This window comes from Allobosea sp. GW823-FHT02B03 (genome assembly GCF_058797755.1).
In genome coordinates this window covers 54,977-166,510 of sequence record NZ_JBXAJY010000004.1, presented here as the reverse complement: position 1 = coordinate 166,510, position 111,534 = coordinate 54,977, and the positions used below count along the sequence as shown (strand labels likewise).

Here is a 111,534-nt window from a genome sequence, read left to right as displayed (position 1 = left end):
TCGCCCGCGCCCTGATGCAGCGGCCGGATCTGCTCTTGCTCGACGAGCCGACCGCGAGCCTCGACCCCAAGACCTCGCGTCAGATCATGCGGCTGGTGCGCGAACTCGTCGCCGAGCGCCAGACCCCGGCGATCATCAACATCCACGATGTCGCCCTCGCCCGCGCCTATGCCGACCGCATCATCGGCCTGCGCGACGGCATCGTCGTCTTCGACGCCGAGGCCTCGGCGCTGACCGAAGCGGCGCTGACCGAGATCTACGGCGCCGAGGACTGGGCTCCCGCGCCGAGCGAGGATGACGACGAGCCCGCGCTGATCGGCATGCGGCCGTGAGCGCACCGGCTTCGTACCATCCGGCGCACTGGCGCGCGCCGAGCATCTTCGGCAGCCCGGGGCGCCGCCTCGCCTTCTGGTTCGCGCTCGCGGCCTATCTCACCTGGTCGCTGTCGACGTTGAACGTCGATACCGCCCGCATCCTCGCGGGCCTGCCGCGGGCCTGGAACATCCTGGAGCGGATGGTCCCGCCGGATTTCAGCCGCTGGCAGCTGCTGCTCACCGGCATGGTCGAGAGCGTGCAGATCGCCATCGCGGCGACGATCGTGGGTGCGGTCCTCTCGATCCCGATCGGCATCGCCGCCGCCGCCAATCTCTCGCCGCGCCCGCTCTACCTTGCCGCGCGCGGGCTGATCGTGGTCGGCAGGACCTTTCACGAGGTCATCATCGCGATCTTCTTCGTCAAGCTCTTCGGCTTTGGCCCGGTTGCCGGGCTGCTGACGCTCGCCTTCTCCTCGGCGATCTTCCTCGGAAAGATGCTGGCCGAGGACATCGAGAACATGAAGCCCGGCCCGGTCGAGGCGATCCGCGCCACCGGCGCCAGCTTCGGCCAGATATTCGGCTATGCCGTGGTGCCGCAGGTACTGGTCAAGACGCTGGGCGTGCTGATCTACCGGCTCGATTCCAATCTGCGCCATTCGACCGTGATCGGCATCGTCGGCGCCGGCGGCATCGGCCAGACCCTCTCGGCCTCGTTCTCGCGCTATGATTTCGATTTCGCCAGCGCCATCCTGCTGACCATCGCCGCCATGGTCGCCTTCGGCGAATGGTTCAGCGACTGGGCACGGCGGAGGCTGAGATGACCGTGCATCAGCCCGAGCCGCGCGGCACGCCCGTGCCGGCCCGCCTCTATCCCGACAGCTGGGAGCGCTACTCCTTCAAGGAACGGCTCGTCCACTGGCTCTGGCTCGGCGGCATCGCCTTCGCCGCCACCTGGTCGGTCTCTGCGCTCGACATCGAATGGGCCTTCTTCGCCGATGCGCATGAGCAGGCGGCCGACCTGATCAAACGGATGTGGCCGCCGCGCTGGTCCTATTTCCCGCGCATCGTCCAGCCCCTGATCGAGACGCTGCATATCGCGACGCTCGGCACGATGATCGCGGTGCTCTTCGCCCTGCCGGTCGCCTTCCTGGCGGCGCGCAACACCACGCTGAACCAGGGCACCTGGCTGATCGGACGCGCCATGCTGGTGCTCTCGCGCTCGATCAATACGGTGATCTGGGGTCTGCTTTTCGTCGCCATCTTCGGGCCGGGCCCGGTCGCCGGCATCTGTGCCGTCGCGGCGCGCTCGGTCGGCTTCATCGCCAAGCTCGTCGCCGAGGCGATCGAGGAGGTCGATGCCGGCCAGATCGAGGCGGTCGAGGCGTCCGGCGCCCGTACCTTCCAGGTCTATGCGGTGGCGATCCTGCCGCAGATCCTCCCGGTGCTGATCGGCACCACGATCTATCGCTGGGACATCAATGTCCGCGAATCCAGCGTGCTCGGCTTCGTCGGCGCCGGCGGCATCGGCCTTCTGCTCTATGCCTCGATCAACCAGTTCGCCTGGTCGCAGGCCATCGTCATCCTGATCGCCATCCTCGGCATCGTCATCCTCAGCGAAGCGCTCTCCGCCTATGTCCGTTCCCGCATCGTCTGAGCGGCGCAGCCTCACCGATTTCCCAGCCGGCATCCGCGACCTGATCTCGCGCTATGACGGCTTCCTGCTGGACCAATGGGGCGTGCTGCATGACGGCAGCCGCCCCTATCCGAAGGCGCTGGCCTGCCTCGAGCGGATGCGACAAGCCGGCAAGGCGGTGATCATCCTCTCTAACTCCGGCAAGCCCGGCAGCGAGAACGAGGCGACGCTTGCGAGACTGGGTTTTCCGCGGGCGCTCTACGACCATCTGGTCTCGGCCGGGGACGATGCGCGCGACGCCCTGATGGCCGGCGGCGAGCCGGCCTATCGCGGACTCGGTCGCGACTGCCTGCTGCTGGTGCGGCCGGGCGAGGAGCGCCTCGCCGACGGCCTCGGCCTGACGCCGACCGACGATCCGGACGCCGCCGACTTCATCCTGCTGATGAGCATGGAGCCGCCGGCCCAATCCGCCGCCGGCTGGCGTCCCTTGCTGGAACGGGCCGCCGCCCGCGGCATCCCGATGATCTGCGCCAACCCCGACCGCCACCGCGTCCATGCCGACGGCCATCTCCACGAGGCGCCGGGCCTTGTCGCCCTCGCCTATGAGGAGATGGGCGGGACAGTGCATTACCACGGCAAGCCGCATGCGCGGATCTACCGGACCTGCCTGCGCCTGTCGGGCCTCCCGGCCGCCCGATTGCTGGCGATCGGCGACTCGCTCGAGCACGATGTCGCCGGCGCGGCGACGGCCGGGATCGACGCCACCTTCATCGCCGGCGGCATTCATCGCGGCGAACTGCGCTGGTCGGCGGCTGGCGAGATCGAGCCCGAGAGCTGTCGGCGCCTCTTCGCACGCGAAGGCCTGGCGCCGCAGTTCGCACTGCCCTGGTTCCAGTGGGACTAGAGCCCAGGCGCCGCAGAGCCGCAGTCTCCTCGCGCAGAGCCGCAGTCTCCTCGCCCAGCCGGAAACGCTTCACCCCCGACGCAAAGCGCCGGGGGTGAGATCATAGCCGATGCGATTGGCCGGGAATGCGCTGACGCTCAGCTCTTCAGCTTGGCGTTGCACTGGCTCCAGTAGCCGCCGCCCTTCTCGATCCATTTCAGCTCGCCATTGGCGTTCGCCGTCTTGTTGGCGTTGTACTGGTCGGCGCAGGTCTTGAGGCGTGCCTTGCCGGCCGTCTCGTTGCTGTACTTCGAGGCGACCGCCTTCGGGAACACCGCTGCCTTGGCCTTGCCCATAGGCTTGGCCGGAGCGCTGGCGGGAGTGGCGGCCGGGGTCTCGGTCACCGCAGCGGCGGCATCGGCATCGGCCGCGTCGTCATCGCCGCATTGCGCCTTGCGGAAGTCGTTCCACTTCTGGCCCTTAAGCGTGTTCGCCTTCTTCGCGTCCTGATACTTCGCGCTGCATTCCTTCATCGTCAGCGCCGAGGCCGGCGCGGCCATGAAGCCCACGGCGAGGCATGCGAGCGCAGTCGAAAAGACGAGGTTTCTCATGGGAAGTCTCCTTCGGGCGATGAGTCGCACTCACCAGCGCGAGATTAAGCCGCGATGCGTCATCCTGTCATCGCCATGCAGGAACTTCCTCGCTCACGATGCGTTCCCCTCGCCGCAATCTTTCGGGAGCATGAGATGAACCGGCCTGCTGCCTTCATCACCGCCGTGAGCCTCGCGCTAGCACTGGCCGCCTGCAACACTGTCGAGCAGCGCGTCGGCGGCGCGGCGGTCGGCGCCGGCACCGGCGCGGTCGTCGGCGGCCCGGTCGGCGCGGTGGTCGGCGGGGCCGCGGGCGCGGTCAGTGCTCCGACCGTCGTCCGTGCGACCCGGCGTGCCACCCGCTGAGCGGAAAGGCGTCTGCTCGCCTCACTCTTTCTGGTCTTCGAACGGAACCCTGCCGTCGCAATCTCGTTTCGACAGGGAGCCCCGATACGAGCGATGGAGTTTCAAGCCATGGACAACGACAAGCGCATGCCGCCGGACGTGCCGCGCAGCGGCAGTGAGGCCAGGGACGAGATCGAGCGCGCCGCCAACGGCGTCGCCGAGCGGGCGAGCGAGCTCGCCAACCGCACCGTCGATAGCGTCAAGGGCAGCTATGAGCGGGCTCGGGAGAAGGTCGCCGAGATCGATCCGCGCGAAAGCCTGCGCGATGCCGGGCGCTATGTTCAGGAAACCGGCGAGGCTGCGGTCGAGACGGTCGAGCGTCATCCCCTGGCGGCCTTCGCGCTCGGCGCAGTCAGCGTCGGCCTCATCGCCTGGGCGATGACCGGGCGGCGCTCGACGAGCTGGCAACCGGACACCAGCAGCTGGAGCCGGATGCTGCGCGATTATGGCGACGACGCGCTGCGGGCGGGCCGCCAGTTTCTCGGCAATGGGCGTGAGCAGCTCGATCAGGGCCGCGACTACCTCGCCCGGGGCCGGGACTATGTCGACACCGGTCGCGACTATGCCCGCGAGGGCGGGCGGATGCTGGTGCAGCGGACCGAGCGCGAGCCGCTCGCGGCGGTACTAGGCGTCGGCATCGCGCTCTATGTGCTCGGCTCGCTCTTCACCGGCAGCAGCACGCCCCAGCCGGCGAAGCGGCGCGCGGCGAAGCGCTGAGCCCCGAAGACAAGGTCGGGCGCGGGGACTAGCCGCCCTTGCGCCCGGACTTGTCCTTGCCGGCCTTCTCGACCGTCGGTTTTCCAGAACGCACGATCGACGAGATCGCCAGGCTCGGCTTGCCGGATTTCTCCGCGATCACGCGATCCTGCTCGATGATCGCGTCGCGCGCCGGCTCGTCGCCGTCGAGCCCGCCGAGGAGATTGCTCGGCACGCGCCGGTTCGAGGTGCGCGAGCCATCCTCGTAGAACACGTCGAACATGACGAATTCTGCATCGAGCGGCTTCGATTTCTTGCGGGACATACCAAATCCTGTTCGTCGGTTGGACGCTCGGCGGTCGCGACGCGCCGGGAATTCCTTGACGCGCATGGGCGCGGGGCCGCGTCTGCGGCCGTCAGCAGGGCAAGCGAGCGATCACCCAGCGAGGTAGAGGCCATTTACCGACAAGGCAAGCCCTGAAGGCATGACGCAGGGCCAGCTTGCCCATGCGGCAGCGCTAGGCGCATAACTGCGCGGCTCGCAGCTGCAGGAAGGATACGATGGAATTTCGCCCGGATATCGGCACGCTCTCCCCCGCCACTCGCGAGCACCTGGCGCCCGGCAACATGCTGCGCGCCGGCATCAACCTCTCGAACTTCCTGCTGGTTTCGAGCCGGTCCCCGGAAGGCGAGCCGCAAGGCGTCTCGCCCGATCTGGCGCGCGCACTGGCCGCACATCTCGGGACCGGCCTGCGCTATGTCCCCTATGCCAATCCCGGCCTGCTCGCCGATGCGGCTCTCCGCGACGAATGGGACGTCGGGCTGATCGGCGCCGAACCTCAGCGCGCCGAGACCATCGGCTTCACTCCGGCCTATGCCGAGATCGAGGCGACCTATCTCGTGCGGGACGCCTCGCCGCTGCGCCGGATCATCGATGTCGACGCGGATGGCGTCCGCATCGCCGTGACCGGGCGCGCCGCCTATGGGCTCTGGCTCGACCGGCATATCCGCAAGGCGACCCTGATCCGCTCCGGCACGCTCGACGAGGCCGCCGTGGATTTCGTCGAGCAGAAGCTCGAAGCCCTGGCCGGCCTGCGGCCACGCCTCATTTCCGACCGCGCCGCGATCCCCGGGACACGCCTGCTCGACGGCCATTTCATGACCGTGCAGCAGGCGATCGGCGTGCCCCGGCCGAAGGCCGAGGCGGTGGACTATCTCACCCGCTTCGTCGAGGCGGCGAAGGCGTCGGGCTTCGTCGAGGCCCTGATCCGCAAGCACGGCGTCGAGGGCCTCAGCGTCGCGCGCTGAGGCTCAGGCGCCCGTCCCGTCCGTCCCGGCGCCGCAGACCAGCGCGCAGACCTTGCTGCCCGGTTCCGGGACGAAGCGCTTCGATTGCAGGGCTGCGACCGCCGCCGCGCCAGAGAGATCGGCCGCAAGACCGAACTCGAACCAGAGCGAGCGTGCCGCCGCCTCCATCTCCTCGTCGCTGACCAGCACGATCTCGTCGACATTCCTGGCGGCAGCCTCGTAGATCGCCTGGTCGGTCTGGCGGCAGGACATGGTGGCGACCCGGGTCTCGAGCTTGTCGAGCGTCACCAGCTTGCCGGCCGCGAGGCAGGCATGCAGCGTCGGCGAGCCATAGGGTTCGATGCCGATGATGCGGGTCTTCGGCCGGAGCGCCTTCACGGCAGTCGAGAGGCCGGTGATCAGGCCGCCGCCACCGATCGCGACGAGGATGACGTCGACTTCGGGCATCTCGTCGAGGATATCGAGACCGAGCGTGCCCTGGCCGGCGACCACGACCGGGTCGCTGAACGGATGGGCATAGGTCGCGCCGGTCTTCTGCGCATGGGCGAGCGCCGCGGCATTGGCGTCGTCCCAGACCGCGCCGACGATCTCGACATCGGCGCCCCACTTCTTGAGCTTGGCGACCTTGTCGGCGACGACATTGGACGGCAGGAAGATCTTGGCCTTGGCGCCGAGCACATGGGCGGACCGAGCGATGGCGAGGCCGTGATTGCCGCCGGAGGCGGTGACGACGCCGGCCTTGAGCTGCTCGGCCGAGAGCGTCAGCAGGCGGTTCATCGCGCCGCGGCCCTTGAACGAGCCTGCCGCCTGCAGCAATTCCAACTTCAGCGTGACGCTGCCGCCGAAATCCTCGCCCGTGCTGGTATGGGCGTAGGGCAGCAGCGGCGTCTTGCGGATATGCGGCGCGATGCGCCAGCGCGCATCCTGGATGTCTTCGAGGCCGATCACGACAGCGTCCCCCGGTAAGGCGCCGCGACGATCAGGCAGCAGTTCCCCGGCTTGACCCGGCCCGGCTGGCGCCGGCCATAGAGGATGCCGTCGGCTGCATAGTGCAGTGTCTCGGGCGGGCGCGTCGGGTCCCAGGTGCAGTGGATCCGCCCGGCCGGCTGGCCGGCGCTGACCTTCTCGCCATTGGCGTGGAAGGGCTCGAAGACGCCGTCGGCGGTGGCGTAGACATAGGCGGCCGTGCCCGGCAGTTCGAGCACCTGGGCGTCGCCGCGCCGCGGTTCGCGCTTTTCGAGCGCGACGATGCCGAGATGGTCGAGCACATTGGCGACGCCGCGCCGGCAGACCTTCAGCGCCTCGAGCGAGACCGTTCCGGCGCCGGCCATCTCCGTGCCGACCGTGACGAGCCCATTGCGGCAGGCTGCGGCGGTGGCGGTGCGCGGCTCGCCGAGATTGGAGATCACCACCGTCATCGGCGCATCGAAGGCCTGGACCGCCGCGACATTGCGCTTGTGCAGTTCGGGATCATCGGTCGGCTCGACGATCGCGCTCGGGATGATGTCGAGCGAGGAGCCGCCGGAATGAAGGTCGAGGAAGGCGTCGCCGAGCGGCATGATCTGGTCGTTGACGAAGGCCGAGATCTGCTGGGTGATGGTGCCGCGCGGATCGCCCGGGAAAGTGCGGTTGAAGTTCAGCCCGTCGACCGGAGAGGTGCGCTGTCCGGCGATCACTGCATGGACGTTGTTGGCCGGCATCAGGATCAGCCGGCCCTGGACACGGCCGGGATCGAGATCGCGGATCAGCTCGCAGATCGCGATCGGCCCCTCGTATTCGTCGCCATGATTGCCGCCTTCGAGGATCGCGGTCGGGCCCTCGCCGTTCTTGATCACCGCGACCGGGATGCGCGTCGCGCCCCAGGCGTCGTCATGCGGCGAGTGCGGGATCATCAGGAAGCCGACCTGCTTGCCGTTCTTCTCGGGATCGACGGTCAGGAAGGCCGAGGACGGGCGTGGGGCGGTCTTCTGGCGGGAATTGGTCATGGCGGGCTCGCGGACGCGAAAGGGCGATCGGGGCCGATCAGCCCCGTGGTTTCGCCGGAAAAAGAAAGGAGGCCAGGCACGGAGTGCCTGGCCGAAGAAGGAAAGCTGCTCAGAGGGTCGGCAGCGGATCCATCGGCATGTCCAGATACTTCTTGTGCAGCCGGTCGAGCTCGCCGTTCAGGCTGTTGAAGAAGATGAAGCCGTCGAGCCAGCGCACCAGATTGTGCTGGTCCATCTGCACGCCCATATGGGCCGGGCTGCGGCGGATGGTGAACTTGCGCTCGAACTCCTTGTTCGGGTTCTGCTTGGCGAGCGCCTGGGCGACGATCGAGTTGGTGGCGAGCAGATCGGCCTGGCCGGTGATGTAGGCGGCCGCCGCAGTGGCGTCGTCCTCGGTGCGCATCACGTTCGCCTTCGGGGCGGCTTCGGTGATGGCGAGTTCCTGGGTCGTGCCCTTGGCGGCGGCGATGCGGGCCGAGCCGAGCGTCGCCGCGCTGTTCACCGTCGAGGATTTCGGCCCGTAGACCGCAAGGAAGGTGTTGGCGTAGGGCGCCGTGAACTGGATCTGGCGCGCGCGCTCGGGCGACAGGCCCATCACCGAGATGACGATGTCGACCTTGTCGGTGAGCAGGAACGGAATGCGGTTGGCGCCGGTGATCTGCTGCATTTCGAGCTTCACGCCGAGGCCCTTGGCGACCATCTCGGCGAACTCGATGTCGAAGCCGATCGGCTTGCGGTTGGCGTCCTGCGAGCCGAAGGGCGGCGCGTCGAGCGGCACGCCGATGCGGACCACGCCCTTGGACAGGATGTCCTGGAGCTTGTCGGCGCGGGCTTCGGCGGCGCCGAAGGCGGCGATGGCCATGGCCGCAAGCCCCGCCAGGAATGTTCTGCCTGCAAACAGCTTACGCATGTGTCTTCTCCCCTCGTGGACCGGAACTGGTTTCTTCGCCTCAGTGCAGAACGGCGCTGAGGAAGGTCTTGAGCTCGGGCGTCTGCGGCTCGGCGAGCACCGCCGCGGCCTGGCCTTCTTCGTGGATCCGGCCCTCGTGCATGAACACGACGCGCGAGCCGAACCGGCGGGCGAACCCCATCTCGTGGGTGACGAGGATCATGGTCATCCCCTCCTGCGCCACGGATTCCAGTACCTTCAGCACCTCGCCCGTCAGTTCCGGGTCGAGCGCCGAGGTCACCTCGTCGAACAGCATCAGCTTGGGCTGCATGGCGAGCGAGCGGGCGATGGCGACGCGCTGCTGCTGGCCGCCGGAAAGCTGCGACGGGAAAGCGTCGAGCTTGCCTTCGAGGCCGACGCGGCGCAGCACGTCGCGGGCGATCTCGCGGGCCTGCTCCGGGGCCTGCTTCTTCACCACCCGCGGCGCGAGCGTGATGTTGTCGCAGACCGAGAGATGCGGAAACAGGTTGAAGCTCTGGAAGACGATGCCGACCTGCTGGCGCAGCTTGCGCAGATCGGTCGCCGGGTCGTTCACCTGGACGCCGTCGACACGGATCGTGCCGGCCTGGATCACCTCCAGCCCGTTGACGCAGCGTAGCAGGGTGCTTTTGCCGGAGCCTGAGCGGCCGATCACGGCGACGACCTCGCCTTTGGCGACATCGAGCGAGACGCCCTTCAGCACCTGGACGGCGCCGTAGCTCTTGCTGATCTCCCGGATTTCAACGAGCGACATCGAGCTTCCGCTCGAGCGAGCGGCTCCATTGGGTCAGAGGGAAACACATCAGGAAATAGATGCAGGCGACGGTGATGTAGACGGCGAAGGGCTTGTAGGTGCCCGCCGCCGTCAGCTGACCCTCGCGGGTCAGCTCGACGAGGCCGATCACGGCCGCCAGCGAGGTGTTCTTGATCAGCTGGACCAGGAACCCCACGGTCGGCGGGATCGCGACCCGTACCGACTGCGGAATGATGACGTAGCGCAGCTGCTCCGCCATGGAGAGGCCGAGCGAGGCGCCGGCCTCCCATTGCGTCTTGGCGATCGAGACCAGCGCGCCGCGCCAGATCTCGCCGAGGAAGGCGCTGCCATAGACCGAGAAGCCGACGGCCGCGGCGAGCCAGGGGTTGACCGAGATTCCGATCAGCGGCAGCCCGAAGAAGATCAGGAACAGCCAGACCAGCAGCGGCGTGCCCTGGACGATGTGAGTATAGCCGGCGGCGATCCAGCGCACCGGCGCGAACGGCAGGATCCGCGCGATCGCGATCGCCAGGCCGAGGACGGAGGCGCCGGCGAAGGCGGTGACGGTCAGCAGCAGCGTCCAGCGCGCCGCGCCGACGAGGTACATCACGTCGATGAAGCCGAATTCTCTGATCATCGCTGCACGAAAGCCAGGCGGTAGATCACCGCGAAGAGGCCCCGGAAGGCGAAGGCGAGCGAGAGATAGAGCACGCCGATGACGGTATAGACCTCGAAATCGCGGAAGGTGCGCGACTGCACGATCGAGGCGGCATGGAACAGGTCCTGCACCGAGATCTGCGAGACCACGCTGGTCGCCAGCATCATCAGCACGAACTGGCTGGCCAGCGCCGGGAACATCGCCTTCAGCGCCGGAAAGACCACGATGTAGCGGAAGACCTGCAGGCCGGAGAGCCCGAGCGAGTGGCCGGCTTCGATCTGCGCCTTCGGCACCGCCTCCAGGCCGGCGCGCACGATCTCGGTGGTGTAGGCACCGAGATTGATCACCAGCGCGATCATCGCCGCGGTCAGGCCGTCGAGCCGCAGGCCGAGGCTCGGCAGGCCGAAGAAGATCAGGAAGAGCTGTACCAGCAGCGGGGTGTTGCGGATGATCTCGACATAGGCGCCGACGAGGCGGCGCAGCCAGCCCGGGCCGTAGACGCGCGCCGCGGCGCAGAGGACGCCGATCGCCAGGCCGCCGACCATGGCGACCCCGGAGAGCAGCAGCGTGATCCAGACGCCTTCGAGGATCGACTCCCAGGCGGCGAAGACGTCGCGGAACTGAAGACCGTACTTCATCGCGTCAGGCCCACCAGGCCCGCGGACCGGCGGTCCGGTGCCGAAGGACTGCCCACGCTTGCTGCGGCAATGGCGTCATTTCTCTCCCTCTTTACGGGGAGGCTAGATTGGCTTCTTATTTGATGTCAAGCTTCATATATGAAACCAACCCGGTATGGGCGTCATGAGCGATCCCGTCGAAGCCGAACCTGACGACAAGGCCTCCTACGCCGCGCCGGCGCTGGAAAAGGGCCTCGATATCCTCGAGCTCCTGGCCGAGGTCGGCGAGCCGCTCTCGACGCGCACGATCGCCGAGCGGCTGCGGCGCTCGAAGAGCGAGATCTTCCGGATGGTCTTCGTGCTGCAGCAGCGCGGCTATCTCGAACGCGAGGCGGGAACCGACCGGCTCGGCCTGTCGCGCCGCCTGTTCGACCTCGGGATCAGGACGCCGGGCGGCAAGCAGCTGACCTCCGCCGTGCTGCCGCTGATGGAGCGCTTCAGCGAGGAGAGTGGCCAGGCCGCCCATCTCGTCGTCCTCAGCCGGGCGCAGACCGTGGTGCTGGCGACGACGGCCGGCCATCTCGATGCCAGCGTCATCGTCCGGCCGGGCTATGGCAGGCCGGCGCTGGAAGCCAATTCCGGCCTGCTCATCCTCGCCTTCCAGTCGGAGGCGCGGCGGCGCGCGCTGATGCGCGAAGCCGAGCCGGAGTTCCGCCAGCGCCTCGACCTGCCGGAGACCGAGGCGGTCTTCGCCGAAATCCGCGAGCTCGGCCACCGCATCGCGCCGAGCCGCGACATCCTCGCCGTCACCGACATCGCCTGCCCGGTGGTCGGCCTATCCGGCTATGCCGAGGCGGCGATCCTGGTGCCGTGCCTGCAACGCCACGGCGTCGACACGGACGTGGGAGCAATCCTGCTGACGCTCAAGGCCTGCGCGGCCGAAGCCGGGCTGCGCCTGCCCCTCGGCTGAGCCGAAAGCGAGAAAGCCGCCGATATTTGCCTCAGGGATACCCTGCCAACGCCACAAGCTCTCCAAGATTGCTCGCGATTTTCCCCCTGACCGCAACAAACGGCACGGAGGAGGACCGTCAATGGCCGAGACCGCGACGAACACGCAGGCACCCGTGATGACCGATCCCGAGTGGATCGCGCTCGAGAGCATCAACGAAGAAACCCGCCGCTTCATCTTCGGCGAAGCGATGTTGCGCCTGCTTCAGGGACGCGGCCTGGCTGAGCCCGGCGACGAGCGCTGGAACGTGACCCAGGAAGGCCAGCAGGCTCTCCAGGCCCATAGCAACTGATCAGCCAGCCGGCGCCGTGCGCTCCGCCCCGCTGGAACTGCCCGGCGGGTTGCAACTGCGCGCGGCGATGCGCATCTCTGGGGCAGCGACAGCCCAAAGGCATGAGCCGGAGCCGCCGATGATGAAACGCCCCGTCACCATCACAGTTTCCCACACGCTCGGGCGTGAGGCCGCCCGGGCGCGTCTCCAGGGCGGAGTCGACAAGGTCCGTGACAAGCTCGGCACGCTGCACATGCAGCTCACGCAAGAGGATTGGCAGGGCGATACGCTGCATTTCGGCGTCGCCGCCCTCGGCCAGACTGTGAACGGCAAGCTCGATATCGAGGACAGCCTCGTCCGCGTCGAGGTGATGCTGCCCTGGATGCTCGCCGTCTTCGCCGAGAAGCTGCGTCTCGGTGTCGAGAAGCAGGGCCAGATCCTGCTGGAGCACAAGCCGGCCAAGGCTTGAGCGCGCCGGTACTAACCCTCGCCATCCATCAGCGGGTGCAGGTCGCGCACCAGGCTCTTCAAGCGCTCGTCGAGAATATGCGTGTAGATCTGCGTGGTGGCGATGTCGGCATGGCCCAGCAATTCCTGCACCACGCGCAAATCCGCGCCGTTCTGCAGGAGATGGCTGGCGAAGGCATGGCGCAGCACATGCGGGCTGACCTTGGCCGGTGACAGCCCCGCCGCCGCCGCGAGCGACTTGAGATCGCGCCCGAAGGCCTGCCGCGTCAGATGCCCACTCTCGCCATCGGAGGGAAAGAGCCAGCGCCCGCCGGCATCGCCCTGCTCGCGCAAGAAGGCGAGATGCGCGGCGGCCGCCAGCCGAGCCGCCTCGTTGAGCGGCACCAGCCGATCCTTGTCGCCCTTGCCGCGCACCACCAGGAAGCGCTCGCGCGTCGTCGCGGCCGAGAGCGGCAGCGCGATGAGCTCGGAAACGCGCATGCCGGTGGCGTAGAGCATCTCGATCAGGCAGCGCATCCGCAGGCTGCGCGCCTGTGCCGCCGGCGACTGGCCTTCCCGCTCCGCCGCCTGATGGGCGGTCGCGATCAGCCGGTCGACCTCGGTAACCGACAACACCTTCGGCAAGGGCCGCCCGAGCCTGGGCCCCTCGATCGCCGCGGTCGGATCGCTGCCGACGAGGCCCTCGGTGTAGAGAAAGCGGTGGAACTGCCGCACCGCCGAGAGCCTCCGCGCCGCCGAGGAGGCCTTCAGGCCGCGCTCGGACAATTCGACCAGGAAGGCCCGGATATCGGCGGCTGCGACGTCTGCCGGGCCGCCATGCCCGGCGGCGAATTCGAGATAGTCGTCGAGATCGCGCTGATAGGCCTCGATCGTGTTCTTCGCCGCGCCGCGCTCGGCAGCGAGCATGTCGAGGAAGGCGTTCACCCAGGCGCGCGCTTGCCGGGTCATCCGCGGCTCATTTCTGCAGCTTCGAGGGCGGGATCACCTCGACCATCTCGCGCGGCTCCGGCTTGACGAAGGTGACGAGCGCGACCATGCCGCCGAACACCAGCCCGCCGATCACGGCGAGGAAAGTCAAGAACTTGAACAGCGTCGGCACGGCCGGCGATTTCCTTGTTAACCCTGTCGGTTATTCCCGATCCGCCACCGCAGATGCAAGCCTTGGATCGTCGGGGATCAGGCGCGCCTGCCGCAGGCCGCGAAGGCTGCTGCCGACGAACCAGCGCGCCTCGCCTGCCAGATCCTCGATCCGCAGCGCCGCTTCCCGTGCCCTGCCGGCCTCCAGCAGCTCGCGCCGCAGCACCCCCGGCAGCAGTCCATGGGCGGCCGGCGGCGTCAGCAGCAGCCCGTCGCGCTCGAGGAAGACGTTCGCTCGGCTCGTCTCGGTGACGAAGCCCTGGCGGTTGAGCAGGAGCGCGTCGTCGCAGCCTTGCGCCTCGGCAGCGGCAAAGCAGCGCTCATAGCGCGCCCGGCGCGTCGTCTTGTGCCGCGCGAACGGGTCGGCGGCATCGGCGCGCTCCGCCGCGATCGCGATCGTCAGCGTCCGCTCCGCCTCCCTTGGCAGCGGCGCATGCCGTAGCATCACCGAACCGTCGCGCTTCAGCTCGAAGCGAACACGCTGCTCCCTCGCGTTTCCGAAGCCGGCGGCGAGCGCGGCCAGTTTTTTCGTCAACGCCTCCCGCTCGAAGCGAAAACCCAGTTCAGCAGCCGAGTTTCCGAGCCGCTGGAGATGCAGATCGAGCCGGCGATAGCCCGTCTCCGGCGACCAGAGCAGCGTCTCGAACAGACCGAAATCCTCGGCGAGATCGGTCAGGACCCGGGCCTTCAGCCGGCATTCCGCGAACTCGCTCGCAGCCTCGGAATCGACGACGATGCCACCGCCCACCCCGTAGACGCCCTCGCCGCCGGGCAGCAGCGTCGCCGTGCGGATCGCGACGTTGAAGCGCAGATCGCCATTCGGCGCGATCGCGCCGATCGACCCGGTATAGGCGTCGCGCGGCCAGGCCTCGAGCTCGCGGATGATCTCCATGGCGCGCAGTTTTGGCGCGCCGGTGACCGAGCCGCAGGGGAACATCGCCCGGATCAGCTCGCCCGCCGAGAGGCCGGGCCGGAGCCGTCCCGTCACCTCCGATGTGAGGGTATGCAGCGTCGGATAGGTCTCAACGCTGAAGAGCTTTGGCACAGCGACGGAGCCGATCTCGCTGACCCGGCCGAGATCGTTGCGCAGGAGATCGACGATCATCAGGTTTTCGGCGCGCTGCTTCGGGTCGGCGCGCAGGGCCGCCATCGCCGCGGCGTCGCTGGCCGCATCCACGCCGCGTGCGACCGTGCCCTTCATCGGCCGCGTCGTCGCCCGCCCGCCTTGCGTCTCGACGAAGAGCTCCGGCGAGACCGAGAGGAGCGTTGCCGCGCCCATCGCGACGATGCCGCCATGGGCGACCGGCTGGCTCGCCCGCAAGGCACCATAGAGCGCCAGCGGGTCGCCTTCATAGCGGAAGCGGACCGGGAAGGTCAGGTTGACCTGATAGGCGTCGCCGGCCCGTAGATAGTCCAGGACCCGCCCGACGGCGGCGGCGTGCTGCTCGGCGTCGAGCCCGAATGCCAGATCTTCCAGCGGCGGCGGCGCGGCGAGGCTGGCGAACTGCTGGTCGAGCGCGGCGCCGTCCAGCGCGAGCGGTTCGCGGAACAATCCGATCCAGAGCAGCGGCAGGGCCCGCCCCTCCGGCATCCGCCCCTCGAGACGCCGCTCGAAGGCATAGCCCAGCTCATAGGAGAGGAAGCCGGCGGCGTGCAGCCCCGATGCCAGCCCGGCCTCGATCCGGGCGAGCGCGGCGGGAACCTCGGCGAGGCCATGCGCTTCGACCAGCTCCACCGGCTCGGCATAGAGCAGCGCCGAACCCGCATCCGCGCTCCGATCATCGAGCAGCACGAAAGGCGCGCGCAGGGCAGCGATCTCGACCTCCTGTCCCGGCCTCGGCATGCCGCTTTCTCCTCACCCCTGCACCGGCCGGTAGCAGTCTGACTCGCTCCGGCAGGTCAAGGCGCAACCGGGATTCTCCGGCGCATCAGGAGGACGTGGCGGCAAGGCATCGCACATGCTAGAGCGGCAAGAGGAAACATTGCGATGCTGATGGCGGATACTGTCGAAACCCTTGATGTCGCTGCCCTGCGCGCCGCGCTCGGCCAGCGCTCCGTCGTGCTCGTCGGCATGATGGGATCGGGCAAGAGCTCGGTCGGCAAGCGGCTCGGCGCGCGTCTCGGCCTGCCCTTCGTCGATGCCGACACCGAGATCGAGACGGCGGCCGGCATGTCGATCCCGGACATTTTCGCCCAGCGCGGCGAGACCGAGTTCCGCGACGGCGAGCGCCGCGTCATCGCCCGCATCCTGACGACCCGGTCCCCCCTGGTTCTCGCGACCGGCGGTGGCGCCTATATGAACGCCGACACCCGCGCCCGCATCGCCGAGCTCGGCATCTCGGTCTGGCTCAAGGCCGATGTCGACGTGCTGATGCGTCGCGTGCGCAAGCGCAGCAACCGCCCGCTGCTGCGCACCGCCGACCCGGAAGGGACGATGCGCCGCCTGCTCGCCGAGCGCGAGCCGGTCTATTCCCAGGCCGACATCACCGTTATTTCCAGCGACGACCCGCATGAGGTCGTCGTCGAAGCCGCGCTCGCCGAACTCGAGCGTGCAACGAGCAGCCGATGACCAAGCAAGCAGCAGATGCCGCGCGCGCCGAGCGCATTCTCGTTCCCGTTCCGCTCGGCGAGCGCGCCTATGACATCCTGATCGGGCGCCACCAGCTCTGCGAGGCTGCCGGCGTCATCGCGGAGCTCGCCCCCGGTGCCCGCGCCGCTATCGTCACCGACGACAATCTCGCCGAGCTGCACGCCCCGGCCCTGGAAAGCTGCCTGCACCAGGCCGGCATCGCGACGACCCGCCTGACCATCCGCCCGGGCGAGGCTTCGAAATCCTATGCCTGCTTCGTCGAGCTTTGCGACGGGCTGCTGGCAGCCAAGATCGAGCGCAACGACATCGTCATCGCGCTCGGCGGCGGCGTGGTCGGCGATCTCTCGGGCTTTGCCGCCTCGGTGCTGCGGCGCGGCGTGCGGTTCGTCCAGATCCCGACGAGCCTGCTCGCCCAGGTCGATTCCTCGGTGGGCGGCAAGACCGGGATCAATTCCGGCCATGGCAAGAACCTGATCGGCGCCTTCCACCAGCCGGCGCTGGTGATCTGCGACACCGCCTTGCTCGACACGCTCAGCGAGCGCGAGTTCAAGGCCGGCTATGCCGAGGTGGTGAAGTACGGGCTGATCGACGATGCCGCCTTCTTCGACTGGTGCGAGGCGAATTGGCGGCGCGTCATCGCCGGCGGGCCGGAGCGCGACCATGCCGTCGCCACCGCCTGCCGCGCCAAGGCGGCTATCGTGGTGCGCGACGAGCGCGAGGACGGCGACCGCGCCTTGCTCAATCTCGGCCACACCTTCGCCCATGCGCTGGAGCGGCTCACCGCCTATGATTCCAGGCGCCTCGTCCATGGCGAGGCGGTCGCGATCGGCCTCGCGCTGGCCTTCCGCTTCTCGCAGCGGCTCGGCCTCTGCCCGGGCCAGGATGCCGGGCGCGTCGCGGCGCATCTTGGCGCGGTCGGCCTGCCCTCGCGGCTGCAGGACGTTCCGGGCGGCGCCGGCAGCGCTGCCGAGATCGTCGAGGCGATGACCCAGGACAAGAAGGTGAAGCGCGGCGCGCTGACCTTCATCCTCGCCCATGGCATCGGCAAGAGCTTCATCGCGCCGGGGGTTCCCGCCGACGAGGTGCGCCGCTTCATCGAAAGCGAACTCGCGGGAGCCTGATCGCACGCCAATGGCCGCGCTGGTCCCCATCGATCCCTGGCTGGCGGTCGCGGTCGTCGTCCTCGGCCTGCTGCTGACCGGCTTCCTCTCCGCCAGCGAGGCCGCGCTCAATGCGACCTCCCGCGCGCGCCTGACGGCGCAGGAGAAGGCCGGCAGCCGGCGCGCCGCGATCGCGTTGCGCGCGCTGTCGAACCGCGAGCGGCTGAGCGGCGTACTCCTGCTAGCACGCACGCTCGTGAAGACCGCGACGGCGGCCTTCGCGACCTATGCGGCGGCGGTTTCCCATGGCGCATCGGGCGCGCTCTGTGCCGCCGCGGTCGTCGCGCTGCTCGCCATCGTCTTCGGCGAGCTTGCGCCCCGCATGGTGGCGGTCGCCAAGCCGGACCGCACGGCGCTGTTCTTCGTCCGGCCGGTGGCGCGCCTGCTCGCCATCCTTGGGCCGCCGCTGCGCCTGCTGCAATGGCTGGCGCGACGCAGCATCGGCCTGTTCGGGCTGCGGATCGATTCGCAGCGTCCGGTGCTCGCCACGGATGAGCTGCTGCGTGACCAGGTCGAGCTGATGCGCCAGCAGGGCACGGTCGAGAAGGCCGATGGCGACATGGTCAGCGGCCTGCTCGACCTGAAGGACCTCGAAGTCGCCGACGTGATGATCCACCGCACCAAGATGCGGACGATCAATCTCGATCTCGGCCCCGAGGCGATCGTGCGCGAGGTGCTGGCCTCGCCCTATACCCGCCTGCCGCTCTGGCGCGAGAAGCCGGAGAACATCGTCGGCATCCTGCACGCCAAGGACCTGCTGCGCGCCCTCGATGCCGCCGGCGGCGATGCCGGCAGACTCGATGTCGGCGAGATCGCGCTTTCGCCCTGGTTCGTGCCGGTGAACACATCGCTGCCTGAGCAGCTAAAGGCCTTCCTCGCCCGCAAGACCCATTTCGCCCTCGCCGTCGACGAGTACGGCGAGGTCATGGGGCTGGTGACGCTGGAGGACATCCTCGAGGAGATCGTCGGCGACATCCGTGACGAGCACGACATCGCCCTGCCCGGCCTGCGCCAGCAGGCCGACGGCTCGGTCATCGTCGAGGGCGGCGCGCCGATCCGCGATCTCAACCGCGCCATGGACTGGAACCTGCCGGACGAGGAGGCGACGACGGTCGCCGGTCTCGTCATCCACGAGGCCAGAGCCATTCCCGATGCCGGCCAGGCCTTTACCTTCCACGGCTTCCGCTTCGAGGTGATGCGCAAGAGCCGCAACCGCGTGACCTCGCTGAAGATCGCGCCGGTCGGCAATGGCGATACGGCACCGCCACCCGCGGCCTGAAGCCGATCAGCTGAGCTTCGCCAGGAAGTCGGTCGCCCGATAGCCTTCCGGCGCGCCAGCGACGATGAAGGCGGCGCTGCGGGAATTACGGGTCCTCAGCGGCAGGATCGCCTGATAGCCCGGCGAAGCGTACCAGGCCTGCGCGGCCTCCGGATCCGGGAAGGCGATGACGACGAGATCGCCCTCCCAGGGCCCCTCCAGAACCTCGGGCGTCACGCCATGGATCAGGAAGCGGCCACCGAAGGGCACGAGGGTCTCGTCGATGCGCCGGATATAATCGGCGATCTCGGCGTTGAGATCGACGTCGCGCAGATGGGCGATGGCGTAGGCGGTCATGGTCCGATCCCCTTTCGAAGCGGGCCTCGCCCGCGATGCCAGGGACCATGCCTCGCAAGGGGCAGCGGGTCGATTACCTCGCAGGTAACCGAAAGCGTCCCGACTTCACCCGTCGACGATGCCCTTGCTGGCCAGCGAGGATTCCCTCGCCTCGGCCGGCTTGTCGGTGACGAGATACTGCGCCCGCGCCAGCGCCGCGAAGCGGCCACCCTTGGCGACCAGCTCCTCGAAGGAGCCCATCTCGATCACCCGTCCCTGCTCGAAGACCAGGATCCGGTCGGCATTGCGGATCGTGGCGAGACGGTGGGCGATGACGAAGGTGGTGCGCCCCTTCATCACCTCGTCGAGCGCCTTTTGAAGTTTGACCTCAGTGGCTGCATCGAGCGCCGAGGTCGCCTCGTCGAGGATCAGGATCGGCGGATTCTTCAGCAGGGCGCGGGCGATCGAGAGGCGCTGGCGCTCGCCGCCGGAGAGGGTGCGGCCGCGCTCGCCGACGATGGTGTCGAGCCCGTCGGGCTGGCGCGCCATCACCTCTGTCGCCTGCGCCCGGTCGAGCGCCTCCATCATCTCGGCATCGGTCGCGTCCGGCTTGCCGACGGTGAGGTTCTCGCGGATCGAGCGGGCGAACAGCATCGGCTCCTGGAAGACGACGCCGATGTTCCGGCGCAGCGAGATCAGCGAGATCTCGCGGATATCCCGGCCATCAGCGAGAATCCGGCCCGATTGCGGGTCGAAGGCCCGGTGCAGCAGGCCGAGCGTCGTCGACTTGCCCGAGCCGGTCGAGCCGACGATGGCGATGGTCTCGCCGGGCATGACCTCGAAGGAGACGTCGGCCACGGCGGCGCGCTTGCCGTCATAGGAGAAGGAGACGTCGTCGAAGGTGACGCGGCCTTGCAGACGGCCGGCATCCGGGGCACCCGGCAGGTCGCGCACCGCCGGCAGCGTGTCGACCACCTCGAAGAACTCCCGCATCTTCGGCGCCTGCATGAAGATGAAGTTGACGAAGGCGACGATCTGCTCGAGCCGGCCGACCAGCATGGTGGCAAAGCCCATGAAGGTGACGATCTCGCCGACCGTGGTCTGCCCCTGCATCAGGAGCCAGGTGCCGACGACGAAGATCGAGAGCACGGTCAGCGTCGCCGAGGCGCGCGTCGCCACCGTCGCTACCGCCCACCAGGTCAGGACCGGGATCTGGGCTTCGAGCAGGCTGGTGATGGTGTTGCGCAGGCCGCGCACCTCGGCCTCGATCCGGGTGAAGCTCTGGATCACCGGGACGTTGCCAAGCGCGTCCGAGGCCCGCTCGGCGAGGCTTGAATGATAGCTCTCGACATTGCTCTGCAGCTTGTCGGTCTTGCGCAGCACATAGGCCGTCAGTGTGCCGAACAGCACGACGAGGCAGATCAGCAGCAGGCCGAGCTGCCAGTTCTTCCAGAGCGTGAACGGCAGCAGGATGAAGAGGGCGACGAAGCTCGCGCAGTGCTCGCGGAAGAAGGAGAGCCAGAGCGCCCACATGCCGCTGGTGCCTTCCAGCATCACCTTGAGCACGCGGCCGGAATGGGTCTGCGTGTGATAGGCGAGCGGCAGGGTCAGCGCGTGCTCGAAATAGTTCGCCATCACTGCGAGGCGCCGGCGATGGGCCAGGCGGTCGGCGAACAGCGCGACGAACACCCCGGCGGCGATGTTGAACAGGCCGAAGCCGACCCAGGCGGCGATCAGGAGGTTGATGTCGCTCCAGGTCGGCTTGCTGCCAGAGTTCTGGACGCTGGTCAGCTTGTCGATCAGCGCGCCGAACAGCATCGGCTCGGCGAAGGCCGCCGCCGCCAGCGCGATGTTGGCGAGTGCCAGGATCAGCCCCAGGCGCCTCTCCGGGCCGAGTTCGCCGAGCACGCGGGCATAGAGCGCAAACAGGGACATCGCAGGACCTTAGAGCATCGGCGCGGGGACGCGACTCTGGTTGTGCTGAAAAGCCGGCGCGAAATCAAACGGGCACCGCCGGCTTTCGCGAAAGCCGTATCCCGCTACCAGCCCCGCCCGTCGCCGTGAGCAATTTCTCAACCTTAACGCTTCCTTCAACCCGCGGCCCCTATCCTCGGCTCCATGCGAGAGGCCGGACGAGCAGCGTCGGCGGCGGCGCGCATCAGGATGGCCTTTCATGGATATCGCGACCGGCGCAGGCATTATCGGTGGCATCGCGACCGTCGTCGCGCTGATCATGATCGATGGCGGCAATTTCGCCGCCTATTGGGACAAGCACGCCGCGATCATCATCTTCGGCGGCGCCTCCGCCGCGACCATGCTGCGTTTCCCCTTCTCGGTAATCGCGCATGGCCTGCCGATGGGCATCCGCTTCGCCTTCACCATGCGCTCGACCCATCCGCGCGAGCTGATCGACGAGATCACCCGCGTCGCCGAGATCAACCGCAAGAGCGGCCCGGTGGCCTTGGAAAACGTCGAGGTCTCCGACCCGTTCCTCGCCCAGGGCCTGCGCTACATCGCCGACGGCTACGACAAGGACTTCATCCGCGACACGATGGAGCGTGACCGCGACAACTTCCTGCAGCGGCTCGACGAGGGTTCCAAGGTCTACCGGGCGATCGGCGACTGCGCGCCGGCCTGGGGCATGATCGGCACTATACTCGGCATGGTCACCATGTTCGCCAACATGTCGGACCCCTCCAAGCTCGGCCCGGCCATGGCGACGGCGCTCCTGGCGACGCTCTACGGCGCCATGGTCGCCAACATGTTCACCCTGCCGATCGCCGACAAGCTGCACATCAAGCTCGAGGAGGAGGAGATCTCGCGCACGCTGATCATCGACGGCGTGCTGCAGATGCGCGACGCCAAGAGCCCGACCCTGGTGCGCGAGATGCTGCTGGCCTATCTGCCCGATCATCATCGGGCCGAGATGGCGCAAGCCAGCTGAAGGGCGGCTGAACGATGGCCAAGAAGAAGCGCGGCGGCCATGGCGGTCACGGCTGGTTCGTGACCTTCGCCGATCTGATGGCGCTGCTGATGGCCTTCTTCGTGATGGTCGCGGCCTATTCGAGCCAGGACAAGCAGAAGCTACAGATCGTCGCCGGCTCGATGCGCGACGCCTTCGGCTCGCAAAGGGACGTCCGCCTCGCCGGCATCGTCGAGGTCGACGGCATTCCGACCAAGACCCACATCAAGAACGCCTATGTCCGCCCGATCGAGGACGCATCCGACAACACCGCGCCGAACCACAACCAGCAGAAGGAAGACGGGCTGATCTCGGCCACGCACGACCGCGGCTTCGCCCTCGCCGCCGCCTCGCTGCGTCAGGCCCTGCGCGAGATGCCGGAGATCGGCGAGCTCTCGCGCAACATCCTGGTCGAGGTCTCGGAGACCGGCCTCGACATCCAGCTCGTCGACCAGGAAGGGCGCGCCATGTTCGACGAAGGCTCGGTCCAGCCCAATGCCAATATGCGCAAACTGCTGGCCGCCATCGCCCCGACGCTGCGCCGCATGCCCAACAAGATCGCCATCTCCGGCCACACCGCGACGCCGCGGCCGGGCACACTATTGCCGAGCAATCCCTGGTCGCTCTCGGTCGGCCGCGCCTCGGCGGTCCGCGAGATCCTCGGAAGTGCCGGCGTGCCCGACGAGCGCTTCGCCTCGGTCACCGGCAAGGCCGACACCGAGCCGCTGATCAAGGACAATCCCTATCTGCCGTTCAACCGCCGCGTCGGCATCGTGCTGAAGGCCGACGCCCCGCCCTTGCCCAACGGCGCCAGGCCCTGACGCCGGCCCTGAGCTAGCTCAGGGCGCGACGATCAGCGCCCAGTAGACCTGATACTTCGAGCCCGGCGCATAGGCAGAGGCAATGCCCATCCGGGTCGCGTTCGGCGCCTTCATGACCCGGTCGTGCTGGGGCGAATCGCGCCAGCCGGAAAAGGCCTCGGCCAGCCGCCGATAGCCGGCCGAGAGATTGGCCTCGGCTCCGGGCTGGCCGGCGCGTGCGAGCCGCCCCTTCACCGCGTCCGCCTGGGCCGGCTTGTCGGCCGCCGCCATCGCCGCCGCCTCCTGCTCGGCCGCCTGCATCAGCTCCGGATCGAGCTTCAGCGTCGCGAGCCCGGCATTGAGGCGATAGGCCGAGATCGTCGCCCGCGCCGCCTCCGCGTCGACGCGGGCCGAAGGCGAGCCGAGATCGCGGTAGAAGGCCGGCTGGGTCCGCACCGGCTCGGTACAGCCGGCAATGTTGAAGAGCGCCAGGGCGCCGGCCAATGCGGCAGGGCAGCTCATAGCGCGCCCGCGGGCCGGACGAGCGGAAAACGAAAGCATCGCATCATTCCTTGTTGTCGTCCTTGCCGCCGGCCTCGTCCTTGCCGGCATCCGGCGCGGAGCCGTTCTTGGCGGGAACCGCTTCCTCGGCTTCTTCCATCACGGCGTCGTTCGCCGCGCGGGAGCGGCTCGCCTTCACCTTGCCCGCAGCGGAGCGCGGCGGCGCCTTGCGCTCGCCGGCTACCGCGGTTGCGATGCTGCCCAGCGACTGCTCGATGCCCTCCAGGCCCTTCACCGTCAGCTCGGCCGCCGCAGCCGGCTTCTCGAGCTCGGCGAGGCGCTTGTGGATGACATAGTTGAGGTCGCTGGTGACGCGCCCGACCTGGTCGACGTCGCCGACCACGCAGATCAGGTCGAAATCCAGGGTCGCCGTGCCGATCTTCTTGAACAGCACGTTCGGCGGCGGCTTCTTCAGCACGTCGCCATGATCCGCGCCGGCTTCGGCCAGCACGGAACGGACCTCGGTCGGGTCGAGGGTGCGCGGCACGCTGATCGAGATCAGCACGCGCCCGGTCCGGTCGGAGCGGACGCGGTTGCGCACGACGCCCGAAACCAGGTTCGAGTTCGGCAGGATCACCGTCGAGCGGTCGAAGGTCTCGATCTCCGTCGAGCGCACATTGATGCGCTTGACGATGCCCTCGGCGTCGCCGACCAGCACCTGGTCGCCGACCCGGATCGGCCGTTCCCAGAGCAGGATCAGCCCCGAGACGAAGTTCGACACCACCGATTGCAGGCCGAAACCGATACCGACCGAGAGCGCCGAGGCGACCAGCGTCAGCCGCTCCAGGCTGAAGCCGAGGGTGGAGACGGCGAGGGCAACGGCCGCGGTGTAGCCGAGATAGCCGGCCGCGGTGGTGATCGAATTGCGCAGGCCGGTGTCGAGCTTGGTCGTCGGCAGGAACTTCTCGTTCAGCCAGCCCTGCAGCGAGCGCGTCGCGGCGAGCCCGAGCGCAAACATCAGCGCGCCGAAGAAGATCGAGGACAGCGAGACGGTGACGCCGCCGATCTGGAAGCCGAAGAACGCCGCCCGCAGCGAAGTCAGCAGGTCGGTCGATTCCAGTCCCCAGGGCGCCAGGACCAGCATGATCATCACGACGATCAGCACGATCTTGAGCACGCCGGTCAGCACCACCGCGATCTTCTGCAAGGTCGCCGCCCGCAGGCCGACCCCCGCCCGCAGGCTCAGCGCAAACCGTCCGTCACCGGTCAGGAGATTGCCGATGCCGAGCTCGATGAGCTGCATCAGCAGCACGAAGAGGCCGGCGAGGATGCCAAGCCAGAGGACCTGCTCGGTCAGGAAGGTGGCGAGCACGACATAGCCGAGAAGCACTGCCAGGATGATGGCAAGCCCGACCACCCAGGACAGGATGCGGACCGGACCGAGACTGGCGCCATCGACCGGGACATAGGGACCGAGGCAGGCCTCCTGCTCGATCTCGTCATTGTCGCGCAACCGGTAGAGCCCGACGACCAGCGTCAGCGCGAAGAAGGAGGCGACGACGCTGCGCACGATGATCGACAGGGTCAGGCCGGCGGCGATCGCCTGCAGCCACGCCTCCAGGACCTTGCCGACGCCCATGACGATGGCGAGCCAGCCGGCCATCCAGACCACGGTCCGGGCCGTCGATTCCATCACGCTGACCAGGCGGCGCTGCGGCTCTCCCGGGGCGAACAGTGCATCCGCCAGCGCCTGGACGAAGGCGAAGAGCGCAAGCCCGTAGACGATGGCGAGGATCACCGGCTGGATGCGCGGCGGCAGCAGGCCGGCCGTGTTGAACGCGGCATAGATCAGCCAGCTCGCCAGTGCCGGCGGCGCCGCGCGCGCGATCAGCCGGACCAGCGCGCTGTAAAGGCAATGGACTCCGCTGTCGGTCTCGCTGGCGGCAAGGCGCCCGCTCAAGCGCGGCAGATAGCGCGCGCGGGCGACATAGAGGCCAATCGCGCCGATGAAGCCGAGCAGAACGATCACCCCGCGCGGGCTCAGCAAGGCGTCGCTGAAGACCGAAAGCCAGTCTCCGAAGACAAGGTGCGAGGCCCGCAGGTCGGACGGCAAGGTCGTGACCGTCGCGGTCCAGGTCTCGGGGCTCAGCGGCGAAGGCCCTGGCGCGAACAGCATCTTGGCGAAGCGCTCGCGCCTGAGATCGCTGATCGAGGTCTGCAATTGCTCGGCCTGGAGCACGGTGGCGCGAGCGAGCTTCAGCAGTTCGTCGGCTTCAGAGAAGCCCTTCTCCCGGGCTTCGCGCTCGCGGGCGACATCGGCCGTCTCCGGCGGGGCCTTGGCGTCGGGCTTCGGACCGAGCTGGTCGAGCCGCGTCTTCGCCTGCTCGAAACGCGGCGCCTGCTCGTCGGCCAGGATGCGGATCTGTTCCAGCAGGGGCTGCAGACGCAGCCTTTGCCGCTGCAACTCCGCTTCAGAGGCGGCGGGGTTGTTGAGCACCGTCTCGATCTGGGTCAGCTCGCCCCTGATCGAATCGACCTTGGCGCGGGCGGAGGCCGGGTCGGCCGGCTGTGCCAGCGCCGCCAAAGGAAGCAGCAGGAACAGCGCTACCAGCAAGGCGCCGAGCCGGCCGGCCAGCGGGACGAAGGCGTAACGGGCTTGCGACGTCACTGGCATTCCGATCCCGCCGGGCTGATTCGCGTCCTTGCGCAGCCTCGCCACCGCCGCGCGGCGAAATCAAGCATTCCGAAGGAAAGCGGTTGCAGGCCGGCGTCGCGGCGAAGCCGCGCCGGATGGCGAGGATCGGACAAGAGCATCACATTCCCGTGAAAGCGAGCCGGGTGGCTGCGGTCATGCAGCGCCTTTTCCGCAAGAAACCGGACAGCATGATGGCGGAACCCCGTCGCCTGCGCGATTTGCGCCGGCCTCGCGCGCCCCGCGAGACCGTGATCGCCGCCATGCCGCAGGGGCACTGGCGCTCCCTCCCCAACTGAGTTTGTATTTCGACCAATATAAATCCGGCTCTGAAGCGGCCGGGCGACCGAACGGCGAGGCGCGCTGGCTCTCTCGCCAGCTCTGGAATCGAAACCGGGAGGTTTGCGATGGCTAAGCTTACCATCAATGGCAAGATGATCGATGTGGAGGTCGACGGCGACACGCCGCTGCTCTGGGTTATCCGCGAACAGATCGGCCTGACCGGCACCAAATATGGCTGCGGTGTCGCCCAGTGCGGCGCCTGCACCGTACATATCGACGGTGTCGCCACTCGCTCTTGCTCGATGCCGGTTAGCGCCATCACCGCCGAACAGAAGATCATCACCATCGAGGGGCTGTCCCCCGACGGCAACCATCCGCTCCAGAAGGCCTGGATCGAGCATGACGTGCCGCAATGCGGCTTCTGCCAGAGCGGCATGATCATGGCCGCCGCCGCCATGCTGCAAGCCAACCCGAAGCCGTCGGAAGCCGATATCGCGGCCGAGATGACCAATATCTGCCGCTGCGGCACCTATAACCGCGTCAAGGCCGCCATCCAGCAGGTCGCCGCCGGCGGCGAACTCGGCCGCGGCTGACCCCCTCTTTCCCGTTCACAGCGCCGGGCTCGATCGCGATCCGCCGAATGGCCGTTCGCCTCGCCCACGCCGACCAGATTCTGGAGGACGCCATGACATCCGCCTCTGCCGTCGAGATGAAGCTCTCCCGCCGCAGCCTGCTCGCCGGCTCGGCCGCCGCCGCCGGTGCCTTCACCTTCGGCTTTTCCGTGCCCTTCGCCGACGAGGCCCACGCCCAGGGCGCGACGCCCGAGATCAATGCCTGGGTCGTCGTCCAGCCCGACGACAAGGTGGTGATCCGCATCGCCCGGTCCGAGATGGGCCAGGGCACGCTGACCGGCCTCGCCCAGCTCGTCGCCGAGGAGCTGGAATGCGACTGGGCCAAGGTCACGACCGAGTATCCGACGCCCGGCCAGAATCTCGCGCGCAACCGCGTCTGGGGCAATTTCTCGACCGGCGGCAGCCGCGGCATCCGCGAATCCCACGACTATGTCCGCAAGGGCGGCGCGGCTGCGCGGATCATGCTGGTCCAGGCAGCGGCCGCCGAGTGGAAGGTTCCGGCCGCCGAGTGCAGCGTCAGCAAGGGCGTGATCAGCCACAAGGCCTCCGGCCGCTCCCTGCGCTATGGCGAGGTCGCGGCCGCCGCCGCGAAGCTCTCACCCCCGACCGAGGTGCCGCTGAAGGATCCGAAGGACTGGACCATAGCCGGCAAGCCGCTGAAGCGGCTCGACACCGCCGACAAGACCAACGGCAAGAAGATCTACGGCATGGATTTCAAGCTGCCGGGGATGCTCAACGCCGCGATCAAGGACTGCCCGGTCTTCGGCGGCAAGGTGAAGAGCTTCGACGCCGCCAAGGTCAAGGACATGCCGGGCGTGAAGCATGTCGTGCCGGTCGGCGACAGCGCCGTCGCGGTCGTCGCCGACACCTGGTGGCGCGCCAAGACCGCGCTCGACGCGCTGCCCATCGTCTGGGACGAGGGCGAGCACGCCAAGGTCTCGAGCGAGAGCATCGCCGCCTGGCTGAAGGAAGGGCTCGACGCTCCGCAGGCAGCAGTCGGCAACCAGGTCGGCGACGTCAAGGCGGCGATCGCCGGCGCGGCCCGGACCGTCGAGCAGGTCTATTCCTACCCGTTCCAGAACCATGCCTGCATGGAGGTGATGAACGCGACGGCGCTCTACACGCCGGAGCGCTGCGAGGTCTGGACGCCGACCCAGAACGGCGAAGCTGCGCTCGCTGCGACCTCCGAGGCCTCCGGCCTGCCGCTGGCGAAATGCGAAGCCTACAAGATCGACCTCGGCGGCGGCTTCGGCCGACGCGGCGCGGTGCATGACTGGGTCCGCCAGGTCGTCGCCATCGCCAAGCAGATTCCCGGCACGCCGGTGAAGCTGATCTGGTCGCGCGAGGAGGACATGCTGCATGGCCGCTTCCACCCGGTGACGCAGTGCAAGCTGACGGGAGCGCTCGACAAAGACGGCAATCTGACCGGGCTGCACATGCGCATTTCCGGCCAGTCGATCGTCGCCGGCATCTTCCCGCAGAACATCCAGAACGGCCGCGACCCGGCCGTCTTCCAGGGCCTCAACCCGCCCGGGCCGGAGGCTTCGATCGGCTACACCGTCCCGAACCTGCTGATCGACCACGCGATGCGCAACCCGCATGTGCCGCCGGGCTTCTGGCGTGGGGTCAACCTGAACCAGAACACGATCTATCTGGAGTGCTTCATCGACGAGCTCGCCCATGCCACCGGCAAGGACCCGCTCGAATTCCGCCGCGCGCTGATGAAGAACCATCCCAAGCACCTCGCCGTGCTCAATGCCGTCGCCGAAAAGGCCGGCTGGGGCACGAAGGCGCCCGATGGCGTCCATCGCGGCATCTGCCAGACCATGGGCTTCGGCTCCTATGTCGCGGCGGTCGCCGAGGTCTCGGTCAGCCCCGAGGGCAAGCTCAAGATCCACAAGATCACTGCCGCGACCGATCCGGGCCATGCCGTCAACCCCGCGCAGATCGAGCGGCAGGTCGAGGGTTCCTTCGTCTACGGCCTGTCCGCCGCGCTCTTCGGCGAATGCACGGTCAAGGACGGGCGCATCGTCGAGGAGAATTTCGACAGCTACCCGGTGATGCGGCTGGAGGACATGCCGGCGGTCGAGACGGTGATCGTGCCCTCCGGCGGCTTCTGGGGCGGCGTCGGCGAGCCGACCATCGCGGTCGCGGCCCCCGCCGTGCTGAACGCGATCTTCGCCGCTACCGGCAAGCGCGTGCGGTCCATGCCGCTTCGCCACACCGATCTGCGCAAGGCGTGAGGTTGCGCGACACTGCGAGAGGCAAGCTGCCATTCGCAAGATCACGAGGTCATCCCGGCCGGAGCGAAGCGAAGAGCCGGGATCCATGCCCGAAGGCTGACCTGACGTGCTCAGGCATGGCTCCCGGGTCGACCTGCGGTCGCCCGGGACGACTGGCGCTTGTCCTGGCAACGCTTCTCGCTGCTCCCGCGAGCGCGCTTGAGCCCTATGCGATCGCCGGCGACGCCATCCCGGCCGCGCTCGGTGGCGTCTCCGGCGATGCCGCCCGAGGGCGGGCGGTCGTGCTCGACCGGACGCGCGGCAACTGCCTGATCTGCCACCATGTGCCGGAGCCGGACGAGCCTTTCCAGGGCACGATCGGCCCGGCGCTCGCGGGCGTCGGCGCCAGGCTCGATGTCGGCCAGCTGCGGCTGCGCCTCGTCGATGCCAGCCTGCTCAACCCGGAAACCGTGATGCCGCCCTATTTCCGCACCGAAGGATTGCGAGACGTTGCCCCGCAATTTCGCGGTCTGCCGGCCCTGAACGCCCAGGAGATCGAGGATGTCGTCGCCTATCTCGCAAGCCTGCGCACGCCGTGACACAGGCCCCTCGCGCCGCGATCTGCTCGCTGCCGGCTCCGGCGGGCTTGTGCTCGCCGCCCTGCCCGGCGCGGCGTTCCCCGCCACGCAGACGCCGCTGGCCGACCTGATCGCCCGGGTGACGGAGGGCGCGACGCCGGTTCGCAGCGGCATCGTCTTCGATATCCCGCAACTGGTCGAGAACGGCAATTCGGTCGATGTCGCGATCGGCATCGACAGTCCGATGACCGAAGAGGACCATGTCCGCTGGATTCATGTCATCGCCGAGAAGAACCCCTATCCCGACGTGGCGCGTTTTCATCTTTCGCCGCGGAGCGGGCGTGCCCGGATATCAGCGACCTTGCGTCTCGCGACCTCGCAGAAGGTCGCGGTCGTCGCCGCCCTCAGCCGCGGCGGCTACATCATGAGCGATGCCGATATCGTGGTGACGCTCAGCGCCTGCATCGACGGAGGCTGACTTCATGTCGACGTTCAACGCCCGCATCACCATGCCCGCCGAGGCCAAGGCTGGGGAGATCGTCGAGATCCGGGTGCTCGTCAGGCATCCCATGGATCGCGGCGGCCAGGTCGATGCGGAAGGCCGCATCGTGCCGCGCAAGATCCTCAACCGGCTGACCGTGACCTATGCCGGCGAACCGGTCTTTCGCTACGACATGCACACCGGCGTCTCCGCCAACCCCTTCGTCAGCTTCACCACGCGCGCCGTCGAGACCGGCGACCTCATCTTCGAATGGCGCGAGGATGGCGGCGCGGTCTTCACCCGCACCGCGCGCCTCGTCGTGACGTGAGGAGCCAGTGACGACACGCGCAGCCCTGTTCATCGGTCTGTCGCTCGCTGCCACTGGGGCCACAGCTCAGGAAATCAAGCCGGGCAGCGCCTTCCTCTCGCCGGAGATGCGCCGGCAGCAATCCGACGAGGCCCGCAATCCCGGTTTTCTCTGGGTCGAGCAGGGCGAGGAGCTGTTCAGCCGGCGCAGCGGCGAGACACCGGCCTGCATTGCCTGCCATGCCGATCCGGGGCGGAGCCTGAAAGGCGCCGCGACCCGCTATCCGCAGGTCGATGCCGGCAGCGGCAAATTGCTCAATCTTGAAGGACGTATCGAGCAGTGCCGGACGCAGCGCCAGACGCAGGCGGCCTTTGGCTATGAGAGTCCCGAACTGCTCGGCCTCACCGCCTATGTCGCCTCGCTCTCGCGCGGCCAGCCTATGAGCGTGACGACCGATGGCGCGGCGAAGCCCTATCTCGAAGCCGGCCGGGCCTTCTACGAGCGCCGGCAGGGCCAGCTCAACCTCTCCTGCCGACAGTGCCATGACGATCTCGTCGGCGAAAAGCTGCGCGGCGATACGATCAGCCATGGCATCGGTACCGGCTATCCCGCCTACCGGCTCGAATGGAACGGCGTCGGCTCGCTGCACCGGCGCCTGCGCGCCTGCTCCCTCGGCGTCAGGGCGACGCAGTTCGACTATGGCGCGCCGGAATATCTCGCGCTGGAGCTCTATCTCGCCGCACGCGCCAAGGGCCTGCCATTGGAGAGCCCGGGACTGCGGCGCTGACCGGCCGGATCTGGCTTGGCCCGGTGGACCGAAGCCGTCACGATGCCGGCACATTCCTGTCGGAGATGCGGCGGATGCTACGCCTGCCTGCCTTGCTCGCCATGCTGTTCTGCACCGCCGCTGCGCTCGCGCAGCCAGCCGCCGAAACGCAGGCTCCGGTCGCCGCGGCAAGCCCAGCCGCCACGAATGCGGCCGCGACCAATGCAGCAGCTCCCCCCGCTATCGCGAATCCCGCCCCCTTCGTCCTGAAGGACACCGAGGTCAGGACGATCCGCGCCAAGGCGCTGCAGCGCGACTACGAGATTTATGTCAGCCTGCCGCCATCCTACCATTCCTCGCCCCGGCGGCGCTTCCCGGTGCTGTTTGTCAGCGATGGCGACTATTCCTTCCCGCTGGTCCGCAGCATTGCGCAGCGCGTCGGCAACCGCGCCCAGGGGCTGGAGGAGTTCATCCTCGTCGGACTTTCCTATGCGGTCGGCGACACCAGGCAGTTCAGCCGGCGGCGCGACTACACGCCGACGCCGAACGGCGAGAAGACGAGGGACGAGTCCGGCCGCCCGCCGGTCTTCGGCGAAGCGGAGGAGTATCGCCGTTTCCTCGCCGACGAGCTGATGCCCTTCGTCGCCGCGACCTATCGCACCGACACCAATCGCAGCATCTATGCCGGCCACTCCTATGGCGGGCTGTTCGGTGTCCACATCCTTTTGACCGAGCCGAAGATGTTCTCGCACTATATCCTCGGCAGCCCCTCGCTCTGGTTCGACCAGAAGGTGATGTTCGCCCGCGAAAAGGCCTATGCCGACGCCAACAAGGACCTGAAGGCGAATGTGCTGATGGCAATCGCCTCCTACGAGACGATCAACAAGGCCTCGAACGACCCGCGCTTCAGCCGCAACCTCGACATGATCGCCGACATGCAGGAATTCGAGAAGGCGCTGCGCTCGCGCGACTATCCCGGCCTGTCGCTGACCAGCGAGATCATCCCCGGCGAGGATCACCTCACCGTCTTCCCCGCGATCATCACGCGGGGCCTGATGTGGGCCCTGCCGGCGAGGCGGGACTGAGGATTACTACGCAGCGTGTACCGTCATCCCGGACAAGCCGTGAAGCGGCGCCGCTCCGGGATCCATGGTCGAGCGGAGTGCCCTATGATGGATTCCGGCGCTCCGCTTCGCTCCAGCCGGAATGACGGAGGCCAGGACGGACAGATCAGTCCTTCTTGCCCTTGCCGGCTTTCTCTTCCGCGTCCTTGCCCCTAGGCTTCTCCCGGTTGCGGTAGCTCGCATTGCCGAGGCCGGTGCCGATGGTCAGCACGGCCCAGTTCTCGACATCCTGCATGAACGGCATGTCGCTGAGGCCCTGCACCACCGCGTCGTTGTGCATCACCACCACGGTCTCGTGCTCGCCGATCTCCGGCGCCATCTCGCGAATGCTCTCGACCAGGTTGAAGCGGCTGCTCGACCAGTTGCCCGGCAGGTTCTGGGCGCCACGGTCGATCGCGCCATCGGCCTCGATCCAGCCGGGGCAGCCGACGCCGATGAACGGCGCGACGCGCAGGCCCTCTTTCTCGGCCTGCCTGATCTGCTCGCGCAGCATCTTGCCGAGCTTCTTCACCGCCTCCTCGCGGCTCGGCTCCTCGTCGGCATGGCGCCAGAGCTCGGATTTCCAGACCCGCGCCTTGGCGAGGTCGGGCGCCTTGTCCTGGCGCAGCTCGACGATTCCGGCCCGGATGTTCGAGCCGCCGATGTCGACCGCGGCCAGGCTGTCATAGGCCTCGAAGATCCATTTCGGCGCCAGATGCGCACTGCCGACCAGACCGGCCTCATCGGGATGGTGGCGGACCGGCACCAGCTCGATCGCATGCCCTTCCGATTGCAGGATGATCCCGGCCCGGGCGATGGCGAGTTCGCCGACACGGCTCTGGCGAAAGCCGCCGCCGACGACGATGCGCTCGACCGGAGCCCACGCCTTCTGCCGGAGGAAACGGCGGATCACGAAGGACAGAGACTGGGCGAAGCGCTCGACCGCGGAGAGCACCAGCGCGGCCTCGCGCGCCTCGCCATTGGTGATCAACTCGTCGAGCTCGGACTTGCTCGGGGCCGCGTCGGTGTCGCCGAGCGGGTCCTCGCCGTTCTCGGCGAGATGGCCCCGCAATTCGGCGAGATGGTCCATAAAGGCGCCCCGGCTCGCCTTGTCGCCGATGAAGCCGTCGCCATCGCGGATTTCGAGATTGTAGCTGGTGACGGTGACCGAGGGCAGTTCCTCTGCGCCATGTCCGCCCTTCGTGCCCGCCTTCGCCGCCGTCGCAACCGCCATCGCTCGCTCCCCCTGCCGTCCCGGAGGAAACGAATGGTGCCGCCCCAGGTTCCGCCTGCGACCGATGGCCCATGCCTGGCGCATGCCGCCCCTGCGCCGGCAATGGGGATGATGCCTCCCTTTTCGTTGACCTCGTCCCTCGCTTTCCCCTCCATAAGACTCGCTTGGGGACGCGGCCTTCGGGACCGCTCGGAGGGGTGAAGCATGTTCGAATTTCTCGGCCGCGCCATCGTGATCGGCGTCGGCGCCACCGCCATTCTCGATCTCTGGGCCCTGTTGCTCAACCGCACGCTCGGCATCCCGCTCGCCAATTGGTCGATGGTCGGGCGCTGGTTCGCCCATCTGCCGCGCGGACGCTTCATGCATGACCCGATCTCGGCCTCCGAACCGGTGTCCGGCGAGCTCGGCATCGGCTGGATCATGCACTACGTGGTCGGCATCCTCTTCGCCGCCGTGCTGCTGCTGATCTGGGGGCTCGGCTGGGCTAAGGCACCGACCCTCGTGCCGGCGCTGATCGTCGGCGTCGTCACCGTCGGCTGCGGCTGGTTCGTCCTGCAGCCCGGCATGGGCTTCGGCGTCGCGGCCTCGAAGCGGCCGAACCCCGGCCAGGTCCGGCTCGTCGGCCTCGTCAACCATGTCGTTTTCGGCCTCGGTCTCTACCTCACCGCATTGCTGACCCGCTGACCGGCGGACGGTCCGACATTCGCCAAGCTCGGCCGGCTGCATTAAGAGCCCCTGACCGGCCTCAGCCGGACAGGAACGCAGCAGGAGTGCAGGCCATGGCGCATTGGACGCAGCTCGACGCCGCGCCGATCCCGGGCGGCGGCACGCTGAAGCTGCTGCAACGCGGCGAGAGCGAGTTCTCAATCACGCTCGGCCATAACGAGCTGATGAATTCGCGCCTGCGCGGCTCGGAGGAGGCGCTGGCGACGCTCGCCGCCGAGCGCCTCGGCAAACGCCCGCGGCCGCGTTTCCTGATCGGCGGGCTCGGCATGGGCTTCACCTTGCGCGCCGCGCTCGCGGTTCTGCCGGCCGATGCCGAGATCACTGTCGCCGAGCTGATCCCGCAAGTGGTCGCCTGGGCCCGTGGCCCGCTCGCCGCGATTTTCGCCGGTTGCCTCGACGATCCGCGCGTCAGCATTCGCGAGGCCGATGTCGCCTCGCTGATCCGCGCCGGCAAGGCCGGCTATGACGCGATCCTGCTCGACGTCGACAACGGGCCGGACGGGCTGATGGTCGCGGCCAATGACCGGCTCTACGACTTCGCGGGGCTCGCCGCCGCGAAATCCGCGCTGCGCAAGGGCGGCGTGCTCGCCATCTGGTCAGCAGGGCCCGACCGCTCCTTCACCGAGCGCCTGCGCATGAGCGGCTTTTCGGTCGAGGAGAAGAAGGTTCGCGCCAATGCCTCCGGCGGCGGCGCGCGGCATGTGGTCTGGCTGGCGACGGCAGCCGCCGCCGATCGCGACCGGAGCCCGCCCGAAAGTGCCCCCTCCCAGCGCGGCCCGCGCAGGCGCTGAGGCCTGCTGGAACCATCGTGCCGGCCTCCGGTTGATCGGGCATCCCCGACCTTTTTGGAGAAGGAGGCCAGCCATGCCCGCAAAATCCAAGGCACAGCAGAAGGCCGCCGGAGCGGCCTTGGCCGCCAAGCGCGGCGACATCCCCAAGAGCGATCTCAAGGGCGCGTCGAAATCGATGGAGCAGTCGATGACCGAAAAGGAACTCGACGAGTTGGCTTCGACTAAGCGCAAGGGCAAGCCTGAGCATGTGACCAAGCACTGAGCCGGGCGGGGCCGGCTTGGCTGCATTCCAAGCCTGTCCGCACCATGACCGCATCGGAAAGGCGGGGAGCGCGGGCCCGGTCGCGAGGCAGATCGTCCACCGACGGGTTGCCCGCTGCCAAGCCCGCTGGTGACAATTCCGCCCACGCTCCCCCGGCTGCTCAGTTCCGCCAAAATTTGCGCGGCTTATCGGGACGGACATGCTATCCCTGCCGATGCTTGCATTGGCCGGCTATCGATTTCGCGAGAACGCCGTCGTGACCCAGAATCCGTTCTCGCCCGGCCGATCAGCCTCCCCGCGACCGCTCGCCTGCACGGCGCGGGCTCGCTCGTGAGCGACGGGCCGAAACCTCAGTCCGGCTCGGTCGCAGCGCTAGGCGCGATCGTCACCGGCGCGCTGATCCTGCAGGTCGCCAGCACGATCATGAACACGGTCGTGCCCTTGCGCATGGCCCTGGAGAAGCAGCCACTGCTGCTGATCGGCCTGGTCGGCTCAGCCTATTCGGTCGGATTCCTCGTCGGCTGCTTCTGGATACCGGCGCTGATCCGGCGAGTCGGACATATTCGCGGCTTTGCGGTCTTCGCCTCGCTGCAGGCGGCCCTGACGCTTAGCTTCCCGGTGCTGCCGGTCGAATGGTGGAGCCTGACGCGCTTCGTCATGGGCGTCGCCGCCGCCGGCCACAGCATCTGCATCGAAAGCTGGATCAGCGGACAGGCCCGATCGAGCCATCGCGGCCGGATCTTCGGCATGTACCAGATCCTGAACCGGCTGGCCCTGATCGGCTCGCAGGTCGGCATCGGCTATGTCGCGATCCAGACCCATGACGTCTTCCTGATCGCCAGCATCGCCTTCTCGATCGCGCTGATTCCGGTCAGCCTCACCCGGGCGAAGGGCCCGGAATCGGCCGAGCTGGTCTCGGTCCGCCTCAACACGCTCTGGCAGCAGGCGCCGGCCGCGGTGATCGGCTGCCTCTATGTCGGATTGGTCAGCGGGCCGCTGACCAATGTCGTCCCCGCCTATGGCATCCTGATCGGGCTCGGCCAGAGGCGCGCCATCCTGCTGACCGCGGTGATCCAGCTCGGCGCCCTCCTGCTGCAATGGCCGATCGGCTGGCTCGCCGACCGGGTCGATAGTCGCCGCGTCCTGCTCGGTGCCGCCTCTGCAACCGTCCTTTCCACCGCGGCACTCGGCGCGCTCTTCTTCTCGGGCGCGGCGCAGCGCGAATGGTGGCTCTACACCCTGTTCGCGCTGACCGGCGGCTTCAGCGTTCCGCTCTATACGGTGGCGGTGACCCACGCCTATTTCCGGCTCGGGCGCGACCAGGCGGTCGGCCTCTCGGCCGGCCTGCTCTTCCTCTGGAGCGTCGGCGCGACGATCGGCCCGCTGGTCGCGACCGGAGTGATGCAGATCGTCGGGCCGCAGGGGCTGCTGCTCTATATCGGACTCCTCTCGCTGGCGGTCGCGGGCTATTTCGCGATGCGCATCCTGACCAACCCGATTGCGCCCGAGGCCTCCGCCGCCCGTACCCCCGCCGAGACCTCTCTTCCCGAGCTCGGGCCGCGCCCGAGACAGGACGCGACCTGAGCGAGCGCGAACGCGCATCCGCCACGATCGGCAGGCTGGACGCCGGCCCTCGGCCAGGATGATGATGGCGCGAACTCCGACGACGATCTGGAGGGGCGATGCATCGCGGGATGATGGGCTGGTCCGCTTTCGCGGCGTTGCTGCTGCAGTGCCTGCCCTCCCTCGCGGAATGCCGCGTCACGGGCCCAAAATGGTACCTGCACACCAATGACAAGGTCACGCTGAAGGCCGAGATGGACTCGCAGGGTTGCGGCCACAGTTTCGGCGTCGCCGGCACCTGGAGAATGGAAAAGCTCGTCGCGCTGAAGCCGCCTGCCAACGGCTCGCTGCGTCAGATCGGCGAGGTGACCTATTATTACATCCCGAAGCTCGGCTTCAGGGGCCACGACAACTACGTGATCTATATCTGCGGCAAGGATACCTGGGGCTCGGGCTGCGCCAGGCTCAACTTCGAGGCCACGGTCAGATAAGCGAGCCGACCTTGCGGCGCTGCCGCGTCAGTTCGCAGGCGTTGCCGCGCAGGCCGAAGCGGTGTGGGAGGCCGGCCAGCTCTCACGGATTCTCCGTTTCACCTCTTCGATATCGTGGCAACGTCCGAAATCGGCCGAGGACAGGCGCCGACGCCCCGACATCGCCCAGTGCCAGCGCGGCGCGCCGTTCGGCGCGTATTTGTCGTGCGTGATGACGGCGATCCGTTCGCCGCCTTCAGCCTCGACATGAAAGAGGTGGTCGATCTCAGGCCATGTCCGCCGAATCCGCATCTGCATCGCCCGCTCACCTCCTAGTTTCGTTGTTCCTATTTTGTTCTATCGAAATTGGCAAGGCACATCTCCTCCCAGATGGCGGGGGCCAACACCGGTGGCGAAAAGAACGAGAAACCTGCGCAAAGCTCCGCGCAGGCTTTTTCCGGCCGGCGGGGCCGTCAGGCACAGGCCGGCCAAAGGCCGTTCGGGCGGATTGCTTGCGGAAGAAATGGCGTCCCGGAAGGGATTCGAACCCCTGACCTACGGTTTAGGAAACCGTTGCTCTATCCTGCTGAGCTACCGGGACGCACGCGATTGCGTTTAGCATAAAGCAGATGCGCGTGAAGCCTTCCTTTATCGTGATTGCGGGGCTCGCTGCGATTTCTGCGGCGGCGCGCCTCGCTGCCGCCGAAGACTGCGTTGCACCCGAGGAAACCCGCAAGGTCCGGCTGGCCGGGCTCGACCGCCATGGTGATCTCGTTCTGGCGGACGGAACTGTCCTTCGCTTGGCCGGGCTCGCGCCGCGACAAGGCAAAACGGAGCGCGAGCGGTTTTCAGCTGCGCTCCAGCCCTGGCTGGGCAGCGAGTTCGAGCTTGCGGCTCTCGGCAGCGCCGATCGCTGGGGCCGGGCTCCGGCGCGCCTCCTGCTTCCGGCGGGCGCGGCCGAGAACAATGCCAAGCGCGACCTTGCCGGCCTCCTGCTGGCGGCCGGAGCGGCGCTGCACCTTCCAGAGCCCGGCCTCGGTGGCTGCAACGCGCTCTGGCGCACGGCCGAGCCCGGAGGCATCGCCAAAGCGGTTGCCAATCGTGCCGATTCCGCCACGCCGGCAACAAACCTTGCCTTTGCAGGCCTGCCGGTGGTCGACGGCCACGATCCCGCCGCGATGAAGGCGCAGGCGGGCCGGATCGCGGTGGTTGAGGGGCGCATCGCAGCGGTTGGCGAACGGGCTCAGCGAACCTATCTCAACTTTACGCGCCGTCGCGGAGCGGGCGGCAGCATCGTGCTGTCGCGATCCCTGTGGCGGGAATTACAGCGCGGCGGCTGGACCGCATCCGCGCTGACCGGTAAACGCGTGCGCGTGCGCGGCGTGATCGAGGGGCGCGACGGCCTCCTCATTGCGATCGAGTCGCGCGCCGCCCTGGAGATGGTCGACTAGGTTGATGCAGGCAATGCAGCGATATCGACAGCCAGCCCGGGGGCGCCTCGTCGCCATGGCGCTGCCGGCTCTGCTGCTGGCCGCCTGCTTCGGCGACCAGAGTTCCCTGCTGCCGCCGCTCGATCAGCCCGGCGGCGAGGCGGCTCCGCGCGTCGCCAGCCTGCAGCGCGGCACGGACCGCGAGCATCTGCGCCTGCTCCAGGCTTTCGGCGGCGAGTACCGCTCCGCCAATGTCCGCGCCGTGCTGGAGGAGATCGTCACCCGCCTCGCCAAGGCCAGCGACGGGCAGATCGGCAATTACGAGATCACCATCCTGAACTCGCCGATCGTCAACGCCTTCGCCTTGCCGACCGGGCGCCTCTACGTCACCCGCGGCCTGCTCGCCCTCGCCAACGACACGTCCGAGATCGCCTCGGTGATGGCGCACGAGATCGCCCATGTCACCGCGCGCCACGCCACCGAGCGGGCCGAGATGGAGCTCGAATCGGCGCTGGTCAGCCAGGTTGTCGCCCAGGTGCTGAACGACCCGACGACGGGCGCGGCGGTCCAGGCGAGTTCGAAGCTGACGCTGGCGAAATTCTCGCGGCAGCAGGAACTGCTCGCCGACCAGATCAGCGTGCGCAACATCGCCAAGGCCGGCTACGACCCTTACGGCGCCGGCCGCTTCCTCGTCTCGCTCGGCCGCAACACCGCCTTCCGCGCCGGGCGCGAGGGCGGCGGCGACAAGAAGCTCGACATCCTTTCCAGCCACCCCTCGACGCCGGAGCGTGTCGCGGCGGTCACTTCCGGCGCGCGCCAGATCGGCGCCCCCGGCATCGGCGAGCGCGAGGCCGGACGCTGGCTGACCGCGATCGACGGCATCGCCTTCGGCGACGACCCGGCCGACGGCGTCGTCCGCGGCCGGCGCTACCTCAACAGCGCCCTGCGCATCGCCTTCACCGCGCCCGAAGGCTTCGAACTCGAGGCGGCGCGCGAGATGGTGGTCGGCGTCGGCGGCGACGGCGCCCAGGCCCTGCGCTTCGACTCGGTCGCGCTCAAGCCCGGGCAGACGCTCGAATCCTATGTCGCCTCCGGCTGGATCGACGGCGTCACCACCGGCACGGTCGAATCCGTGACGGTCGGCGGCCTGCCGGCTGCCGTCACCACCGGCAAGGGTACCGATTGGCGCTTCCGGCTGGCCGCGATCCAGGCCGGCTCGCGCGTCTATCGCTTCATCCTCGCCGCCAAGGGCGAGACCGATCCCGAACGCGGCATGCGCGCCGTGCTCGACAGCTTCCGCAGCCTGACTCCGGCCGAGGCGCAATCGGTCAAGCCAATGCAGATCCGGCTGGTCAGCGCCGCCGAGGGCGAGACGCCGGCGGCCCTCGCCGGGCGGATGGCGACTCATGATCGGCCGCAGGAACTCTTCCTGATCCTGAACGGTCTCGAACGCAGCGCCAGGCTGAACCCCGGACAGCGTTACAAGATCGTGACCGAATAGCCTGGTTTCAGGCGGCCTTGCGCCGCTGACCAGCCATCCCGGCTCGTGCTAGCGTCCCGCGCCAATGACGGTCCCCCGAACGGACGGGCCGCTGACAGGTGGCGGCGGAACGCCGCCCGATCAGGGAGGCGACCATGGCACTCGACCGCCGCATCGTCGAACTCTACGACGAGTACACCCACAAGCCGCTCGACCGACGCAGCTTCATGAACCGGCTGGTCACGCTCGCCGGCTCGGTCGCGGCGGCGGAGGCCGCGCTCGCGCTGCTCGAGCCGAACTACGCGCAGGCCCAGCAGGTCGCCCCCGACGATGCCCGGCTCGAGGCACGGCGCATCGCCGAGACCGTCAATGGCATCGCGCTGAGAGGCTACCTCGTCGCGCCGAAGACCCCCGCCAGGCGTGGCGGCGTGCTCGTCATCCATGAGAATCGCGGTCTCAACCCGCATATCGAGGACGTCACCCGCCGCATGGCGCTGGCCGGCTTCACCGCGCTCGGCCTCGACTTCCTGACTCCGCTCGGCGGCACGCCCGCCGATCCCGATGCCGCCCGCGCGCTCTTCCCGCAGCTCAAGCCGGAGGACGTCGTCGCCCAGGGGCGGGCAGCGCTCGCCTTGCTCGCCGCCCGGCCGGACGCGACCGGAAAGGTCGGCGCCGTCGGCTTCTGCTGGGGTGGGGGCGCCGTCAACGACCTTGCCGTGGCGGCGCCCGAGCTGACTGCCGGCGTCGTCTTCTACGGACGCTCGCCGGACCTCGCCAAGGTGCCGCAGATCAAAGCCCGGCTGCTGATCCAGCACGCTGCGCGCGATACCCGCCTGGTCGAGGGGTTGCCCGCCTATGAGGCCGCGCTGAAAGCTGCCCATATCCGCTACCAGGCGATCGTCTATCCAGATGTCGACCACGCCTTCCACAACGACACCAGCGCCGAACGCTACAATGCCGCCGCCGCCAGGCTGGCCTGGGAGCGCACGGTCGCCTTCCTCGCCAGCGAGACCGGAGCGGCTTGACGGCCCGGGAGCGGCCCCCCCGCCGGGCGATCAAGGAAAAGGCCCGGCGGATCGCTCCGCCGGGCCTTTTCCATATCCGGTCTGGGGAAACCGCCTCAGGCGGCCTCCTCCTGCAGGTCCTCGTCGCCTTCCTCGGCCTCGGCGGCCTCGGCCTTGCTGGCCCGGCGCGGCGACTTGGCGAGCTGGGTCTCGATCTTCTTCAGCGCCTCGGTCTCGGTGATCTCGTCGACCGCCGCGATCTCGCGCGTCATCCGGTCGATCGCCGCTTCATAGAGCTGGCGCTCGGAATAGGACTGCTCGGGCTGCGCCTCCGAGCGATAGAGGTCGCGCACCACTTCGGCGATGGCGACGAGATCGCCCGAGTTGATCTTCGCTTCGTATTCCTGGGCGCGGCGCGACCACATGGTGCGCTTGATCCGGGCGCGGCCGGTCAGCGTCGCCAGCGCTTTGGCGACGATCTCGCCATCGGCGAGCTTGCGCAGGCCGACGCTCGCCGCCTTGGCGGTGGGCACGCGAAGGGTCATCTTGTCCTTGGCGAAGCTGACGACGAACAGCTCGAGTTTGAAGCCAGCAACCTCCTGCTCCTCGATCGCCGTGATCTGACCGACACCATGGGACGGATAGACGACGAACTCGCCAGTCTTGAAACCCAGGCGCACAGCAGCTTTCTTCGCAGTGGTCATGCCGTTTCAACTCCTCATCGGTCCGCAATGTGCGGAGACGCGACTTTCAGTCGCTGGTCGGAATAACCAGCGCCACTCTGCCGGACGCGACGGATGCGACTTTGAAAGTCATCTCCAGGCGCGACACGCTCCCTCAGCCGATTGTTTCTTGATGGCCACCGGACACGAAGGTCGCACAGCCCCGGACTTGGTGCCGGTAGCTCTGCGGACTGCGCTTATGGGGGCGCCCCATTCATGAATTCTCGCAGGGGCAGGCGGAACGAACTCGACTGTGGCAATTGTATACCACAAAAAACCCGCCGAATCAAAGGCAAACGGTTTTCGCGCCTGCCAGCGGGCCCCGCCGGCCCGCCATGGTCGACTGCGTAGGGGGCATGCCCCAGGGGCAGGTTCAGTCGCCTTCGCCGGGGTTCGCCGAGAAATGCGCCTCGAGCTTGCCGGGCACGCCGTCGAACTCCTTGGCGTCGGCAGGCGGCTCTTTCTTCTGCGTGATGTTGGGCCAGCTCGAAGCATATTTCGAGTTGAGCTGAAGCCAGCTGTCGAGGCCGGGCTCGGTGTCGGGCTTGATCGCCTCGGCCGGGCATTCCGGCTCGCAGACGCCGCAGTCGATGCACTCGTCGGGATGGATGACGAGCATGTTCTCGCCTTCGTAGAAACAGTCTACCGGACAGACCTCGACGCAATCCATATACTTGCACTTGATGCAGTTCTCGGTGACCACATAGGTCATGGCGCTGTCCTTCCGATCGACCGGCGCATCCTTAGAACCGGTCGAGAGAGTGTTTCAAGGCCGCATTTAGGCCGGAAACGATAAAGAAGTTCTGCCGAAACATCCGTTTCGGAACATTCCTTGCAGGCCGCGCCAACGCCGGCCGCACGATCCCGAGCGCTTATCCCTTCGGTTCCCCCGGCGCAAGCGACGCATCGCCGCGCTGATCGCCGCCGAGCACCTCGTAGAGCGTCTGCGCCTGCTCGTAGGAGCCCCGGCGCTCGCCGAGCGCCCGCAGCTTCACGACCAGAGTCGCGTGCGGCAGCGCCAGCGTCAGGACATCGCCGAGCTTGAGCCCCTGTGCCGGATTCTCGATCCGCTTGCCTGCGACCCGGACATGGCCGTCCTCCACCAGGCGCACGGCGGCGGGGCGGTTGCGCGCAAAGCGCGCAAACCAGAGCCATTTGTCGAGACGCTGACGGTCTTCCCGCAATCGGACCTCGTGCCTTGGCGCCTCAGCCCTTGCGCCCGTCGCCGCCTTCGAGCTGCGCCTTCAGGGCGAGCAGCTTGGCGAAGGGCGAATCCGGATCCGGCTGACGCTCGGCGGGACGCGGCTTGGCCGGCGCCTGGAAGCGCTGCTCCTTGCCGCCGCGCTCGTCACGGCGCGGACCACCGCCCGGCCGGCCCTCATTGCGCCGGAACTCCGGCCGCGGGCCGCGCTCCTGGCGATTGCCGCCTTCCGGCCGGCCACCGCGACCCTGCCGCTCCGGCGCGCCGCCCGCCGCGTCCCCTGCGGCAGCCTGCCCGCCGGCCGCCGGGCGCTGGCCGTTCCAGCCGCCTTCGCGCCAGCGATTGCGATTTGGCCGCGGACCACCTTCCGGACGCGCACCACCAGCCTCTCCGGCCGGCGCAGCTTCACCCTGATGGCCGGGGCGACGGTCGTTACGACGCCCGCGAGCACCCTGCTCCGGCCGCCTTCCGCCCTGATGGCGATGCGGCCGCCAGACCTCGATCAACTCCGGCTCGGCCGGCTGGGCCGGCTCCTCGGCGGAGACGGCGGTCTCGGCAGCGGCGACGTCGGTTACCGGCTCGGCCAGGGCCGACATCGCATCGGCCGGGACCGGCTCGGAGACGGCCGGCTGGTCGGCCTCGGCGGCGACCACGGGCGCCTCATCCGGCGCAATTGCGAGCTCGGCCTCGGTGAGCACAGGAGCGTCCGGCGTTTCGGCGGCGGCAGCTTCGGGCGCTTCGCTCTCGGAGGCCGCAGCCTCGGACGGGGCCTCCGCATTCAAGGCGTCGAGGTTCTCGGCCGCAACGGCCTCGGCCGCGGCGTCCCCCTCGCCCGCAGGCGAGGCTTCAGCCGTCGGGGTAGCCACGATCGGCTCCGGCGTCGCAGCGAGCGGCACGGTGATCGCAGGGCCCGGCCGCTTCACCGAGACATAGCCGAGCGAGCGCAGGATCGAGGCGAAATCCTCGCCGGCACAGCCGACGAGCGAGGTCATCGCGCCGGTGGCGACGAAGCCGTCCTGGTCGGCGGCGCCCGCCGGCGGTTGGCCCAGCGTCATGCCGGGGCGATAGGCGATGGCCGGACGAATCAGATCGGCAAGGCGTTCTAGGATGTCGACGCGCACAGCACGCTCGCCGCAGACGCGATAGCCGGCAGCCCTGTACAGCCCCTTCGGCACGTCCTTGTTGGCCGGGAACGAGGTCCGGCCGGACGAGGCGAGATGGGCGATGTCGTCGAGCCCGCCCTGCTCCGGGCCGCCATGCTTCAGCGCCCACAGCTGCGCGGCGAGCGCCCGCGGCGCCGGCTTCAGCAGGGCCGGAACGTAAAGATGGAAGGCGCCGAAGCGCATGCCGAGCTGGCGCAGGCCGGCCCGCCCCTCCTGGTCGAGCGTCTTCATCTCCTCGCCGACCTTGGCGCGCTCGAGCACGCCGAGCGCCTCGGCCGCCTGGAAGGCGATGCCGCGGGCGATGCCGGTCAGGCTCGCTGCCTCCTCCAGCACCTGCAGCGGCCCGAGCAGCTTGGTGATGTGATTCTTCAGCCAGAGCGTCAGACGGTTCTCGACCTGCTCGCGCGCCGGCCCGGTCAGGTGCTCCTCGACCAGCAGGCGCAGGCGCGGCTCCAGCACCTTCTCGCCGGCCACGAGGCGTGCCACGGGCTCGCCGATCCAGCGGATGAAGCCGTCATGCGACAGGACGAAGGCCTCGTCGCCTGCAAGCACGACGCGCGAGGCGCGCGCTTCCATCTCGCTGGCGAGCGCCTTCATCGCGGCGGCGTTCAGCGCCTTGGCTTCGGGGCCGCCGGCCTTGGGATCCGCCGTGAAGCGGAAACCTTGCAGCAACCCGACATGCTGGCCCTCGACGAGCACGTCGCCCGCCGCAGTGACCTCAGCTTCCAACATCGCATTCTCCCGCAGGCGACGCATCAATACGCTCGTGCGCCGATCGACGAAACGGCTGGCGAGCCTTTCGTGCAAAGCGTCCGACAGCTTGTCCTCTACAAGACGCGCCACCCCCTGCCAATGCTCTGGATCAGGCAACCAGTCGGGACGGTTCGCAACGAAGGTCCAGGTCCGGACCTGCGCGATACGCGCCGACAGCGTGTCGATCTCGCCATCGGTGCGGTCGAGCGCATTGAGCTGCCCCCGGTACCAGTCCGGATCGAGCCGGCCGTGCCGCATCAGTCGAAGATACAGCATTGTCGCGAGGTCCGCATGCTGCATCGGCGCGATCTTGCGATAATCTGGCAGACCGCAGACCTCCCAGAGTCGCGACACGGCCGGCTTGCCTTGTGCCAGCCTCGCGACGTCGTGGTCGCGCGCCAGGATTTCCAGCGTGGTCATGTCCTCGGCGATCAGCGCGCGGGTCATTCCCTGTTCCTGCGGCTGCTGGTTGAGGCTGTCGAGCAGCCCCGGGACCGAGCGCAGGTCGAGATCGGAATTGCGCCATTGCAGCTGGCGAATCGGCTCGAAGCGGTGATTCTCGATCGCCTCGACCAGTTCGGCATCGAAAGGCGGCGCCCGACCGGTGGTGCCGAACGTCCCATCGCGCAAATGGCGACCGGCCCGGCCGGCGATCTGGCCGAATTCCGCCGGATGCAGCTTTCGGAAATGATGGCCGTCGAACTTGCTGTCCCCGGCGAAGGCGATGTGGTCGACATCGAGGTTGAGCCCCATGCCGATCGCGTCGGTGGCGACGAGATAGTCGACATCGCCGGACTGGTAGATCTCGACCTGGGCATTGCGCGTGCGCGGCGATAGCGCGCCCAGCACCACCGCCGCCCCGCCCTTCTGCCGGCGGATCAGCTCGGCGATGGCGTAGACCTCCTCGGCCGAGAAGGCGACGATCGCCGAACGGCGCGGCAGCCGGGTGATCTTGCGGTCCCCGGCGAAGGTGAGGCTCGAGAGGCGCGGCCGCGTCACCACATTGGCGCCGGGGATGAGCTGCTCGATGAGCGGCCGCATCGTGCCCGCGCCGATCAGCATCGTCTCGGCCCGGCCGCGATGATTCAGCAGCCGGTCGGAGAAGACATGGCCGCGGTCGAGATCGGCGGCGAGCTGGATCTCGTCGACGGCGACGAAGTCGACGGCGAGGTCGCGCGGCATCGCCTCGACCGTGCAGACCCAGAAGCGCGGCCGCTCCGGCTTGATCTTCTCCTCGCCGGTGACGAGCGCCACCGCCTCAGGACCAACCTTCTCGACGACACGCTGATAGACCTCGCGCGCCAGAAGGCGCAGCGGCAGGCCGATCATCCCCGTGGGATGCGCGATCATCCGTTCTATGGCGAGATGGGTCTTGCCCGTATTGGTCGGGCCGAGCACCGCCGTGACGCCGCGTGCGCGGAGCGAAGGCGGAAGGGAGCGGGGTTGGATCAAGACGCTGGAGCTTTCCTGCAGCCTGCGCGGCGAAATACCGAGCCAGCCCTACCGGTTCGGGCGCCCCAAGGGCAACCCGGGCCGTGAACAGAACGAGTCCGGAACGAAGCGAGGCCGAATCGCTGACTCCCGCAGAATCAGGTTTCGTTCACGGCGAGATGTGGCGGCAAGCGATTCAAAAACCACAAGATTTTGAATCGCCCTCGGTTTCCGTCCCTTCGCCGACTTGCGCGAGGGGCGCTTTCGCTCATGTAGGCCTCCCGCGCGGGAAGGCGAGAGGCAAAAGCGAAAATAGTCGCGCACCCGACAGCTCAGTCGCCGAAGACTTCGGCGAACACCTCGGCCGCCTCGTCCGGCGCCTCGACATGGACGAAATGACCGGCGTCCTCGCAATAGGTCACTTCGACGTCGTCGAAATAATAGGACAGGAAGGCGCTCCATTCCGTCTTCAGGACCGGGTCGTGTCGGCCCCAATGCACCCGCGTCGGCTGGTGGATCGGGACGGAGGGCGTCGGATGACCGTCGATGGCGGCGATCCGCGCCGCATTCTGGCTGCGATACCAGTCGAAGCCGCCGCGCAGATTGCCGGGTTTCAGGAAATTCTCGACCCAGCGGTCGAAGACCGGCGCGAAGGCGTCCTTGCGATGGCACCAATGCGTCAGGAAATGCCCGAGATAGAGCGCGCAGGCCTCGCGGCTGGAGCCAATCAGCTGTTCGGCCAGCGGCAATTGCTGGAAGGACTGGTACCAGATCTCGTTGACATGGCCCTCGCGCACCCAGGCCGAGCCGACGCTCGGCGTCGGGCAGTTGAAGAACAAGAGCTTTTCGACCCGCTGCGGATGGCGCCGCGCCAGCCCCTGGGCGACATAGGCCCCGACATCGTGGCCGACGACGCCGACCGGCCCGGTCCCGAGCGCCTCCAGCAGGGCGGCGATGTCGTCGGCATGGCTGTTGGCCCCGACATCGCTGCGCGGCGCGGGCGATTTGGCGCTGTCGCCGAAGCCGCGCAGATCGGGGGCGATCAGGCGGAACTCGCCATGCAGCCGGTTCATCAGCGGCAGCCAGGTCATCCAGAATTCCGGCCAGCCATGCAGCAGCAGCACCGCCGGCCCGTCGCCGATCTCGGCGACATGCAGGACGGTGTCGCGCACCACCACGTCGCGGCGCCGCAATCCTGGCGGCAGTGAAAAATCGCCGGGCATGTCGGCTCCAGGGTCGAATCGCGGCGAAAGGCTAGCCCTCCCACCGCCGATGCGGCAATCCGCCGAACGGCAACGCCTTCATGCGCTGGGAGGAGAGGAAGCAAGGATAAGCGACGGCGGCGACGCCCTTCCCACTCGAACGCGCCGCGGGCGCCTGACCTCAGTTGCGCGAGGTCGCCGCCGTGACGCCGGGATCGACCTTGAAGCGCGAGGCCTCGATCACCGCGGTGCCGATCATCGTCTTCACCGAGATCCGCACCGGCAGCATCATGCCCGTACCGGCGATCGGGGCGAGCCAGGTCGAGATTTCCTTGTTCTCGGCCATGAACTTGGTGCTCGGCCGCAGCGCCCTGTGGCCGGAGATCGGCACGTAGCGTGCCTGGCAGATCGAGACCGGGCCGCTATAGCCGTCGAGCTTGACTTCGCGGGTGCCGGCAAAGCTCAGCTTGATGTCGTAGCGCGCGGCGCCGTCGAAGATCGGCAAGGTGCGGTTGCAGGCCGCCGCGCCCGAGTTCCGCCCGCCTTCGACCGGCATCAGGAAAGCGCTGATCGGGTCCATGACATTGCGGCGATGGGCGTCGCTGATCGGCACCCGGTCCGGCTTGGCATCGATCGGCGGTTCGATCTCGACCGCCCGCACGGCGTTACCGTCGAGCGCCATGCGCACGGTCCGGCTCTCGCTCGAGCTCGCCGAGGAGATCGCGAAGGTCGCCGGTGCGAGCCGGCCTGAATTGAGATTGCCGGTGGCGACGCCCGATCCGCGTCCGCCGGTGAAGCCGCCGACGAGCCCCGTCAGCTTGGCCTGAACGTCGAGCTTGTAGCGGCTGCCCTCGATGTCGCCGCTGAGGCTGGCCTTGCCGAAGGTCATCCCGAGCAGCGAGACGTCATAGGCCGCGTCGAGCGAAGCCGCACCCGCAGGAACCACGCCCGCAAGCAGCAAAGCTGCCAGGGACAGCCCGGGCAGGGACGGCGTGAGGGCGGGCTTCATCTCGATGCTCCGGGCGGCGCGACCGTTCGACAGCTCGCTTGCACTGCGAATCGGTCCGAATCGTGACCTGATTAACGGAGTCTGACGAGAGGAGGTTACCGAGATGTTTCCGTCGCGCCGATCGGCACATCGCCTTGACGTGGGTCTGGCGCTTGGTTATAGACCCGCCACTTCAATTTGACTTCCGGTGCTCGCCTGCCGGCACGTCGCGTGTCGGCGTTTTGTTTTGGGCACCCCGGAAATTTTGGGAACGATATCATGGCCCGCCGTTGCGAACTGACCGGGAAAGCCACCCTGACCGGCCACCTCGTCAGCCACTCGAACCGCAAGACCAAGACGGTCTTCCGGCCGAACCTGGTCAACGTCACCCTGCAGTCCGACACGCTCGGCCGCTCGGTCCGCCTGCGTGTTTCGGCCAACGCCCTGCGCACGGTCGATCATCGCGGTGGCCTCGACGCCTTCCTCGTCAAGGCTCCGGCCGGCGAGCTCTCGACCGGCGCGCTCGCCCTGAAGCGTGACATCGAGAAGAAGCTCGCCGCCAACTGAGCGAGCTTTTCTTCGCGCGGGTCTCCCCTCGCGATTGAATGAAGCGGCCGCGAGGCCGCTTTTTTCGTTTGCCCTTCCGTCATGGTCGGGCTTGTCCCGACCATCCACGTCTTCCTTCGACGAATCCGGTGTTCAAGACGTGGATGCTCGCCACAAGGGCGAGCATGACGGCTGAGCCTCATCCGGCCTGAGAAGCTCGGGTCAAGCCCGAACATGACGCGCGCTGCTATTGCGCCAGCTCGAACTCCAGCAGTACCGTCCGCTGCAGGAAGGTCGAGAAATTATCGTCCGAGATCAGGGTGATGATGGTCCGCCCGCCTTCCAGGTGGACGGCCATCCCCTCCATGTTATCGATCTCCTGGCCGAGATCGGCCTCGATCAGGATCGGTCCGTCCAGCCGCGCCCCCGGTCGCAGCGCAGTGCCGGCGATTCGGCGGATGCGCATGCCGACCCCGCGCAGCGGCCGGTACCACCTCTCCAGCAGCAGCATGTCGCCACCGGGCAGGAAGGCGAGGTCGGTGATGTCGTAGCCATTGCGGCGCACGACCTGGAAATTGCCTGGCTGGCGTCCGCCGATGATGAAGCCGGTCGTCGGCTCGTCCTCCGAGCCGGAGCGCTCCGAGATCGCGACGAGGGCGCCCGCCAGTGGCTGGCCGGCCGGGACGACGCCGAGCGCCTCCAGCCCGCGATTGCTCGGCAGGCGCTTCACGGCGGCCGGAACCGGCACGATCCGCGCCCGTGCCTCGACGCCGTACCGTCCCCAGTCGAAGCGCAGGATGTCATGCGTGCGTTCGACGGCGAGATAGGCGACGCCGTCCTGGATCGCCAGTGCTTCGGTATCGTAATAGCGCGAGCGCGAGAGCGGTCGGCCGGAGACACCGAGCACCGGGGCGATCTCGGCCTGCTCCAGCCCGGCGAGGCGGCCATCACGCCGCACGAGCCGTCCCGTCAGCCAGGAAGCCTTGTCGCTCACCGCCACCAGTTGCGCACCGTCAGGCGAGCGCCAGAGCCCTGAGAAGCCGCCGAAGCGCGGATGGCTTCCGGTCAGCACGAGCCCGCTGCGGAAGACGAGCTGGCCGAAGCGGGTCTTGGCCTGATTGCCCGGCTCGAAAGCCGTGATCGGCCGAGCGGAAACGCTGACCGGCGAGCGGCCGGGCTCGATCGTCTCAGCGCGCGCGGGCGGCGCCAGCGCCGCCGCGCCGAGGCCGGCGACGAAAGCCCGTCTGCTCTGCGTCATTGCAGGCGGCGCGAGACGCGTCCGCCCGAGGCGGCGCCGGCATCCTCTTCGAAAAGCTCAGCCAGCTTCTCGGTCATCACCCCGCCAAGCTCCTCCGCATCGACGATGGTGACGGCGCGGCGGTAGTAGCGGGTGACGTCGTGGCCGATGCCGATCGCGATCAGCTCGACCGGCGAGCGCGTCTCGATCTCGGCGATGACATGGCGCAGATGCCGCTCGAGATAGCTGCCGGCATTGACCGAGAGCGTGGAATCGTCGACCGGCGCGCCGTCCGAGATCACCATCAGGATCTTGCGCTGCTCCGGCCGGGCCAGCAGGCGCTTATGCGCCCAGTCCAGCGCCTCGCCGTCGATGTTCTCCTTGAGCAGCCCCTCGCGCATCATCAGCCCGAGATTCTTGCGCGCCCGGCGCCAGGGTGCGTCCGCCGCCTTGTAGATGATGTGCCGGAGGTCGTTCAGGCGGCCGGGATTGGCCGGCTTGCCCGATTGCAGCCAGGTCTCGCGCGAGAGCCCGCCCTTCCAGGCCCGCGTGGTGAAGCCCAGCAGCTCTACCTTGACGCCGCAGCGCTCCAGCGTCCGCGCCAGGATGTCGGCGCAGGTCGCCGCCACCGTGATCGGCCGCCCGCGCATCGAGCCGGAATTGTCGATCAGCAGCGTCACCACCGTATCGCGGAAATTCGTGTCCGATTCCTGCCGGAAGGAGAGCGGCTGGAACGGGTCGATGATGATCCGCGGCAGGCGCGAGGGATCGAGCGCGCCCTCCTCCAGGTCGAACTGCCAGGAGCGGTTCTGCTGCGCCATCAGGCGCCGCTGCAGCCGGTTGGCGAGGCGCGCGACGACGCCTTGAAGATGCGCCAGCTGCTTGTCGAGATAGGCGCGCAGGCGCGTCAGCTCCTCGGCGTCGCAGAGTTCCTCTGCGGTGACCGTCTCGTCGAACTTCGTCGTGTACGCCTTGTAGTCGGTCTGCGGCCGGTCATTGGCGCGACTGTCGCGCGGGCGCGGCGCCTCGCCGGCTTCCTCGGCCTCGGAGCTATCGTCCTCCTCGTCCCAGTCGCCGGCCGGCGCGTCGGCGGCCTCGGAGGCCCCCTCCTGCATCTCCTCGGCGGCGTCCTCGCTGACCTCGGTCTCGGAACGCTCGCCCTGGCTCTCCTGCTCGGCCTCGCCTTCCTGCTGATCCTGATCCTCGGAGGACTGGTCGTTCTCGTCCTCGTCCTCTTCGTCGTCCTGGCCCTGGCTGGTCTGCTCGGCCATGTCGAGCGAGGCCAGCATGTCGCGGACGGTGCGGGCGAAGGCACGCTGGTCCTCGACCGATTTGGCGAGCCGGTCGAGATCGGCCCCGGCCTTGCTCTCGACATCGTCGCGCCAGAGCTCGACCAGCTTCTGCGCCGCCTTGGGCGGCTTGAGGCCCGTCAGGCGCTCACGCACCATCAGCGCCAACGCGTCCTCGAGCGGTGCATCGGCGCGGTCGGTGATCTCCTCATAGCGCCCGCCGCGGTGATATCGGTCCTCGAGCATGGCGCCGATATTGCCGGCCATGCCGGCCATCCGGCGCGAGCCGAGCGACTCGACGCGGGCCTGCTCGACGGCGTCGAACACCGCCCGGGCAGCATCGCCCTCGGGCGCGGCCCGACGATGGACCGAGGCGTCATGACAGGCGAGGCGCAGCGCCATCGAATCGGCATGGCCACGCAGGATCGCGACGTCCTGGGCGGTGAGCTTGCGCGGCGGCTCCGGCAGGCGGGCGCGCTCGCCGACCAGCGAAGGCTTGTCCGCGGCGAAGACGATTTCCATCTCCGGCTTGCGCGCAATCGCCTTCATCGCGCCGGAGACGGCGCGCTTCAGCGGTTCGGCCGGCGCTTCCTTGGGCGTGCCGGGCTTGCGGTTGGAGATGGACAAGGCCTTGCGGTCTCCCTGGCTGCGTTCAGCGCGAGCGCCCGTCATAGGCGGTGCTGTTGAGCTCCGCCGGCTCGACGCCGGCGAGGCAGCGGGCGTTGATCGCGACCATCTGCGAGCCGTCCGGCGTTTCGCCGCGCGCGAAGGATTCGATGCCGCAGCTCTCGCAGAACAGATGCTGGATCTTCTGCGTGTTGAAGCGGTACTCGGTCAGCGCGTCCTCGCCCTTCGTCAGGGTGAAGTTCTGCGCCGGGGTGAAGGCCAGCACCGAGCCCCGGCGCTGGCAATAGGAGCAGTTGCAGGTGATCGTCTGCCCGAGATCGGCCTCGACCTCGTAGGCGACCCGTCCACAATGGCAGCTGCCTTGGTAACGCGCCATCACCTGCCTCCTCCGCTTGGGCCTGCCCCGCCGCGGACCTGCGGCGGCGGCCCCGATTTCCCTCGCCTAGCTCAGGACGACGTTGACGGCGCTCTCGGGCAGATCCTTGCCGAAGGAACGCTGGAAGAACTCGGCCACCAGCGTCCGCTCCATCTCGTCGCACTTGTTGAGGAAGGTGACGCGGAAGGCGAAGCCGACATCGCCGAAGATCGCCGCGTTCTCGGCCCAGGTGATGACCGTACGCGGGCTCATCACGGTCGAGAGATCGCCGTTCATGAAGGCGTTGCGGGTGAGGTCGGCGACGCGGACCATCTTGTTGACGATGTCCTTGCCTTCCGGCGAGGTCTGGTAGTGCTTCGACTTGGCGAGGACGATCGCGACCTCGTTGTCATGCGGCAGGTAGTTCAGCGTGGTGACGATCGACCAGCGGTCCATCTGGCCCTGGTTGATCTGCTGGGTGCCGTGATAGAGGCCCGACGTGTCGCCGAGGCCGACCGTGTTGGCGGTCGCGAAGAGCCGAAAGGCGGGGTGCGGGCGGATGACGCGCTTCTGGTCGAGCAGGGTGAGCTTGCCCGACTGCTCGAGCACGCGCTGGATCACGAACATCACGTCCGGGCGGCCGGCATCGTACTCGTCGAAGACCAGCGCGATGTTGTTCTGCAGCGCCCAGGGCAGGATGCCGTCCTGGAATTCGGTGATCTGCTTGCCTTCCTTCAGCACGATCGCGTCCTTGCCGACGAGATCGAGGCGGGAGACATGGCTGTCGAGGTTGACGCGCACGCAAGGCCAGTTCAGCCGGGCCGCGACCTGCTCGATATGGGTCGACTTGCCGGTGCCGTGATAGCCGGAGATCATCACGCGGCGGTTATGGGCGAAGCCGGCGAGGATGGCGATCGTGGTGTCGCGGTCGAATCGGTAATCCGGATCGAGATCCGGCACATGCGCCTCGGTCTGCGAATAGGCCGGAACTTCCAGATCGCTGTCGATGCCGAAGACCTGACGAACCGACAGTTTCATGTCCGGCATGCCGGGGGCGGCGGTATTCGCTGCTGTCATCATTCTTCTCCGGGCGCAGGACAGGCCCGGCGAACACCCGGTGTCCTGGAGCCGACCGAAAGGGAGGCGTGTGCAACCTCATTAGAGCGAAAGCGCCGTAGCGGCAATTCGCATGAGGTATTCGTGGGAGGCATGCCGGCGCTTTGCCGCAGCGCATGCGCGCACGGATCAGGGGTTGCGGGCGCGAAGCCGGGCAATCGCCGCGACCGTTCCCGCCGCCCCGTCGAGCGCGACCGCCAGCGGCGCCGGCCGGCCCGCCTCCAGTGCCCTGGCGATTGCGGCAGCCAGCGCCTCCGGGCCCGCTTCCGGCCGTATCGCGCGAGCGAGCCCTGCCCGCTCCAGCGCCGCGGTGCGGATCGCCTGCTCGGTCTCGTTCCCGGCATCGAAGGGCGCAACCAGAGCCGGCCGACGCGCCTGCACGAGATCGAGAACCGTGTTGTAGCCGGCAAGGCTGAGGCTGAGCGCGCAGCCGCCCAGCAGGACCGGAAAATCCGGCCGGGCGCGTTCGACCATGGCATTGCCCGGCGCCTGCCGCACCAAGCCGGCACATTCGGTTTCCGCTACGCCTTGGCCGACGAGGATGCGCCAACGCCGCTCCGGCAGCAGCCCGGCGGTCGCGAGCGCGAGCCGGAAAAGCGGCAGCGCCGCGGCGGAGCCGCCGCCGGAGACGAGGATCTCGCCGTTCTCCTCCTGCTCGGACGTCGAGGCCGCGGGCGTCGCGAGATAGCCGGTGTAATGCAGCCTTTCGGCGATCGCCGGGGTCACAGGCCAGGAGGCTTCGAGCGGCAGGAAGCCGCGGTCGCCATGGACCAAGACCCCGTCGAATAGCGCGACGATGCGTCGCTCGGCTTCCGCAAGGCGGTCGGCGCGCTGCGGCGCGACCAGGACGTCGCGGATCGAAGACAGGACGAGCGCCTGCGGCCGGGCCTCCCGCACCGCCTCGATCAAGGCCAGGAATTCCCCGGCAAGCTGGCGCCTGCCGAAAGGAAAATGCTCGGTGATGACGACATCCGGCCGCAGCTCTCGCGCCAGCGTCGCCAGCCCCGCCGCGCGCGCCGACAGGCGCTCGGGCGCGGCCGGTTCTCCCGCCTCGTCGAGCAGGTTGCGGAAATCCGTGCCCTCGACCCGCACCGACGGCAATTGCACGAAGCGATAGCCGCTCGCAGCCTTGCCATCCGGCATGCCGCCGCTGGCGAGCGTCACCGCGTAGCCGGCCTGCGCCAGTGCTGCCGCGAGATGCCGGGCCCGGACGAGATGGCCGACCCCGAGCAGATGCGTCACCGCGATCAGGACCTGACCGGTCATGACGCCGACTCGCGCTCGACCTCCGACAGCAGGGCGGCATGGATGCGCGCCAGCCCCGCCTGCGCCGAGAAATCGCTGTGCAGACGCGCATGGGCCGCATTGCCGAGCGCCGCCCGGCGCTCCGGATCGCCGGCCAGCGCGGCGAGCGCCGCCGTCAGCGCAGCGATATCTCCGGGCGCGACCAGGAGCCCGTCGGTGCCATGGCGAATGAACTCCGGAATCCCGGCGAAATCGGTCGCGACGATCGCCAGACCCTGGCTCGCCGCTTCCATCACCACATTTGGGAGGCCGTCGCGGTCGCCATTCTCAGCCTGCTTCGAGGGCAAGACGAACAAGTCGGCCTCGCGCAGCGCCGCGATCACGCCGTCCTGGGCGAGCGCCCCGCGCCACTCGATGCGGCCTGCGAGCCCGAGCGCCTCTGCCTGCGCCTTCAGCCCCTTGAGCATCTCGCCGCCGCCGATATGGACGAAGCGCCAGTTGAGATCGCCCGGCAGCGCGGCGAGCCCATTGAGCAGGTCGTCGAACCCCTTCTTCTCGACCGCGCGGCCGACGCTGACGAAACGCACGGGATCGCCGGCATCCTTGCCGTCGCGCGCGGGCCGCGCCGGCGGCGCCGGGAAGCGGGTGAGATCGAGCCCGTGATAGAGCAGGCCGACCTTGTCCGGCCCATCGGCCAGCCGGGCAAGTTCGGCATGGCCGTCGCGTGTGCAGGTCACGCCCCAGCTGGCATCGGCGATCTTCTCGCGCTTCTCCCAATCGGGCGTCGTCCAGATGTCCTTGGCATGGGCCGAGAACGACCAGGACAGCCCGCGTATGAGCGCCGCATAGCGGATCACCGAGGCCGGCGTGTGCAGATAGTGGACATGCAGATGGCGCGTGCCCGCGGGAAGCTCGCGCGCCATCACGCAGGCCTGGCCGAGCCGGCGCAGCCGGTTGCGTGTCGGATCGCGTAGGAAGTCGCGCAGGAATACGCCGAGCAGCCGCAGGGTCGCGGGCCGCGACAAGGCGCGGGCGAAACCGCGCAACACGCGCGGCCAGTCGTCGTGCAGATATTCCGGCAGGTAGTGCAGCGGCGCCGCGATCTCCTTGTGCATCAAATGCCGCGCCGCATCCGTCGGATGGCGCAGCGACCAGATTGCGAAGGGCAGGCCGAGCCGCTGCAGACCGAGCAGTTCCTGGGCGATGAAGGTCTCCGACAGGCGCGGATACCCCTTCATCGCGACGACGAGCGCCGGCCCGGCCGGTTCCTCGGCTTTCATTTGCGGCCGATCAGCATGAAGCGGGTGTAGTTCTTGGTCGGCAGCGCCCCGGCGAACAGCAATTCCGACAGCCCCGCCTGCGCCTTGAACGCCTCCAGCGACGAAACGCAGGAGCGATGGTCCGGTTCGCGGAAATAGTCGTTGGATTGCAGCACCAGCGGCAGCCCCGCCGGCAAGCTCGCCAGCCAGCCCCGCACGTCGTCGAGGTGCTCGCAGCTGGTGTTGACGACGAGGCCCGGCACTCCGCCCGTCGCCTCGGTGAAATCGAGGGCCATCATGTCCGCCGTCACCGACCGGAAGCGCCCGGAGGCGACATGCCGATGGTTCAGGACGGCCGCTACCTCGGCGCAGCGCGGGTCGAGATCGAGGCTGACCACCTGCGGGATCGACAGCCGCTCATCCGCCAGCAGCATCGCGCCGAGGACGCCGTGCCAGGCACCGAGCACCCAGACCGGCCCCTCCGGCCGCGGCATCACTTCGGCCAGGCTGTCGACGAGCCAACGCTTCGAGGCGATCTGCTTGTGATTGAAGGCGATCGAGAGATCGTCCGGCGCGCCCTTGCCGACGAGCCGGGCGAGATCGGCGGCGATCGGGTTGCCGGTCAGGGCTGCGACCCCGCGCAGGATGTCGTAGAGAGCGTCGGCGGGCTGCGCGGCGGTCATGCAGGCGATCGGGAGAGGGTCAAGGGGATGGAACGGGCCGGACCATATTCACAGTCGCCGGCAAAGGCCAGCATCGCGAAGAGCGGCATAAGGCTGCCCCATCTTGCCGGCATGGCGGCCGAACTGCGCCAGGTCCTGGCCGCCCACGCGCTGCGCGGCTGCGAGCACGTGATCGAGATCGGCGGCGCCGGTCTGCCGATCACCGGCTTTCTGACGCACCGGCCGGCCTCCGTCACCGTGGTCGACCCGAAGATTCCCGCTTTCGCCGACGAGACCCTGAACGGCGCGCCCTGCCGCGTCCGCCATATCGCCGCGAAGCTGCAGCAGGTCGATCTCGCCCCTTCCGCCGGCCGGCTCGGCCTCGTCCTGCTCGGCCTTTCGCTGAAACCCTATGGCAGCGCGCCGGCACTCGGCGACGAACTGCTCGCTCTCGCGCGGCGCGCCGAGGTGCTGGTGATCGACTACGCGCTGACGCTGGAGCGCGCGCTGGGACAGATCGAGCCCCTACTGGCGGTCCGTGACGAGCCAGCCACGATCGATGTCGAGCTCAAGCTCAACGACCCCGCCCTTGCCGAGGCCGGCTTCGATCGTCGGCGCTTCCTCGTATTCGACAGAGGCTAAGAGGCTACCGTCAGCCGGTGTTGTCGTCGGCCTCGGTTTTGTCCGATCCAGCCTTGGCGACCTGCTTCAGGCGCGGCGCATTCTCCTCCGGCTTGCTGGGCACCACCTTCTCGGGCACGCCGCCGAAGCCATAGACCTGCATCGGCTTGTCGCGGCCCTTGATCGCGATCTTGTAGGAGGTGATGCCGGGGAAGCTGCGGCCGGTCGCGGCCACCGTCTCGGCCGAGACGATGATGTCGGAGAGCAGCCGACGCGTCGCCGCCTCGAGCTGGCTGGCGATCATCACCGTCTCTCCGACCGTGATCTCGCGGCGCCCCATGCTCTCGTTCTCGACCGCCCCCATGATCGCCTGACCGCCATGGATGCCGATACCGATGCGAAGCGGCAACGGCAGCGCGGTCGCATATTCGCGGTTGAGCGCCTCGACCGCCCGCAGCATGTCGCCGGCGGCGGCGATCGCCGCGGACGCGGCCCGGCCGGGCGTGGCATCGAGGCCGAATACGGCCATCAGCCCGTCGCCATAGATCGCCTCGATGCGCCCGCCATGGGCGGCGATCGCCTGGGACATCTCGTCGTAGAAGCGGTTGAGCAATGTCAGCAGCTCCCGCGGAAGCTGCCGCTCCGACAGGGCCGTAAAGGCGCGCAAATCCGCGACCATCACGGTGAGCCCCTTCCTGGCGATGCCGGAATCCGGGTCCAGCGCCCCGGAAGGCCCGGCGCCGCGCTGCCTTGCGGCGAGCAGGATCTGGACCTGGAGATCGTGCTTCGGCCGGATCTGGCAGGCGAGACGGACATTCTCCCCGGCCGAGATGCGGCGCAGCAGCCTCGCCTCGTTCGGCCCGGGCGGTGGCAGGTCGGCGGCCCCGTCCAGCACCAGGACGCGACAGGTCGCGCAGCGGGCCCGGCCACCGCACAGCGCCGCATGCGGGATGCCGAAACGCCGGAAGATCTCGAGCAGGGTGAAGCCGGGCACCACCTTGCGCACACCATGGCCGACAAAGCGCACGGTGATCGCGCCGACCGCCCGTGCCCTCACCTCCCGGATCGCGACGAACAGCACGAACGCACCAACCAGACCGAAGAAGGCGCGCTTCGCCCAGGTGACATGCAGGTTGAAGGAATCGACCTGCTGAGCCGTGCTCAGCTCCGGCGGCAATGCCATGAGCCGCGCCTCTCGGCCTGCGACTGCGAAGCCGATCAGCGCCAGCAGCGGCACCAGAATGGCGGCGAGCAGGAACGGGTCACGCCAGCGCGCATAGCTGTCGCGGGAGCGGAAGGTGAAGTGCAGCCCGATCACGCCATGCGTCCAGACCAGCAGCAGAAGCAGGCTCTGCGACAGCGCGAGATTCGGCCAGAGCCGGCGCAGCACGGCGTGATAGCTCTCGTCCTGCATGAACAGGGTGCCCTGCACCCGCGTCGCGACGATATGGTCGATCAGGAGCAGCGGGATCGCGACGCCGAGCGCGATCTGCAGAACCTCGCGCATCGGCATCCGGAAGGTCCGGCGCTGCGCCACGCGCAGCAGGGCGAAGACGGGATGGACGATCAGCGCGCCATAGAGCAGCACCGAGCCGATCTTGCTCTCCCAGAAGCCGTGGCGCCAGAGCTGCATCGCCTCCATGGCAGGAATGCCGAATATCCCCACCGCGTGATTGAGGAAATGCGTGGTCGCGAACAGCATCAGGACGCAGCCGGAGGCGAAGCGGACGTCGCGGCTCCAGGAATTGACCTGCTCGAGGCCGGAGGCGCCGGCCCGGCCACCCGGTAGGGATGGACCCGAATTCGGAATCGAGCTCATCTGTGCCCTCGCGAGATCACTGCGTCTTCTCGCCGCGCAGGACGGCACCGGCGACCCGGTACAGCCGCGAGGCGAGGTCGCGCGACAGCGCCACCGCAAATTCGGGAATGCTGTCGAGCAGCTCGAAGAACAGTTCGCGCGGCAGCCGCAGCATCGAGACATCGGTCTTGGCGGTGATCCGGCCGACCGTCGGCTCGTTGCAGAGCAGCGGCACGTCGCCGAGGAGGCTTCCCGTCGCCAGCCGGAACGAATGCGCCTCGCCGCTCGCCCGCGGGTGCGAGATCTCGATCTCGCCGTCGAGGATGCAATAGACCTCCTGCGGTCTCTGACCTTCTTCGCTGATCAGGGCCCCCGCCGGGAAATGCCGCCGCTCCCCCATCAGCGCCAGCAGCTTGAGACGCGATGCCGGCAGGCTCCGAAACAGCGGAACCGCCTTCAGGCAGCTGATATCGCTCTCGAGCGTCATGTTCTCGCCTCGATCCGCTCGGCGCCATCCACCGGCGGCAGCGCAGTGTCCTCGTCGCCCTCGCTTTCGGCCTCGTCCGCACCGGGAACCAGCCCGGCGGGCCCGCGAAAGACCACCTTCTCTGAGATATCGGCAGCCAGTTGCGGGTCGGTCAAGAGCACGAACAACGTCTGTTCCCGGCAATGGGCGACGATGCGCGAGACCAGAGTGGCCGGATCGTTGCTCACCGCCAGGAAGCCGTCGAGATCGAGCACCAATATGTCGGGCCGCTTGATCAGCGCCTGGGCCAGCGGCACCATCAACCGCAGCCGCAGCGGCAGATGGCGGCCGCGCGGCCCGACATCGGTATCGAGCCCAAGCCGATAGGCGGCCGCGTCGAGCCCGGCCCGCGTCAGGGCGCTGCGCACGATCTCGGCCACTTTCTCCCCGGCATCGGCACCGAAGCCGAGACGTCCGAAGAACAGGTTGTCGCGTACGCTGGCGCCGTGGATGACATCGTCGGGATCGTAGAACTCGACCTCCTCGCTGCTCTCCGGCGGCAGATAGGTCTTGAAGGTCTGGCGGGCGCGCAGGATGCGACGCTGCAAGGCTCCGTCCAGCAGGTTCAGCCGGTGCTTCGGCTCGATATAGCGCAGCGCAAGCCCCATCACCTCGCGCTGCGTCATCGGGTCGAGCGGTCCGCGCATGTCGTGCCGGCGCAGGGCCTCGGCGAGCTCGTTCAGCTTCTCGAGGTCGAGGTCGCCGTCGAAGCCATAGCGCGCGAACAGCGTCTGGCCGTGCGCCATGCCCGCGAAGATCTCGAACAGGGTGTTGACGATGCGGGTGCCGATCTCCGCCAGCGGCTCCTCGAGCGCTTCCGCCTGCAGCACCGAGCGCGCATAGGGATCGTCGAGCAGGAGCTCCGCTGGGCGGCGGCCATTGCGCACGGCGCCGAAGACAAGGTTCTCCGCGATCGTCGCATTGGCGTTGTAGCGCTCGGGATCGAACGTCTCGATCAACCCGCCGAGATTCGATTTGGCGAGTTCCGCCGAGACCACCTGGCGCGCCTCGATGATGCGCTCGGCGGCGCCCTCCGGCAGCGGCGCGTTCACCTTGGCATCGAGCCCGAGCTCGTAGATCTCCTCGGAGCAGCCGAGCATTTCGAGCACCGCGAGCACATGGGCCTCCAGCGCCTCGGCCCCGTCTAGCCCGACACCTTCATAGTCGTTCCAGTCGGCAGAGAAGGGCAGCGGCGTATTGCCGGCACGCAGGGCCTCGATGAAGCGTCGATGCTCGGCCGGATCGATCGCCCGGTCCGGGATCGACGGGCGGCGGCGCTTCAGCGGCAAAAGCACATTGTCGCGCAGACGGCCATTGATGATCTCGGTGTCGGGCCCGGCATAGCCGATGAGATGGCTGGCGCTCTCGACGCTGAAACTGCTGAGCGGGTGACCGTCGATGAGCACGCGCCCCTCATAGCCCATGCTCTGGCGGCCGAGGATGCGCGCCAGCGTGTCGCGCCCGCTGCCGGCCGGGCCGATCAGGGCGACGCAGCCGGGACGCCGGATCGCGAAGGAGAGCGGCAGCAATAACGGCTGGCCGCGATTATCGGACATCTCGACCTTGTCGAGTTCGATCTCGCCCTGCTTCGGCAGGCTGGCGACCCCGTCCTTCTCCTCGAGTTCGAGCGTCTCGCGCGGGTTGAACTGCGCGATCACCTGCTCGTACTTGATCATCACGTCGTTGCGCTGCTGATCCCAGTCGATCAGCTCCTTCACCGGCGGCGGCAGGTCCCGATAGGCCGCGATCACGGCGACGAGCTGGCCGATGTCGAGCCGCCCCTGCAGCGCGAAGAAGCCGCCGATAGCGTAGAAGAAGAATGGCGTGATCTGCGCCAGCAGGTTGTTCAGGAACTTGACCGCGAATTTGCGCTTGTAGAGGGCGTAGCGGATGTCGAACAGCGTGCCGAGCCTGCCGGCGATATCGGATTGGACATAGGAAGCCGCGCCATGGCCCTGGATGGTCGGGCCGGCATCGACGATCTCGCCGATCCGCCCGGCGAGCTGGCGCGACGCGATCTGGCGCTCGCGGCCGAGGCGCAGCTGCTCGCGGCGCAGGATCGGGATGATCACCGCCTGCATCAGCACGATCAGAAGCGCGATCGAACCGAGCCAGACGCTCTGCATCATGATGAAGACGAGCGCGGTCAGGGCCTGGCTCAGAAGGAAGGCCGGCTGGATGAAGGCGTCGCCGACGAAGGCGCCGATCGGCTCGACCTCGTCCTTGATCATGCTCGCGACTTCGGCCGGCTTAGCCGCGCGGATGTCTTCGGGCCGGAAGCGCATCAGCTGGGCAAACAGGTCGTAGCGCATGCGCCGCAGCATGCGCTCGCCGAGAATGCCCTTGCGCACGTTGATCGCGTATTTGAAGCCGCCATTGATCAGCACGAGCACAAGGAAATACAGGCTCAGCGTCAGCAGCAACCCGTATTGGCTGACCTGGAAGCCGTCGAAGAGCTGGAAGCTGCCGCCACCCAGGAACTCCGGCAGATGCAGCGTCCAGTCGAAGACGGTCACGCTCGTCCGGCCGTCCCTGAAGGCCCCGCCCTGGATCGCATCGTTAACGATACGCTTGGGGACGTCGAACGATGCCCAGTTGAAGGGTATCGAGACGAGGATGATCAGCAGGACGATGATCTGCTCGGCGCGGCTCTTCTGCCAGACATAACGGAAGAGGCTTGTCTCCAAGGGGCGATCCCGTTCTCAGGCCTCGAGCGCCGGGATTCGGGACCGGCGCAGGGCCCCATATGTGGGCAGTTCCCGCCGCCGCGCAATGCGCGCCCGCCCGGCGTCGGGACTCGACAAGCACCGGTATTTCAAGTTCGGTCGCTGCGGAAGCCCCGGCCCGCACGTCGGGATAGTTGGTCACGGTGACCTTGCGCAAGAGCGACGTTGCGCGGACGTCATCGAAGCGGAAGAATGTCCCGCAGGCGTAACGAGGCGGGTTCGGACGCCGGCAACGCATGCACTGCATCGTCGGAGTGGCGTCTGCGGCGCCCGCATGGCCGGGTACACGGCTCGGCAACCAAATAGGGGATACGGCGTTCGCCGCTCATGAACATTCTCGAGATCAACGACCTGCGCATCGGCTTCACCGTCCACGGCCTCGCTCGCGATGTCGTGAAGGGCGTTTCCTTCCGGATTCCCGCCGGCAAGACGGTGGCTCTCGTCGGCGAATCCGGCTCCGGCAAATCGGTGATCTCGCAGGCGATCATGGGACTTCTGCCGCGGGCGGGCGGCGTCACCGGCGGCGAGATCCTGTTCCGCGATCCGGAGGCCCCGGTTGCGCCGATCGACATCGCCTCGTTGCCGTCCGAGGGCAAGGAGATCCGGGAGCTGCGCGGCGGGCGGATCGGCATGATCTTCCAGGAGCCGATGTCCTCGCTCTCGCCGGTCCACACCATCGGCAACCAGATCGAGGAGGCCCTGCTCCTGCACCGGCCGATGCCGAAGCCGCAGGCCCGCGAGCTGATCACCGCGATGCTGAAGCGCGTCGGCTTCAAGGACCCGGTGCGCGCCTATAGTTTCTACCCGTTCGAGCTCTCGGGCGGCCTGCGCCAGCGCGCCATGCTCGCCATGGCCCTGATCTGCGAGCCGGCCCTGCTGATCGCCGACGAGCCGACGACCGCGCTCGACGTCACCATCCAGGCCCAGGTGCTCGACCTGATGCGTGAGCTTCAGGCCGAGATGGGCATGGCGATCCTGCTGATCACCCATGATCTCGGCGTCGTCGCCAACATGGCCGACGAGGTCGTGGTGATCTACCATGGCGAGATCATGGAAAGCGGCACCGCCGAGGACATCTTCCGCCGCCCGCAGCACCCCTATCTCAAGGCGCTGCTCAACGCCTCGCCGCATTTCGACATGCAGGAGGGCGAGCGGCTGGTGGCGCTGCGGGAGGCGCGCCCGCGCGCCCCGGCAGCGCCGAAGCAGGAGCCGCCGCGCCGCGCCGGTGCGCAGGAAGAACCGCTGCTGGCGGTGCGCCATCTGCGCAAGACCTACACCACGGGCTCGAGCCGCTTCTTCGGCAAGTCCACGAAATCGACCGTGCTGGCGGTCGACGATGTCAGCTTCGACATCAGGCGCGGCGAGTGCCTCGGCCTCGTCGGCGAGAGCGGCTGCGGCAAGACCACGGTCAGCAAGTTGATCATGCGCGCGGTCACCGCGGATTCGGGCGAGGTCTGGTTCGACGACGGCAGCCGGCGCATCGACGTGCTCGGCCTGAAGGGCGAGGAGCTGCGCAACTTCCGCACGCGGATCCAGATGATCTTCCAGGACCCGGTCTCCTCGCTCTCGCCGCGGATGACCGTCATGAACATCCTGCGCGAGCCGCTCGCCATTCATGACCGCGGCGAAGGCGCCGAGCAGAAGGCGCGGGTCAAGGCACTGATGGAGGATGTCGGGCTCGACGCGCGCTTTCTCAACCGCTACCCGCACTCTTTCTCCGGCGGGCAGCGCCAGCGCATCGGCATCGCCCGGGCGCTCGCCCTCGATCCCGAGCTGATCATCTGCGACGAGCCGGTCTCGGCGCTCGACGTCTCGGTCCAGGCCCAGGTCCTCAACCTGCTCAAGGACCTGCAGGCCGAGCGCGGGCTGACCTTCCTGTTCATCTCGCACAATCTCGCCGTGGTGAACTACATGGCCGACCGGATCGCGGTGATGGCCAATGGCCGCATCGTCGAGCTCGCGCCGCGCCACATCCTGTTCACCGCGCCGGTGCACCCCTACACCAAGGCCCTGCTGAAATCGGTGCCCTTCGCAGATCTCGACCGCAAGCTCGACTTTAAGCTGGCGGCGCCCGGCGGCGCCTCCGACATGCGCCACTGGCCCGCCTGCTTCAGGCCGGAGGACGATGGCGAGCGGCTCGCCCATCTCGATCTCGGCTCCGGCCATCTCGTGCTCGCCCGCCAGGGCGCAGACGTCAGGGAGCTGGCGTGATGACCACCCGGCGCGAAACCCTCCTGATGCTCGCCGCGCTGGCGGCGCAGAACCTCCCGTTCGCCGGCTCCGCCCAGGCCGAGGGCTTCATCGACAGCCCCGCCCTCGCCGCGCAGGTCGCGGCCGGGAAACTGCCGCCGATCGAACAGCGCCTGCCGGCAAATCCGCGGGTCATCGATGTCGGCGCGATGGGGCGCGAGCCCGGCCGGCACGGCGGCACGCTGCGCGTGCTGATGGGCGACCAGCGCGACATCCGCATGATGACGATCTACGGCTACACCCGGCTGGTCGTCTACGACGACAAGCTCGAGCTCGTGCCCGACCTGCTCGAGGCCATCGAGGTCGAGCGCGGCCGGGTCTTCACCCTGCGGCTGCGGGCCGGCCATCGCTGGTCAGACGGGCACCCGTTCACGGCCGAGGATTTTCGCTACTGGTGGGAGGATGTCGCCAACAACAAGCGGCTCTCGCCGGGCGGGCCGCCGCAGGCCATGGTCATCGCCGAGGAGAAGGCGACCTTCGAGGTCCTCGACCCGCTGACCGTGCGCTATTCCTGGTCGAAGCCGAACCCGGTCTTCCTGCCGGCGCTGGCCGGAGCGCAGCCGCTCTACATCGCGATGCCCGCCCATTACCTACGGCAGTTTCACCATCGCTATGCCGACAAGGAAGCGCTGGCGCAGAAGGTGCGCGAGATCCGCGTCAAGGACTGGGGCGCGCTGCACGAGCGGTTCTCCCGCCAGTACCGGCCGGAGAATCCCGACCTGCCGACGCTCGACCCCTGGCGCAACACCACGCCGATCCCGGCCGAGCAGTTCGTCTTCGCCCGCAATCCCTTCTTTCACCGCGTCGACGAGAACGGACGCCAGCTGCCCTATATCGACGCGGTGACGATGACGATCGGCACCGCCTCGCTGATCCCGGCCAAGACCGCAGCTGGCGAGAGCGACCTGCAGGCGCGCTATCTGCGCTTCGACAACTACACCTTCCTCAAGGAAGCCTCGAAGCGGATGAACTTCGACGTCAGGTTGTGGAAGCGCGCAGAAGGCGCCTATTTCGCCCTGATGCCGAACTTCAACGCCGTCGATCCCGCCTGGCGCGCGCTCAATCACGATCTGCGCTGGCGCCGCGCGCTCTCGCTCTCGATCAACCGCAAGGACGTCAACCGCGTCATCTTCTTCGGCCTCGCCAAGGAGAGCGGCAACACCGCGTTGCCGGAGAGCCCGCTGCATGACCGCGATCTCGCCGATATGTGGATGAAGCACGATGTCGCCGAGGCCAACCGCCTGCTCGACGAGATCGGGCTCGGCAAGCGCGATCTGGAGGGCATCAGGCTGTTTCCCGATGGCAGGCGCCTGGAGTTCACGATCGAGACCGCCGGCGCCTCGACCGAGGAGACCGACATCCTCGATCTGCTGAAGGAGGATTTCCGGGCCATCGGCCTGAAGATGCACCCGCGCTCCTCGCAGCTCGACGTCTTCCGCCGCCGCATCATCGCCGGGCAGACGGTGATGTCGGTCTGGACCGGCATGGACAATGCGCTGGTGGCAGCCGAGATGGAGCCGGACGCGCTGGCGCCAACCTCGTCGAGCCAGTTCAACTGGCCGCGCTGGGGCCAGTACTACGAATCCGGCGGGCGGGAGGGCGAGGCGCCCGATCTGCAGGCGGCCAATGAGCTGGTCCAGCTCTACATCGCCTGGCGCCAGTCGGCGACGCATGAGGAGCGGAAGGTGATTTGGCAGAGGATGCTCAGGATCAACGCCGAGCAGCTCTTCTCGATCGGCGTGGTCAACGCCACGCTCCAACCCGTCGTGGTCTCCAGGAACCTGCGCAACATCCCGGAAAAAGCTCTTTACAGCTTCGAGCCCGGAGCCTTCTTCGGTCGCTCGCTGCCGGACACCTTCTGGTTTGCCGACGCGCCGGCAGCAAAGCGGGAGCCGTGAGACCGTGCTGCTGAACTACATCTTCAAGCGCATCCTGGTGATGATCCCGACGCTGCTGATCACCAGCGCCCTGATCTTCACGGTGATCAACCTGCCTGAGGGCGACTATTTCGAGACCATGGTCGCCGAGATGCAGGCCCAGGGCGAGAAGGCGGACATGAGCCGCGTCGAGTTCCTGAAGAAGGAGTACGGCTTCGATAAGCCGCCGCTGGAGCGCTATTTCTGGTGGGTCGCCGGCCTGCTGCGCGGCGACATGGGCTACTCCTTCGAATACCAGCTGCCGGTGCGCGACATCGTTGGCGACCGCCTGTTCCTGACCATGGTGGTGTCGTTCTTCACCATCATCTTCACCTGGGTGGTCGCCTTCCCGATCGGCATCTATTCGGCGACGCACCAGTACAGCTGGGGCGACTACGGGCTCTCCTTCATCGGCCTGATCGGCCTTGCCGTGCCGCACTTTCTGCTGGCGCTGATCTTCCTCTACTTCGCCAATGTCTGGTTCGGCACATCGATCGGGGGGCTCGTCGACCCGCAATATCTCAACCAGCCGATGAGCTGGGCCAAGTTTAGATCGGTGCTGGAGCATCTCTGGATACCCGTGATCATCATCGGCGCCGGCGGCACAGCCGGGATGATCCGCTCGGTGCGCGCCAACCTGCTCGACGAACTCCAGAAGCAGTACTACGTCACCGCCCGCGCCAAGGGCTTGCCGCCGGGCAAGGCGCTGCGCAAATACCCCCTGCGCATGTCGCTGAACTTCTTCATCTCCGATATCGGCGACATCCTGCCCTCGATCGTCTCCGGCGCCGAGATCGTCGCGATCGTGCTCTCGCTGCAGACCACGGGGCCACTGCTGATCCGGGCGCTGCAGAGCCAGGACATGTATCTCGCCGGCTCGTTCCTGATGTTCCTGTCTTTCCTGACGGTGATCGGCGTGCTGATCTCCGACATCGCGCTCGCGATCCTCGACCCACGCATCCGCCTGCAGGGAACGGCGACCAAGTGACCACATCGCCGCCCCCCGCCTCCGAGCCCGCCGCGCTGCCGCATCGCTGGTCGACCGCGCCGTTCGAGCCCTACGCCGTCGAGAAGATGTCGCCGGAGCAGGAGCGCGTCTATCTCGCCTCGCAATTGCAGCTGATGTGGTGGAAGTTCCGCCGCCACAAGCTCGCGGTGATCTCCGGCGTCGTCATCCTCGTGATGTACGCCTCGATCGTGATCTGCGAGTTCCTTGCGCCTTATCACTACACCACCCGCGATACCGACTTCATCCGGGCTCCGCCGCAGCGCGTGCACCTCTTCCACGAGGGCACCTTCCTCGGCCCCTTCGTCTATCCCTATACCCAGCGCCTCAACATGGAGAACCTGAAGCGCGAATACGACGTCGACACATCGCGGCCCCAGCAGATCCGCTTCTTCTGTCGCGGCGACGGCTATTATTTCTGGGGACTGGTGCCTGGCAATCTGCACCTGTTCTGCCCGCCGGAGGGCGGCACGCTCTTCCTGCTCGGCACCGACCGGCTCGGCCGCGACATGTTCTCGCGCATCCTCTATGGCGGGCGCATCTCGCTGACCATCGGCCTGCTCGGCGTCATGGTCTCCTTCGTGCTCGGCGTCATCATCGGCGGCATTGCCGGCTATTACGGCGGCAAGGTCGATCTCTTCGTCCAGCGCCTGATCGAGATCGTGCAGTCGCTGCCGCATATCCCGCTCTGGCTGGCGCTGAGCGCGATCATGCCGGCCTCCTGGAGTCCGCTCCTGGTCTATTTCGGCATCACCCTGATCCTCGGCCTGATGGACTGGACCGGGCTGGCGCGCGCCGTGCGCTCAAAGCTGCTCTCGCTGCGCGAGGAGGACTATGTCGTCGCGGCCCAGCTGATGGGCGCCAAGCCCGCCCGCATCATCGGCCTGCATCTCGTCCCCGGCTTCATGAGCCATCTGATCGCCGCCGCGACGATCACCGTGCCGAAGACCATTCTCGGCGAGACCGCGCTCTCCTTCCTCGGCCTCGGCCTCAGGCCGCCGATCACCAGCTGGGGCGTGCTGCTCAACGAGGCCCAGAACATCAACGTGGTGGCGCTCTATCCCTGGCTGCTCTTTCCATGCGTGCCGGTCATCCTGATCATCCTCGCCTTCAATTTCCTCGGCGACGGCCTGCGCGACGCGGCCGATCCCTATCGCTGAGCGCGTGCCTCGGCCGGACTGCCTTCAAATGCCTGCCTTGAAGATCGCCTTCCACACACCGCTGAACCGGTACGGCGACGGTGCCCTCTCCGGCGACCGGCGCATGGCCCGGCAGCTGGTCGCGCTGCTCGAGCGCCTCGGCCATCGCGTCGAGATCGTGCCGGCCGAGCGCAGCTTCATGCGCGAGCCTAACGAGGCCGAGCTCGCCGCCCATCAGGTGGCGGCGCGGGAGGTCATCAAGCGGCTTGCGCGAAGCTGGCAGGATCCGGCCGCCCGGCCCGACCTGTTCTTCACCTATCATTGCCACTATCGCGCCCCGGACCTGATCGGCCCCGCTTTGGTCGAGCGCTTCGCCCTGCCCTATCTCCTCGCCGAAGCCAGCGACGCCCCCAAGCGCTTCGAAGGCCCCTGGGCGACGGCGGCAGCGCTGGCCCGTGACGCGATCCTGCTGGCCGATCTGCAGCTGTGCATGACGGCGCGCGATCGCCAAGGCCTCGCCAAGCTGCTCCCGGAAGACGTCCCGCTCATGGACCTGCCGCCCTTCCTGCTCGCGGATGGCGAGCGGCCGGTCCGGAGCGGCGTTGTGCGGCCAGCAGGCGAGCCGGTTCGCCTCATCGTCGTCGCGATGATGCGCAAGGGGACCAAGGAGAACAGCTATTTCGCCCTGGCCCGGACCCTCGCCGGGATCGTCGACAAGCCCTGGACGCTGACCCTGATCGGCGACGGTGCCCAACGCGCCGCCGTCGAGGCCGCCTTCGCCGGCTTTTCGCCGGAGCGCCTGCGCTGGCTCGGCCGGATCGGCAATGCCGAGACGAGGGCCGAGCTTGCCGCTCATGATCTCTTCGTCTGGCCCGGGCTCAACGAGGCCTATGGCCTGGTCTATCTGGAGGCTCAGGCCGCCGGCCTGCCGGTCGCGGCGCTCCATAGCGGCGGCGTGCCGGCGGTGGTCGAGCCCGGCCGGACCGGCCTTCTCGCCGCGGATCATGACGAAGCCGTCCTGGCCGATACGATCGCGACCCTGATCGACCAGCCCGCCTTGCGCGAACGCCTCGGCGCCGCCGCCAAGATTTTCGCCCGGCAGGAGCGCAATGGCGAGGCGGCCTGCGCCATACTTGGCGCCGCCCTGGAAACCGCGCTGCAGCGCCACCGCTCCCGCCATTGCGGAGCAAGCCGATGAGCGCGCGCGCGGATTGGCCCGACCTTCTCGCCGAGCTCGACGCCTGGGCACTCGCCGGCCGACGCATCGCATTCTGGCTGCGCGACGACGATGCCGTCGCCCCGAGTGTCCAGCTCGACCGGCTCGCCGCACTCACCGAACGCTTCGGCGCGCCCGTGCTGCTGGCGACCATCCCGCTCCTCGCCAAGGAAGCACTGGCCCGGCGGCTCGAAAACGCGCCGCTGCTCTTCCCCTGCCAGCACGGCATCCGGCACGACAACCACGCGCCGGCGCCTCAGAAAAAGGCCGAGGTCGGCAGCCATCGGCCAACGACGGTAGTGCTCGCCGACATCGCGCAGGGCTGGCAGCGTCTGCGCGAGCTGTTCGGCGCCCGCGCCCTGCCCATCTTCGTGCCGCCCTGGAACCGGATCGATCCCGGCATCGCTGCGGCCCTGCCCGAAATCGGGCTCGCCGGCCTGTCCTGCTTCCGCAAGTTCAGCCTCGGCGCTCCGGGCGGTCCGGTGCTGGTCAACAGCGATCTCGACCTGATCGACTGGCATGGCGGCCGCGTCGGCCGCAGCGCCGAGGACCTGCTCGCCGAAATGCTCGCTCTGCTCGTCCAACGCCGCACGCAGACCGAGGGTGGGGCCCAATTCGGCCTGCTGCTTCACCATCGCGACCATGACGCGACGACCTGGGCCTTTCTCGAGAATCTGCTGGTCCGGATCGGCGGCCATGCCGCTATCGATTTTGTGCGGCCGCCGGCGCTTTTTGCGCTGCCGGTGGACTTGGAGCACGCCTCCGGCAGCGCTATGGTCGCCGGCAGTATCGGTGCGTTCTCCGTCCCCAGGAGGCCGTCTGACCCTCCAGCAGAGGACGCGACGCGGGATGTCCCTCAGCCTCATCGACGATAGCGGGACGCGTCGCCCGCCCGCCGGTCCCCATGCGCCGCGCGTTCTGATCTACAGCCACGACACCTTCGGACTCGGCCATATCCGCCGCTGCCGCGCGATCGCCAATTCGCTGGTCGCGAGCTACCCTCATATATCGGTGATCATCGTCTCCGGCTCGTCGGTGATCTCGAGCTTCCAGTTCGGCGACGGCGTCGACTATGTCCGCATTCCCGGCATCGAGAAGCAGAGCGATGGCCGCTACTTCCCGCATCACCTCAATCTCGACCTCGGCGACACGATCCGTCTGCGCACCGAGATCATCAAGCAGGTCGTGCTCTCCTTCGACCCCGATGTGGTGATCGTCGACAAGGAGCCGCTCGGCCTGCGTGGCGAGCTCGCGCCCTCGCTGGAGATCCTGCGCCGGCGCGGCGCGCGCATCGTCCTCGGCCTGCGCGACGTGCTCGACGAGCCCTGCAAGCTGAACGAGGAATGGCGCCTGAGCGGCGCGGTCGACGCCCTCGCCCATGTCTATGACGACATCTTCGTCTACGGGCTGGAGAGCGTCTACAACCCGCTGCTCGGCCTGCCGAACCAGCACCTTTTCGCCGACAAGGTGCGCTATACCGGCTACCTCAAGCGGGCCGTACCCTCGCCCATGCCGCCGAACCGGCATCCGCGCATCACCAAAGGGCCGTTCATTCTGGTGACACCGGGCGGCGGCGGCGACGGCGCCGGCGTGATCGACTGGGTGATCTCCGCCTATGAGGCCGATCCGACGATCGAACTGCCGGCGCTGATAGTCTTCGGCCCCTTCATGTCGCGCGAGAAGCGCAAGGAATTCACCGACCGCATCGGCCGCTTGCCGAAGCTGGAGAGCATCGGCTTCGAGCCACGTCTCGAACTGCTGATGAACCGCGCGCACTGCGTCGTCGCCATGGGCGGCTACAATACGTTTTGCGAGATCCTCTCCTTCGACAAGCCGGCGCTGATCGTGCCGCGGGTCAAGCCGCGACGGGAACAGGCGATCCGCGCCGAGCGCGCCGACAGCCTGCGCCTGATCGACGTGCTGCACGACCCGGTGCAGAACGGCGACGGTCCGCGCGACCCGATGCAGATGGCCAAGGCCCTGCACGCGCTGCCGAAGCGCCTGCCACCATCGCAGGCCTATCTACCGGACCTGCTCGAAGGCTTGCCGGCGATCAGCCGCGCGCTCGCCGACGAGCTTTCGAGCCCTGTCCGCAGGCGCGCGCTGACGCAGAACGCGATGGCCGCCGGCTGAGCAGGTGAGCGCGGCCACGGCCGGCGCCATCAGGCTGACGCGGCAGCAGCAGCTCTGGGCTATCCTCAACGCTTCGAGCCGTCCGGAGAACGATCCAGCTTCGGCCGGCTTACGCCGGCACCGAGATCGCCATGCCGTCGCGCTGCGGGTCGGCGCCGCCGGTCGCGCGCCCGTCCTCGATCTTGACGCCGTGGAGGGCGGCGAAGGGATAGCTCTGGGCCGAGCGCTTGACGTCATAGCCCTGCGCCTTGAGCTCGGCTTCGACGCTGCGGCGGATGCGGTTGCTGATGTCGATGGAATTCGAGACGCCCATCACGCGGGGCGCCGCCACCGCCTCCAGCATCGACATCTCGAAGTCGATGACGTTGCTGATGCCTTGCGCCATGGCCGGGGCGATATAGCTGCCGCCCGGCGCGCCCATGACGATGAAGGGCTTTTCGCCCTTGAAGACGATGGTCGGCGCGGCCGAGGACGAGCGGCGCTTGCCGGGCGCGATCGAGCCGGCGCGGCCGGGGCGCGGATCGAAGCGGCTCATCGTGCCGTTGTAGATGAAGCCGAGCCCCTCGGTGATGGCGCCGGACGGGCTGCCGAGCGTATGGGTCAGCGCCACCGCATTGCCGTGCCGGTCGACCACGGTGACATGGGTGGTCTCGCGCGAGGATGAGCGCTCCAGGCGCTTGACGTCGGCGCGCTCGCCGCGGCGGATGCTCTCAGCCTGCTCGGCCGCGTGCTCCTTCGAGATCAGGCGCTCGACTGGGACGTCGACATAGGCTGGGTCGCCCATGAACTGGTCCTTGTCGATGGTCATCCGCTTCATCGCTTCGGCCAGCAGGCGGACATGCTCGGTACCGCCATGCGTGAGCGATCCGATATCGAAGGACTCCAGCATGTGCAGGATCTGCAGCATCGACATGCCGCTCGCTGGCGGCGGCGAGGTCGAGATGCGGTGGCCGCGATAGGAGCCCCAGATCGGCTCGGCGACGGAAAGCTCGTAGCGGGCGAGGTCCTCGCGCGAGATCAGCCCTCCGCGTGCTGCGAAGTCGGCGGCGATCTCCTCGGCGAGCTCGCCATGGTAGAACAGGTCGGCGCCGCCCTTGGCGAGCCGCTCCAGCGTGTTGGCCATGTCGGTGTTGACGATGATGTCGCCGGGGCGCTTCGCGCTGCCATCGGGACGGAAATAGAGCGTCTTGCCGGTCTTGCTGTAGCGCAGCTTGTCGGATGTGTTGACCTGGCCGGAGCCGCTCTGATCCTGCGTCCAGAACCAGTGCATGTGCGGGCGCACCAGCACGCCCTCGCGCGCCTGCCGGATCGCCGGCGCCATGACGTCGGCCCAGTCCATCGTGCCGAAGCGCGACAGCACATAGTCATAGCCCTTGACGCTGCCGGGCGTGCAGACGGCGAGATGGCCGAACTCGTTGATGCCGCCTTCGAGCAGGAAGGCGAAGCCGTCGCGCGACTGGCCGCGCAGTCTGTCCTGCCACATGTCGGGCTTCGCGGAATAGGAGGCGCGGGCATAGAACTCGACGATCTCATGGACGCCCTTGCCGGGCATGTAGAGCTGCATCGAACCGAAGCCGCCAATGCCGGACATCAGCGGATCGACCACGCCTTGCATGAAGGCGCAGGCGATCGCCGCGTCGATCGCATTGCCGCCGCGCTCCAGCACGGCCGCGCCGGCCTCGACCGCTTCCGGCTGCGGGGCGACGATCATTCCGTTCTTCATGGCGAAGGCTCTTCAGTTCGCATTGCACGTCCCGTCATGGTCGGGCTTGTCCCGACCATCCGCGTCTTTGCTGCTCGAGGGCGTGTTCAAGACGTGGATACTCGGCACGAGGCCGAGCATGACGGCTTTGGTCATACCGGTTCCGGCTCGCTCAATCTCCAGAAGAGCCGGACGCCGCCATCCTCAGTGCTCTCCAGCCCGGGAACGGCCGAGAGGAGCTTTCTGGTGTAGTCGTGCTTGGGTGCATCGAAGATCTGGTCGCGGCTGCCTTCCTCGACGATGCGGCCGTCCTGCATGACGACGACCCGGTCGGAGACCTGCTCGACCACGCCGAGATCATGGCTGATAAACAGGCAGGAGAAGCCGTGCTTCTTCTGCAGTTCCGCGAAAAGCTCCAGCACCTGCGCCCGCACGGTGACGTCGAGGGCCGAAACCGGCTCGTCGGCGATGACGAAGCTCGGCCGGCGGATGATGGCGCGGGCGATAGCGACGCGCTGACGCTGGCCGCCGGAGAGCTCGTGCGGGTAGCGCTCGGCAAAGCCGTCGCCGAGGCCGACCTCGCTCAGCACCTCCTGCAGGCGCGCCTTCTTCTCGGCCGAGCCCATGCCGTTCACCAGCCGCAAGGGCTCAGCCACGAGCGCGCCGATCGTCATCCGCGGGTCGAGCGAGGAATAGGGGTCCTGGAAGACCATCTGACAGTTCAGCCGGTAGTCCCAAAAGGCCGCGTCGCTCCTGTCAATCGGCTTGCCGTTGAAGCGGATCTCGCCGCCGCTCGGCTTGATCAGGCCGGCGATGGCATGGCCGAGCGTGGTCTTGCCCGAGCCGGAGCCGCCGACGACGGAGACGACCTCGCCGGGCTTCACCGAGAGGCTGATCCCGTGCAGGGCCCGCTTGCCCTGTTCCTTGCGGAAGAAGCCCTGGCGGCCGCCATAGTCGACGACCAGATCGTTGACCGAAACCAGCGGGGTCGTTGCGTCGGGTAACCTACGCGCTGGCTCACGATGCGGCATCGCGGCCAGGAGCTTGCGGGTGTAGGGATGCTGCGGCCGGGCGAGGATGTCTTCGCTCTTGCCCTGCTCGACGACGTCGCCCTGGCACATCACGACGATGCGGCTGCAATAGCGCGCGACCATGCCAAGATCATGCGAGATCAAGAGCACGGCGGTGTTGTTGGCCTGGGTCAGATCGACCATCAGCTCCATGACATCGCGCTGGACGACGGCGTCGAGCGCCGTGGTCGGCTCGTCGGCGAGGAGCAGCGCCGGCTTCAGCAGCATCACCGAGGCCAGCATGATGCGCTGGCGCATGCCGCCGGAATACTGGTGCGGATAGGCGTTGAAGGCGCCTTCGGGATCGCGGATGCCGACGCGCCTGAGCATGTCGAGGATGAGCTCGCGCCGGCCGGCGGCGTCGAGCTTGCGATGCAGCGCCAGGCCCTCTTCGAGCTGGCGTCCGATCAGCATGGACGGGTTGAGCGAGGTCATCGGCTCCTGGAAGACCATGCCGACACGGGAGCCGCGCATGGCGCGCAGGCGCTTTGGCGCCATGGTCGTGACCTCCTCGCCGTCGAAGCGGATCGAGCCGGAGATCAGCCGTACGGCCGGCGGGATGAAACCCATCACCGCCCGCGCCGCCAGCGTCTTGCCGGAGCCGGATTCGCCGACGATACCGACGATCTCGCCGGGCGAAACGGAGAAGCTGACATCGTTGACGACGGTGCGGCCGGATGAGCCGATCCTGAGGGTAAGGCCGTCGACTTCCAGCAATGGCTTGATGCTCTTGCGTGTCACGTTTTCCTGCCGCGAAACGGTGCCCACCTCGCTCGAAAACACGTTGGTCATCGCGCACCCCTCATCCGCGGGTCGAGCTTGTCGCGCAGGGCGTCGCCGAGCAGATTGATGCCGAGCAGGGTCAGCGAAATGCAGAGGCCTGGGAAAATGCCGAGCCAGACGGCCTGGCCGATGTAAGGCCGCGAGCCCGCCAGCATGTTGCCCCAGGTTGGCGCCGGCGGCGGCACGCCGAGACCGAGGAAGGAGAGCGAGCTCTCAGCCAGGAGGACCCAGCCGAACATCGAGGTCGCCAGCACGGTCAGCGGCGCGATGCAGTTCGGCAGGATGTGGCGGGCCATGGTGAAGCCCTCGGAATTGCCCATCACCCGCGAGGCCGAGATGAACTCGCGTTCGCGCAGCGACAGCACCGTGCCGCGCACGATGCGAGCGACCGAGGGCGCATAAGCGATGCCGAGCGCCAGGATGATGCCGTATTTGTTGGCGCCGACCACGGCGAGCAGGCCGAGCGCCAGCAGGATGCCCGGGAAAGCGAGCAGCGCGTCGTTGAAGGCCATGATGGTGCGGTCGACCCAGCCGCGGACATAGCCCGAGAACAGGCCGATGATCGTGCCGAGGGAGACCGCCAACGCCACCGTCAAAAGGCTGATCCAGACCGAGGTGGCGGCGCCCGCCATCAACCGCGAGAGCACGTCGCGGCCGAACTCGTCGGTGCCGAGCCAGTGCATCGCGGAGGGCGCGGCGAGCTTGGCGCGGAAGGAGAGCTTGAGCGGGTCGAAAGGCGTCCAGACCGAACTGATCGCGGCGACGATGCCGAGGAAGCCGATCAGCGTGCCGCCGACCAGGGCGTTGGGGGCGGGAAGCTTCATTGCGCGCTCACCCTCGGATCGAAGATCGGGTAGCAAAGGTCGATCACGAGATTGACCAGCACATAGGTGAAGGCGACGAAGAGCATGCAGCCCTGGATCACCGGATAGTCGCGGGCGAAGATCGAATCGACCAGCAGACGACCGAGGCCTGGGATGGTGAAGACCGTCTCGACGACTGCGATGCCGCCGAGCAGGTTGCCGAGCACGAGGCCGATCAGCGTCCAGGTCGGGCCGAAGGCGTTCTTGAAGGCGTGGTTCCAGAGCACCGCGCTTTCGGTCAGGCCCTTGGCTCTCGCATGGGTGATGTAGTCGAGCCGGAGCACTTCCAGCGTCGAGGCGCGGGCCATGCGCAGGATCACGCCGATCTCGTGCAGGAACAGCGTCATGATCGGCATGATCAGGTAAAGGATGCCGGCGACGGGGTTCTCGGCGATCGAGACGTAACCAACCACTGGCAGCCATTCGAGCTTGAGGCCGAAGAACAGCAGCAAGAGCAGGCCGAGCCAGAAGGTCGGGATCGAGAGCAAGAGCGTCGCAACGGCGACGAGGCTGAGGTCGAGCGAGGAATCCTGCTTCCAGGCGGCGAGGACGCCGGCCGGCACAGCGACGAGGCTGGCGAGCGCGACTGCGACCAGCACGATCTGCGCCGAGATCCAGAAGCGCGACAGGATCAGCGGCAGCACCGCCTGCTGCGACGAAATCGACTGGCCGAGATCACCCTTGAGCAGGTTGCCGAACCAGATACCGAACTGGACCGGCAGGCTCTGGTCGAGACCGAGCCGCGCCTGCAGGTCGGCGATAGAGGCCGGGGTCGCCAGGTCCCCCAGCATCAGCGAGGCCGGATCCCCCGGAATCAGACGGATCAGACCGAAGACCGAAACCGACACGATCAGCAGTGTCGGTACGGACATCAGGATGCGCGTCAGCGCGAAGCGCAGCATCGGTTTCCTCCCCGGTGCTTGGTGATGTCCGGCTGTGTCAGTTCGCCAGCGTCACTTCCCACATGCGCAGCTTCGACTGCCATGGCTTGAAGCCCTGGATGCGCTTGGCATGAGCGATGATGTCGAGGCCGTTGAAGGCGAAGATCATCGGGACTTCGTCGATGACGCGCTTGTGCAGTTCGTCGACGATCGTCTGGCGCTCGGCCCGGTCGGAGGTGACGAACAGCTTGTCGATCTGCTTCTGCGCCTCCGGATTGTCCCAGACCTTGCGCGGCTGCTTGTCCTTCGGCCCCGAGAACTGCTCGAAGGCGATGGCGGGGTCGAAGCGGGCCGAGAAGGAGAAGGACTGCATCTGGTAGTTGCCCTTGTTGTAGCGATCGAGCTGGGTCGCCCAGTCCAGCACCTCGATCTCGGCATTGACGCCGACGGCCTGCAGCATCTGCTGGGCCACCACCGCCGCCGGGAAGCTCGGCACGATCGGGCGCTTGTTGGCGAGGATCACGATCTTCTCGCCCTTGTAGCCGGCCTCCTGCAGCAGCTTCTTGGCGCGGGCCGGGTCGAAGCTCAGCCCCTTCTTCTCGACCTCGCCGAAATAGCTCGAGCCGGAATAGATCGGCGAGGTGTTGGGCTTGCCGAGGTCGTTGTAGAAGGCGGCGACGATCTCATCCATATCGAGCGCGGCGGCGATCGCCTGACGCAGCTTCTGGTTGCCCATCACCGCGTCCTTGACCTGGATCAGGAAGACGTGACGGACAGCATTGGGCTCGGCCGCGACCGAGAGCTTGGGGTTCTTCTTCAGCTCGGCCGCGTCGCTCGGCAGAATCTCGGCGAGATCGAGCGCGCCGGAGATGAGGCCGGCCTTCACCGTCGCCGGGTCCTTGACGATCAGGAACTTGACGTCCTTGAGCAGCGGGCGCTTGGAGCCGACATAGCCGTCGGCCTTGCCGCCGTCCTTCGGCGACTTGTAGCCCTCGAAGGCGGTCATGGTGAAATACTCGCCGCGCTTCCACTCGCCGAACTTGTAGGGACCGGTGCCGATCGGCTTGTCCCAGGACCCGTCGGCCTTGACGGAGTCCTTATGCAGGATCGCGGTCATCGCGCAGTCGGTGCGCGCGAGCGTGTCCAGGAAGAGCGCGTTCGGCTTGTCGATCTTCATGACGAAGGTGCGCGGATCCGGCGCCGTCGCCTCCTCGACCTTCAGGCCCGAGCGGCCATCGAATTCCGAGGTGCAGCGCCAATCGGTCTTCGGATCCATGTAGCGGTTCCAGCTCCACAGCACGTCGGCCGACGAGAGCTCGGCGCCGTTGTGGAACTTGACGCCCTGGCGCAGCGTGAAGGTGTAGGTCTTGCCGTCGGCGGAGAGGTCGACCTTCTCGGCGAGCAGCGGCGTCGCGACGCCGCCCTCATTGTAGCCGACGAGGCCCTCGACCAGCTGCAGCGCGAAATCGTCGGTGTTGTCGTCGCGATTGACGCCCGGATTGTTGCTGCGGATGTCGGCGGCGACCGCGACCGTGATGGATTGGGCAGCGGCGGGGCTGGCGAGCGCGAGCAAGGCGAAAGCGGAGGCGAGCAGTCGGTTCATCGGCAATTTCCCCTCTTTGTCTTGTTGTCTTGGTTTGTCGTTGCGCGTGCGATCGCCGGGTTCAGGCGGCCCTGGCCGCGCCGGATCGGCGCTTGGCGAGCACGTCGGCGAAAAAGTCCTCGACCCGCGAGACGGCTTTCAGCCCGTCATGCGGCATGTTCGGCACGAGGTCGAAACGCACCTCGATGCCGTGCTCCTCGAAATTGCGGCGCAAGCTGTCGAGCCGCTCCGGGCGGTTCGCGCCGGCATGGTTCGCATCCGGCATCCAGCTGCGGTCACCGGGCTTGTGGGTGATCTCCCAGGTCTCGAGATCGGCGGCGCCGACGATCATCTGCACCGCGACCTTGCGGATCGCCTCGACATCGGGGGCGGAGCCGAAGAGCTCGGCCATGTTGCGGGTGCCGACCCACCAGTCGCGCGTCGGGTCGAGCAGCGTCACCGAGCCCGGCGCGCCGATCGAGGCGGCCCAGAGCCGGTTCGGCTGCAGCATCAGGAAGCGATGAGCGAAATGGCCGCCGCCGGAATAGCCGAACAGGGCGAAGCGATCGAAGCACAGGCCGTAATGCTGGGCGACTTCCTCGACCATGGCGAGCAGGATCTGGTCGTATCTGACCCCGCCCTCGGCCATGTATTTGAAGCCGTTGCGGTTGCCGTCGCCCATCACGCCGATCGGGAAGAGCGGGGCGAGGATGATGCAGTTGTTCCAGCGGCCGAAGGCTTCGAAGGCGTCGCGATAGCCGGTGAAGCCGCGGCCGGTGCCGTGCATGGTGACGACGAGCTCGGGCGCCTGCCCGCCCTTGCCGAGGGTCTTCGGCACATAGAGGCAATAGCTGAAGCGCGGATCGGCCTTGCAGGCGACGACCGGCGTCGGGCCGAGATCGTATAGCGCGCGGGCGATCGCCGCCGCGTCGTCCTGCTTGGCGGGCTTTGCAGCGGGAGCGGTCATGCGGCGTTTCCTGATTGGCTGCAAGATTGGCGCCAATTTTGTCGCATGATATGAGAGGACCTGCAAGCTGGATTCGGCAGGCCCTGTGCCCAAGGCAGGCGAGCCAGCTCGCGAGCATCGCTGCCGCGCCCTAAGTCTTTGTTTTTCATGATTCTTGACGCAAAAACTGCTTCACAGCTCTGCTGAAACTGCTCTAGAGACCCCTCATGGCCAGCCGTCCAAGAACCCGCCAGCGCGCCAAGGGCGAACTCGCCAACGAGATCGCCAAGGCAATTCATATCCGCGCCTATCGCCCGGGCGAATGGCTGCGGCAGATCGATCTGGAGGAGGCGTTCCAGGCGACGCGCTTCGATGTCCGCACCGCGCTCGACGAGCTCGCCGTGCGCAAGACGATCGAGCACGTGCCCAATCGCGGCTACCGTGTCGTCGAGGTCGATCTCGCCACCTACCGCGCGATCCGCGACACCCGCATCATCCTGGAGAGCGCCGCCTGCCGCCTTGTCATCGGCAAGCTGGATGACGAGGCGCTCGCCCGGCTCGATGGACTCGCCCACGAGTTCAGCCGGGCGGTGCAGAGCGGCACGCGCGTCGAGCAGAGCGAGATCAACCGCGCCTTCCATAGCCTGATCTATGTCCATTGCGGCAATCCGGTGCTGGTCGAGACGATCTGGAGCCTGCGCGACCGTTCGCGCGGCTCGGCGGTCACGGTCTGGGCCTCGCATCAGGCCCTGCTCGCCAGCGATGCCGACCACCACGCCATGGTCGCGGCGCTCCGCGCCGGAGACGGCGAGCGCCTGGCCACGCTCACCGCCAACCACATCATCAAGGACCTGATCGAGGTCAACGGCGCGGCCTAGCGATGCTATGACCGACCCATGTGAACCCTCACCCTGAGGAGCAGCCATAGGCTGCGTCTCGAAGGATGCTCCAGTTGGTTCGGGAGCCTCCTCGAGCATCCTTCGAGACGCCGCGGACGCGGCTCCTCAGGATGAGGGCTCAAGAGCAAATACGACCGCCTTGTTACTCGGCGACCGTCACTTCCCAGAGCCGCGGCTTCGACAGGATCGAGGATTTGTAGCCCTTGACCCGCTTGCCATAGGCGCCGGCGTCGATGCCGTTGTAGAGCATCACCATCGGCACTTCGGCGATGAAGCGCTGGTGCAGCTCGTCGAACAGCTTCTGGCGCTCGGCCTTGTCCGAGACGACCATCGACTTGTCGAGCAAGGCCTGCGCTTCGGGATTGTCCCAGACCTTGCGCGGCTGCGTCGCCTTCGGACCGGTCACGGATTCGAAGGAGAGGGCCGGGTCGAGCCTCGCCGAATAGGGGAAGGCCTGAAGCTGGTAATTGCCCTTGGAATAGCGGTCGAGCTGCGTCGCCCATTCGAGCACTTCGATCTGGACGTTGATGCCGGCGGCCTGCAGCATCTGCTGCGAGACCACGGCAGCGTCGAAGCTCTGCGGGTAGCGCTTGTTCGCCAGCATCACCAAGGGCTCGCCCTTGTAGCCGGCTTCCTGGAGCAGCTTCTTGGCGGCCGCGAGGTCGTGCTTGTAGCCCTTGGCCTGGACCGCGCCGTAATAGGACGACATCGCCGGCACGATCGAGTTGTTGCGCTTGCCGAGCCCGTCGGTGACCTGGGCGACCAGTTCCTCGGTGTCGAGCGCCGCCGCGATCGCCTGGCGCAGTTTGACGTTGCCGAGCAGCGGGTCGCGCGTCTGCAGGAGGATGCCGACAAGGCCCATGTTCTGGGTGATCGAGAGCCCGATGCGCTGGTCCTTCCTGAGTTCCTTGACCTCGGCATTGGCGACATCGGGTACGATGTCGATGTCGCCGCGCAGCAACGCCGCCTTGGCGGTCGCGCCGTCCGGAATCACCATGAAGCGGACTTCGTCGACGAGCGGTCGCTTGCCGCCGGTATAGCCGTCCGGGGCGCCCGGCAGGCTGGCATAGGCCTCGTTGCGGGCAAGGCGGATGAACTCGCCGCGCTTCCATTCGGTGAATTTGTAGGGGCCGGTGCCGATCGGCCTGTCGAAGGAGCCATCGGCCTTGAGCGAATCCTTGTGCAGGATCGCGGTCATCGCGCAGTCGGTGCGGGCGATGTTGGCGAGGAAGAGCGAGCTCGGCTGGTCGAGCTTGAAGACGACGGTCGCCGGATCGGGCGCCGTCACTGCCTCGACCTTGGCGCGGCCGCGGCCGTCGAATTCCGACAGGCAGCGCCAGTCGGTCTTCGGGTCCATGTAGCGGTTCCAGCTCCAGACCACATCGGCCGAAGTGAGATCGGCGCCGTTGTGGAACTTCACGCCTTTGCGCAGGGTGAAAGTGTAGCCCTTGCCGTCCGGCGAGACCTCGACCTTCTCGGCGAGCAGCGGTTTCACCGCCGAATCCTCGCCATAGGCGACGAGGCCTTCGACGACATGCAGGACGACTGCGTCGGTGTTGTCGTCGCGATTGACGCCCGGATTGATGCTGCGGATATCGGCGTTGAGGTGCACCTTGATCGTCGGTGCCGCCAGCGCCGGGCCGGCCAGGATAATGGCCAGGGTCGCATAGGCGGCCGTGATCGGTCTCAGAGCCATTTTCGTACCTCCTGTTGTTCTTCCGCCGGCGCGGGCCGCCCTCTTCGGCCTTGCGCGCCTGATCCGTTCGACCGTCCTATTCGGCGGCCTGCGCCAGCGTCACCGGCTCGTCGGTGAGGCTGTAGCGCGTGAAGACTCGGTTCAATGCCGGCAGCGGCGCGACCTCCATCGTGCCTTTGGCCGGCTGCATGATCACCATCGAGACGGTCGCCGAGAGATTGCCGGCGTCGTTCGGGCGCGGCGGCCGGCAGACCGAATGCGGCGTCAGGAAATCGTCGAAGAAGGCTGCCTTCAGATCGTCGACCGTCAGCGCGCGGCCGGCCTCGTTCAGCAGCTTCCTGACGCGCCAGTCGCGGTAGAAGCTCTCGGGCACCCGCGGGATGCCGGTATCGGTGATCTTGGTGAGCGCGACCTGACCGACCCAGTGATTGGCGTGCACGATCAGCCCGTCCTCGGGGTAGAGCGGGAAGGCGGCGTCGGGAGCGCATTCGAAGTCGATGCCGAAGCCGGCCACAGTCGAGAGCATCATGTTGTTCGAGCAGGCCTTCGGCGTCGTCGCGACCGCCTTGATCGCGAAGGCGAAATGCTCCTGCTCGAGCACCTTGCGGCGGATCAGGGCGAGCGGCACGCCGACCTGCGTGAAGTCGCGCTCGCTTTCGAGATAGTTGGCGGTGATCGAGATGCCGGCCGCGTTCATGCCGCAGCGAGCGAGGCCACCCGCCTCGACGAAGGTCAGGAAATCCGGCCCGTCATCGCGGCGCACGCGCAGCACGATCGCCGTTTCCGCGCATTCGGCCTTCCAGTCCCAGTTCTGTCCGTGGATCAGTTCGCCCGTGGCGCTGCGCTCGGGCAGGATGATCGCGCCGGTGCAGCCGTCGTCGAGCTCTTCCTCCGCCCCGACCGGCTTGCTCTTCTCGAGCTTCGCCTTGGCGATCACCTCGGTGCGGGCATTGATCATGATGACGTCTTCGAGCGCAACGCCGGCGCCGTCGGCAATGCCGCGCATCTCTTCGATGTAGTGCGCGCCGAAAGCCTCGATCTCGCGGGCGAATTCGCCGATCAGGCGAGACTTGGCGGCAGCGTCATAGCCGAGATCGCCGAGCTGGCCGCCATAGAGCTCGATCGAGCGCTTGACGCGCTTCGGCACCGCCGCACCATGCTGGCGGCCGCGCTCATAGGGCGTGCCGGAGACATCGACGAAGGGAAAGGGCTCGACCATGGCGGGAACTCCGCATTCTCTCTGGTGCTGCGTCAATCCATAATGTATTTCATTTCGAAATAAGACAATCAAGAGCCTTTCGATGACGACGCCGACACGATTGCAGCAGGAGATCGCCGAGCGGATCCTCCGCATGGTCCGAGAGGATGGGCTCGAAGCCGGCGCCTGGCTCAACGAGAACAGCGCGGCGCGCCGCCTCAACGTCTCGCGCACGCCGGTGCGCGCGGCCATCGACCATCTCGCCCGGCAGGGGCTGGTGCGACGGCATCCGAACAAGGGCGTCGAGCTGCTCAGCGCTCCCGAGGGGCCGGCCGACGCAGGAGCGACCGCCGACGAGACCGAGCTCCTCATGGTCAAGGTCGCGCAGGACCGCCATGGCGGACGCCTGCCCGACGAGATCTCCGAGCTGGAGCTGATGCGGCGCTACGAGCTCGGGCGGCCCGAGGTGCAGCGCCTGATGACGCGGCTAGCCGATCTCGACATGGTCGAGCGCAAGCGCGGTTATGGCTGGCGTTTCCTGCATGAGGCGCGCGACCAGTCGGCCCATGACGAGCGCTACCGCTTCCGCCTGCTGATCGAGCCGATGGTCTTCCTGGAGCCCGGCTTTGCGCTGGAGCAGAGCTGGATCGACGAGATGCGGACCCGGCACGAGCTGACGCTGTCGCAGCCCTGGAAGGAGAGCTCGGCGATCGGCTTCTACGAGATGAACGCCGATTTCCACGAGGGGCTGGCGGCAGCCTCGGGCAACCGCTTCATCCATTCCGCCATCCGCCGGCAGAACCAGATGCGCAGGCTTTCCAATTACGACTGGACCTATGGCTATGAGCGCGTCGTGGTGAACAGCCGCGAGCACCTGCAGATGCTCGCGACGATCGAGGCCGGCGATCTACAGCTCACCAGCGCCCTGATGCGCAGCCATCTCCAGCGCGCCATGCAGTTACGCCGCCCGGACGGGCTGGACTGATCCGAGCCCTCATCCTGAGGAGCAAGCGCAGCTTGCGTCTCGAAGGATGCTCCAGCTGATTCCGGAGCCTCCCGGAGCATCCTTTGAGACGCGCTCCGGCGGAGCGCTCCTCAGGATGAGGGCAGAAGGGATCAAAGCGCCGGCCGCGCTATTCAGGCACTCTCGCTATTGTCTTTTTGATTTAAGAAAGACATCATGCGGCGATCCATAGCGAGGACCCGCCGATGACCGCGCATGCATTCGCCGCCGAAAGCCGCCGCGACAACGCTCCCGACGCGTTCTGGATGCCGTTCACGCCAATGCGCGCTTTCCGGCAGGCGCCGCTGCTGTTCGAGCGCGCGGAGGGCATGCACTACATCACACCGGACGGGCGGCGCGTACTCGACGGCATGGCCGGGCTCTGGTGCGTCAATGCCGGCCACGGCCAGGCGAAGATCACCGAGGCGATCCGCGAAGCGGCCGGCCGGCTCGATTTCGTCTCCTCCTTCAAGATGAGCCATCCCGATGCGCAGGCCTATGCGGCGCGGCTCGCCGACTTCGCGCCGGAGGGGATCGAGCATGTCTTCTTCGTCAATTCAGGCTCGGAGGCGGTCGACACCGCCCTGAAGATCGCCCGCGCCTACCATCAGGCGCGCGGCCAGGCCTCGCGCATCAAGCTGATCGGCCGGGCCAAGGGCTATCACGGCATGGGCTGGGGCGGGCTCTCGGTCTCCGGCATCGGCCGCCACAAGGCTGCATTCGGGCCGCTGCTGCCCGATGTCGCGCATCTGCCGCTGCCCTATGACCGCGCCAGCATGGCCTTCTCCCGCGGCCGACCCGAAGGCGGGCTCGCCGCGGCCGAGGCACTGGAAACCCTGCTGCAGGTCCACGACCCGGCGACGGTCGCGGCCGTAATCGTCGAGCCGGTGACCGGTTCCGGCGGGGTCTATCCGCCGCCGAAGGGCTATCTCGAACGCCTGCGCGCGATCTGCGACAGGCACGGCATCCTCTTGATCTTCGACGAGGTCATCACCGGCTTCGGCCGGCTCGGGGCGCCCTTCGCGGCGCAGGCCTATGGCGTCAGGCCGGATCTGATGAGCTGCGCCAAAGGCATGACCAATGGCGCGGTGCCGATGGGCGGCGTCCTTGTCGCCGGCCACGTCTACGAGGCCTTCATGGCCGGCCCACCCGAGGCGATCGAGCTCCTCCACGGCTATACCTATTCGGCCCATCCCCTCGCCTGCGCCGCCGGCCTCGCGACGCTCGATGTCTTCGCCGAGCAGGACATCCTAGGTAGCCTCGCCAAGGTACTGCCGCTCTGGGAGGAGCGGGCGTATCGGCTGAAGGACGCGGCCCATGTCGTCGACATCCGCACCGCCGGCCTGCTCTGCGCGATCGATCTCGCGCCCCGTCCGGGCGCCGAGGGCGTGAGAGGGGCAGAGGCCGGCAAGCGCTGCCTCGATGTCGGCGTGCTGATCCGCAATGCCGGCGACACGCTGGTGCTGTCGCCGCCGCTGGTCATCGCCCCCGAAGAGATCGAGACGATCTTCGCCGCCATCGAAGTGGCATTGGAGCGGATCGCCTAGGCTCAGCCATCGCAGCCAGTTTGATCCTGCAGCGACGCTATCGGTGAACTGTGGCGCTTCGCCGCCAAGTCCCGGCTGGAAAAGTGCCGCGCACGGGACTAAACCCTGACGATGACCTTCTCGTCCGCTCTTACGCCAATCGCGGTCGGCGCCGTCGCCGTCGTGCTTTTGCTTGGCCTGATCAACATGCTGCGCGGCGGCAGCGCCGGCACCTCGCAGAAGCTGATGCGACTGCGCGTCGTGCTGCAGTTCATCGCGATCCTGGTGATCCTGGGCGTGGCATGGTGGCGCAGCGGCTGAGGCCGGATTTGGATAACCGCCTGCCGTCACATTGCGGCCACCACTCTCTGCGTTTCACTATCTTACGATCCGATTAAGAGAACACCGCCCCTCATGGTCCGCGTCGCGTCGATAGCTGTTGCCTTCTCCCTTCTTGCCGCGCCGGCCCTGGCGCAGGGCGAAAGCAGCGTGTCCCGCGCACTGGGCTATGCGCCCGCCGACCAATCGCCCTCCGCCTCATGGGAGGCCCGTTTCGGCGCCGGAGCCGCCAATCCGGGCGGGCGCGAAAGCGGCCTTCTGAATTTCGGCGGCGAGTTGCTGACCCCGCGCATCGCCACCCTCAGCGACCGCATCGCGAATGCCTTCGTGCCGCGCTTCCATCTCGGCTCGAGCCTCAACCTCAATGGCACCCAATACGCCTATGCCGGGGCGACCTGGACAGTCGACATCTCGCAGGCGTTCTTCGTCGAAGCCAGCCTCGGCGCGGCCGTGAACAACGGCAAGACCGCGGGCGTCGTGCCGGAGAACCGGCTGAACCTCGGCTGCAACACTGGCGCGCGCGGCGCCGCCGCACTCGGCTACCGTCTGAACGATCGCTGGAGCCTGATCGCGACGATGGAGCATTTCAGCGCCTCGAACTGCTCCGACAACCTCGCCGCCGGCACCGGCGCCCCGCGCGGCCCGTCGAATTTCGGCGCCCGGCTCGGCTACACCTTCTGACTACCCGATCGGTGCAGATTCGCCTCCCGCTGGAAAAGCGCTGAGCCCGCCTGTCAATCGAAGCCGGAATGGCCGAGAACGGAACGCCGGAGCAACCGGCGACGACAAGCGAGGCGAGGATGAAACTGCACGGCTATTTTCGTAGCTCGGCGGCCTGGCGCGTGCGCATCGCGCTGAACCTCAAGGGCCTTCCCGTCACCCACGTCTCGCATCATCTGCGCAATGGCGAGCAGCGCGCGCCGGATTATCTTGCGCTCAACCCGCAAGGGCTGGTGCCGGTGCTCGAGCGCGATGATGGCAGCGTGCTGCCGCAGTCGCTCGCCATCATCGAATGGCTCGACGAGACGCATCCAGAACCGCCGCTCCTGCCGTCAGACCCCTTTCAGCGCGCGCGGGTGCGCGCCTTCGCCCAGATCATCGCCTGCGACACCCACCCGGTGCAGAACCTCAAGGTGCTCAACCGGCTGCGCGAACTCGGCCATGGCAGCGACGTGGTCCTGGCTTGGGCCGCAGCGGTCAATGTCGACGGGCTCTCGGCCTGCGAGCGGGTCGCTGCGAAAAATCCTGGGCCGTTCTGCTTCGAGCAGGCACCGAGCCTCGCCGATATCTGCCTGGTGCCGCAGCTCGGCAATGCCAGGCGCTTCAAGGTCGATGTCGCGCAGTTCCCGCGCCTGCTCGAGGCCGAGGCCGCAGCGCTCGCCCTGCCGGCCTTCCGCGACGCCGCGCCCGAGAAGCAGGCCGACGCGGAGTGACGAATTTCAGCGTGACCTCACGACAAAACGGTCAGGCAGCCCCTGGCTTTGGGAAAGCCGCTCCCTGAGTTCACACGAACGGAAGCTTCCCGGCGCTGCGCCCTGGGCTTCACCAGCGCCGGTAGGGATACCAGCCCGGCCCATAGAAGCCCGGGCCGTAGAAGCTGGATTCGAGCCGGGCGCGCTGCGACGCCGAACGGTCGAGATCGACCGCCATCAGGCAATTGGCGAACGGGTCGGTGCCTTGCCGGAAGCCATAGGACCGACAGCGCCCCTCATCGGCTGCACGCTGCTCGGCCGGCGTCACGCAGCCGCCGAGCGCCGCGACGAGAATCACTGCAACACACAACTTCGCTTGCATGGCGGCTCTCCGTCCCGGCCGGAATTCGCACGGAATAGGCCCGGAAAACGGCCATTCCGCGACAGCACTCCGGCGCCAGCTGCATTTTCCCTGCCTTTTACCGCGATTGCAATCGATCAGCTGCGATGCAGCCCCTCACTGCCGAGATGCACAGGCTGAAAGCAAAACGGCCACCCCGGAGGGTGGCCGCGGCTCCTTGCGGAACAAGGAGGAAAATGGTGGGCGCGACAGGGATCGAACCTGTGACCCCTACGATGTCAACGTAGTGCTCTCCCGCTGAGCTACGCGCCCTTTCGCCCGAAGGCTCCAGGAACGACACCAGCCCGGGGGCGACGTCGTTGCGAGTGAGGCGGCTATAGCGAGTCGCAAGCCGCCTTGCAAGGCGCTTCGTCGGCTTCTTCCAACGAAACGCACATTGGCCTGTTGATCAGGCGGCGAGCAGCTTCTCGACCTCGTTCACCAGCTCGCGCAGATGGAACGGCTTGGAGAGAACCTTGGCGTCCTTCGGCGTCTGCGAATCCGGGTTGAGCGCCACAGCCGCAAAACCGGTGATGAACATCACCTTGATGTCGGGATCGAGTTCCGTGGCGCGCCGCGCCAGCTCGATGCCGTCCATTTCGGGCATCACGATATCGGTCAGCAGGAGCTCGAACGGCTCCTCGCGCAGCCGGTTATAGGCCGAGAGCCCATTGTCGAACGAGGCGACGTCATAGCCTGCGTTCTGCAGAGCCTTGACCAGGAAGCGGCGCATATCGTTGTCGTCTTCGGCGAGGAGAATCTTCGTCATGGCGCCTGCAATCGTCCGTCTCGTTGCGCTGACGCGCGCCCGGCACGGACTGGAGCCGCACCCGATTCGCTCGCCTCGTCATTCATTGAAACCAGGCCGGCCGTCCCGCCGCCCCGGCCGCCGCCGCCCCCGGCCTGCGCAGCGCCTCTAGCACCCGCCTGCGCCCTCCGGGACCATGCGCTTCCATTTGCGCCCATTACAGTAAACAACCGGTGAATGCGGGCGATCCATCCACAGCCGGCATGCTCTTCAACCTCGGCTCGCTTTGTGCTTCAGTCGCGCGACATGATGCCGCCAGTCGAAATCGCCACCCCGCATCCCGAGAGCGTGATCGCCGAGATCGAACGCCCGTTCACGCTGTTCCAGCCGGCGCTGCAGGTCGTGCCCGTCGTCGTCGACGTCCCCCATGCCGGCCGGCGCTATCCGGCGGCCTTCGTCGAGGGCTCGCGCCTGCCGCTGCGCTCGCTCAGACGCTCGGAAGACGCCTATGTCGACCTGCTCTTCCAGCATGCCGTTGCCCTCGGCGCGCCGCTCCTCATCGCCGAGTTCCCGCGCGCCTATCTCGACGTCAACCGCGAACCCTTCGAGCTCGACCCACGCATGTTCGAAGGCCGCCTGCCCGGCTTCGCCAACACCCGCTCGCTGCGGGTCGCCGGCGGCCTCGGCACCATCCCGCGCATCGTCGGCGATGCGCACGAAATCTATCCCGGGCGCATTCCGGTCGAAGTCGCGCTGACGCGGATCGAGGAGCTCTACCGCCCCTATCACGCCGGCCTGCGCCATCTGGTGAACCGGACCCAGGCGGCTTTCGGCACCTGCGTCCTCGTCGACGCCCATTCGATGCCCTCGACCGGGCTTGATCGCGAAGGCCTCGCCAAGGCGGATGTGATCCTCGGCGACCGCTTCGGCACCAGCGCCGCCGGAATCGTCGTCGAGGCTGCCGAGGAGGCGTTCCGCCGCGCCGGCCTGAAGGTCACCCGCAACCGCCCCTATGCGGGCGGCTTCATCACCGAGCATTACGGCGCGCCCGGCGCCGGCGTGCACGCGCTGCAGATCGAGATCAATCGCGGCCTCTACATGGACGAAACGACGCTCGAGCCGAATGCCGGCTTCGCCGGCCTGCAGCAGGTGATCAACGCCGCCATGGCCGAGTGCTTCGCGCGCTGGAGCGGCTGGATCGACGACTGGCGCCAGGCGGCGGAATAGGCGCAGACTAGGGAAACACCGGAGGAGGGCCGGAGCGACGCTACGGCAGCGGCCAAGAAAAAGGGCCGCTCACTGGCGTGGCGGCCCAAGTCTAGGGAGGAAACGCCCAAGGAGGGCAACGAAGGTTTGAGGTCATCTCCCCTTCGCAGTGCACAATAGGCGCTGCACCGCAAAAACGCAAGCCCGATCGACGAGCCTTACGAGGGGTATGCGCCAGACGCAGATCGAACGCCGCACCGCAATCGCGCTTGTCTTCTCACCGCGCCGCCAGCATGAAGGCAGCGGGCGGCCCCATCGGCCGCGGATACGGGGGATTGGGAATGAGCGCGGTCGATTTCACGGAGTTCGTCGCCGGGCTCGCGACCTCCTCGGGGCAGGCGATCCTCCCCTTCTTCCGCGCCAAGCACACCACCGAGGACAAATCGGCCGGCGGCACCTTCGACCCGGTCACCGAGGCCGATCGCGCCGGCGAGGCGACGATGCGCAACCAGATCAAGCGCAGCTTCCCGGAGCATGGCGTGCTCGGCGAGGAGTTCGGCACCGAGAACGCCGATGCCGAATATGTCTGGGTGCTCGATCCGATCGACGGCACCCGCGCCTTCATCTCCGGGATTCCGGTCTGGGGCACGCTGATCGGGCTGACGCGCAAGGGCGTGCCGGTCTACGGCATGATGAACCAGCCCTTCACCGGCGAGCGCTATTCGGGCGATGGCCGCAAGGCCCGCTATGAAGGCCCGGGCGGCCCGCGCGAGCTGCACACGCGCCAGACCGCGGCGCTCGCCGAGGCGACGCTGATGACGACGAGCCCTCACCTTTTCGCCGGCGCCGAGAAACAGGCCTATGGCCGCGTCGAGAGCGCGGTACGCCTGACCCGCTATGGCTGCGACTGCTACGCCTACTGCATGCTCGCCGCCGGCCATGTCGACCTGGTGATCGAGAGCGGGCTGAAGCCTTATGACATCGTCGCCCTGATCCCGATCATCGAGGGTGCCGGCGGCATCGTCACCTCATGGAGCGGCGGCAGTGCCGCCGAGGGCGGGACTATCCTCGCCGCCGGCAACAAGGCCCTGCACCAGGCCGCCCTCGCCTTGCTCGCCGGCTGAGGCGTTGGCCTCCAGCGTCTCGCCGGGCACGAAGGCGTCGAACGCCGCCCAGAACTGCGCCCGGATCGCGTCACTCTCCATCAGGATCTCGTGGCGCGCCGTCGGCAGCACCAGCGCCGAACCCGTCTTGAGCCGCGCGGCAAAGCGCTCGATCGCCGGCGTCGAGACGACGGGATCGCGCCCCGCCGCGATCACCAGCGTCGGCACGCGTACCTCGAGGGCCGCGCGCGGCGCCGCGAGCCTGTCCATCAGTTCGAAGGCGGCACGGATCCAGCCGACGCTGGGATCGCCGATGGCGAGCTCGCGCGCCGCCGCGGTGAGCGCCGCATTGCGGGCATAGCGCACCGGGTCGCCGGTCAGCCGGTTGCCTTCGAACGGCTTGGTGCCGATCGCCGTCTCGCCGCCGCCGGGCACGAAGGCCCGCCCGAAGCCGAGCCAATACAGCACGAAGGCCAGAATGCGGGCCGCGCGCGGACGCTCGATCATGCTGATCCCGAGCATCGGCGCGAGCGCGACCAGCCTTGCGACCGGCAAGGCGCCGCGCCGCGCCGCATCGAGGCAGAGCGCGGCCCCCATCGAATGCGCCAGCGCGAAATGCGGGGTCGGCAGCCGCGTCTGCATTTCGGCGATGGCGAGAGCGAGGTCGCGCTCATACTCCCTCAGACGCCCGACATGGCCACGCCGCGGCCGGCCAGTGAAGCGCTGCGAGCCGCCCTGCCCGCGCCAGTCGAAGGTGATGACGTGGAAGCCGCGCCGACGCAGCTCGGCGATCGTCTCGCTATAGCGCTCGATGAACTCGGCCCGCCCCTGGGCGATCAGCACCGTGCCCTTTTCCAGCCTGACGGTCGGATGCCAGCTGGCGAAGCGCAACCTTGCGCCGTCGCTGGTCTGCGCAAACCAGACCTTGCCATGGCCGGGAACGGGATAGCCGGCGTCGTGGAAGAATTCGGCTTCGGCCATCGGCTCGTCCAGCTGGCGGATAGGCTGCTTATGCCCCTCTCGCAGGGGTCTTGAAAAGCCCGAAACCCTCCCCCAGATCAGTCATGCGCAGGCCGGAACCGGCTGCGCGAGACTGCAACCGAGGCCCGCGCTCATGGCGAGGCGGGCTCAACACTCTGTCGCTTCCTTTGGAGGACAATTATGCGTTCCTACGATCTTTCCCCGCTCTATCGCTCGACCGTCGGCTTCGACCGCCTGTTCTCGCTGCTCGACCAGGCCACCAGCGTCGACAACGCGCCGACCTATCCGCCCTACAATATCGAGCGCACCGCCGATAACGCCTACCGCATCTCGATCGCCGTCGCCGGCTTCGCCGAGGCTGACCTTGCCATCGAGAGCAAGGAGAACGCCCTCACCGTCCGTGGCGAGAAGAAAGTCGCCGAAGGCGGCGAGAAGCGCGAGGTCCTGCATCAGGGCATCGCCGCGCGCGCCTTCGAGCGTCGTTTCCAGCTCGCCGACTATGTCCAGGTGACCGGCGCGAGCCTCGAGAACGGCCTGCTCCATATCGACCTCGTCCGCGAGATCCCCGAGGCCAAGAAGCCGCGCCTGATTCCGATCGGTGCGCAGGGCGCCAAGGTGATCGAAGCCAAGGTCGCGACCAAGCAGGCGGCGTAACCGCCGGCAGGGCGCAGACCGCGCCCGGCAGAAACAAGAAGGCCTCCCCGGGAAACCGGGGAGGCCTTTTCTCTATGCGGCGCCATCGCTGCGGAGCGCCCGGCCGCCCCTTAGTTCAGCGGCGCGATCGGGACCATCTCGGGCTTCGGTGCCTCGGCCTTGGTCCCCTCGATCCGCACCGGCGGGACGGTGGTGTCGGGCACCGGGATGCCGCTCGGATGGGCGCGAGCTAGCGGCGGCGCCAGCTCCGGCCCGTCGGCATTGCGGACATCCTGGGGATTGACCAGCCCCGGCTTGCCGATCTCCTTGGGCGCCACGGTCGGCACGGCGAGCGGCTTTGCCGGCACCGCCGCCGGGGCGGGAGGAGCGGCTGGCGAAGGCGGCGCCACCGTCGCCGGAGCGCTCGCCTCGGCGGGCGGCTTCAATTCGGCCGGACGTGGCGGCGGGCGCGGAATCAGCCGCTGCGCCGGCCGTTCGATCTGCGGATCGAGCCGGGCGGTACGGGCCGGCGCTCCCAGCACGATCCGGTCGATCAGATCGCCGCTATAGCGGTCGAGGATCAGGCGCACCCTGGCGCCATCGCGGCCCGCGCCGTCGACGACATAGGAGGAGCGTGTCGCGATCGTGCGGTCGACCCGGACGAGCCCGAACTCGCGTGCCGCCAGCCGCCCGATGGCGCGCTGCGGGATCGGAGCAGCCGGAAGCGGCGCATAGTCATAGCGCCGGCCATAGCCGTAATCGCGATCATAGCCCCGGCTGTAATAGGCGTAGCCGCCGCCGTAATCGTCGATCTGGGCCAGCGCCGGGCCGGCTGATGCCAGGGCCGCAGCCGCAATGGCGAGCCCGGCGAGATGGCGACGCAGATCGTGCGGACCCCGCTCGGGCGAAGTGAAAAGTGCCATGGTCCTGTCCTTGTGCGGCAGAATCTCAGGCTTCAGTTCTCGGTAAGGATTACGGCGTGCTTGCGGCACGAATCCGGTCGCAATCCAGTGATTCCCGGGTTTTTCAGGCCTCCGCGAAGATTGCGAGCAGGCGTTCGACATCTTCTGGCCTCGTCGCGAAGGAGCAGACGAAGCGCCCGATCGTCTCTCCCGGCGCCAGCCCCTGCCCTTCCGGCAGCGCTCCATCCGACCAGTCGATGAACTGCACTCCGCGCGCCTTGAGCTGGTCGCGGCGAGCCTCCGGCAGGATCGCGAAGACCTCGTTGGCCTCGCAGGCCCAGGCGAGCTGGGTGTTGCCGAGCGCAGCGATGCCGGCAGCCAGCTTGCCGGCCATGGCGTTGGCGTGGCCGGCGAGCCCCAGCCAATGGCCATCGGCCAGCAGGCCTTCGAACTGGGCGCCGATCAGCCGGCCCTTGGACAAGGTGTGCCCCGCGCGCTTGCGCCGCCAGGGCATCTCGGCCGCGGAGGCGGGTTCGAAGAACACCACCGCCTCGGCCGCGAAGGCGCCGTTCTTGGTGCCCCCGAAGGAGAGCACGTCGACACCCGCCTTCCAGGTGATCTCGGCGGGCGAGCAGCCGAGCGCTGCGACCGCATTGGCGAAGCGCGCGCCATCCATGTGCAGCTTGAGCCCGCGCGGCGCGATCGCCGCCTTCAGCGCCGCGATCTCGTCCGGCCGATAGACCAGCCCGCATTCGGTCGCCTGCGTGATCGACAGCATCTGCGGCTGCACCTGGTGCAGCGAGTCCGGCCGCATGCGCGCCAGCTGGTCCGTGACCAACGCCGGAGCGAGCTTGCAGCCCTCGCCCGGCAGGCCGACGATCTTGGCGCCGCCGGCGAAGAATTCAGGCGCCCCGCATTCATCGGCCGCGACATGTGCCTCGTGATGGCAGAGCACCGCCCCCCAGGGCTGGACCAGGCTCGCCAGCGCCAGCGCGTTCGCCGCCGTGCCCGATGTGACGAGGAAGACCGCGACCTCGCGCTCGAACAGTTCGGCGAACAGGGCCTCGACCCGCTTCGTCCAGGCATCGTTGCCATAGGCGGCGGCGAGTCCATCATTGGCCGCCAGCATGGCCTGCAGAACGGGAGCGCTCGCCCCGGCGAGATTGTCGCTGACGAAATTCATGTCACCCTTCCGCAAACCGGTCCGGAAGCTGTTGTCGGGGATCGACCGATGCTGCGCCATCCTCTCGCCGCCGCACCGCCATGTCGTCACCGCAGTGCACGCCAAGGGCGAAGAAACAACTTCCGGGCTGGCCCGAGGCGGCCAATGATGTGAAAATGTCGAAGCGATCACGCAATTAGCAATAAAATTTCGATGCAGCGCAAAATCGCCGCTTGTGCCCAGATTGGAATTCTGGCAAGTTCGAGACGTTAGGACAGTGATGCTGTCCCATTTTTCACGTGAGCGGCACCCGCGAGCTTGGCCGGGTGATCGCCAAACGATGGAGCGGAGCATGACGGAAGGCATGGCCAATATCGCCGAAGCCATCCGTGCACGCGCCGCCCGTAAAACGTCGGCCTGACCAGGCGCGACTGGGCCTAGCAGCCTGCGCGCCTGCGAAGGGCGCGGGCGCGGGACTAAAAGGCGCAAGCGACCTTCGAAAACGAGACGAAACCGGCCCGGTCCTCGCAAGCGAGCAGGGCTGACCGGTGGCGGCACGGAACCGTGTGAATTTTTGACGGGCGCTGGCGGAAGCCGGCCCCCTTCGGCAGCGGAGTTGACGATGCGCGAACGCGGCGGAGCGAACCTGGTAGTGGCACAGCCCCTGGCCAAAGGCGCCAATGAGCGCTTCCCGGACGTGCGCGATCCCGCCATGCCGGAGCGCCAGGGCCTCTACGATCCTTCCTATGAGAAGGACGCCTGCGGCGTCGGCTTCATCGCCGACATGAAGAACCGCAAGAGCCATGCGATCGTCGCGCAGGGCCTGCAGATCCTGCACAATATCGACCATCGCGGCGCCGTCGGTGCCGATCCCAAGCTCGGCGATGGCTGCGGCATCCTCACCCAGATCCCGCATCGCTTCTTCAAGGAAGAATGCGGGAAGATCGGCATCGAGCTGCCCGAGCCCGGCCATTACGCCATCGGCCAGTTCTTCATGCCGCAGGACGCCGAGAACCGCGCCGTCTGCGAGGAGATCGTCGCCCAGACCGTCGAGGAGGAAGGCCTGATCTTCCTGGGCTGGCGCGACGTGCCGGTCGACAACAGCGACCTCGGCGAAGCCGTCAAGGAAACCGAGCCGACGCACCGGCAGATCTTCGTCGGCCGCCCGGCCGAGATCGCCGACGAGGAGGATTTCGAGCGCAAGGTCTACGTCCTCAGGAAGTCCGTCTCGAACAAGGTCTACAAGCGCCAGGACCGGGCGACCGCGACCTATTATCCGGTCTCCTTTTCGTGCCGGACCATCGTCTACAAGGGCATGGTGCTGGTCACCCAGCTCGGCTCCTACTTCAAGGACCTGACCGATCCGCGTTTCGAGAGCGCGCTCGCCCTCGTCCACCAGCGCTTCGCCACCAACACCTTCCCGTCCTGGCGCCTCGCCCATCCCTACCGGATGGTCGCCCATAACGGCGAGATCAACACGCTGCGCGGCAACGTCAACTGGATGGCGGCGCGCCAGGCTTCGGTCGATTCCGAGCTCTTCGGCGCCGACATCTCGAAGCTCTGGCCGATCTCCTATGAGGGCCAGTCGGACACGGCCTGCTTCGACAACGCCCTCGAATTCCTGGTCCAGGGCGGCTACTCGCTCGCCCACGCCATGATGATGCTGGTGCCCGAGGCCTGGGCCGGCAACCCGCTGATGGATGAGAGCCGCCGCGCCTTCTACGAGTACCATGCCGCGCTGATGGAGCCGTGGGACGGCCCCGCCGCGATCGCCTTCACCGATGGTCGCCAGATCGGCGCGACGCTCGACCGCAACGGCCTGCGTCCCGCCCGCTATCTCGTCACCGATGACGGGCTCGTCGTGCTCGCCTCGGAATTCGGCGTGCTGCCGATCCCGGAGGAGAAGATCGTCCAGAAGTGGCGGCTCCAGCCCGGCAAGATGCTGCTGATCGACCTCGAAGAGGGCCGCATCATCGGCGACGACGAGATCAAGCAGAGCCTCTGCCAGGCCAATCCCTACAAGGACTGGCTGAAGCGCACCCAGATCGTCCTGGAAGAGCTGCCGCCGGTGGAAGCGCGCGCCTCGCGCACCGACGTCGCTTTGCTCGATCGCCAGCAGGCCTTCGGCTACACCCAGGAAGACACCAAGATCTTGATGGCGCCGATGGCGGTGACCGGCCAAGAAGCCGTCGGCTCGATGGGCACCGACACGCCGATCTCGGCGCTCTCCTCGAAGTCGAAGCTGCTCTACACCTATTTCAAGCAGAACTTCGCCCAGGTCACCAACCCCGCGATCGATCCGATCCGCGAGGAGCTCGTGATGAGCCTCCTCTCCTTCATCGGGCCGCGGCCGAACATCCTCGATTTGGAAGGCACCTCGCGGCGCAAGCGCCTGGAAGTGCGCCAGCCGATCCTGACCAATGACGATCTCGAGAAGATCCGCTGTATCGGTCATTACGAGGATCGCTTCGACACCAAGACGATCGACATCACCTATCCGGCACGCGAAGGCGCGACCGGCATGGAAGGCGCGATCGCGCGGCTCTGCGAGCGCGCCGAGGCCGCGGTGCATGGCGGCTACAACATCATCATCCTCTCCGACCGGCAGGTCGGCGCCGACCGCATCCCGATCCCGGCGCTGCTGGCGACGGCGGCCGTCCACCATCACCTGATCCGCAAGGGCCTGCGCACCTCGGTCGGCCTCGTCGTCGAATCCGGCGAGCCGCGCGAGATCCATCACTTCGCCCTGCTCGCCGGCTTCGGCGCCGAGGCGATCAACCCCTATCTCGCCTTCGAGACCATGGAGGCGCTGCTCGAGGCCGGCGAGTTCCCGCCGGAGGTCGACCGCTACGAGGTGGTCAAGCGCTTCATCAAGTCGATCGGCAAGGGCCTGCTCAAGGTCATGTCGAAGATGGGCATCTCGACCTACCAGTCGTATTGCGGCGCCCAGATCTTCGACGCGGTCGGCCTGCGCAGCGAGTTCATCGACGCGTATTTCCGCGGCACCATCTCCTCGATCGAGGGCGTCGGCCTTGCCGAGATCGCCGAAGAGACCGTGCGCCGCCATCGCGACGCCTTCGGCGACTCGCCGGTCTATCGCGATGCGCTCGATGTCGGCGGCGAATACGCCTACCGCATCCGCGGCGAGGACCATGCCTGGACGCCGGAGAACATCTCGCTGCTCCAGCATGCGGTGCGCGGCAACGCCCGCGACAAGTTCAAGGCCTACTCCGACCTGCTCAACGACCAGAGCCAGCGCTTCTCGACCATTCGCGGCCTGTTCCACGTCAAGATGGCCGAAGAGCTCGGCCATCAGGCGGTGCCGCTCGACGAGGTCGAGAGCGCAGCCTCGATCGTCAAGCGCTTCTCGACCGGCGCCATGTCCTTCGGCTCGATCAGCCACGAGGCGCATTCGACCCTGGCGCTGGCGATGAACGCGATCGGCGGCAAGTCCAACACCGGCGAGGGCGGCGAGGAGCCGGAGCGCTTCGTGCCGCTGCCGGACGGGCGCTCGATGCGCTCGGCGATCAAGCAGGTCGCCTCCGGCCGCTTCGGCGTCACCACCGAATATCTCGTCAATTCGGCGATGATGCAGATCAAGGTCTCGCAGGGCGCCAAGCCCGGCGAGGGCGGCCAGCTGCCCGGCCACAAGGTCGATGCCCGCATCGCCAAGGTCCGGCATTCGACCCCGGGCGTCGGCCTGATCTCGCCGCCGCCGCACCATGACATCTACTCGATCGAGGATCTGGCGCAGCTGATCTTCGACCTGAAGAACGTCAACCCGGCGGCCGACGTCTCGGTCAAGCTGGTCTCCGAGCTCGGCGTCGGCACCGTCGCCGCCGGCGTCGCCAAGGCCCGCGCCGACCACATCACCATCGCCGGCTATGAGGGCGGCACCGGCGCCTCGCCGCTGACCTCGATCAAGCATGCCGGCTCGCCCTGGGAGATCGGCCTCGCCGAGACCCACCAGATCCTGGTGATGAACAAGCTGCGCGGCCGCATCGCCCTGCAGGTCGACGGTGGCCTGCGCACCGGGCGCGACGTCGTCATCGGCGCGCTGCTCGGCGCCGACGAGTTCGGCTTCGCCACCGCGCCGCTGATCGCGGCCGGCTGCATCATGATGCGCAAGTGCCATCTCAACACCTGTCCGGTCGGCGTCGCGACGCAGGACCCGGTGCTGCGCAAGCGCTTCAAGGGCCAGCCCGAGCACGTCATCAACTTCTTCTTCTTCCTCGCCGAGGACGTGCGCGAGATCATGGCCGCGATGGGCGTGCGCAGCTTCGACGAGCTCGTCGGGCGCTCCGACTGGCTCGACAAGAAGCAGGCGATCGACCACTGGAAGGCCAAGGGGCTCGACTTCGCCCGCATCTTCCACAAGCCGGAAGCCGGCGCAGGCGTCGCCATCCGCAATGTCGAGCGCCAGAACCATCCGATCGAGTCGGTGCTCGACCGCACGCTGATCGCCAAGGCCGGCGCCTCGCTCGATACTGGCGCCCCCGTGGTGATCGAGAGCGCGATCCGCAATGTCGACCGCTCGACCGGCGCGATGATCTCCGGCGAGATCGCCAAGCGCCACGGCGCGGCCGGCCTTCCGGACGATGCGATCACGGTGAAGCTCACCGGCACCGCCGGCCAGAGCTTCGGCGCCTGGGTCGCGGGCGGCCTGACGCTCGACCTCACCGGCCAGGCCAACGACTATGTCGGCAAGGGCCTGTCCGGCGGCAAGCTGATCATCCGTCCCGATCCGAAGTCTCGCGCCGTGGCCGAGGACGCGATCATCGTCGGCAACACCGTGCTCTACGGCGCAATCTCCGGCGAGTGCTATTTCCGCGGCGTCGCCGGCGAGCGCTTCGCGGTCCGCAATTCCGGCGCGATCGCGGTGGTCGAGGGCACCGGCGACCATGGCTGCGAATACATGACCGGCGGCGTCGTCGTCGTGCTCGGCCAGACCGGGCGCAACTTCGCGGCCGGCATGTCGGGCGGCATCGCCTATGTGCTCGACGAGGACAAGAGCTTCGCCAAGCGCTGCAACCTCTCGATGGTCGATCTCGAGCCGGTGCCGGAGGAGGAGGAGCTGACCCAGCGCCTCTACCATCATGGCGGCGATCTCGAGTTCAAGGGCCGCATCGACGTCATGGCCAACATGTCGGGCTACGACGCCGAGCGCCTGCACCAGCTCATTGCCAACCACCTGAAGTACACCGGGTCGGCACGAGCGCAGGCGATCCTGGAGAACTGGGCGGAGTACCTGCCCAAATTCGTCAAGGTCATGCCGGTCGAATACCGGCGGGCACTAATGGAAATCGAGCGGGCCCAGGCCGGCGTCTCGGTCGCGGCGGAGTGAGACGATGGGCAAGGTAACCGGCTTTCTCGAAATCGACCGGCGCGACCGGAAGTATCTCCCGGCCTCCGACCGGATCAGGAACTACAAGGAGTTCGTGATCCCGCTCGGCGCCGAGGCGACCCGTGACCAGGCGGCGCGCTGCATGAACTGCGGCATCCCGTACTGTCACAATGGCTGTCCGGTGAACAACCAGATCCCGGACTGGAACGACCTCGTCTACAACGACAAGTGGCGCGAGGCGCTGCTCAACCTGCATTCGACCAACAATTTCCCGGAGTTCACCGGCCGCGTCTGCCCCGCGCCCTGCGAGGCGTCCTGCACGCTGAACCTCGAGGATACCCCGGTCACCATCAAGTCGATCGAATGCGCCATCGTCGACAAGGGCTGGCAGGAGGGCTGGATCAAGCCCGAGCCGGCCTCGGTCAAGACGGGCAAGAAGGTCGCCCTGATCGGCTCCGGCCCGGCCGGCCTCGCCGCCGCGCAGCAGCTCGCCCGCGCCGGCCACGAGGTCCATGTCTATGAGCGCCAGGCGCGCGCCGGCGGCCTGCTGCGCTACGGCATTCCCGACTTCAAGATGGAGAAGTCGCATGTCGAGCGCCGCGTTCAGCAGATGGAGGCCGAAGGCGTCGTCTTCCATTACGGCGTCAATGTCGGCATCGACATCGACCCGCAGGAGCTGCTCGCGCAATACGACGCGATCGGCCTGACTGGCGGCGCCGAGAAGCCGCGCGACCTGCCGATCGAGGGCCGCGATCTCGACGGCGTCCAGTTCGCGATGGACTTCCTGCCGCAGCAGAACCGCCGCAATGGCGGCGAGCCGGAAACCACAGGCAACGCCCGCCCGATCCTCGCCGGCGGCAAGCATGTCGTCGTCATCGGCGGCGGCGACACCGGCTCCGACTGCATCGGCACCTCGGTCCGCCAGGGCGCGCTCTCGGTCACCCAGATCGAGATCATGCCGCAGCCGCCCGAGAAGGAGAACAAGCAGCTGACCTGGCCGAACTGGCCGCTGAAGCTGCGGACTTCGTCGAGCCATGAGGAAGGCGCCGAGCGCGACTTCGCCATCGGCACGCTGAAGTTCTCAGGTGAGAACGGCAAGGTGAAGCGCCTGCATTGCGCCAAGGTCGATGCCGGCTTCAAGCCGATCCCGGGCACCGAGTTCGACCTCAAGGCCGATCTCGTCCTGCTCGCCATGGGCTTCGTCTCGCCGGTTCATGACGGGCTCCTCGCCAAGCTCGGCGTCAAGCTCGACGGACGCGGCAATGTCGAGGCCAACATGCTCGCCTACAAGACCTCGGTCGAGAAGGTGTTTGCGGCCGGCGACATGCGCCGCGGGCAGTCGCTGGTGGTCTGGGCGATCCGCGAGGGCCGCCAGATGGCGCATTCGATCGACAAGCACCTGATGGGCGAGACCATCCTGCCGCGCTGAGCGGCGGGCGCTTCAGGCCTCACGAGAACCTCGACGTCATGCTCGCCCTTGTGGCGAGCATCGACGTCTTGGGCACCGAGCCTGACAAGTGAAGCCAAGACGTGGATGGTCGGGACAAGCCCGACCATGACGCGAATGGCATCAGTCGCAGCGGCTCACGCCCCCAGCAGATCGATCAGATGTGGGATCAGAGGCTCGTCGGCCGGTGGCATGGCGAGCTCGCGCAGCTTGCTCGCACGCACCCATTTCAGCGCCTGCCCCTCACGTGACGAGACGGAGCCCTCCCAGCGCCGGCAGATATAGAGCGGCATCAGGAGGTGGAACTCGGGATAGGCGTAGCTGGCGAAGGTCAGCGGTGCGAGGCAGGCTTCCTTGACCTCGATGCCGAGCTCCTCGGAAAGCTCGCGGATCAGCGCCGGCTCCGGCCGCTCTCCGGCTTCGAGCTTGCCGCCCGGAAACTCCCAGAGCCCTGCCAGGGCCTTGCCCTCGGGGCGCTGGGTGACGAGGACGCGGTTATCGGAATCGACCAGCGCGCAGGCGACGACGAGCAGCAGTTTCACGAAGCCTCATTTTCCCGAAAGGATGACCTGCACCGGCTCGGTTTCCTTGCCGGTCAGCGTCACCTCGTCATAGACCGAACCGCCCTCGCGAAAGAGCGCGTCCTCCTCGCCCCAGATCACCTGGGTGGTGACGAAATAGCGGCCCGGCGCCACCTTGTCGAAGGCAAAACGGCCATTCGCCTCGGCCTTGGTCGTACGCGTGTACTCGGCGTAGCGCGGATCCGGTTCCTCCTGCGGGTAGCTGGCCGCTGGGATGAACTTGGCGCGGCCATAGAGGCTGGCGAAGCGCTGGCTCGCATAGGCGGTCGCCGGCACCAGCCGCACCACCTCGCCGGCCGCATTGACGACCTGGCCCTTGGCCCTTGTTCGGAATGCGTGACCGACGATGACCCCGTGCCCCGGCTTGCGGATATAGGCCGCTTCTTCCGCCGAGAAGGACGAACTCGCCATTGGCCGGCGCTCGACGCAGGCCCCCAGCAAGACCGCAAGGCCCAGCACACACGCCGCAGCTTTCATCCCGCTTTCGCCCCCGCCGGCGCCGTCGTCACGAGGAAGACGCCTGCGAGGATGATGACGCCTCCGACGAGCTGCCGCAACTCCAGCGTTTCACCGAGCACCAGCACACCCATGACGGTAGCGACGACCGGCACGAGATAGCCGGTCATCGCCGCCCGCGTCGGCCCGGCGGCGCGGATCAGCCGCATGAAGATCGTCATCGGGATCGCGGTCGAGAGCACGCCGAGCGCCAGCATCGCCTGCCAGTGCGGCTGCAGCGCCGACAGGGCCGCCCAGCCCGAGAACACGAGCGTCAGCAGGAGCGCTCCCGAGCCGGAGACGACCTGCTGGCCGAGCGCGAGGCGGATCGGATCGCCGGCCTTGGCCGGAACCGCGCGGGTGTAGAGATTGCCGACCGCGTAGCAGAGCATCACGCCGACCATGGCGAGCACGCTGAGCGCCGTACCGCCGCCCTCGACCAGCCGCGGGCCGATCAGGATCGCGACGCCGGCCATGCCGACCAGGATGCCGCCGAACCGGCGCCGGCTGAGCCGCTCCTCCGCGAACAGCATATGGGCGAACAGGGCGGTGACCAGCGGTCCCGCCGCCTGGATCATCGCCGCCGGGCCGCTCGCGAGCTGGATCAGCGCATAGGCGACCAGCACGTTCGGCAGCCAGCCATTGGTGGTGCCGAGCACCAGCCAATGGCCGATCTCGTGGCGGCGCGGCAGCGGGCTCTGCCGCCGCGCCAGCACGAAGAGCGACAGCGTCGCCGCGCCGAGCAGACCGCGGCCGGCCGCGATCGCCCAGGGCGCGACGTCGGCCGCCATCAGCTTGATGAACAGGAAGCTGCAGCCCCAGAAGAAGGAGCAGCCGAGAAGGTTGCCGATGACGAAGGCCCGGCTCGGGCCCGCCTGGGCAGCCCGATCAGGAGCGATAGTCACCATTGATCTCGACATAGGCCTTGGTGAGATCGCAGGTCCACACGGTGGACTTGCCCCGGCCGAGCCCGAGATCGGTGGTGATGACGATGTGCTCGCCCTTCATGTAGTTGGAGACGGCGACCTCGTCATAGGACGGTGCGCGGGCGCCCTGCTGCGCCACCATGATCCCGCCGAAGGAGATGTCGAGCCGGTCGCGGTCCGCCGGTTCGCCCGCCTTGCCGACAGCCATGACGATGCGGCCCCAATTGGCGTCCTCGCCGGCGATCGCGGTCTTGACCAGCGGCGAATTGGCGATCGAGAGCGCGACCTTCTTGGCCGAACGCGACGAAGCGGCGCCATGCACCCGGATCTCGACGAACTTGCGCGCGCCCTCGCCGTCCTTGCAGACGAGATGAGAGAGCTCGAGCAGGAGCGCGTTCAGCGCCCGCTTGAAGCCGGAGAGCCGGGGATCGGCGGGGTCCGTGATCTCGGGCACGCCCCGCGCGCGCGCCTTGCCGGTCGAGAACAGCATCAGCGTGTCGGAGGTCGAGGTGTCGCTGTCGACCGTGATCGCGTTGAACGAGCCCTTGACGCCCTTGCCGAGCAGGGCCTGCAGCGCCGGCGCAGCGATCGGCGCGTCGGTGAAGACGAAGGAGAGCATCGTCGCCATGTCGGGCGCGATCATGCCGGCGCCCTTGGCGATGCCGGCGATGATCACCTCATGCCCATCGATCTTGGCCTTGCGCGACACCGCCTTGGGGAAGGTGTCGGTGGTCATGATCGCCTTGGCGGCGTCGATCCAGGGGCCATCCGCGGCACGCCCGGCGCAATCCGCCAGCACGCCCTCGAACTTGGTCGCGTCGAGCGGCTCGCCGATCACGCCGGTCGAGGCGATGAAGACCTGCTCCGGCTTGCAGCCGGCGGCCTTGGCGGCGATCTTCGCGGTCAGCGCCACGGAATCGCGGCCCTTCAGGCCGGTGAAGGCATTGGCGTTGCCGGAATTGACCACCACGGCCCGGGCCGTGCCCTGGGGCAGGTTGGCCCGGCACCAGTCGACCGGCGCGGACGGGCACTTCGAGCGGGTGAAGACGCCGGCGGCCTGCGAGCCCTCGTCGAGCAACACCAGCAGCACGTCGGTGCGGCCCTTGTAGCGGATGCCGGCTTCCGCCGTGGCGAAACGCACGCCCGGCACCGCCGGGACCTTGGGCTGGCGCTTCGGCGCGAGCGGGGAAACGGGAACATCCTTGCCGGCCATCGGTGCGTCTCCTTTTGAGGCGCTTCGATGTGCCGCAGCGGCGTGCGGAAAACAAGCTGGCAATGCCGGCGTGCAGATCATGCCCGGGCCGGCTCCCGGGCATTTCGGGCGCCCCTCTTCCGAGGCGCCCGCTAAGCCTGCCTCAGGGCTTCTTCGGCTCGGCCGGCGCCGCCGGCGCAGCGGCCGGCTGGTCGAGGCGCTCGACCTTGGCCTTGTCGCGCAGGCCGACGATGATGTCCTGCTGCGCCTTGCGGACAAGATACTGCTCGATCTGCGGCTTGACCTCGTCGAAGGTCGGCAGCGGCTTGGTGCGCTTGTCCTCGAGCTTGATCACATGCCAGCCGAACTGGCTCTTCACCGGCTCGGAGAGCTGGCCCTTCTCGAGCTTGAAGGCGGCCTCGGCGAACTCAGGCACCATCCGCTCCTTGGCGAACCAGCCGAGATCGCCGCCTTCCTTGCCCGAGCCCGGATCCTTGGAGAGCTCGCCGGCGACCTTGGCGAAGTCCTCGCCCTTCTTCAGCCGCTCCAGCGCCGCCTTGGCCTGGGCCTCCTCCGGCACCAGGATATGACGGGCGCGCACTTCCTCTTCCGGCTTCAGCGTCTTGACGGTGTCGTCGAAGAGCTTCTTGGCGGCTTCCTGCGTCGCCGCCTTCTTGGATTCGCTCGTCAGATAGTCGTCGAGCAGCAGCTTGTCGCGGCTATAGGCCAGGCGCTTGGCGAATTCCGGGCTCTCGCCGATCTTGGCGGCCTTGGCAGCCTTGGCGCCGAGCTTGAGGTCGACCAGGAAATTGATCAGTTCCTCGCGCTTGCGATCCTCGGGCAGCTGGGCGGTGCGCTCGCCAAGATCGTCGGCCGCGAGTGCGAGCTCGCTCTCGGTGATCTCGATGCCGTCGACCTTGGCGACGACCTTGTCCTGCTGCGCAAAGGCCGGCGCAGCCGCGGCCAGCACGAGGCTGAACGACAGCACGGCGAGACGGGAAACAACCATCGGGTCAGGGCCTTTCGATGAACGGCGCGAAAAACGGATCGGCAGGCTGAGTGCCAGTTGATGAGGGCCTTGGCAAGGCAGAGCGCGTGCACATCAACGCGACCGGCATCGAAGGTTCCGCGGCCTCTCGCCGCTGCCTTCCTCTTGGCAGGCGGGACGCCCGCCCCCACATGCGCAGCGTCGTCTCCGATGGAACGGCAACCTCTTCGACAGCAAGCGCGCGCTGGACCGCGCGCCCGCACGCGTCTAAACACGCGCGTGATTTCAGGATTATCCGCTTTCGGCCACGCCCGCCTCGTGCCGGGTCCCGCAGCCGGAAGCGCCCATGGAAAGACCGGACATGCTTGGCGCGCTCGCAAAGAAACTCTTCGGCTCGTCGAACGACCGGCGGGTCAAAGGCTACCAGCCCCGTGTCGCCGCCATCAACGCCCTCGAAGCCGAGGTCGCGAAGCTCTCGGATGATGAGCTGAAGGCTCGCACGGAAACCTTCCGCAAGCAGATCGCCGAAGGAAAATCGCTCGACGAGCTGCTGGTCCCTGCCTTTGCGACGGTGCGCGAGGCCGCCAAGCGCATCCTCGGCCAGCGCCCCTACGACGTGCAGCTGATCGGCGGCATGGTGCTGCACGAGGGCTCCATCGCCGAGATGAAGACCGGCGAGGGCAAGACCCTGGTCGCGACGCTGCCGGTCTACCTCAACGCGCTCGCCGGCAATGGCGTGCATGTCGTCACCGTCAACGACTACCTCGCTCGCCGCGACGCCGAGTGGATGAGCCGGATCTACAACTTCCTCGGCCTCAGCGTCGGCATCATCGTGCACGGCCTCGACGACGAGGAGCGCCAGCGTGCCTATGCCTGCGACATCACTTACGGCACCAACAACGAATTCGGCTTCGACTACCTGCGCGACAACATGAAGTACGAGGTCGCGCAGATGAGCCAGCGCGGCCATCATTACGCGATCGTCGACGAAGTCGACTCGATCCTGATCGACGAGGCCCGCACCCCGCTGATCATCTCCGGCCCGCTCGACGACAAGTCGGATCTCTACGTCTCGATCGACAAGGTCCTGCCGGGGCTGATCCCCGGCGACTACGAGGTCGACGAGAAGCAGCGCACAGTGGCTCTGACCGAGGCCGGCAACGAGCATATCGAGGAGCTGCTGCGGGCGGCCGACCTGCTCAAGGAGGGCGACCTCTACGATTCCGCCAACGTCACGCTCGTCCACCACGTTAACCAGGCGCTGCGCGCCCATACCCTGTTCACCCGCGACAAGGACTACATCGTCCGCGGCGACGAGGTCGTGATCATCGACGAGTTCAGCGGCCGCATGATGCCGGGGCGGCGTTATTCGGAAGGCCTCCACCAGGCGCTCGAGGCCAAGGAGGGCGTCACCGTCCAGCCCGAGAACGCGACGCTGGCCTCGATCACCTTCCAGAACTATTTCCGCCTCTACAAGAAGCTCGCCGGCATGACCGGCACCGCCGCGACCGAGGCCGACGAGTTCGAGCAGATCTACAAGCTCGAAGTGGTCGAGATCCCGACCAATGTCCCGGTCGCCCGTATCGACGATGATGACGAGGTCTACCGCACCTTCCCCGAGAAGGTGCAGTCGATCATCAAGGAGCTGGAACGCGCCAGCGAGCGCCTGCAGCCCGTCGTAGTCGGCACCGCCTCGATCGAGAAGTCCGAGATGGTCGCCGAGATGCTGATCGCGGCCGGCTTCAAGCAGATCGACTTCACTCAGCCGGGCGCGCTCGACAAGCTCTATTCCGCCGCCCGCTCGGGCAAGAGCTCCAAGCAGTTCGCGGTGCTGAACGCCCGCTTCCACGAGCAGGAAGCCTTCATCGTCGCCGAGGCCGGCGTGCCCGGCGCGATCACCATCGCCACCAACATGGCCGGCCGCGGCACCGACATCAAACTCGGCGGCAATGTCGAGATGCGCGTCGCCCATGAGACCGCCGGCATGGAGGATGGGCCGGAGAAGCAGGCGAAGATCAAGGCGATCGAGGCCGAGGTCGCCCGCTTCAAGGAGATCGTGCTCAACGCTTCCGAGACGATCGAGCTCGAGCCGGCCAAGGGCTCGCGCCCGGCCAAGACGATGACCCGCCCAGGCGGCCTCTACATCATCGGCACCGAGCGGCATGAGAGCCGCCGCATCGACAACCAGCTGCGCGGCCGCGGCGGCCGCCAGGGCGATCCCGGCCGCTCGAAGTTCTTCCTGTCGCTGCAGGACGACCTGATGCGCATCTTCGGCTCCGACCGGATGGACGGCATGCTGCAGAAGCTCGGCCTGCAGGAGGGCGAGGCCATCGTCCACCCCTGGATCAACAAGGCGGTCGAGAAGGCGCAGGGCAAGGTCGAGGCGCGCAACTTCGACATCCGCAAGAACATCCTGAAATACGACGACGTCATGAACGACCAGCGCAAGGTCGTTTTCGAGCAGCGCCGCGACTTCATGCGCGAGGCGAGCGTGCGCGAGACCATCGACGACATGCGCCATGGCGTGGTCGAGGACACCGTTTCGCGCCGCATCCCCGAAGAGGCCTATCCCGAGCAGTGGGATGCCGCCGGCCTGCGCGAGGATGTCGCCAACTATCTCAACCTCGACCTGCCGATCGAGGACTGGGCCAAGGAAGAGGGCATCGCCGACGCCGAACTGCGCGAGCGCATCCGCAAAATCGCCGACGAGGACTACGCCGCCCGCATCGAGCGCAACACCGAAGAGGTGATGACCTATGTCGAGAAGCAGGTGCTGCTGCAGACGCTCGACCATCTCTGGCGCGAGCATCTCGTCACCCTTGACCATCTGCGTCAGGTGATCGGCTGGCGCGGCTATGCCCAGCGCGACCCGCTGAACGAGTACAAGGCCGAAGCCTTCGAGCTGTTCGACGGCCTGATCGGCCGCCTGCGCGAGCAGGTCACCGGCAATCTGATGCGCATCGAAGTGCGTTTCGACGCGCCCGAACAGGGTGGCCCTGGCTTCGATCAGGCCGGAGGCGAACTGCCGCCGCCGCCGGCCGGCCTCTTCGGTGGCCAGTCGCAATTCGCCGCCATCGAGGGCGACCTCGCCGTCGCCGAGCGCGACCCGAACGACCCTGCGAGCTGGGGCAGGGTCGGCCGCAACGAGCCCTGCCCCTGCGGCTCCGGCAAGAAGTACAAGCACTGCCACGGCCAGTTCGTCTGAGCCGTCCCGGCAGCAGCCAGTGACACATGGAAAAGCTCCGGCCGTCGGCCGGAGCTTTTTTCTTGGAGGCTGGGCCTACGACCCCGCCCAGTCCGCGATGAACCGCACCGCTCGGGCTTACCTGCGCTGCGGCAGTCGCGGCAGCAGGATGGTCAGCAGGCCCAGCAGCGGCAGATAGGAGCAGATGCGGTAGACGAAGGCGATGCCATAGGCATCGGCGAAACCGCCGAGCAGGGCAGCGCCAAGACCGCCAGCTCCGAAGGCGAGGCCGAAGAACATGCCGGCGATCAGGCCGACCCGCCCCGGCACCAGCTCCTGCGCGAAGACGACGATGGCCGAGAAGGCCGAGGCGAAGATCAGGCCGATCGCGACGCTCAGCACCCCCGTCCAGAACAGGTTGGCATAGGGCAGCAGCAGCGCGAACGGGATGACGCCGAGGATCGAGAACCAGATCACGAAGCGCGCCCCGAACCGGTCGCCGATCGGCCCGCCGGCGAAGGTGCCGACCGCCGCGGCGCCGAGGAACAGGAACAGCATCAGCTGCGCGTCGCGGAAGCCAAGCTGGAACTGCTCGATGACGTAGAAGGTGAAATAGCTCGATATGCTCGCCATGTAGACATTCTTGGTCGCGGTCAGCAGCACGAGGACGAACAGGGCGAAGGCGACGCGCCGCCCCGGCAGCGGCAAGCTGCGGCTGACGGCCGGGCGTCCCGCCTGGGCCCGGCGATGGGCCGCATACCATTGCCCGACCCGGGTGAGGATCAGCACGCCCGCCATCGCGATCACCGAGAGCCAGGCAACGCTGCCCTGGCCGAAGGGCAGGACGATGAAAGCCGCCAGCAGCGGCCCCAGCGCCGAGCCGAGATTGCCGCCAACCTGGAACAGGGACTGCGCCAGGCCATGCCGCCCCCCCGAGGCGAGCCGCGCCACCCGCGACGCCTCCGGATGGAAGACCGCCGAGCCGAAGCCGATCAGGCAGGCTGCGACGATCAGCACCGTGAAGTTATGGGCATTGCCGAGCAGGATCAGTCCGCCAAAGGTCGAGGCCATGCCCGCCGGCGCCGAATAGGGCATCGGCCAGCGATCGGTCACCAGCCCCACCACCGGCTGCAGCAGCGAGGCCGTGACCTGGAACGCCATGGTCAGCAGGCCGATCTGGACGAAATCCAGACCGTAATTGGCCTTGAACAACGGGTAGAGCGAGGCCAGTAGCGACTGCATGACGTCGTTGAGCAAATGGCAGACGCTGACGGCGAGCAGGATCGAGGTCGTCGCCTTTTCGAAACGCGGGCGGACTTCCGGGGCGACTGCGACCATCGACTTGATCTCCTGCGCGCGGACCGATCGCGCGAGGCTCTTCTACAAAGCTTGCCGATGACCTTCATTCGTGTTTCGGTCAAAAACCTTCGCGTTTGGGCCAAAGATGAGACAATTGCCGCGCCAAAGCCTGGAGGCGCTCGAGGATCGCCACCACCGCAGTCTCGGCTGGATCGCCCGGTCGGAAGCCGATGTGCTGGTCCATAGCTCGGACAATCCCGCCGGCTACAAGGTCCCGCTCCACTGCCACCGTCAGGACCAGTTGCTCTGCGCGTTCTCCGGCGTCGTGCTCGTCGAGACGGAGCAGGGTTGCTGGATGGTCCCACCCGGCCACGCGCTGCTCATCCCTGCGCGCCTGCAGCATTCCGTCGAGATGCTGAGCGATGTCGACATGAAATCGGTCTATCTCCTGCCCGGGCTCGGCGATCTTGCAGCGCGCATGTTGCAGGTACTCGGAATCACCGACCTCGCCCGCGCGCTAATCGACGAGGCGATCCGCCTGCGCAATGCGGAGCCGGGCACGCGCAAGGTCGCCCTCGTGCTGGAATTGCTGGCAGAGGAGATCACAACGCTGGAGGCAAGGCCACTGGG

105 protein-coding genes and 2 tRNA genes (2 of these 107 only partly in view) are annotated in these 111,534 nt (G+C 67.6%); 53 read left to right on the top strand and 54 right to left on the bottom strand.

From position 1 onward, the window contains the following. The 4 genes in view from phnC to AC1REK_RS14340 are tightly spaced (each overlapping or abutting the next) and all read left to right on the top strand, a layout consistent with a single transcriptional unit that may run on beyond the window. On the top strand, positions 1-332 hold the 3' portion of the coding sequence (gene phnC, locus AC1REK_RS14355) for a phosphonate ABC transporter ATP-binding protein (protein ID WP_492269528.1). 508 nt of this gene lie to the left of the window's left edge; the window shows 332 of its 840 coding nt (coding positions 509-840); the start codon falls outside the window, past its left edge; its stop codon occupies positions 330-332. Continuing rightward, positions 329-1,135 carry a phosphonate ABC transporter, permease protein PhnE gene (gene phnE, locus AC1REK_RS14350; RefSeq protein WP_492269529.1) on the top strand — a complete coding sequence of 269 codons (807 nt, stop codon included), beginning with the start codon at positions 329-331 and terminating at the stop codon, positions 1,133-1,135. Before phnC ends, phnE (AC1REK_RS14350) begins: the two co-directional genes overlap by 4 nt. Continuing rightward, positions 1,132-1,968 (top strand): phosphonate ABC transporter, permease protein PhnE, encoded by an 837-nt coding sequence (phnE, locus tag AC1REK_RS14345; protein ID WP_492269530.1) that lies wholly within the window; start codon positions 1,132-1,134, stop codon positions 1,966-1,968. Before phnE (AC1REK_RS14350) ends, phnE (AC1REK_RS14345) begins: the two co-directional genes overlap by 4 nt. Further along, a complete protein-coding gene (locus tag AC1REK_RS14340; RefSeq protein ID WP_492269531.1) occupies positions 1,946-2,851 on the top strand; it encodes a TIGR01459 family HAD-type hydrolase in 906 nt (301 codons plus the stop codon). The genes phnE (AC1REK_RS14345) and AC1REK_RS14340 overlap by 23 nt, the downstream gene beginning before the upstream one ends. Before the next feature lie 137 nt (positions 2,852-2,988). Here the strand turns inward: AC1REK_RS14340 and AC1REK_RS14335 are convergent, their stop codons facing one another. After that, a complete protein-coding gene (locus tag AC1REK_RS14335) occupies positions 2,989-3,441 on the bottom strand; it encodes a hypothetical protein (RefSeq protein WP_316020267.1) in 453 nt (150 codons plus the stop codon). Between the two features lie 135 nt (positions 3,442-3,576). On the opposite strand from AC1REK_RS14335, the gene AC1REK_RS14330 reads away from it, so the two are divergent. Together AC1REK_RS14330 and AC1REK_RS14325 are read left to right on the top strand one after the other, a co-directional pair. Continuing rightward, positions 3,577-3,786 carry a hypothetical protein gene (locus tag AC1REK_RS14330; protein WP_492273799.1) on the top strand — a complete coding sequence of 70 codons (210 nt, stop codon included), beginning with the start codon at positions 3,577-3,579 and terminating at the stop codon, positions 3,784-3,786. Between the two features lie 108 nt (positions 3,787-3,894). After that, the gene (locus tag AC1REK_RS14325) at positions 3,895-4,542 is read left to right on the top strand and encodes a hypothetical protein (protein ID WP_492270670.1); all 648 of its coding nucleotides are present in this window, start codon (positions 3,895-3,897) and stop codon (positions 4,540-4,542) included. Between the two features lie 28 nt (positions 4,543-4,570). Here the strand turns inward: AC1REK_RS14325 and AC1REK_RS14320 are convergent, their stop codons facing one another. Continuing rightward, on the bottom strand, positions 4,571-4,846 hold the full coding sequence (locus AC1REK_RS14320) for a hypothetical protein (protein WP_316020307.1): 276 nt from the start codon (positions 4,844-4,846) through the stop codon (positions 4,571-4,573). A gap of 236 nt (positions 4,847-5,082) precedes the next feature. On the opposite strand from AC1REK_RS14320, the gene AC1REK_RS14315 reads away from it, so the two are divergent. Beyond that, complete coding sequence (locus AC1REK_RS14315) at positions 5,083-5,829, top strand: transporter substrate-binding domain-containing protein (RefSeq protein ID WP_492270671.1); 747 nt, start codon at positions 5,083-5,085, stop codon at positions 5,827-5,829. 3 nt (positions 5,830-5,832) lie between these two features. Here the strand turns inward: AC1REK_RS14315 and AC1REK_RS14310 are convergent, their stop codons facing one another. The 6 genes from AC1REK_RS14310 to AC1REK_RS14285 all read right to left on the bottom strand — a co-directional run bounded on the left by AC1REK_RS14310 (position 5,833) and on the right by AC1REK_RS14285 (position 10,792). Next, a complete protein-coding gene (locus AC1REK_RS14310; protein WP_316020271.1) occupies positions 5,833-6,777 on the bottom strand; it encodes a threonine ammonia-lyase in 945 nt (314 codons plus the stop codon). Further along, complete coding sequence (locus tag AC1REK_RS14305) at positions 6,774-7,814, bottom strand: succinylglutamate desuccinylase/aspartoacylase family protein (protein WP_492270672.1); 1,041 nt, start codon at positions 7,812-7,814, stop codon at positions 6,774-6,776. The genes AC1REK_RS14310 and AC1REK_RS14305 overlap by 4 nt, the downstream gene beginning before the upstream one ends. Before the next feature lie 109 nt (positions 7,815-7,923). Continuing rightward, on the bottom strand, positions 7,924-8,724 hold the full coding sequence (locus AC1REK_RS14300) for a transporter substrate-binding domain-containing protein (protein ID WP_492270673.1): 801 nt from the start codon (positions 8,722-8,724) through the stop codon (positions 7,924-7,926). A 40-nt stretch (positions 8,725-8,764) separates the two neighbouring features. After that, positions 8,765-9,496: an amino acid ABC transporter ATP-binding protein gene (locus AC1REK_RS14295; RefSeq protein ID WP_327520819.1), complete on the bottom strand. Its 732-nt coding sequence runs from the start codon at positions 9,494-9,496 to the stop codon at positions 8,765-8,767. After that, positions 9,483-10,133, bottom strand: a complete 651-nt coding sequence (locus tag AC1REK_RS14290; protein ID WP_066477239.1) for an amino acid ABC transporter permease — start codon at positions 10,131-10,133, stop codon at positions 9,483-9,485. Before AC1REK_RS14290 ends, AC1REK_RS14295 begins: the two co-directional genes overlap by 14 nt. Beyond that, positions 10,130-10,792, bottom strand: a complete 663-nt coding sequence (locus tag AC1REK_RS14285) for an amino acid ABC transporter permease (protein WP_327520820.1) — start codon at positions 10,790-10,792, stop codon at positions 10,130-10,132. Before AC1REK_RS14285 ends, AC1REK_RS14290 begins: the two co-directional genes overlap by 4 nt. A 163-nt stretch (positions 10,793-10,955) precedes the next feature. Between AC1REK_RS14285 and AC1REK_RS14280 the strand changes: the two genes are divergently transcribed. The 3 genes from AC1REK_RS14280 (at position 10,956) to AC1REK_RS14270 (ending at position 12,520) form a co-directional block, all read left to right on the top strand. Next, positions 10,956-11,741, top strand: coding sequence for an IclR family transcriptional regulator (locus AC1REK_RS14280; RefSeq protein WP_316020276.1), 786 nt, complete (start codon positions 10,956-10,958; stop codon positions 11,739-11,741). A 121-nt stretch (positions 11,742-11,862) separates the two neighbouring features. Continuing rightward, positions 11,863-12,072 carry a hypothetical protein gene (locus AC1REK_RS14275; protein ID WP_066477233.1) on the top strand — a complete coding sequence of 70 codons (210 nt, stop codon included), beginning with the start codon at positions 11,863-11,865 and terminating at the stop codon, positions 12,070-12,072. A 118-nt stretch (positions 12,073-12,190) separates the two neighbouring features. Then, positions 12,191-12,520, top strand: coding sequence for a polyhydroxyalkanoic acid system family protein (locus AC1REK_RS14270; RefSeq protein WP_316020277.1), 330 nt, complete (start codon positions 12,191-12,193; stop codon positions 12,518-12,520). Positions 12,521-12,531: 11 nt separating this feature from the next. Here AC1REK_RS14270 and xerD read toward each other — a convergent pair whose 3' ends face one another. From xerD to AC1REK_RS14255, 3 genes are read right to left on the bottom strand one after another with little or no spacing between them, the layout of a single operon-like run. Beyond that, positions 12,532-13,467, bottom strand: a complete 936-nt coding sequence (gene xerD, locus AC1REK_RS14265; RefSeq protein ID WP_492270674.1) for a site-specific tyrosine recombinase XerD — start codon at positions 13,465-13,467, stop codon at positions 12,532-12,534. A 7-nt stretch (positions 13,468-13,474) separates the two neighbouring features. Further along, positions 13,475-13,618 carry a histidine kinase gene (locus tag AC1REK_RS14260; protein WP_066477230.1) on the bottom strand — a complete coding sequence of 48 codons (144 nt, stop codon included), beginning with the start codon at positions 13,616-13,618 and terminating at the stop codon, positions 13,475-13,477. A gap of 30 nt (positions 13,619-13,648) precedes the next feature. Beyond that, positions 13,649-15,499: an aminodeoxychorismate synthase component I gene (locus AC1REK_RS14255; RefSeq protein WP_492270675.1), complete on the bottom strand. Its 1,851-nt coding sequence runs from the start codon at positions 15,497-15,499 to the stop codon at positions 13,649-13,651. A 144-nt stretch (positions 15,500-15,643) separates the two neighbouring features. Here AC1REK_RS14255 and AC1REK_RS14250 point away from each other — a divergent pair, with 144 nt between their 5' ends. Genes AC1REK_RS14250 through AC1REK_RS14240 form a run of 3 tightly spaced genes read left to right on the top strand, consistent with a single transcriptional unit; the run spans position 15,644 to position 18,685 of the window. Next, on the top strand, positions 15,644-16,225 hold the full coding sequence (locus AC1REK_RS14250; protein WP_316020280.1) for a shikimate kinase: 582 nt from the start codon (positions 15,644-15,646) through the stop codon (positions 16,223-16,225). Beyond that, positions 16,222-17,367 carry a 3-dehydroquinate synthase gene (gene aroB / locus AC1REK_RS14245; RefSeq protein ID WP_492270677.1) on the top strand — a complete coding sequence of 382 codons (1,146 nt, stop codon included), beginning with the start codon at positions 16,222-16,224 and terminating at the stop codon, positions 17,365-17,367. Before AC1REK_RS14250 ends, aroB begins: the two co-directional genes overlap by 4 nt. A gap of 10 nt (positions 17,368-17,377) precedes the next feature. Then, complete coding sequence (locus AC1REK_RS14240; RefSeq protein ID WP_316020282.1) at positions 17,378-18,685, top strand: HlyC/CorC family transporter; 1,308 nt, start codon at positions 17,378-17,380, stop codon at positions 18,683-18,685. Positions 18,686-18,691: 6 nt separating this feature from the next. Here AC1REK_RS14240 and AC1REK_RS14235 read toward each other — a convergent pair whose 3' ends face one another. After that, positions 18,692-19,021, bottom strand: a complete 330-nt coding sequence (locus AC1REK_RS14235) for a DUF1330 domain-containing protein (RefSeq protein ID WP_492270678.1) — start codon at positions 19,019-19,021, stop codon at positions 18,692-18,694. A gap of 105 nt (positions 19,022-19,126) precedes the next feature. Continuing rightward, complete coding sequence (locus AC1REK_RS14230) at positions 19,127-20,935, bottom strand: glucan ABC transporter ATP-binding protein/ permease (protein WP_492270679.1); 1,809 nt, start codon at positions 20,933-20,935, stop codon at positions 19,127-19,129. 238 nt (positions 20,936-21,173) lie between these two features. On the opposite strand from AC1REK_RS14230, the gene AC1REK_RS14225 reads away from it, so the two are divergent. Further along, positions 21,174-21,944 (top strand): motility protein A, encoded by a 771-nt coding sequence (locus AC1REK_RS14225; RefSeq protein ID WP_316020285.1) that lies wholly within the window; start codon positions 21,174-21,176, stop codon positions 21,942-21,944. A 14-nt stretch (positions 21,945-21,958) separates the two neighbouring features. Continuing rightward, a complete protein-coding gene (locus AC1REK_RS14220) occupies positions 21,959-22,783 on the top strand; it encodes an OmpA/MotB family protein (protein ID WP_492270680.1) in 825 nt (274 codons plus the stop codon). 18 nt (positions 22,784-22,801) lie between these two features. On the opposite strand, the gene AC1REK_RS14215 is transcribed toward AC1REK_RS14220, so the two are convergent. Together AC1REK_RS14215 and AC1REK_RS14210 are read right to left on the bottom strand one after the other, a co-directional pair. After that, the gene (locus AC1REK_RS14215) at positions 22,802-23,284 is read right to left on the bottom strand and encodes a CAP domain-containing protein (RefSeq protein ID WP_316020287.1); all 483 of its coding nucleotides are present in this window, start codon (positions 23,282-23,284) and stop codon (positions 22,802-22,804) included. Positions 23,285-23,327: 43 nt separating this feature from the next. Then, positions 23,328-25,931, bottom strand: coding sequence for a DUF3772 domain-containing protein (locus AC1REK_RS14210; protein WP_492270682.1), 2,604 nt, complete (start codon positions 25,929-25,931; stop codon positions 23,328-23,330). Between the two features lie 89 nt (positions 25,932-26,020). Between AC1REK_RS14210 and AC1REK_RS14205 the strand changes: the two genes are divergently transcribed. The 8 genes from AC1REK_RS14205 (at position 26,021) to AC1REK_RS14170 (ending at position 32,308) form a co-directional block, all read left to right on the top strand. Next, positions 26,021-26,254 (top strand): hypothetical protein, encoded by a 234-nt coding sequence (locus tag AC1REK_RS14205; protein ID WP_492270683.1) that lies wholly within the window; start codon positions 26,021-26,023, stop codon positions 26,252-26,254. A gap of 108 nt (positions 26,255-26,362) precedes the next feature. Continuing rightward, a complete protein-coding gene (locus tag AC1REK_RS14200) occupies positions 26,363-26,830 on the top strand; it encodes a (2Fe-2S)-binding protein (protein WP_492270684.1) in 468 nt (155 codons plus the stop codon). 92 nt (positions 26,831-26,922) lie between these two features. Then, positions 26,923-29,112: a xanthine dehydrogenase family protein molybdopterin-binding subunit gene (locus AC1REK_RS14195; protein ID WP_492270685.1), complete on the top strand. Its 2,190-nt coding sequence runs from the start codon at positions 26,923-26,925 to the stop codon at positions 29,110-29,112. Between the two features lie 116 nt (positions 29,113-29,228). Next, a complete protein-coding gene (gene soxX / locus AC1REK_RS14190) occupies positions 29,229-29,690 on the top strand; it encodes a sulfur oxidation c-type cytochrome SoxX (RefSeq protein ID WP_492270686.1) in 462 nt (153 codons plus the stop codon). Then, complete coding sequence (locus AC1REK_RS14185) at positions 29,653-30,147, top strand: thiosulfate oxidation carrier protein SoxY (protein WP_492270687.1); 495 nt, start codon at positions 29,653-29,655, stop codon at positions 30,145-30,147. Before soxX ends, AC1REK_RS14185 begins: the two co-directional genes overlap by 38 nt. 4 nt (positions 30,148-30,151) lie before the next feature. Beyond that, positions 30,152-30,478: a thiosulfate oxidation carrier complex protein SoxZ gene (gene soxZ, locus AC1REK_RS14180; protein ID WP_492270688.1), complete on the top strand. Its 327-nt coding sequence runs from the start codon at positions 30,152-30,154 to the stop codon at positions 30,476-30,478. Between the two features lie 7 nt (positions 30,479-30,485). Continuing rightward, positions 30,486-31,244, top strand: a complete 759-nt coding sequence (gene soxA, locus AC1REK_RS14175; protein WP_492270689.1) for a sulfur oxidation c-type cytochrome SoxA — start codon at positions 30,486-30,488, stop codon at positions 31,242-31,244. 74 nt (positions 31,245-31,318) lie between these two features. Beyond that, positions 31,319-32,308, top strand: a complete 990-nt coding sequence (locus tag AC1REK_RS14170) for an alpha/beta hydrolase (RefSeq protein WP_492270690.1) — start codon at positions 31,319-31,321, stop codon at positions 32,306-32,308. A 145-nt stretch (positions 32,309-32,453) separates the two neighbouring features. Here the strand turns inward: AC1REK_RS14170 and AC1REK_RS14165 are convergent, their stop codons facing one another. Beyond that, positions 32,454-33,560, bottom strand: a complete 1,107-nt coding sequence (locus AC1REK_RS14165) for an ROK family protein (protein ID WP_492270691.1) — start codon at positions 33,558-33,560, stop codon at positions 32,454-32,456. Positions 33,561-33,764: 204 nt separating this feature from the next. Here AC1REK_RS14165 and AC1REK_RS14160 point away from each other — a divergent pair, with 204 nt between their 5' ends. From AC1REK_RS14160 to AC1REK_RS14140, 5 genes are all read left to right on the top strand, one after another. Continuing rightward, positions 33,765-34,244 (top strand): DUF2938 domain-containing protein, encoded by a 480-nt coding sequence (locus AC1REK_RS14160; RefSeq protein ID WP_492270692.1) that lies wholly within the window; start codon positions 33,765-33,767, stop codon positions 34,242-34,244. A gap of 95 nt (positions 34,245-34,339) precedes the next feature. Continuing rightward, positions 34,340-35,077: a spermidine synthase gene (locus tag AC1REK_RS14155; RefSeq protein ID WP_492270693.1), complete on the top strand. Its 738-nt coding sequence runs from the start codon at positions 34,340-34,342 to the stop codon at positions 35,075-35,077. Between the two features lie 73 nt (positions 35,078-35,150). Next, on the top strand, positions 35,151-35,339 hold the full coding sequence (locus tag AC1REK_RS14150; RefSeq protein ID WP_492270694.1) for a DUF3008 family protein: 189 nt from the start codon (positions 35,151-35,153) through the stop codon (positions 35,337-35,339). A gap of 330 nt (positions 35,340-35,669) precedes the next feature. Next, positions 35,670-36,923 (top strand): MFS transporter, encoded by a 1,254-nt coding sequence (locus AC1REK_RS14145; RefSeq protein ID WP_492270695.1) that lies wholly within the window; start codon positions 35,670-35,672, stop codon positions 36,921-36,923. 98 nt (positions 36,924-37,021) lie between these two features. Then, entirely contained in the window at positions 37,022-37,393 is a 372-nt protein-coding gene (locus AC1REK_RS14140) for a hypothetical protein (protein ID WP_492270696.1), read from the top strand. 27 nt (positions 37,394-37,420) lie between these two features. On the opposite strand, the gene AC1REK_RS14135 is transcribed toward AC1REK_RS14140, so the two are convergent. Together AC1REK_RS14135 and AC1REK_RS14130 are read right to left on the bottom strand one after the other, a co-directional pair. Continuing rightward, positions 37,421-37,690, bottom strand: coding sequence for a hypothetical protein (locus AC1REK_RS14135; protein ID WP_492270697.1), 270 nt, complete (start codon positions 37,688-37,690; stop codon positions 37,421-37,423). Between the two features lie 206 nt (positions 37,691-37,896). Continuing rightward, a tRNA-Arg gene (locus AC1REK_RS14130) sits at positions 37,897-37,973 on the bottom strand. Positions 37,974-38,001: 28 nt separating this feature from the next. On the opposite strand from AC1REK_RS14130, the gene AC1REK_RS14125 reads away from it, so the two are divergent. The 3 genes from AC1REK_RS14125 to AC1REK_RS14115 all read left to right on the top strand — a co-directional run bounded on the left by AC1REK_RS14125 (position 38,002) and on the right by AC1REK_RS14115 (position 41,307). Then, on the top strand, positions 38,002-38,823 hold the full coding sequence (locus AC1REK_RS14125) for a hypothetical protein (RefSeq protein WP_492270698.1): 822 nt from the start codon (positions 38,002-38,004) through the stop codon (positions 38,821-38,823). Between the two features lie 55 nt (positions 38,824-38,878). Next, entirely contained in the window at positions 38,879-40,303 is a 1,425-nt protein-coding gene (locus AC1REK_RS14120) for a M48 family metalloprotease (protein ID WP_492270699.1), read from the top strand. 134 nt (positions 40,304-40,437) lie between these two features. After that, a complete protein-coding gene (locus tag AC1REK_RS14115) occupies positions 40,438-41,307 on the top strand; it encodes a dienelactone hydrolase family protein (protein ID WP_327521185.1) in 870 nt (289 codons plus the stop codon). Positions 41,308-41,402: 95 nt separating this feature from the next. On the opposite strand, the gene AC1REK_RS14110 is transcribed toward AC1REK_RS14115, so the two are convergent. The 6 genes from AC1REK_RS14110 to AC1REK_RS14085 form a co-directional block, all read right to left on the bottom strand. Continuing rightward, complete coding sequence (locus AC1REK_RS14110; protein ID WP_316018457.1) at positions 41,403-41,990, bottom strand: CarD family transcriptional regulator; 588 nt, start codon at positions 41,988-41,990, stop codon at positions 41,403-41,405. 391 nt (positions 41,991-42,381) lie between these two features. Then, positions 42,382-42,720 carry a ferredoxin FdxA gene (fdxA, locus tag AC1REK_RS14105; RefSeq protein WP_316018458.1) on the bottom strand — a complete coding sequence of 113 codons (339 nt, stop codon included), beginning with the start codon at positions 42,718-42,720 and terminating at the stop codon, positions 42,382-42,384. Positions 42,721-42,880: 160 nt separating this feature from the next. Next, positions 42,881-43,192 (bottom strand): RNA-binding S4 domain-containing protein, encoded by a 312-nt coding sequence (locus tag AC1REK_RS14100; protein WP_327521186.1) that lies wholly within the window; start codon positions 43,190-43,192, stop codon positions 42,881-42,883. 22 nt (positions 43,193-43,214) lie between these two features. Then, complete coding sequence (locus AC1REK_RS14095; RefSeq protein WP_492270767.1) at positions 43,215-46,574, bottom strand: helicase-related protein; 3,360 nt, start codon at positions 46,572-46,574, stop codon at positions 43,215-43,217. A gap of 314 nt (positions 46,575-46,888) precedes the next feature. Beyond that, positions 46,889-47,779, bottom strand: a complete 891-nt coding sequence (locus AC1REK_RS14090) for an alpha/beta fold hydrolase (RefSeq protein ID WP_492270700.1) — start codon at positions 47,777-47,779, stop codon at positions 46,889-46,891. A gap of 160 nt (positions 47,780-47,939) precedes the next feature. Further along, complete coding sequence (locus tag AC1REK_RS14085) at positions 47,940-48,767, bottom strand: DUF3108 domain-containing protein (protein ID WP_327521188.1); 828 nt, start codon at positions 48,765-48,767, stop codon at positions 47,940-47,942. 258 nt (positions 48,768-49,025) lie between these two features. Here AC1REK_RS14085 and rpmB point away from each other — a divergent pair, with 258 nt between their 5' ends. Continuing rightward, positions 49,026-49,313 (top strand): 50S ribosomal protein L28, encoded by a 288-nt coding sequence (rpmB, locus tag AC1REK_RS14080; protein ID WP_316018462.1) that lies wholly within the window; start codon positions 49,026-49,028, stop codon positions 49,311-49,313. Positions 49,314-49,539: 226 nt separating this feature from the next. Here the strand turns inward: rpmB and AC1REK_RS14075 are convergent, their stop codons facing one another. The 7 genes from AC1REK_RS14075 to AC1REK_RS14045 form a co-directional block, all read right to left on the bottom strand. Further along, positions 49,540-50,550 (bottom strand): esterase-like activity of phytase family protein, encoded by a 1,011-nt coding sequence (locus AC1REK_RS14075; RefSeq protein WP_492270701.1) that lies wholly within the window; start codon positions 50,548-50,550, stop codon positions 49,540-49,542. After that, positions 50,547-52,445: a cobaltochelatase subunit CobT gene (gene cobT / locus AC1REK_RS14070; RefSeq protein WP_316018464.1), complete on the bottom strand. Its 1,899-nt coding sequence runs from the start codon at positions 52,443-52,445 to the stop codon at positions 50,547-50,549. Before cobT ends, AC1REK_RS14075 begins: the two co-directional genes overlap by 4 nt. A 25-nt stretch (positions 52,446-52,470) precedes the next feature. After that, positions 52,471-52,821 carry a GFA family protein gene (locus tag AC1REK_RS14065; RefSeq protein ID WP_492270702.1) on the bottom strand — a complete coding sequence of 117 codons (351 nt, stop codon included), beginning with the start codon at positions 52,819-52,821 and terminating at the stop codon, positions 52,471-52,473. Positions 52,822-52,887: 66 nt separating this feature from the next. Further along, positions 52,888-53,877 carry a cobaltochelatase subunit CobS gene (gene cobS, locus AC1REK_RS14060; protein WP_327521213.1) on the bottom strand — a complete coding sequence of 330 codons (990 nt, stop codon included), beginning with the start codon at positions 53,875-53,877 and terminating at the stop codon, positions 52,888-52,890. A 168-nt stretch (positions 53,878-54,045) separates the two neighbouring features. Then, on the bottom strand, positions 54,046-55,182 hold the full coding sequence (locus AC1REK_RS14055) for a glycosyltransferase family protein (RefSeq protein WP_492270703.1): 1,137 nt from the start codon (positions 55,180-55,182) through the stop codon (positions 54,046-54,048). Further along, positions 55,179-56,441, bottom strand: a complete 1,263-nt coding sequence (locus tag AC1REK_RS14050) for a glycosyltransferase family 4 protein (protein ID WP_492270704.1) — start codon at positions 56,439-56,441, stop codon at positions 55,179-55,181. Before AC1REK_RS14050 ends, AC1REK_RS14055 begins: the two co-directional genes overlap by 4 nt. Then, positions 56,438-57,103 (bottom strand): class I SAM-dependent methyltransferase, encoded by a 666-nt coding sequence (locus AC1REK_RS14045; protein WP_492270705.1) that lies wholly within the window; start codon positions 57,101-57,103, stop codon positions 56,438-56,440. Before AC1REK_RS14045 ends, AC1REK_RS14050 begins: the two co-directional genes overlap by 4 nt. A 111-nt stretch (positions 57,104-57,214) precedes the next feature. On the opposite strand from AC1REK_RS14045, the gene AC1REK_RS14040 reads away from it, so the two are divergent. Further along, positions 57,215-57,724 (top strand): hypothetical protein, encoded by a 510-nt coding sequence (locus AC1REK_RS14040; RefSeq protein ID WP_492270706.1) that lies wholly within the window; start codon positions 57,215-57,217, stop codon positions 57,722-57,724. Between the two features lie 10 nt (positions 57,725-57,734). Here the strand turns inward: AC1REK_RS14040 and AC1REK_RS14035 are convergent, their stop codons facing one another. The 3 genes from AC1REK_RS14035 to AC1REK_RS14025 are packed head-to-tail and all read right to left on the bottom strand — an operon-like array spanning position 57,735 to position 62,714. Beyond that, entirely contained in the window at positions 57,735-59,522 is a 1,788-nt protein-coding gene (locus tag AC1REK_RS14035) for an adenylate/guanylate cyclase domain-containing protein (protein WP_316018471.1), read from the bottom strand. Positions 59,523-59,538: 16 nt separating this feature from the next. After that, positions 59,539-59,988, bottom strand: coding sequence for a Crp/Fnr family transcriptional regulator (locus tag AC1REK_RS14030; protein ID WP_316018472.1), 450 nt, complete (start codon positions 59,986-59,988; stop codon positions 59,539-59,541). Next, positions 59,985-62,714, bottom strand: a complete 2,730-nt coding sequence (locus AC1REK_RS14025) for an ABC transporter transmembrane domain-containing protein (RefSeq protein ID WP_492270707.1) — start codon at positions 62,712-62,714, stop codon at positions 59,985-59,987. Before AC1REK_RS14025 ends, AC1REK_RS14030 begins: the two co-directional genes overlap by 4 nt. Before the next feature lie 366 nt (positions 62,715-63,080). Here AC1REK_RS14025 and AC1REK_RS14020 point away from each other — a divergent pair, with 366 nt between their 5' ends. The 7 genes from AC1REK_RS14020 to AC1REK_RS13990 are packed head-to-tail and all read left to right on the top strand — an operon-like array spanning position 63,081 to position 72,413. Then, positions 63,081-64,964, top strand: a complete 1,884-nt coding sequence (locus AC1REK_RS14020) for an ABC transporter ATP-binding protein (protein WP_492270708.1) — start codon at positions 63,081-63,083, stop codon at positions 64,962-64,964. Continuing rightward, complete coding sequence (locus tag AC1REK_RS14015; RefSeq protein WP_492270709.1) at positions 64,964-66,901, top strand: ABC transporter substrate-binding protein; 1,938 nt, start codon at positions 64,964-64,966, stop codon at positions 66,899-66,901. Before AC1REK_RS14020 ends, AC1REK_RS14015 begins: the two co-directional genes overlap by 1 nt. A gap of 7 nt (positions 66,902-66,908) precedes the next feature. Beyond that, complete coding sequence (locus tag AC1REK_RS14010; RefSeq protein WP_492270768.1) at positions 66,909-67,907, top strand: ABC transporter permease; 999 nt, start codon at positions 66,909-66,911, stop codon at positions 67,905-67,907. Next, positions 67,904-69,085: an ABC transporter permease gene (locus tag AC1REK_RS14005; RefSeq protein WP_492270710.1), complete on the top strand. Its 1,182-nt coding sequence runs from the start codon at positions 67,904-67,906 to the stop codon at positions 69,083-69,085. Before AC1REK_RS14010 ends, AC1REK_RS14005 begins: the two co-directional genes overlap by 4 nt. A gap of 28 nt (positions 69,086-69,113) precedes the next feature. Beyond that, the gene (locus AC1REK_RS14000) at positions 69,114-70,262 is read left to right on the top strand and encodes a glycosyltransferase family 4 protein (RefSeq protein WP_492270711.1); all 1,149 of its coding nucleotides are present in this window, start codon (positions 69,114-69,116) and stop codon (positions 70,260-70,262) included. Then, on the top strand, positions 70,259-71,155 hold the full coding sequence (locus tag AC1REK_RS13995) for a polysaccharide deacetylase family protein (RefSeq protein ID WP_492270712.1): 897 nt from the start codon (positions 70,259-70,261) through the stop codon (positions 71,153-71,155). Before AC1REK_RS14000 ends, AC1REK_RS13995 begins: the two co-directional genes overlap by 4 nt. Next, positions 71,130-72,413, top strand: coding sequence for a glycosyltransferase family protein (locus tag AC1REK_RS13990; RefSeq protein ID WP_492270713.1), 1,284 nt, complete (start codon positions 71,130-71,132; stop codon positions 72,411-72,413). Before AC1REK_RS13995 ends, AC1REK_RS13990 begins: the two co-directional genes overlap by 26 nt. Positions 72,414-72,522: 109 nt before the next feature. Here the strand turns inward: AC1REK_RS13990 and ggt are convergent, their stop codons facing one another. The 6 genes from ggt to AC1REK_RS13960 form a co-directional block, all read right to left on the bottom strand. Continuing rightward, positions 72,523-74,136, bottom strand: a complete 1,614-nt coding sequence (ggt, locus tag AC1REK_RS13985; protein ID WP_492270714.1) for a gamma-glutamyltransferase — start codon at positions 74,134-74,136, stop codon at positions 72,523-72,525. 131 nt (positions 74,137-74,267) lie between these two features. Further along, complete coding sequence (locus AC1REK_RS13980) at positions 74,268-75,977, bottom strand: ABC transporter ATP-binding protein (protein WP_492270715.1); 1,710 nt, start codon at positions 75,975-75,977, stop codon at positions 74,268-74,270. After that, positions 75,974-76,792: an ABC transporter permease gene (locus AC1REK_RS13975; RefSeq protein ID WP_492270716.1), complete on the bottom strand. Its 819-nt coding sequence runs from the start codon at positions 76,790-76,792 to the stop codon at positions 75,974-75,976. Before AC1REK_RS13975 ends, AC1REK_RS13980 begins: the two co-directional genes overlap by 4 nt. Next, positions 76,789-77,733: an ABC transporter permease gene (locus AC1REK_RS13970; protein ID WP_492270717.1), complete on the bottom strand. Its 945-nt coding sequence runs from the start codon at positions 77,731-77,733 to the stop codon at positions 76,789-76,791. Before AC1REK_RS13970 ends, AC1REK_RS13975 begins: the two co-directional genes overlap by 4 nt. Before the next feature lie 37 nt (positions 77,734-77,770). Beyond that, positions 77,771-79,315: an ABC transporter substrate-binding protein gene (locus AC1REK_RS13965; RefSeq protein ID WP_492270718.1), complete on the bottom strand. Its 1,545-nt coding sequence runs from the start codon at positions 79,313-79,315 to the stop codon at positions 77,771-77,773. A gap of 61 nt (positions 79,316-79,376) precedes the next feature. Then, complete coding sequence (locus AC1REK_RS13960; RefSeq protein WP_492270719.1) at positions 79,377-80,261, bottom strand: alpha/beta hydrolase family protein; 885 nt, start codon at positions 80,259-80,261, stop codon at positions 79,377-79,379. Between the two features lie 206 nt (positions 80,262-80,467). Here AC1REK_RS13960 and AC1REK_RS13955 point away from each other — a divergent pair, with 206 nt between their 5' ends. After that, positions 80,468-81,118 carry a GntR family transcriptional regulator gene (locus tag AC1REK_RS13955; RefSeq protein ID WP_492270720.1) on the top strand — a complete coding sequence of 217 codons (651 nt, stop codon included), beginning with the start codon at positions 80,468-80,470 and terminating at the stop codon, positions 81,116-81,118. A 163-nt stretch (positions 81,119-81,281) separates the two neighbouring features. Here the strand turns inward: AC1REK_RS13955 and AC1REK_RS13950 are convergent, their stop codons facing one another. Together AC1REK_RS13950 and AC1REK_RS13945 are read right to left on the bottom strand one after the other, a co-directional pair. Then, on the bottom strand, positions 81,282-82,835 hold the full coding sequence (locus AC1REK_RS13950; RefSeq protein WP_492270721.1) for an ABC transporter substrate-binding protein: 1,554 nt from the start codon (positions 82,833-82,835) through the stop codon (positions 81,282-81,284). Between the two features lie 76 nt (positions 82,836-82,911). After that, on the bottom strand, positions 82,912-84,054 hold the full coding sequence (locus AC1REK_RS13945; protein WP_492270722.1) for a C45 family autoproteolytic acyltransferase/hydrolase: 1,143 nt from the start codon (positions 84,052-84,054) through the stop codon (positions 82,912-82,914). Positions 84,055-84,136: 82 nt separating this feature from the next. Between AC1REK_RS13945 and AC1REK_RS13940 the strand changes: the two genes are divergently transcribed. From AC1REK_RS13940 to maiA, 5 genes are all read left to right on the top strand, one after another. Then, positions 84,137-85,018 carry a GntR family transcriptional regulator gene (locus AC1REK_RS13940; RefSeq protein ID WP_492270723.1) on the top strand — a complete coding sequence of 294 codons (882 nt, stop codon included), beginning with the start codon at positions 84,137-84,139 and terminating at the stop codon, positions 85,016-85,018. A 224-nt stretch (positions 85,019-85,242) separates the two neighbouring features. After that, positions 85,243-86,583, top strand: a complete 1,341-nt coding sequence (aptA, locus tag AC1REK_RS13935; protein ID WP_492270724.1) for an omega-aminotransferase AptA — start codon at positions 85,243-85,245, stop codon at positions 86,581-86,583. Positions 86,584-86,694: 111 nt separating this feature from the next. Continuing rightward, the gene (locus AC1REK_RS13930; protein WP_066477090.1) at positions 86,695-86,883 is read left to right on the top strand and encodes a twin transmembrane helix small protein; all 189 of its coding nucleotides are present in this window, start codon (positions 86,695-86,697) and stop codon (positions 86,881-86,883) included. 168 nt (positions 86,884-87,051) lie between these two features. Continuing rightward, positions 87,052-87,582: an acyloxyacyl hydrolase gene (locus AC1REK_RS13925; protein ID WP_492270725.1), complete on the top strand. Its 531-nt coding sequence runs from the start codon at positions 87,052-87,054 to the stop codon at positions 87,580-87,582. Positions 87,583-87,701: 119 nt separating this feature from the next. Then, on the top strand, positions 87,702-88,334 hold the full coding sequence (maiA, locus tag AC1REK_RS13920; protein ID WP_492270769.1) for a maleylacetoacetate isomerase: 633 nt from the start codon (positions 87,702-87,704) through the stop codon (positions 88,332-88,334). A gap of 109 nt (positions 88,335-88,443) precedes the next feature. On the opposite strand, the gene AC1REK_RS13915 is transcribed toward maiA, so the two are convergent. The 3 genes from AC1REK_RS13915 to cpdR form a co-directional block, all read right to left on the bottom strand. Next, a complete protein-coding gene (locus AC1REK_RS13915) occupies positions 88,444-88,695 on the bottom strand; it encodes a hypothetical protein (protein WP_316018491.1) in 252 nt (83 codons plus the stop codon). A gap of 216 nt (positions 88,696-88,911) precedes the next feature. Then, positions 88,912-88,986 (bottom strand) — tRNA-Val (locus tag AC1REK_RS13910). Between the two features lie 136 nt (positions 88,987-89,122). Next, entirely contained in the window at positions 89,123-89,482 is a 360-nt protein-coding gene (cpdR, locus tag AC1REK_RS13905) for a cell cycle two-component system response regulator CpdR (protein ID WP_038363805.1), read from the bottom strand. A gap of 288 nt (positions 89,483-89,770) precedes the next feature. Here cpdR and AC1REK_RS13900 point away from each other — a divergent pair, with 288 nt between their 5' ends. Together AC1REK_RS13900 and hisN are read left to right on the top strand one after the other, a co-directional pair. Further along, complete coding sequence (locus AC1REK_RS13900; RefSeq protein ID WP_316018553.1) at positions 89,771-90,688, top strand: N-formylglutamate amidohydrolase; 918 nt, start codon at positions 89,771-89,773, stop codon at positions 90,686-90,688. 320 nt (positions 90,689-91,008) lie between these two features. Beyond that, entirely contained in the window at positions 91,009-91,791 is a 783-nt protein-coding gene (gene hisN, locus AC1REK_RS13895; protein WP_492270726.1) for a histidinol-phosphatase, read from the top strand. Here the strand turns inward: hisN and AC1REK_RS13890 are convergent. Beyond that, entirely contained in the window at positions 91,696-92,751 is a 1,056-nt protein-coding gene (locus tag AC1REK_RS13890; RefSeq protein WP_492270727.1) for an alpha/beta fold hydrolase, read from the bottom strand. The two genes, hisN and AC1REK_RS13890, sit on opposite strands and share 96 nt — an antisense overlap. A 180-nt stretch (positions 92,752-92,931) precedes the next feature. Here AC1REK_RS13890 and AC1REK_RS13885 point away from each other — a divergent pair, with 180 nt between their 5' ends. Further along, positions 92,932-93,405, top strand: a complete 474-nt coding sequence (locus AC1REK_RS13885; RefSeq protein ID WP_492270728.1) for an Hsp20 family protein — start codon at positions 92,932-92,934, stop codon at positions 93,403-93,405. 110 nt (positions 93,406-93,515) lie between these two features. Here the strand turns inward: AC1REK_RS13885 and AC1REK_RS13880 are convergent, their stop codons facing one another. Together AC1REK_RS13880 and AC1REK_RS13875 are read right to left on the bottom strand one after the other, a co-directional pair. Continuing rightward, the gene (locus AC1REK_RS13880; protein ID WP_492270729.1) at positions 93,516-94,307 is read right to left on the bottom strand and encodes a hypothetical protein; all 792 of its coding nucleotides are present in this window, start codon (positions 94,305-94,307) and stop codon (positions 93,516-93,518) included. 103 nt (positions 94,308-94,410) lie between these two features. Next, entirely contained in the window at positions 94,411-95,469 is a 1,059-nt protein-coding gene (locus tag AC1REK_RS13875) for a threonine aldolase family protein (protein WP_492270730.1), read from the bottom strand. Positions 95,470-96,160: 691 nt separating this feature from the next. On the opposite strand from AC1REK_RS13875, the gene gltB reads away from it, so the two are divergent. Beyond that, positions 96,161-100,792, top strand: a complete 4,632-nt coding sequence (gene gltB / locus AC1REK_RS13870) for a glutamate synthase large subunit (protein WP_492270770.1) — start codon at positions 96,161-96,163, stop codon at positions 100,790-100,792. A gap of 4 nt (positions 100,793-100,796) precedes the next feature. Beyond that, complete coding sequence (locus tag AC1REK_RS13865; protein ID WP_492270731.1) at positions 100,797-102,221, top strand: glutamate synthase subunit beta; 1,425 nt, start codon at positions 100,797-100,799, stop codon at positions 102,219-102,221. Between the two features lie 155 nt (positions 102,222-102,376). Here the strand turns inward: AC1REK_RS13865 and mutT are convergent, their stop codons facing one another. From mutT to AC1REK_RS13840, 5 genes are all read right to left on the bottom strand, one after another. Next, on the bottom strand, positions 102,377-102,781 hold the full coding sequence (mutT, locus tag AC1REK_RS13860) for an 8-oxo-dGTP diphosphatase MutT (RefSeq protein ID WP_316018498.1): 405 nt from the start codon (positions 102,779-102,781) through the stop codon (positions 102,377-102,379). A 6-nt stretch (positions 102,782-102,787) separates the two neighbouring features. Beyond that, positions 102,788-103,231: a carboxypeptidase regulatory-like domain-containing protein gene (locus AC1REK_RS13855; RefSeq protein ID WP_492270732.1), complete on the bottom strand. Its 444-nt coding sequence runs from the start codon at positions 103,229-103,231 to the stop codon at positions 102,788-102,790. A gap of 62 nt (positions 103,232-103,293) precedes the next feature. After that, complete coding sequence (locus AC1REK_RS13850) at positions 103,294-104,220, bottom strand: DMT family transporter (protein WP_316018500.1); 927 nt, start codon at positions 104,218-104,220, stop codon at positions 103,294-103,296. After that, positions 104,204-105,454 (bottom strand): bifunctional glutamate N-acetyltransferase/amino-acid acetyltransferase ArgJ, encoded by a 1,251-nt coding sequence (gene argJ / locus AC1REK_RS13845; protein WP_492270733.1) that lies wholly within the window; start codon positions 105,452-105,454, stop codon positions 104,204-104,206. The genes AC1REK_RS13850 and argJ overlap by 17 nt, the downstream gene beginning before the upstream one ends. 142 nt (positions 105,455-105,596) lie before the next feature. After that, positions 105,597-106,442, bottom strand: a complete 846-nt coding sequence (locus AC1REK_RS13840) for a peptidylprolyl isomerase (protein ID WP_327524539.1) — start codon at positions 106,440-106,442, stop codon at positions 105,597-105,599. A 340-nt stretch (positions 106,443-106,782) separates the two neighbouring features. Between AC1REK_RS13840 and secA the strand changes: the two genes are divergently transcribed. Further along, complete coding sequence (secA, locus tag AC1REK_RS13835; protein ID WP_492270771.1) at positions 106,783-109,626, top strand: preprotein translocase subunit SecA; 2,844 nt, start codon at positions 106,783-106,785, stop codon at positions 109,624-109,626. A gap of 117 nt (positions 109,627-109,743) precedes the next feature. Here the strand turns inward: secA and AC1REK_RS13830 are convergent, their stop codons facing one another. Continuing rightward, on the bottom strand, positions 109,744-110,943 hold the full coding sequence (locus tag AC1REK_RS13830) for an MFS transporter (protein ID WP_492270734.1): 1,200 nt from the start codon (positions 110,941-110,943) through the stop codon (positions 109,744-109,746). A 106-nt stretch (positions 110,944-111,049) separates the two neighbouring features. On the opposite strand from AC1REK_RS13830, the gene AC1REK_RS13825 reads away from it, so the two are divergent. Continuing rightward, positions 111,050-111,534: the 5' portion of an AraC family transcriptional regulator gene (locus AC1REK_RS13825; protein ID WP_492270735.1), read on the top strand. 337 nt of this gene lie beyond the right edge of the window; 485 of the gene's 822 nt are visible here — the first part of the coding sequence; it begins with the start codon at positions 111,050-111,052; the stop codon falls past the right edge of the window.

What these genes read in the sequence shown, in the direction of transcription:
- AC1REK_RS13975 (WP_492270716.1), bottom strand. Translation starts at nt 76,792, where the DNA reads ATGAAGCTTCCCGCCCCCAACGCCCTGGTCGGCGGCACGCTGATCGGC.
- AC1REK_RS13915 (WP_316018491.1), bottom strand. Translation starts at nt 88,695, where the DNA reads ATGCAAGCGAAGTTGTGTGTTGCAGTGATTCTCGTCGCGGCGCTCGGC.
- AC1REK_RS14155 (WP_492270693.1), top strand. Translation starts at nt 34,340, where the DNA reads ATGGCGCATTGGACGCAGCTCGACGCCGCGCCGATCCCGGGCGGCGGC.
- ggt (WP_492270714.1), bottom strand. Translation starts at nt 74,136, where the DNA reads ATGAAGAACGGAATGATCGTCGCCCCGCAGCCGGAAGCGGTCGAGGCC.
- AC1REK_RS13900 (WP_316018553.1), top strand. Translation starts at nt 89,771, where the DNA reads ATGCCGCCAGTCGAAATCGCCACCCCGCATCCCGAGAGCGTGATCGCC.
- AC1REK_RS13890 (WP_492270727.1), bottom strand. Translation starts at nt 92,751, where the DNA reads ATGGCCGAAGCCGAATTCTTCCACGACGCCGGCTATCCCGTTCCCGGC.
- AC1REK_RS14235 (WP_492270678.1), bottom strand. Translation starts at nt 19,021, where the DNA reads ATGACCGCCTACGCCATCGCCCATCTGCGCGACGTCGATCTCAACGCC.
- AC1REK_RS14085 (WP_327521188.1), bottom strand. Translation starts at nt 48,767, where the DNA reads ATGAAGCCCGCCCTCACGCCGTCCCTGCCCGGGCTGTCCCTGGCAGCT.
- AC1REK_RS14125 (WP_492270698.1), top strand. Translation starts at nt 38,002, where the DNA reads ATGCGCGTGAAGCCTTCCTTTATCGTGATTGCGGGGCTCGCTGCGATT.
- AC1REK_RS14295 (WP_327520819.1), bottom strand. Translation starts at nt 9,496, where the DNA reads ATGTCGCTCGTTGAAATCCGGGAGATCAGCAAGAGCTACGGCGCCGTC.
- soxX (WP_492270686.1), top strand. Translation starts at nt 29,229, where the DNA reads ATGGCTCCCGGGTCGACCTGCGGTCGCCCGGGACGACTGGCGCTTGTC.
- AC1REK_RS13855 (WP_492270732.1), bottom strand. Translation starts at nt 103,231, where the DNA reads ATGGCGAGTTCGTCCTTCTCGGCGGAAGAAGCGGCCTATATCCGCAAG.
- argJ (WP_492270733.1), bottom strand. Translation starts at nt 105,454, where the DNA reads ATGGCCGGCAAGGATGTTCCCGTTTCCCCGCTCGCGCCGAAGCGCCAG.
- AC1REK_RS14160 (WP_492270692.1), top strand. Translation starts at nt 33,765, where the DNA reads ATGTTCGAATTTCTCGGCCGCGCCATCGTGATCGGCGTCGGCGCCACC.
- AC1REK_RS13990 (WP_492270713.1), top strand. Translation starts at nt 71,130, where the DNA reads ATGTCCCTCAGCCTCATCGACGATAGCGGGACGCGTCGCCCGCCCGCC.
- fdxA (WP_316018458.1), bottom strand. Translation starts at nt 42,720, where the DNA reads ATGACCTATGTGGTCACCGAGAACTGCATCAAGTGCAAGTATATGGAT.
- AC1REK_RS14315 (WP_492270671.1), top strand. Translation starts at nt 5,083, where the DNA reads ATGGAATTTCGCCCGGATATCGGCACGCTCTCCCCCGCCACTCGCGAG.
- maiA (WP_492270769.1), top strand. Translation starts at nt 87,702, where the DNA reads ATGAAACTGCACGGCTATTTTCGTAGCTCGGCGGCCTGGCGCGTGCGC.
- AC1REK_RS13830 (WP_492270734.1), bottom strand. Translation starts at nt 110,943, where the DNA reads ATGGTCGCAGTCGCCCCGGAAGTCCGCCCGCGTTTCGAAAAGGCGACG.
- AC1REK_RS14140 (WP_492270696.1), top strand. Translation starts at nt 37,022, where the DNA reads ATGCATCGCGGGATGATGGGCTGGTCCGCTTTCGCGGCGTTGCTGCTG.
- AC1REK_RS14110 (WP_316018457.1), bottom strand. Translation starts at nt 41,990, where the DNA reads ATGACCACTGCGAAGAAAGCTGCTGTGCGCCTGGGTTTCAAGACTGGC.
- AC1REK_RS14325 (WP_492270670.1), top strand. Translation starts at nt 3,895, where the DNA reads ATGGACAACGACAAGCGCATGCCGCCGGACGTGCCGCGCAGCGGCAGT.
- AC1REK_RS14135 (WP_492270697.1), bottom strand. Translation starts at nt 37,690, where the DNA reads ATGCAGATGCGGATTCGGCGGACATGGCCTGAGATCGACCACCTCTTT.
- AC1REK_RS14270 (WP_316020277.1), top strand. Translation starts at nt 12,191, where the DNA reads ATGATGAAACGCCCCGTCACCATCACAGTTTCCCACACGCTCGGGCGT.
- AC1REK_RS13965 (WP_492270718.1), bottom strand. Translation starts at nt 79,315, where the DNA reads ATGAACCGACTGCTCGCCTCCGCTTTCGCCTTGCTCGCGCTCGCCAGC.
- AC1REK_RS14300 (WP_492270673.1), bottom strand. Translation starts at nt 8,724, where the DNA reads ATGCGTAAGCTGTTTGCAGGCAGAACATTCCTGGCGGGGCTTGCGGCC.
- AC1REK_RS14150 (WP_492270694.1), top strand. Translation starts at nt 35,151, where the DNA reads ATGCCCGCAAAATCCAAGGCACAGCAGAAGGCCGCCGGAGCGGCCTTG.
- secA (WP_492270771.1), top strand. Translation starts at nt 106,783, where the DNA reads ATGCTTGGCGCGCTCGCAAAGAAACTCTTCGGCTCGTCGAACGACCGG.
- AC1REK_RS14050 (WP_492270704.1), bottom strand. Translation starts at nt 56,441, where the DNA reads ATGAAAGCCGAGGAACCGGCCGGGCCGGCGCTCGTCGTCGCGATGAAG.
- AC1REK_RS14230 (WP_492270679.1), bottom strand. Translation starts at nt 20,935, where the DNA reads ATGTCCCTGTTTGCGCTCTATGCCCGCGTGCTCGGCGAACTCGGCCCG.
- aroB (WP_492270677.1), top strand. Translation starts at nt 16,222, where the DNA reads ATGACCAAGCAAGCAGCAGATGCCGCGCGCGCCGAGCGCATTCTCGTT.
- AC1REK_RS13945 (WP_492270722.1), bottom strand. Translation starts at nt 84,054, where the DNA reads ATGGTCGAGCCCTTTCCCTTCGTCGATGTCTCCGGCACGCCCTATGAG.
- AC1REK_RS14045 (WP_492270705.1), bottom strand. Translation starts at nt 57,103, where the DNA reads ATGACCGCCGCGCAGCCCGCCGACGCTCTCTACGACATCCTGCGCGGG.
- AC1REK_RS14305 (WP_492270672.1), bottom strand. Translation starts at nt 7,814, where the DNA reads ATGACCAATTCCCGCCAGAAGACCGCCCCACGCCCGTCCTCGGCCTTC.
- AC1REK_RS14000 (WP_492270711.1), top strand. Translation starts at nt 69,114, where the DNA reads ATGCCTGCCTTGAAGATCGCCTTCCACACACCGCTGAACCGGTACGGC.
- AC1REK_RS14185 (WP_492270687.1), top strand. Translation starts at nt 29,653, where the DNA reads ATGTCGTCGCCTATCTCGCAAGCCTGCGCACGCCGTGACACAGGCCCC.
- AC1REK_RS14240 (WP_316020282.1), top strand. Translation starts at nt 17,378, where the DNA reads ATGGCCGCGCTGGTCCCCATCGATCCCTGGCTGGCGGTCGCGGTCGTC.
- AC1REK_RS14195 (WP_492270685.1), top strand. Translation starts at nt 26,923, where the DNA reads ATGACATCCGCCTCTGCCGTCGAGATGAAGCTCTCCCGCCGCAGCCTG.
- AC1REK_RS14040 (WP_492270706.1), top strand. Translation starts at nt 57,215, where the DNA reads ATGGCGGCCGAACTGCGCCAGGTCCTGGCCGCCCACGCGCTGCGCGGC.
- AC1REK_RS13865 (WP_492270731.1), top strand. Translation starts at nt 100,797, where the DNA reads ATGGGCAAGGTAACCGGCTTTCTCGAAATCGACCGGCGCGACCGGAAG.
- AC1REK_RS13995 (WP_492270712.1), top strand. Translation starts at nt 70,259, where the DNA reads ATGAGCGCGCGCGCGGATTGGCCCGACCTTCTCGCCGAGCTCGACGCC.
- AC1REK_RS13970 (WP_492270717.1), bottom strand. Translation starts at nt 77,733, where the DNA reads ATGCTGCGCTTCGCGCTGACGCGCATCCTGATGTCCGTACCGACACTG.
- AC1REK_RS13940 (WP_492270723.1), top strand. Translation starts at nt 84,137, where the DNA reads ATGACGACGCCGACACGATTGCAGCAGGAGATCGCCGAGCGGATCCTC.
- AC1REK_RS14335 (WP_316020267.1), bottom strand. Translation starts at nt 3,441, where the DNA reads ATGAGAAACCTCGTCTTTTCGACTGCGCTCGCATGCCTCGCCGTGGGC.
- AC1REK_RS13885 (WP_492270728.1), top strand. Translation starts at nt 92,932, where the DNA reads ATGCGTTCCTACGATCTTTCCCCGCTCTATCGCTCGACCGTCGGCTTC.
- aptA (WP_492270724.1), top strand. Translation starts at nt 85,243, where the DNA reads ATGACCGCGCATGCATTCGCCGCCGAAAGCCGCCGCGACAACGCTCCC.
- rpmB (WP_316018462.1), top strand. Translation starts at nt 49,026, where the DNA reads ATGGCCCGCCGTTGCGAACTGACCGGGAAAGCCACCCTGACCGGCCAC.
- gltB (WP_492270770.1), top strand. Translation starts at nt 96,161, where the DNA reads ATGCCGGAGCGCCAGGGCCTCTACGATCCTTCCTATGAGAAGGACGCC.
- AC1REK_RS13880 (WP_492270729.1), bottom strand. Translation starts at nt 94,307, where the DNA reads ATGGCACTTTTCACTTCGCCCGAGCGGGGTCCGCACGATCTGCGTCGC.
- AC1REK_RS13930 (WP_066477090.1), top strand. Translation starts at nt 86,695, where the DNA reads ATGACCTTCTCGTCCGCTCTTACGCCAATCGCGGTCGGCGCCGTCGCC.
- AC1REK_RS14280 (WP_316020276.1), top strand. Translation starts at nt 10,956, where the DNA reads ATGAGCGATCCCGTCGAAGCCGAACCTGACGACAAGGCCTCCTACGCC.
- AC1REK_RS13875 (WP_492270730.1), bottom strand. Translation starts at nt 95,469, where the DNA reads ATGAATTTCGTCAGCGACAATCTCGCCGGGGCGAGCGCTCCCGTTCTG.
- AC1REK_RS14220 (WP_492270680.1), top strand. Translation starts at nt 21,959, where the DNA reads ATGGCCAAGAAGAAGCGCGGCGGCCATGGCGGTCACGGCTGGTTCGTG.
- AC1REK_RS14065 (WP_492270702.1), bottom strand. Translation starts at nt 52,821, where the DNA reads ATGGCGCGTTACCAAGGCAGCTGCCATTGTGGACGGGTCGCCTACGAG.
- cobS (WP_327521213.1), bottom strand. Translation starts at nt 53,877, where the DNA reads ATGACAGCAGCGAATACCGCCGCCCCCGGCATGCCGGACATGAAACTG.
- AC1REK_RS14320 (WP_316020307.1), bottom strand. Translation starts at nt 4,846, where the DNA reads ATGTCCCGCAAGAAATCGAAGCCGCTCGATGCAGAATTCGTCATGTTC.
- AC1REK_RS14030 (WP_316018472.1), bottom strand. Translation starts at nt 59,988, where the DNA reads ATGACGCTCGAGAGCGATATCAGCTGCCTGAAGGCGGTTCCGCTGTTT.
- AC1REK_RS14290 (WP_066477239.1), bottom strand. Translation starts at nt 10,133, where the DNA reads ATGATCAGAGAATTCGGCTTCATCGACGTGATGTACCTCGTCGGCGCG.
- AC1REK_RS14035 (WP_316018471.1), bottom strand. Translation starts at nt 59,522, where the DNA reads ATGAGCTCGATTCCGAATTCGGGTCCATCCCTACCGGGTGGCCGGGCC.
- AC1REK_RS13955 (WP_492270720.1), top strand. Translation starts at nt 80,468, where the DNA reads ATGGCCAGCCGTCCAAGAACCCGCCAGCGCGCCAAGGGCGAACTCGCC.
- AC1REK_RS13980 (WP_492270715.1), bottom strand. Translation starts at nt 75,977, where the DNA reads ATGACCAACGTGTTTTCGAGCGAGGTGGGCACCGTTTCGCGGCAGGAA.
- AC1REK_RS14340 (WP_492269531.1), top strand. Translation starts at nt 1,946, where the DNA reads ATGTCCGTTCCCGCATCGTCTGAGCGGCGCAGCCTCACCGATTTCCCA.
- AC1REK_RS14225 (WP_316020285.1), top strand. Translation starts at nt 21,174, where the DNA reads ATGGATATCGCGACCGGCGCAGGCATTATCGGTGGCATCGCGACCGTC.
- AC1REK_RS13840 (WP_327524539.1), bottom strand. Translation starts at nt 106,442, where the DNA reads ATGGTTGTTTCCCGTCTCGCCGTGCTGTCGTTCAGCCTCGTGCTGGCC.
- AC1REK_RS14090 (WP_492270700.1), bottom strand. Translation starts at nt 47,779, where the DNA reads ATGCCCGGCGATTTTTCACTGCCGCCAGGATTGCGGCGCCGCGACGTG.
- AC1REK_RS14330 (WP_492273799.1), top strand. Translation starts at nt 3,577, where the DNA reads ATGAACCGGCCTGCTGCCTTCATCACCGCCGTGAGCCTCGCGCTAGCA.
- AC1REK_RS14120 (WP_492270699.1), top strand. Translation starts at nt 38,879, where the DNA reads ATGGCGCTGCCGGCTCTGCTGCTGGCCGCCTGCTTCGGCGACCAGAGT.
- AC1REK_RS14115 (WP_327521185.1), top strand. Translation starts at nt 40,438, where the DNA reads ATGGCACTCGACCGCCGCATCGTCGAACTCTACGACGAGTACACCCAC.
- AC1REK_RS14075 (WP_492270701.1), bottom strand. Translation starts at nt 50,550, where the DNA reads ATGACGCAGAGCAGACGGGCTTTCGTCGCCGGCCTCGGCGCGGCGGCG.
- AC1REK_RS14215 (WP_316020287.1), bottom strand. Translation starts at nt 23,284, where the DNA reads ATGAGCTGCCCTGCCGCATTGGCCGGCGCCCTGGCGCTCTTCAACATT.
- soxZ (WP_492270688.1), top strand. Translation starts at nt 30,152, where the DNA reads ATGTCGACGTTCAACGCCCGCATCACCATGCCCGCCGAGGCCAAGGCT.
- AC1REK_RS14170 (WP_492270690.1), top strand. Translation starts at nt 31,319, where the DNA reads ATGCTACGCCTGCCTGCCTTGCTCGCCATGCTGTTCTGCACCGCCGCT.
- xerD (WP_492270674.1), bottom strand. Translation starts at nt 13,467, where the DNA reads ATGACCCGGCAAGCGCGCGCCTGGGTGAACGCCTTCCTCGACATGCTC.
- AC1REK_RS14020 (WP_492270708.1), top strand. Translation starts at nt 63,081, where the DNA reads ATGAACATTCTCGAGATCAACGACCTGCGCATCGGCTTCACCGTCCAC.
- cpdR (WP_038363805.1), bottom strand. Translation starts at nt 89,482, where the DNA reads ATGACGAAGATTCTCCTCGCCGAAGACGACAACGATATGCGCCGCTTC.
- AC1REK_RS13950 (WP_492270721.1), bottom strand. Translation starts at nt 82,835, where the DNA reads ATGGCTCTGAGACCGATCACGGCCGCCTATGCGACCCTGGCCATTATC.
- AC1REK_RS14015 (WP_492270709.1), top strand. Translation starts at nt 64,964, where the DNA reads ATGACCACCCGGCGCGAAACCCTCCTGATGCTCGCCGCGCTGGCGGCG.
- AC1REK_RS14255 (WP_492270675.1), bottom strand. Translation starts at nt 15,499, where the DNA reads ATGCCGAGGCCGGGACAGGAGGTCGAGATCGCTGCCCTGCGCGCGCCT.
- AC1REK_RS14275 (WP_066477233.1), top strand. Translation starts at nt 11,863, where the DNA reads ATGGCCGAGACCGCGACGAACACGCAGGCACCCGTGATGACCGATCCC.
- AC1REK_RS14200 (WP_492270684.1), top strand. Translation starts at nt 26,363, where the DNA reads ATGGCTAAGCTTACCATCAATGGCAAGATGATCGATGTGGAGGTCGAC.
- hisN (WP_492270726.1), top strand. Translation starts at nt 91,009, where the DNA reads ATGAGCGCGGTCGATTTCACGGAGTTCGTCGCCGGGCTCGCGACCTCC.
- AC1REK_RS14285 (WP_327520820.1), bottom strand. Translation starts at nt 10,792, where the DNA reads ATGAAGTACGGTCTTCAGTTCCGCGACGTCTTCGCCGCCTGGGAGTCG.
- AC1REK_RS14250 (WP_316020280.1), top strand. Translation starts at nt 15,644, where the DNA reads ATGCTGATGGCGGATACTGTCGAAACCCTTGATGTCGCTGCCCTGCGC.
- AC1REK_RS14055 (WP_492270703.1), bottom strand. Translation starts at nt 55,182, where the DNA reads ATGACCGGTCAGGTCCTGATCGCGGTGACGCATCTGCTCGGGGTCGGC.
- AC1REK_RS14165 (WP_492270691.1), bottom strand. Translation starts at nt 33,560, where the DNA reads ATGGCGGTTGCGACGGCGGCGAAGGCGGGCACGAAGGGCGGACATGGC.
- AC1REK_RS13960 (WP_492270719.1), bottom strand. Translation starts at nt 80,261, where the DNA reads ATGACCGCTCCCGCTGCAAAGCCCGCCAAGCAGGACGACGCGGCGGCG.
- phnE (WP_492269530.1), top strand. Translation starts at nt 1,132, where the DNA reads ATGACCGTGCATCAGCCCGAGCCGCGCGGCACGCCCGTGCCGGCCCGC.